Origin of the sequence: Rhizobium sp. WW22 (genome assembly GCF_047041135.1) — a bacterium.
Lineage (GTDB): Bacteria > Pseudomonadota > Alphaproteobacteria > Rhizobiales > Rhizobiaceae > Rhizobium.
In genome coordinates this window covers 2,544,273-2,658,609 of sequence record NZ_CP178198.1, presented here as the reverse complement: position 1 = coordinate 2,658,609, position 114,337 = coordinate 2,544,273, and the positions used below count along the sequence as shown (strand labels likewise).

The window sequence follows — 114,337 nt, the reverse complement described above, 5'->3', positions numbered from 1 at the left end:
CGGTTGCGAGGATGATCGAACCGATGACAACGGCGGCAATCCAAAAGACAGCTCTGCTTTTCTTGCGAGGTGGCGCCACCGACATGGTTCAGATCACAGCTACTCCCGAGGAAACTTACTTGCTGCAATAACTGTATGTTGCGCAGCCATGTTCATGACTACAGCATATGCGTTTATGAACGATTGATCATTCTAATGTTTCTTTGTCAATTCATGATGTTGCTCAAAGCAGATCGCGATCTTGGGCAGCCGGTTTTTCCGGCTTTTTGCGTGTTATTGTCGCAAAGCTGCTGCCCGCTCCTGTGCAATCTGTTCTAGACGAAATATGCCTTGAGTGCCTTGACGGTGGCGGCATCCGTGCGGCGGGCCGATGGCGCCGAGAAGCCAAGGGTGATGGCTCGCTCATCCGTCTCGGAGACGGGTGCCGAGCAGGAGGCATGGATCTCGCTGATCTGCAGGCGCGGCCATAACTGGCCGACCGTCGCAAGCGTCACGCCGGAGCCGGGCATAATGGAGATGCGACCGTCGGCTGCTGCAATCGCCTGTTCGAGCACGGTGAGCCCTTCTGCCGCGGTCTTTGCGCCGCCGGATGTCAGGATACGCTCGAAGCCGAGGGAGATCGCGGCATCGACGGCTTCCTCGACGTCGGGCACCAGATCGAAGGCGCGGTGCAGCGTCTTGCCGAGGCCTTCCGCATGGGCGGTGAGAGCGGAGAGCGTATCAACATCAAGTCGCCCATCGGGCAGGGAGGCACCGAGCACGACGCCCGCCAGACCGAGGGTCCGCGCCGCATCGATGTCGCGCTTCATAATGTCAAGTTCATCCGCCGAATAGACGAAGCCGCCGGCGCGCGGACGGATAATGGCGTATGCCGGGACGGGCATCCTCGCCGCTGCGGCCATCAGCCCGGCACTCGGCGTCAGCCCACCAAGAGGAAGCGCGCTGCAAAGCTCAATGCGATCGCCGCCGCCCTCGACAGCGGCCTTGAGGCCGGCAATATCTTCGACGCAGACCTCAAGCAGCATGGATGCGCTCTTCGGCATATTGCAGGCCCAGCAGAGCGGCACCGATGAGACCAGGTTCCAGCTTGCACTCGCTCGGCACGACGAGAGGCCGGCCGAACTTGCGCAGGATGCGGGCACGTACTGCCTCGTCCAGTCGTACCAGGAGCGGTTCGACGTTGGAAAGGCCGCCGCCGACGGGCACGATGGTCGCGCCGGTTATGTTGATGGTCAGCGCCAGCGGCGAGGCGACCAGATCGACCATCACGTCGATCGTGCGTTCCGCGCGGCTTTCGCCCTTCAGCCAGTCGCCGATGATCTCTTCGCTGGAAAGTTCCAGTCCGTGAAGTGTCTTGTGCAGGCGTTCGATACCGCGGGCGCCACCGACCGTATCGACGCAGCCTTTCTGGCCGCAGCCGCAGGTATAGGCGGGAATGGCAACCGGCGGATTGCCGGCAAGGGAGGCGATGATCGGGCCGTGGCCCCATTCCCCGGCAAAGCCGCCGGCTGCATTGACCAGCCGGCCATCAGCGACAAGGCCACCACCGACGCCGGTGCCAAGAATGGCGCCGAACACGATGCGATGGCCACGGCCTGCGCCCGACATGGCTTCGGCCATGGCGAAGCAATCGGCATCGTTGGCAATCAGCACGGGATAGCCGAGTTCCGCTTCGAGGTCAGCGGCAAGGTGTCGGCCGTGAATGCAGGGAATATTGGCGCAGGTGAGTGCCTGCGTATCGGGATCGACGACGCCGGCGATCGAGAAGGAGAGGCAATCCGGCTTGTCTTGCGCCTCCGCGATCACGTCGTGCAGGGCGGCAACGAATTCGACGAAGTCATGCCTGGGCGTCGGGCGCCGTGCCAGCGGAACGATATCCGTCATGGAGCGGGCGATGCCGCCTTTGATGGCGCTGCCGCCGATGTCGAAGGAAACGATCATGGATACCGACCCGCTGGAAACATGGCGCACTTGCTCGCACCCTTTGCCGGTCTTTGCAAGATCAATCCGGTGCGGGCCAATCCTTCCCGGGCGGGCAGTCGTCAATCCGTTGGAAGCGGCAAGGTGATTCTTGCTTCGAAGCCATCGGTCCTGCCGGCCGCCGGCGAGAGCAGATCGAGATGACCGCCGATCTGGCCAACGATGCGCTCGACGATCGACAATCCCAAGCCTGAGCCCGCCGCTTTCGTCTTGCCGCGCCAGAAACGCTTCTTTAGGCCGGCAAGCTCATGGGCGGACAGCACGGCGCCGCCATTGACGACGCGGACGGTACGATCGTCAACGCTCACGGTGACCTCGTCATCGGCCGGACCGTGGATCAAAGCGTTTTCGATCAGATTGCGCATGACGATCGCAAAGGCATCGATATCGACATTGCGGATCAGTTTCCCGGAAGTCTCGTTTTCCAACAGGACGCGGCCCGCCGTGCCGGTATCGCGGTTGTAATCGCCGATGACCGTTTCGATGACGGCCGTAAGATCGGCCGGTTTGTCGCCGGTGCCGATACCGGCCTGAGCGCGAGAAAGCTGCAGCAGCTTTTCCGCCAACCGGCTGAGATTGGAGAGAGATGTTTCGATGCGGCCGGCGCGTTCCGCCAGTTGCCCTTGCGGCAATTCGGCGATCAGCCGCTGCGTCTGGGCAAGCGCTCCCGCAATCGGAGTGCGCAGCTCATGGGCGCTGTTGGCGGTGAATTCCCGCTCCGCTTCAAGGGCGAGCCGCAGGCGTTCGAGCAGCAGGTTGACGGAACGGGCGATCGGCTGCAGTTCGAGCGGCAGCGTTTCGCTCTCGAGCGGCGCCATGTTGCCGCCGTCCTTGGTGGCGATCTCGGAGCGCAGGCGGTCGATCGGCCGCAGCGATCGGCCAACGATGATGCCGATGGCGATGATGCTCGCCGGAATGAGCGCCAGCAGCGGCCAGAGCAGCGCGACGCCGCTCTCGCGCAATGCCTCGCGGCGATTCTTGAAGGCATCGGCGACATGCAGGAAGATCGTCCCATCAGCCGAGGATTCGGTATAGATCCGGTATCGTGATGTATTGTGGAAGCCGATTGCCAGCGGCACCTCATAGGCGGTTGGAGGGGCATCGTGGGAATGCAGGATGACCTTGCCGTTCCCATCGAGCACTTGGTAGGTCAGATATTCGCGGTTCAGCCCCTTGTTGAGCGCTTCCAGGCTCTGGGGATCGCCGGAATGGTCGCGGTTGGCGAGATCGTCGAGCACCAGCGGCAGTAGACGCTCGGCGGTTTCCTGCAATGCGCCGTCGAAGGTTTCCGAGAGTTCCTTGTTGACGACATAAACGCCAATGCCGACCGCGATCAGCCAGAAGATGACGACCGTGCCGGTCAGCGCAGTGATCAGACGCCGGGTGATGCTGGCGCGGCTCGCGGTTTTGGCCTCACTCATCGTTCGCCCAGGCAATAGCCGACACCGCGGGCCGTCTTTATGCGATCCTTGCCGATCTTCTTGCGCAGGCGGCTGACATAGACTTCCACCGTGTTGCTCTCGATCTCGGAGCCGAAGGCATAGAGCGCTTCCTCTATCTTGTCCTTGGAGACGATGGCGCCCGGCCGCGTGATCAACAGGTCGAGCACGGCCCATTCCCGGCCGGTCAGGATGACATCCTTGCCTGCCAGCTTGACGCGGCGCTGCGGTTGATCGATTTCCAGGTCGTCGAAGCGCAGGGTCGGCTGCGGGCTGCCCGCATACCGTCGGGCAACCGCCAGGATGCGGGCCGTGAGTTCGCCGAGATTGAACGGCTTGACGAGATAATCGTCGGCACCGCTGTTCAGGCCCTCTATTCGGTCGGAAATCTGGTCGCGTGCCGTCAGGATGATGACGGGGGTTTCATCCGGCCTGCGGCGCAGCCGCTTCAAGAAATCGATGCCGCTGCCGTCCGGAAGTTGCAGATCCAGCAGGACGAGGCCGTATTGCACGGCGCTGGTGACCTCTTCCGCATCGGCCAGGTTCTTGACCCAATCCACGGCGTGAGGCCCTGCCGCGATATGGTCGCGAACCGCACCGCCGATCGTGTCGTCGTCCTCCACCACAAGAATGCGCACCTGCACCTCTCAACCGTTGAACGTACTTCAGTTAATGCCGACGAACCTATCGGGTCAATAACGGCTGAAATAAGCCATGACTGGATGCACAGTTCATGGCTCGCTGACACAGCGAAAACGTTCCCGGTACCTATGGACAGACAGAAACGCGATGGTTACTTGTGCGGAGAACGAGGCGGCACGGGTGCCGCCGGAGGCTATCGGAGGATATCGGTCATGCTGAAGGGAATTTCACCGCTGTTGAATGCGGATGTGCTCTACGCACTCAAATCCATGGGGCATGGCGATATGCTCGCTGTCGTCGACACGAATTTCCCCGCCGAATCGGTAGCAAGCCAGACCGTTCTGGGCGAGCTGCTGCGTATCGACAACGTGTCGTCTGCCGAAGCGGTTGCGGCGATCCTGTCGCTAATGCCGCTCGATACCTTCATCGATGATGCGGCGGCACGCATGGAAGTGGTTGGTGCGCCGGATGAGGTGCCGCAGGTGCAGCGTGAAGTTCAGGCCGTGATCGACAAAGCCGAGGGCAAGCATTGGCCGCTGACGCCGGTCGAGCGTTTTGCCTTCTATGAGCGTGCCAAGGATGCCTTTTGCGTCATTCAGACCGGCGAGCGCCGTTTCTACGGTTGTTTTACCTTGACCAAGGGTGTCATCCCGCCGGAAGCTGAGTGATCAGGCACGCTTGATCCGGATGGCGGCAAGGGCGCTGTTTCGATAAAGGAAGGCGATGGCGAGAAAGCTGGATTCCCAGGGACGGCTTGATGATGCGGCGCGAGCCGGTTGGCTCTATTATGTTGCCGGCCGCACGCAGGACGAAATCGCCGTCGCGATGGGAGTATCCAGGCAGTCGGCCCAGCGGCTGGTGTCGCTTGCCGTCGCCGAGCGGCTGATCAAGGTCCGGCTGGATCATCCGATCGCCGTCTGCATGGAATATGCGGCAGAGCTCAAGAAGAAATTCAATCTGCGGCATATCGATATCGTGCCGAGCGATCCGGACAGCACATCCTCCACCATCGGCATTGCCGAAGCGGGTGCTGCCGAAATCGAGCGCTGGCTGCGGCGGCCCGAACCGACGTGCTGGCGATCGGCACGGGGCGCACGCTGAAGGCTGCGGTCGATCAGCTGCCGGCGATCGAATGTCTGCAGCACCGGGTTGTGTCGCTGACGGGCAATATCGGCCCCGACGGTTCGGCCGCCTATTACAACGTCATTTTCAGCATGGCCGATGTCGTCAAGGCGCGGCATTTTCCCATGCCGCTGCCGGTACTGGTGTCTTCCGCCGAGGAGCGCGAATTGTTGCATGCGCAGGCACTGGTGCGCTCGACGCTCGATATCAGCGCGCAGGCCGACGTGACCTTCGTCGGCATCGGCGAGATGGGTGTCGAGGCGCCGCTCTGTCTCGACGGCTTTCTCGAGAGAGACGAGATGCTGGCATTGATGGATCGGGGCGCTGCCGGCGAGATCTGCGGATGGGTTTTCGATGGCAATGGCAAGCTCATGCCCGATGATGTCAACGAGCGCGTCGCCAGTGCGCCCTTGCCGTCGCGCGATACCTGCAGCGTCATCGGAATCGCCAAGGGCCGGCGCAAATTCGAGGCAATCAAGGCGGCCGTCGTCGGTCAGCAGATCAATGGTTTGATCACCGACGAGGCAGTTGCTGAATTTTTGCTCAAGGCGTGAGCAAAAAATTTAACTCATAAAAACAAAGAGATAGGCTGCTTGCTCGGCAATGCAGCAACGAATCTGCATTGACATTTTGTCGCAAGAAGTGAGTAATTGCTCACGAGCAAAGCGAATGCTCATTTTAATCTTCTGGGAGGAAGATATGAAATTGAAAACTTTACTGCTGAGCGCCTGCTCGGCCTTGATGTTTGCCGGCCTGGCATCTGCCGAAACCCTCACGATTGCGACGGTCAATAACGGCGACATGGTCCGTATGCAGAAGCTTACGGACGATTTCAAAGCCAAGAACCCCGGCATCGACCTTCAATGGGTCACGCTCGAAGAAAACGTATTGCGCCAGAAGGTTACGACCGACATCGCTACCAAGGCCGGCCAGTACGACGTGCTGACTATCGGCACCTATGAAGTGCCGATCTGGAGCAAGCTCGGCTGGCTTGCCTCGCTCGACAAGCTTTCCGCCGACAAGAACTATGACGTGGATGACCTTCTCCCGGCCATTCGCAGCGGTCTGACCACCGGCGGCAAGCTTTATGCAGCACCGTTCTACGGCGAAAGCTCGATGGTGATGTACCGCAAGGACCTGTTCGAAAAGGCCGGTCTTAAGATGCCGGACGCACCGACCTGGGACTTCGTTGCCGATGCGGCCCGCAAGATCACCGACAAGGACCATGAAGTCTACGGCATCTGCCTTCGCGGCAAGGCAGGCTGGGGCGAGAATATGGCGTTCCTGACGGCGATGTCGAATTCCTTCGGCGCTCGCTGGTTCGATGAAAAGTGGAAGGCGCAGTTCGACCAGCCGGAATGGAAGAACACGCTCGACTTCTACGTCAAGCTGATGAAGGATGCCGGCCCTCCGGGCGCTTCTTCCAACGGCTTCAATGAGAACCTGGCCCTGTTCCAGTCCGGCAAGTGCGGCATGTGGATCGACGCGACCGTTGCTGCCTCCTTCGTTTCCGATCCGAAGGAATCGAAGGTCGCCGACAAGGTCGGCTTCGCTCTGGCTCCGGATAAGGGCCTCGGCAAGCGCGGCAACTGGCTCTGGGCATGGAACCTCGCCATCCCGGCTTCCTCGAAGAAGACCGAAGCGGCGGAAAAGTTCATCTCCTGGGCAACCAGCAAGGAATACACCAACCTTGTCGCTCAGAAGGAAGGCTGGCTGAATGCACCTCCCGGCACCCGCACCTCGCTTTATGCGAATGCGGACTACCAGAAGGCAGCACCTTTCGCCAAGATGACGCTCGACTCGATCAACTCGGCTGATCCGACGCATCCGACCGTCAAGCCGGTTCCCTATGTCGGCGTCCAGTTCGTCGCGATCCCTGAATTCCAGGGCATCGGCACTGCTGTCGGCCAGCAGTTCTCGGCTGCTCTCGCCGGCCAGATCTCGGTCGACCAGGCTCTGAAGGCTGCCCAGCAGCTGACGGAACGCGAAATGAAGAAGGCCGGCTACCCGAAGTAAGGGCCTTCGAAGCTAAGGAAAGCAGCGCACCCTCTCGAGCACTGCTTTCCCCTAGGCCGCCGAGCGCCGAACTGCCCTTGGCGGCCCTTTTGTTTCAGCCGGTCCGCGGCCACCCCCTCCTTTAAAGATAGGTCGGTACTTGCCATGGCAACGTTGCACACCCGTTCCACCGCACGCGTCATGATGGCGCCTTCGGTTCTGCTCCTCTTCGCTTGGATGATCGTCCCGCTCGTGATGACGATCTATTTCTCGACGCTGAACTACAATCTGCTGAATCCCGGCACGCATGATTTCCTCGGGTTTCTCAACTACGAATATTTCATCACCGATCCAGCCTTCCTCAGCTCTCTGATCGTAACTCTGCTGCTTGTCGGCGGTGCGTTGCTGATCACCGTCGTTGGCGGCATCGCGCTGGCTCTCCTTCTTGATCAGCCGATCTTCGGCCAGGGCATCGTGCGCATGCTGGTGCTTGCGCCCTTCTTCGTGATGCCGACGGTCGCAGCCCTCATCTGGAAGCATATGTTCATGAACCCGGTGAACGGGCTCCTGGCACATCTCTTCCGGTTTTTCGGGCTTGATCCGCTGACCTGGCTGGAGACGGTTCCGCTGCTGTCGATCATCATCATCATCGCCTGGCAGTGGCTGCCTTTCGCGACACTTATCCTGCTGACTGCCCTGCAGTCGCTGGATGAGGAGCAGAAGGAAGCCGCCGAGATGGATGGCGCCGGACCGGTTTCGAAGTTCATCTACATCATCCTGCCGCATCTGGCGCGGGCCATCACCGTCGTCATCCTGATCGAGACGATCTTCATGCTGTCGGCCTTCGCCGAGATCCTCGTCACCACCAATGGCGGTCCGGGCACGGCGACGACGAACCTGACTTATCTCGTCTATTCGCAGATCGTTCTGTCGCAGGACGTCGGCGGCGCATCGGCGGGCGGCATCATCGCCGTCATCCTCGCCAATATCGTCGCGATCTTCCTGATGCGCGCAGTCGGCAAGAATCTGGAGGCTTGAGATGGCACGCAAAGTCACCACGCAACGCAAGATCGTTGTATCGATCGCCGCCTGGATCGTGGCAATCCTTATCTTCTTCCCGATCCTGTGGACGATCCTGACGAGCTTCAAGACGGAAGGCGATGCGATTGCCTCGCCGCCGCAGTTCCTCTTCTTCCACTGGACGCTGGAGAACTATTTCGAGGTGCAGTCACGCTCGGACTACTTCCTCCACTTCGGCAACTCGGTCATCATCGCCTTCGGTTCGACCATTCTCGGTCTGCTCGTCGCAGTACCCGCCGCCTGGGCCATGGCATTCTCGCCGACCAAGCGGACCAAGGACGTCCTGATGTGGATGCTGTCGACGAAGATGATGCCGCCGGTCGGCGCCTTCATCCCGATCTACCTGTTGTTCCAGAGCTTCGGTCTCCTGAACAACCAGTTCGCCAGCCGGGTGGGCATGGTCGTCGTGCTGATGCTCATCAACCTGCCGATCATCGTCTGGATGCTCTATACCTACTTCAAGGAAATTCCCGGCGAAATCCTCGAGGCGGCCCGCATGGACGGTGCGACGCTTGCCAAGGAGATCATCTACGTCCTGACGCCGATGGCGATCCCGGGCCTTGCCTCGACGATGCTGCTCAACATCATCCTCGCCTGGAACGAAGCCTTCTGGACGCTCAACCTCTCCGCGGTCGATGCGGCGCCGCTGAGCACCTTCATCGCCTCCTATTCCAGCCCCGAGGGCCTGTTCTATGCCAAGCTTTCGGCGGCATCGACCATGGCGATCGCTCCGATCCTGATCCTTGGCTGGTTCAGCCAGAAGCAACTCGTTCGCGGCCTGACCTTCGGCGCGGTTAAGTAAGGAAGAGAAACATGGGTAGTATTGTTCTCAAACAAGTCTCCAAGGTCTTCGGCGAAGCCAAGGTCATCCCTTCCATCGACCTCGAGATCGACAACGGCGAGTTCGTGGTATTCGTCGGCCCGTCGGGCTGTGGCAAATCCACGCTGCTGCGTCTGATCGCAGGCCTCGAAGACGTCTCCGGCGGACAGATCATGATCGACGGCAAGGACGGCACCAATCTGAAGCCGTCCGATCGCGGCCTTGCCATGGTGTTCCAGTCCTACGCGCTTTATCCGCATATGAGCGTGCGCAAGAACATCGCCTTTCCGCTGAAGATGGCGAACATGCCGCAGGCGGAAATCGACAAGAAGGTTGCGGATGCCGCGCGGGTCCTCAACCTGACGGACTATCTAGAGCGCAAGCCGCGCCAGCTTTCCGGCGGTCAGCGCCAGCGTGTTGCCATCGGCCGCGCCATCGTGCGCCAGCCGGCCGCCTTCCTATTCGACGAGCCCTTGTCGAACCTTGATGCGGCGCTGCGCGTCAACATGCGCCTTGAGATCAGCGAGCTGCATCAGCAGCTGAAGACGACGATGGTCTATGTGACGCACGACCAGGTCGAGGCCATGACCATGGCCGACAAGATTGTCGTGCTCAACCGCGGCAATATCGAGCAGGTGGGTTCGCCATTGGAGCTCTACCGCAGCCCGCGCAACCTCTTCGTCGCCGGCTTCATCGGCTCGCCGAAGATGAACTTCGTCAAGGGCGCCTATGCACAGAGCCTTGGCGGCGACACGATCGGCGTGCGGCCGGAACATACCCTGCTGTCGACTACCGCAGGCGACTGGCAGGGCAAAGTGCTCGTGGCCGAGCATCTCGGCTCCGACACTTTCCTGCACATCGACGTTGACGGGATCGGCACGGTGACTGCGCGCGGCTCGGGCGATTTCCCGGCCCGGGCCGGCGATACCGTCTACCTGACACCGGACAAGGCGCATATTCACCGGTTCAACGCCGAAGGGCTTGCGATTTCAGCTTAAAAGCCAAGGCCGTGTGCGCTGGAGCGGGCACGGCCGACGCATCTGTTCCGGTTCGCATCATCGATCTGCGTGCACCGGTCAAGCATACCAGCCGGCGCGGGTTTCCCTGCCGCCCGGAGCCAAGACCTTTCAGAAGGACCAGAGACATGACGTGCAAATTATCGCTCGCAACTCTCCAGCAGGCGGCTGCAAAGGTGGCCATTCCTGCCTATGACCGGAAGTCGCTTTCGGCTGGTATCGTGCATTTCGGTGTCGGCAATTTCCATCGTGCCCATCAGGCAATCTATCTCGACGACCTTTTCAATACGGGCGAGGCGCATGACTGGGCGATCATCGGCGCCGGCGTATTGCCGTCGGATGCAGCCATGCGTGAAAAGCTGGCCGCCCAGGACTTCCTGACGACCGTTGTCGAGCAGGACAACAACCGCACGGCTGCGCGTGTCACCGCGCCCATGATCGACATCCTGCCGGTCGGCGACGCCAGGGCGATCATTGCCAAGCTCGCTGACCCGACAATCCGCATCGTCTCGATGACGATTACCGAGGGTGGCTACTTCATCGATGCCTCGGGCAAGTTCAATCCCGCCCATCCGGCAATCGTGGCCGATGGGCAGAACCCGGATGCGCCGAAGACGGTGTTCGGCCTGATCGTCGCCGGTCTGAAGGCGCGTCGCGCTGCCGGCCTGCCGCCCTTCACCGTCATGTCCTGCGACAATATCCCCCATAATGGCGGCGTCACCAAAGCCGCCGTCGTCGGCACGGCAAAGCTTTCCGACCCGGCCTTTGCCGATTGGATCGCCGCGAACGTCGCCTTCCCGAACGGCATGGTCGACCGCATCACGCCGGCAACGGGTGCGCGTGAGATCGATCTCCTGAAGGACGTTTTCGATATCGAAGACAACTGGCCGGTCTATTGCGAAGAGTTCAAGCAATGGGTACTGGAGGACAATTTCCCGGCCGGTCGTCCGCCGCTTGAAAAGGTCGGCGTCACCTTCGTGCCCGACGTCACTCCCTATGAGCACATGAAGATCCGCATCCTCAATGGCGGCCATGCGGCCATCGCCTATCCGGCGGCGCTGATGGATATTCATTTCGTGCATGAAGCCATGGAAGAGCCGCTGATCCGCGCCTTTCTGGCCAAGCTCGAAAATGACGAGATCATCCCCGTCATCCCGCCGGTGCCAAATACCGTGCTTGCGGATTACTTCAAGCTGATCGAACACCGCTTCGCCAATCCAAAGATCGCCGATACCATCCCGCGCCTGGCGCAGGACGGCTCGAACCGCCAGCCGAAATTCATTCTGCCATCGACGGCCGATCGTCTCCGCCGCGGCGAGGATATTGTCGGCCTCGCGCTCGTTTCGGCGTTGTGGTGCCGTTACTTCGCCGGCAAGAGCGACAGCGGCAAGGAGATCGTCTTCAACGATGCCAGCGCCGATCGGCTGCATGAGGCGGCCCTCAAGGCGAAGGACGATCCGAATGCCTTCCTCGTGTTCGACGACATCTTCGGAGATGTCGCCAAATCCGATCTTTTCCGCAAGCGCTTTGCGCATGCACTGAAAACGCTGTGGGAAAAGGGTACCCGCGTCACCCTGCAGCTATACTTGGACAACAAACTCGCGGAATAATTTCGAACGGTCGGACCTCTCCTGTTCCGGCCGTTTTCCATTGTCCCGCCGGTGTTTCGGGCATGACAGGGCTACGAATAGAATTCAGGTTGGATCTGTGATGGCGGATGCGGGAACAGGGCTCGTAATCTTCGATTGCGATGGTGTGCTTGTCGACAGCGAGCCGCTGTCGGTCGGCGTGCTCATTCAGGCGATGTATGATGTCGGCGTAGAGATGAGCGAAGAGGATGTCTATAGCCGCTTCCTCGGCAAGAGCCTGGCGACGCTCGTCGATACGATGCAGACGGAATTCGACGTCTTTATCGATCAGGCATTTCTCGACCGCATCCGCAACGATCTCTATGAACGCTTCAAGCATGAGCTGAAGCCGATCGACGGTATCGGCGCGACGCTGGATGCGCTTTCGCTGCCGCGCTGCGTCGCCTCGTCCAGCCAGCTGGAGCGCATCCGCCTCTCGCTCGGCGTGACCGGACTGCTGGACAGACTGGAGCCGAATATATTCAGTGCCAGCATGGTGAAACGCGGCAAGCCGGCGCCGGATCTTTTCCTCTATGCGGCCGAAAAGATGGGCGTGCCGCCGAAGGATTGCATCGTCGTAGAAGATAGCCCGGCGGGCATCACGGCAGCGCGTGCGGCCGGCATGACGGTCTTTGCCTTCACCGGTGGTTCGCATGCCCATTCGCCGAGTTACCGGGCGGAGTTGGAGCAGCTTTCGCCGGAAGTCGTGTTTGACGCGATGCCGGAATTGATACAACTTGTCCGCAACAAGAGATAAGTGGGCGGGACCTCTTTTGCATGCGTGATCACGTGGTTGCGGTCGATATCGGCACAGGCAGCGCGCGCGCTGGTGTCTTCACCGCGAGCGGTTCACTGCTGGGTAAAAGCGAACATCCGATCCTGATGAATCGCCCGCGTGAAAACCACGCCGAGCATGATTCTGAAGACATATGGACTGCCGTCTGCACCGTCGTTCGCGCAGCGGTAAAGGCTGCCGGCGTCGACTCCTCCGTCATCGGCGCGATCGGCTTCGATGCGACCTGCTCGCTGGTCGTGCGTGACCGCGACGGCGGGCAGCTCACCGTTTCCACCGGCGGCGAGAAAAGGTTCGACACCATCGTCTGGCTCGATCATCGGGCGTTGGCTGAGGCGGATTACTGCACGGCGACGAAGCACGCGGTTCTTGAATATTCCGGCGCGTTCATGTCGCCCGAAATGGAAATGCCGAAGCTGATGTGGCTGAAGGAAAACCTGCCGGAAACCTGGGCTAAGGCCGGCTATTTTTTCGACCTCGCCGATTTCATGACATGGAAGGCGACCGGTTCGTTTGCACGGTCGCGTTCGACGCTGGTGGCGAAATGGAACTATCTTGCGCATCGCGAGCCGGGCTGGCAGGCCGATTTCCTCAATGTGATCGGCCTTGGCGATCTGCGCGAACGCGGCAGCCTGCCTGACGAGAGCGTTGCCGTTGGACGGTCTATCGGCACACTGACGGCCGAGGCGGCGCAAGCGCTGGGTCTCGACCGTAAATGCCATGTCGGTGCGGGCATGATCGACGCCTACGCGGGCGCGCTCGGCGCGCTTGCAGCCCATGCCGGCGATGCCACCACGTTGGAGCATCAATTGGCGCTGATTGCCGGAACATCGAGCTGTGTCGTTTCCTTTGCGCGCGCACGCAAGCGCAGCACAGGCATGTGGGGGCCATATTACGAGGCTGTCTTCCCGGGGATGTGGCTTGCCGAGGCGGGGCAGTCGGCGACGGGCGCACTGCTCGATCATATCGTCAGCATGCATGCGGCCGGTGGGCCGCCGACAGCGGCGTTGCACGATCGTATCGTCCGGCGGATTGCGGAGCTCAGGCGTGCGGAGGGCGATTCCCTTGGCGGGCGTATCCATGTGCTGCCCGATTTTCACGGCAATCGCTCGCCCCTTGCCGATCCGCATGCGTTGGGTGTCATCAGCGGCATGACGCTGGATGCGTCCTTCGATGGACTCTGCCGGCTGTACTGGCGCACCAGCGTTGGCATTGCGCTCGGTATTCGCCATATCCTGGAGCGAATGCGGGATTATGGCTATGTGCCCGACACGCTGCACGTCGCCGGCGGCCATGTGAAGAATTCGGTGCTGATGGAACTCTACTCGGACGTGACCGGCTGCAAGGTGGTCATCCCGAAGATGAACGAAACGGTGCTGCTTGGCACGGCAATCGCAGCTTCCGTCTCCTGCGGGATTCACGAAAGCCTCGGCGTTGCCGGCGCCGCCATGTATCCGGGTGGTCATGAGCGGCTGCCGAATGCCGAAAAGACGAAACTCTACGATCGCGACTACCGGCGTTTCCTCGCCATGTATCGCCATCGCGCGGAGCTGGACGCCATGGAATAGGCGGCTTACCGGAGCGGTGCCTGGGCGAACATGCCCTGAAGCTCTTCTATGCGGCGCGTCCTCGTTTCCGCCACTTCGCCCGCGGCGTGAGCAACTGAAGTCGCCAGATATTCCAGCAGCGCCATTATGGCTGAAAGATTTTCGCGGCTGTTGGCGCGCTGCGGCGGCAGGGACAGCGTGATGTTTGCGAATTCATGTGCCCATTCCGTGAATTGTCCAGTTAACAGCAATACCTTGTAGCCTGCCCGACGAGCCGAGCGAGCCAGAAGCCGTGAGGTGACAAAGCTCGGGGAGTCGATGACGACAAGCAATCCGTCTTCGGCGGGCTCGCCGAACAGCTCGATGTAGCTGCCATTGGCGCCGTCAAGGAAAAGGACCTGATCGCGGGCGAAGGTCAGGCGATCGCGAAAATAGCGACCGATCCCTGCGAGACTCGGGTGAGAGGTGACAAAGACATGTCCGGAGGACAGAATTGTCGAAACCGCGTCGCGCCATTGCGGCTGGCCGGCGAGGTTGTAGATATGCTGCAGCATCTCGATCTGTTCGGCAATCTGCGTCGCAAGCGGGCGCCCTTCGCTCGCATCTTTCTGCAACTGTTCCAGGATATTGGGCAATTGCGATGTGATACCGGGCGCATTTTCCTTGAGGTGCACCTTTATCCCATCGAGACCGTGGTAGCCGAGCGACCGCAGAAACCTACCTACCGTCATCGGGCTCAATTCCAGCCTGTCGGCAACGGAGGAGGCCGTCTCGAAGGGTAGTTCATTCAAATGCTCGGAGAAATACTTAGCAATTCTTCGTTCGGCCGGAGTGCCGATCTTTATATATTGTCTAAGTTTCTGGCTAAGGTCTTCCAAGTTTTGCGCCTCTTTGATGGTCTTTTCGATGTTATGTTGCGCCAATTTCTACGCTCATTGGCTATTCAATTTTGATCGGGCCGCCGTTCTTGTTGCGGTTGTTGTTCCTAATGTGGCGTACAGAATATATTAGTGCAAAATGTATTACAATAATTCAAATTTTTAATTGTCACGTTCATATATCTCTGCGGGATATTGATATCGATACAACCGTTTCTTAAGTGTCCATTTGCCACTAAGAGAGGTAGAACGAATGATTGGCCTTGCCGCCCGCCGCTCCTTCGAGAATCTTTTTGCGCCTGAAACGCGCAAAGTTTTCTGGAAGGTACTCGGCCTTACATTGCTGGCGCTCCTCGTGCTGTGGTTCGTCCTGCGGAGCGTCTTTAATTTCCTCGTATTGCCTTGGCTGCAGGGCTTCATGCCATCCACCTCGGATTGGACGGGTTGGCTCGCATTCCTTCTTGCCATCTTCGCCGGGATTGCATTGGCATTGGCGATGGCGCTGCTGATTTCACCGGTCACGGCGCTGATTGCCGGCCTATTTCTCGACGACGTCGCCGAAGTGGTGGAAAAGCGCGACTATCCGGGTGATGCGCCGGGAACGGCAATGCCAATCGTCGCGGCGATGAAGAGTTCCCTACGCTTTCTCGGCGTCGTCATCGTCGGCAACATCGTGGCGCTGTTCCTGCTGTTCATTCCGGGCGTCAATCTCGTCGCCTTCTTTCTGGTGAACGGCTATCTGCTGGGGCGGGAATTCTTCGAATTTGCCGCCATGCGTTTCCGCTCGCCGGACGAGGCGCGGGAATTCCGCGTCAAGCACGCTCTCACGGTCTTCCTGGCCGGCCTGGTGATCGCGGCGTTTCTGGCGATCCCGCTGCTCAATCTGCTGACGCCGCTCTTTGCTGCCGGCATGATGGTACATCTGCACAAGCTGATCTCGCACAGGGAGGCGAAGCTGCGGTCAAGATAGGCTTAGCTCGCCGCTTCCGCTCCGATGATCTGAGGCGGAAGTTCGACCAGAGGAGCAGGTATGTCCCATGTCTTTTCCGGGGAGCGACAGATGTCTGCGATTACGCAGCGTTCGCATTCGGGCTTGCGTGCCTTGCAGACATAGCGGCCATGCAGGATCAGCCAATGGTGCGCATGATAGAGATACTGGTCGGGAATGATCTTCATCAACCGCTGTTCGACTTCGTCGGGCGTCTTGCCCGGAGCCAATAGCAGCCGGTTGGCGATGCGGAAAATATGTGTATCGACGGCCATCGTCGCCTGGCCGAAGGCCATGGAAAGCACGACATTCGCGGTCTTGCGGCCGACGCCGGGCAGGGTGATCAATTCTTCGCGGGTGCGCGGCACCTCGCCGCCGAAATCCGTGATCAGCTTTTCCGACAGAGCCACGACGTTCTTCGCCTTATTGCGGTAAAGGCCGATCGTCTTGATATATTCGCGGATGTGCTCCTCGCCGAGATCGAGCATCTTCTGCGGGGTATCGGCAACGGCAAAGAGGGCACGCGTCGCCTTGTTGACGCCGGCGTCAGTCGCCTGCGCTGAAAGCGCCACGGCAACGACCAGCGTGAAAGGATTGACGTGCTCCAGCTCGCCCTTCGGTTCCGGCCGCTGGATGGAGAAACGCCGGAAGATCTCTTCCAAGTCCGCTTTGGAATAAAGGCTCTTTCCCGCCGGCTTGCGGCCTGCGGTCGCATTTGACTTTTTCGCGGTTTGGGCGCTGGATTTGATCTTTGGATTTGCCATAAGCGACCTATACTCAAGTCCTATGACGAAACGCAACGCCGATACGGCTGGAGACGGCAACAGGCCGGTTTTCGCTGCCGAATTGTTTCCCCATCGCTCGCTGTCGCGAAAGGGGTTCAGGGTCATGCTGGTCTTGGCGGGCATCTTCTGTCTCTTCTACAGCATTCTCTTCGTCACGCGCGGCGCCTGGCCGATCGGCATTTTCTTCGGCGCCGATTTCTTCCTGCTCTATGGCGCCTTCTGGCTGAACTACCGCTCGGGCCGTGTGCGCGAAGAGGTGACGGTATCGCGCACCAACGTTTCCATCCGCAAATTCTCGCCGACGGGCCGCATGGTGGAGCATGATTTCAATCCGTTTTGGACGCGGTTCCTGGTTCGCCGTCACAGCGAGATCGGCGTTGTTTCCATGCATGTCCGCGACAGAAGCCACGACACCGATGTCGGCTCCTTCCTCAATCCGGAAGATCGTGAGAGCTTTGCCAAGGCCTTCAAGCGTGCCTTGGCGACCGTGACGCAACGGATATGAGCGGACTTTACAGACCGGCGATATCACATTTTTGCAGAGAGACCACTGGCGCAAGAAACGGGTGGTTTTAGCCGTCTTGCCGTGGTTTTCTCCTTTTCAAGGAGAAAGATCATGAATGCGATTGCACAGCTGAAGAAAGACATCACCCCGGAAGGTCAGGATTACGACACCGTGCGGGAGGTCATCGAGCTCATCACTGAGGAATATCGCGACCAACCGTCGCTGGAGATGCTGGCCGAAAGGCTCGGCCAGTCGCCGACCCAGCTGCAGAAGACGTTTACACGCTGGGCCGGGCTGTCACCCAAGGCTTTCCTTCAGGCCGTCACGCTCGACCATGCCAAGCGGCTCCTGCGCAAGGAGGATCTGCCGCTGCTGGAGACCTCTTTCGAGGTCGGCCTTTCCGGACCAAGCCGACTGCACGATCTCTTCGTCACGCATGAGGCGATGTCTCCGGGCGAATGGAAGGCGAGGGGCAGCGGCCTGGTGATGCGCTATGCGTTTCACATCTCGCCCTTTGGTCTTGCCTTGATCATGGTCACCGATCGCGGCCTTGCCGGTCTCGCCTTCAGCGATTCCGGCAATGAGAAGGCTTGTCTCGCCGACATGACCTGCCGCTGGCCGAATGCAGAGTTCATCGAGGATCCGCATGCGACCGCACCTTACGCGGCCCGCATCTTCGAGCGAGGGAACTGGTCGAGTGATCAGCCGCTGCGGGTCGTGCTGATCGGTTCGGATTTCCAACTCCGCGTCTGGGAAAGCCTGTTGAAGATCCCGATGGGCCGCGCGGTGACGTATTCCGACATCGCAAGGGATATCGGCCAGCCGACGGCGATGCGGGCCGTGGGTGCGGCTGTCGGCCGCAACCCGATCTCTTTTGTCGTGCCCTGCCATCGTGCGCTCGGGAAGAACGGGCAGCTCACAGGGTATCACTGGGGGCTGACGCGCAAGCGGGCGATGCTGGGATGGGAAGCCGGGGATGCTTGAGGGGGGCTGAGGCTCTGAAGTTTGCGGAGGGGGGTGCGCACTCTCCGTAAACTCGTATCAAGCTTCTCAAGCCGCCTTCGCCATAGCCATCTGCAGCAGCGCCTTCGCAGCACTTTCATCCGTAATCAAAGTATTGCAGCCGATTCGCTTGATGGTGGCGCTGATCGCCCGGGCGCGGTGGGCGCCGCCGGAAGAGATCACGATGTGCTTGGCCTTTTTCAGCGTATCGAGATCGACGGACATGACGCGCTTGTTGATCGGGTGATCGACGGAATTGCCCTCGGCATCGAGGAAGTTGAACATGGTGTCGCAGACGCAGCCCATTTCGATCAGCTCTTCCAGCTCGCGTTTCGAAATGAAACCTTCCGACAGCGATGTCGAGTGCGGGCCGATGTCGCCGCAGCTGACGATGGCGAGATCGAGGTTTTCCGCCAGCCGGTAGATCGCCTCCAGCCCGCATTTCTCGATGAGATTGCGCTTGGTCTCGACCGAGTCGACGAGAAGCGGCGCCAGGAACATGTAGCACTCCGCGCCGAGCTGGCTCGCCAGACGCCAGGTGTAATCGATCGGATTGGTCTGATGGACGGCGACGATGCCGCCGAGCAGGGAAACCACCTTGCAATTGTCACGGCGGGTCGGGCGGAAGCTTGCAAGCGACGCGGTCATCGTCCGGCCCCAGCCGACGCCGATCGTATAGTTGTCGGGGATGGCTTCGGTCAGGAACTGGCCGAGCGCCAGGCCGACGCTCTTTGCCTGTGCGTTCACATCTCCATTGGCCGGCTCGGGAACGACGATCGCTTCATCGAGGCCAAAGGTGCGCTCGAGCTTGATCGCCAGTTCAACGCAGTCATCGATGCCTTCGGTGATCCAGATCTGCACCTCGGCCCGGCGCATGGCCTCATCCAGCAGGCGGATGACGGTGGTGCGGCTGATGCCCAGCTGTTCGGCGACATCCTTTTGCGTCAGTCCCTGGTTGTAATAAAGCCAGGCGGCGCGGAGCCTCAGGGAGGAGGTCTCCGAATAGGCGGTGTGGGTTCCGCGTCTCAGTTTGGCCACAGGTCCTCCGGCGAGATTGTCGCATGCGCCGTTTAACGTCATGATCCGCTTGAGATGCGAAAAGGAATGATGGCGGATGACTGGAGCAGGCGAGATCGGCTCTTCTGCTGCCGATATTCTATGACATGAAACTTATGTCAATCGAATTGCACAAATGTCCTTGACTTTTCGATGCGAGATTGCTGATAGTCGGTGATGAGGAATTCGGTCTTGTCCAACCGAGGAGGACAATGTGCGAGTGCTGCTGCAAGCAAGTGCCAGACCGGACAGGGAGCCATATAGGGCGCCCGGTGCCGGTGAAAAGCCTGCTTTCGGAAGGTTGTTTCTTCACCGCTCGGCCGTTCACCGGAAATGGAACTCCAGCGCGTTTTATCCCGTTACCGACACATAGGAGAAGGAAGGCTACACCCCGACGCCTTCGGTCCCGTCCGGCGAAAAGACCGGATCTGCTGCCAACATCTCCCATTCCAATGGGCTTCATTCAACAAGGATACCTGTTATGACTTCCAAGCTTGACCAACTCCGCGCCATGACCACGGTCGTGGCCGATACCGGCGATATCGAGGCAGTTGCCCGCCTGAAGCCGGTGGATTGCACCACCAACCCGACGATCGTGTTGAAGGCACTGGGCACGCCGATGTTCGCCGACGCGATCAAGGAAGCCGTTGCCTGGGGCAAGAAACAGGGCGGTGCCTCCGAGGCCGTGGTTGCCGCCGTTGCCGACCGCCTGGCAATTTCCGTCGGTGCAGCGCTTTCCGGCCTCGTTCCCGGTCGTGTCTCGACCGAAGTCGATGCCGACCTCTCCTTCAACACGGAAGCTTCGCTTGCCAAGGCCCGCGCCATTATCGCCGCCTACAAAGAGCGCGGCATCGAGCGTGACCGCATCCTGATCAAGCTCGCTTCCACCTGGGAAGGTATCCGCGCTGCCGAAGTGCTGCAAAAGGAAGGCATCGACTGCAATCTAACGCTGCTCTTCAGCAAGGCCCAGGCGATTGCCTGCGCCGACGCCAAGGCATTCCTCATTTCGCCCTTCGTCGGCCGCATCCTCGACTGGTACAAGAAGTCGACCGGCAAGGACTACACGGCAGAGGAAGATCCGGGCGTCGTCTCGGTGCGTGACATCTACCACTATTACAAGGCCAACGACATCAAGACGATCGTCATGGGCGCCTCCTTCCGCAATACCGGCGAAATCGAAGCGCTGGCCGGCTGCGATCGCCTGACGATCAGCCCGAACCTGCTTGACGAACTTTCCAAGGATGAAGGCAAGCTGGAGCGCAAGCTCTCGCCGGAGCCCAAGGGCTCGGTCGAGAAGATCGCGGTCGACGAAAAGACCTTCCGCTGGATGATGAACGAAGATGCGATGGCTACCGAGAAGCTCTCCGAAGGCATCCGCGCCTTCGCCAAGGATCTCGGCACGCTGCGCGCCATGGTCAGCAAGGAACTGCAGCTCGCAGCCGCTTGACGGTGATCGGGCGTCTCTCCGTCGGGGGAGCTATGATTCGACAGGGTGTCGCAGGGATGCGGCGCCCTTTTTGTTTGAAGACAGGGTTTTGAGGTCGCCGCAGTTAGACGGCATGCGCGGCCTTAGAGAGACCAGAGGCGCTTTGCATTGAGGTGATAAAGCCGATCGCGTTCATCGGCACTGACACCATGCATCAGGGCATGAGTGGCGGCGACCCAGGTGGAGAGATTGCCGCCAAGCGTGCAGACGGGCCAATCGCTGCCCCAGATGACACGGTCCCAGCCGAAGCTTGCGATGCAATGTTCGACGAATGGCCGCAGCGTTTCCGGCGACCAGTTGTCCGGATCGGCATAGGCAACGACGCCGGAAATCTTCACGATGATATTCGGCCGTTTCGCCACCTCGCTGATGCCCAACGACCAGCTTTCGCTCAGCCCATCCTTCACCGCCGGCACGCCACAATGGTCGAGGATGAAGCGAACATCGGGATTGAGGTCGATGAGTGCGATCGCCTTGGATATCTGATGCGGCAGGACGCAGAGATCGAAGGTAAAGCGGGTATCGCTTAGCCGCTTCAGGTTTTCGCGGAAGAGGACACCCTCTGAGACGTCATCCGGCACGACATGCAGCACGCGGCGGAAGCCTTTGACGAAGGGGTCGGCGAGCGCGCGCTCGAGATATGCGGGAAAGTTTGCATTTTCGGGGCGGCAGGCGGCGATGGCGCCGCGCAGCAGGCTGCCAGGCTCGCGGCTCAGGCCTTTGACATATTCGGTCTCGCGCTCGATATCCTCTTCGGCGACATCGACTTCCATGTGCAGCGTGTCGGTGATCCCAAGGCGTTTGGCCTCTCGCGCATAATCTTCATAAAGGCTGTCACGATCGAGTGCGCCGGCATCTGCCAGCCAAGGATAGCCGAGCCGCTTGCGGTCGACGATGTGAAGATGGCTGTCGAAAAGCATGGCATTCCCCCCGAGCTGCTAGCTCTCTACATACTCACAGAAAAATTATTCATTCAAATAAAAATTATAGCTCGGCCTGATCCACAGTTCCTGCGACGATTTCAGAGATTGCCTTGGCTGTTTGCCGCACATATTCGACCACTTGCTGACGCGTGGGCGCCTTCGGGTTCACGGCCTGGATATAGGGGCAGGTCAACGAGGCCAGCGCATTGCCGTCCATCGCCAGAACGGGCGCGGAAATATTGTGAACGCCACTCGTCTGCAGGCTGTCCATGGTTTCGAAGCCGTTCTCGCGGATTGCCGAGAGCTTCTCTTCGAGATCGGCAGGTGGCTCCTCAGGGTCCGGTTCCTGGCGCCTTTGCTCGTTGATCATCATCTGGCGCTGTTTTTCATCCTTGAATGCCAGGAGAATGTGACCTGAGCCGGTATTATAGAGATTGAGCTGGGCACCGACACGGATCGAGATGCCCCAATAGGTCGGCGAATCCTGTTGGGCAATGACGACGACGGAGCCGCGATCGTATATCGCCAGATGACAGGCCTGCTCGGCTCGGTTGGAGAATTCGCGCATCAGGGGCGTGGCGAAGGAGACGAGGCGGCGCACCGGCGCATGGTAATGCGCCAGGCCGAAAAGCTTCAGGGTGAGATAGAAGCGATCGCCGTCCTGCCGCTGCACATAGCCGCGCCGCACGAGACGATCGAGCATGCGATAGAATTCGTTGGGACTCTTGTTGAGCGCCTTGGCGATTTCCGCCTGCGTCAGCCCGCCATCGATCCTCGCCAGCAATTCGAGAATGTCGAGCCCCTTGTCCAAGGCCGGTGCGCGATAACGATCACTGTCGTCTTCTATGCTCATGAACAAGCCCTCATGCGATAAAATATATCAATCATTCATATATGAATGATGGAATTTTACAAGTGAGTGAACGCGACTTGACGATCAGTGAATAAGATGTTTGCTTATAAATTATTGGCCTGTAAAGGGTCCAGAGGGCAATCGGACGATTGGTCCCAGCCTGGAGGGGAGTGATTAGCGATGGACTGCCAAGTGGCGAACAACATACAGTCCTCGTTGACAAGCTGAGCGGCCGCTTCGTGCGGTCCTCAGAAGGTAGCGCAAGGCTACGCCAACTAATTGTTATTGCATGATCTTATCCTTGGTGCCGGCGATGTAGCTGGCGGAACTGGATAGGATCATGGTCCCGAAGGAAAGGATCAGGATTATGGGTCATGGATTGGAAGGCAGGAAGGTCGTCATCACGGCGGCGGGACAGGGTATCGGCCGGGCGTCGGCGGAGCGCTTCATCTCGCTTGGTGCGCATGTCTACGCCACCGATATCAACGAGCAGACACTCTCTACGCTGGACGGTGCGACCAAGCATGTGTTGAACGTGCTCGATAGCGCTGCCGTCAAGGCCTACGCGGAAGAGCTTGGCCCGATCGACGTGCTCTTCAACTGCGCCGGTTTCGTGCATGCCGGCACGATCCTGGACTGTGAGGAAAAGGATTGGGATTTCTCCTTCAACCTCAATGCCAAGGCGATGTACACGACGTGCCGCGCCTTCCTGCCGGGCATGCTGGAAAAGGGCAAGGGTTCGATCGTCAATATGGCCTCGGTCGCTTCCAGCGTGAAGGGCGTGCCCAACCGTTTTGCCTATTGCGCTTCGAAGGCTGCCGTAATCGGCCTTACCAAGTCGATCGCTGCCGATTTTGTTGCCAAGGGCATCCGTGCCAATGCGATTTGCCCTGGCACGGTCGATAGCCCCTCGCTGCATGAGCGGCTGAAGGCAACCGGTGACTATGACAAGGCGCTCAAGGATTTCATCGCCCGCCAGCCGATGGGCCGCATCGCAACCGCCGAGGAGATCGCCGCGCTGGTGACCTACCTTGCCGGCGACGAGGCGGGTTTCACCACAGGCCAGATCCACGTCATCGACGGCGGCTGGACGGGCTGAAGCCGTTTTTCGCTATCGGAGGCTTCGTGTTGCGGGGCCTCCTTTTATTTGCCACTCTCGTTTGCGAATCGGTTTGTAACAGACGGTTTGCGATCGGGAGAGCGGCATGGATGCGAACGGATTGTTGCATCGTTCAAGAGGCCTCGTGCTGTGGCGCAAGCACTATGTGATCGTGATCTCGGTGCTTGCTGGTCTTGCCGTTTTCCTGCTTCTGACCTCCAGAGACTTCAATGCCAGCAATCTGCTGATCGCCTGGGATACGACCGCCGTCGTCTTCATCGTCTATAGCCTTTACCACATGCTGACGGCCGACCCGCAGCGCATCCGCAAGCGCTCGGCCGATCTCGATTTCTCGGATGGTTTCCTGCTGTTCCTGTCGATTGCGGCAGCGCTCGCAAGCATCGGCGGCATCGCGCTTGATCTGCTTGGCGTCAAAGACGCTTCACCGGAAATCGCCTTCTACCGCGTGATGATGGCGATCGTGACGATCCTAATATCATGGACGTTCTTGCACACGCTGTTCACCATCCACTATGCGCACCGGTTTTACAGCATTCCGGGCAAGGGGCAGGGGCTGAAATTCGCCGAGCCTTTGGAGGAACCGATTTATTGGGATTTCCTCTACTTCTCTTTTACCATCGGCGTTGCGGCGCAGACCGCCGATATCGGTATTTCCACAGTCTCGATGCGTAAGCTGGCGCTCCTCCATGCGATCCTGTCGTTCCTGTTCAATACGACGATCCTGGCGCTCGCCATAAATGTCGGGGCGAGCCTGATCTAGGCCCGCCCCTTCGATAGTCGCGGCTTATATTGCTAGACGACCGCATTGCCGGCCATGACGGCGAGAACCAGGAACACCAGGAAGATGATCAGGAAGATGGCGAAGAGAACGCGCGCGATGGTTGCGGTTGCGGCGGACACGCCGGAAAAGCCGAAAAAGCCGCTAATCAGCGAAATCACAAAGAAAATGAGAGCCCATTTCAGCATTTAGCTGTCTCCTCTGCGTTGTACTTCATAAAGACGCGGGAGGAGGGTGATTTGTTCCGAGGGCGTTTCGATTAACGCCCGATTCTGCTGGTTAAGGCTGGATCGGGCCTCGTTCATATTGGGGCTTGCCGGCCCTTCGCATGGCTCAGGGCGTTCGGCGCTGTAATCGATCCACTGGATCGATTACTTCGGCTACGCCGAACCGCGCCTCACCCATGATTGATCATCACATGCCGGACGGCCGTATAGTCTTCGATCGCGTAGACCGACATATCCTTGCCGTAGCCGGATTGCTTGAGGCCGCCGTGGGGCATTTCGTTGACCAGCATGAAGTGGGTGTTGATCCAGGTGCAGCCATATTGCAGGCGGGCGGCCGTCTGCATGCCGCGGCTGATGTCCTTCGTCCAGACAGAGGAGGCGAGCCCGTAGTCGCTGTCATTGGCCCAGGCGACGGCATCGTCGGGATCGGTGAAGCGGGTGACGGAGACGACAGGACCGAAAACTTCGCGCCGGACGATCTCGTCATCCTGCGTCGCGCCGGCAACGACCGTCGGCGCATAGAAGAAGCCGCGTTCGCCGGAGATCTTGCCGCCTGTTGTGATCTCCATATGCTTGTGTTCGGCGGCGCGGGTGACGAAGCTTTCGACGCGGTCGCGCTGACGCTTGGAGATCAGCGGGCCGATTTCGTTCTCGGTATCGTCAGCGAGGTTGAACTTGATGCTGGAGACGGCAGACGTCAGGTCGGCAACGAAGTTGTCGTAGACCTTGGCGTCGGCATAGATGCGGCAGGCGGCGGTGCAGTCCTGGCCGGCATTGTAGTAGCCGAAGGTGCGGATACCGGCGACGACGGCGTCGATATCGGCGTCATCGAAGACGATGACGGGGGCCTTGCCGCCGAGTTCGAGATGCGTGCGCTTGACCGTCTTGGCGGCCGCCTGCAAGACTTTCTTGCCGGTCGCGACATCGCCGGTGATGGAAACCATGCCGATCTTCGGATGGTTGATCAGCGCGTTGCCGACGCTCTCGCCGCGGCCGAGGATGACGTTGACAACGCCTTCCGGCAGCACATCAGCCAAAAGCTTCGCCATCTTCAGCGCCGTCAGCGGCGTCTGTTCGGAGGGCTTGAAGACGACGGTGTTGCCGCCGACAATGGCTGGCGCCAGCTTCCAGGCCATCATCATCAGCGGATAGTTCCACGGTGCAATCGAGCCGACGATGCCGATGGGATCACGGCGGATCATCGAGGTGTGGCCGGGCAGATATTCGCCGGCGACCGGGCCGTGCAGGTTGCGAACCGCACCGGCAAAGAAACGGTAGCAGTCGACAATTGCCGGAATTTCATCGTTGAGCACGGCATTGATCGGCTTGCCGCAGTTCAGCGCTTCCAACGCGGCGAAGCCTTCGGCATCGCGCTCGATGGCGTCGGCGATCTTGAGGAGATAGGCCGAACGCTGGCTTGGCGTCGTCTGCGACCAGCTCGAGAAGGCTTTTTCTGCAGCGTCGACGGCGGCATCGATCTGGCCTAGTGACGCCTCGGGCAAGTTGAGAACGGTCTCGCCCGTCTTCGGGTTGAGGACGCGCTCTTCCGTCTCCGTGCCGGCTTCGAAGCGGGAGCCGATCAGCATCTGGGTATCCATATTCATCTCCCTTTCATTTGCTGCCGCCGGCGATCTGATCGCCGTCGCGGGTAAGATAGTAGGCTGCCAGGATCGGCAGGAAGGTGACAAGCACGACGACCATGGCGACGACGTTGGTCACGGGTCGCTGGCGCGGACGAATGAGTTCCTCCAGCATCCAGATCGGCAGTGTCATCTGCTGGCCGCCCGTGAAGGTGGTGACGATGACTTCATCGAAGGACAGCGCGAAGGCGAGCATGCCGCCGGCAAGCAGCGCCGTGCCGATGTTCGGCAGGACGACATGGCGGAAGGTCTGAAAGCCATCCGCGCCCAGATCCATCGATGCCTCGATCAGCGAACCGGAGGTGCGGCGGAAACGGGCGACGGCGTTGTTATAAACAACGACGACGCAGAAAGTGGCATGGCCGAGAACGATGGTCCAGACCGAGAAGGGGATGTCGAACAGGCTGAAGGCGGAGCGCAACGCGATGCCGGTGATGATGCCGGGCAGCGCGATCGGCAGGATGACCAGCAGCGAGATCGCCTCGCGGCCGAAGAATTTCGTCTGGCTGACGGCTGCGGCGCAGAGCGTGCCGAGCAGGAGCGCGATAATGGTGGCGATGGTTGCCACCTGAACGGACAACGCGAGCGCCGACCAGACATCCGGCCTGTTCCAGGCGATGCCGAACCATTGCAGGGTGAGGCCCGGCGGCGGCCACTGATAGCTCTTCTCCTCGGTCGTGAAGGCATAGACGAAGATCAGGAGGATCGGCAGATGCAGGAAGAGCAGGCCTCCGGCGGCTGCGATCTTCAGAGGCAAGGAGGCGCGTTGGCCACGATCAGAGCGCATTACGACTCCCATCCGAATTGCACATTGCCTTGGGCTACGGCCATGGAAATGTCATTCTCGTATTCGTTGAGTATTTGTGCGAGCTGGTCGGCTGTAGGGCGTGGCAAACCATAGCGACCGCACATCAATTCAAATTGCGGCTTCAGCTGATTTTCGAGTTTTACGGTCCGTTGCCGTACTTCGTTTAATTTGAGTAGCAACAGCCAACCACGATCGTCACCTCGGAAATATATCGCCTCATCTCGAAAAAAATGATGCGCGAAATAGTCTCGTTCAGTCTTCATTTTTGTAAGTGAACTGGAGACAGGGACTAATTCTGGAATATCTTTCGTGGCTCTGATCAGATTCCCCAATGACAGCGATTTTGCCTTTTCGTAATTTTGATCAAAAGCCGCTTCCCATTCCGTCCGATTGCGGATGGTTCGATTTTGGAGTCCCTGTCCTGCTGCATCAAAAACGACGAAATTTATGAGAGAATGTTCAACCAGCGCGAAGCTAAAAAATAGCAAGCCAAAGTGAGCATAGAGCTCTTTCTCAATCGTTATCTCGTCGTTAGCGAGTTCGGGAAATTCCTCAATGAGCTTGAAAAATCTTGGATCAGAGCGCATCGAAAGCTCCCTGTTTTTTGGCGATCCAGAGATAGATGGCCATGATGACGATCGGCACGACCGAGAAGGCGGCGGCAAGCGGCACGTTGCCGGCGGTTCCCTGTTGCGCATAGACGGCCTGGCCGATGAAGAGGCGCGAGGAGCCGATGATCTGCGGGATGATGTAATCGCCCAAGGTCAGCGAGAAGGTGAAGATGGAACCGGCGACGACACCCGGCAGGGCGAGCGGTAATAGAACCGTGCGGAAAGTCTGGTTCGGCGTCGCGCCGAGATCGGAGGAGGCTTCCAGCAGGTTCGCCGGCACGCGTTCGAGGGCGGCCTGCGTTGGCAGGATCATATAGGGCAGCCAGATATAGACGAAGACAAGGAAGGTGCCGATATAGCTGACCGAGAGCGAGTTGCCGCCGATGATGGGCAAAGCAAGCACGCCGTCGAGCAGCCAGCCGAGATGCAGCTTGTCAAAGATCCAGGTGAGAATGCCTTCCTTGGCGAGGATGAGCTTCCAGGCATAGACTTTCACCAGATAGCTCGACCAGAGCGGCAGCATGATGCCGAGATAGAATAACGCCTTCCATTTGCCCTGCGCGTAACGTGCTGCATAATAGGCGATGGGGAAGGCGACGAAGGCGGAGGCGAGTGTAACGAGAGCTGCCATGACCACCGTGCGCACGATGATGTCGAAGTTCGCGCTATTCAGCAGCTGCGCATAGGTCGAGAGCGTGAATTCGTAATTCACCATTCCCGAGAAGTCGTCGATCGAGAAGAAGCTCTGCAGCAGCAGCGCGATCAGCGAGCCGATATAGATGATGCCGAGCCAGAGCAGCGGCGGCGTCAGCATCAGGAACAACAGCAGCTTCGGACGGCGCCAGAAGAGATCGGAGAGGTGGCCGAAGACGCCGCCGCGGCGCGGCAGGATCGAAGCCGGCGCTTGCTTCGCCGAGGCGGGGAAGGCTGCGGCGTTCATGCGGCGTCGTCCATATAATGGATATCGGCAGGCAGCCATGCGAGGCGGATGGACGCACCGGTATCCGGGGCTAGTTGCCCGGCGGGTACCGTCACATGCAGCCGGGTGCCGTTTGCTTCGACGGAGAGGCGGGTAGCGGCACCGAGAAAGCTCGTCGCTTTCACGGTCGCCGCCACGCCGCTCTCCTCAGTCAACCGGATGGCTTCGGGGCGCAGGCTCGCCCAACGCCGTTCGCCGCCGAGCGACGACATGGTGTCGGGGGCAATGACATTGGAGGAGCCGACGAAATCGGCAACGAAGCGGGTCTTTGGTCGCTGATAGATGTCGTGCGGCGTACCCTGCTGCACGATGCGGCCGTCATTGAAAACGGCGACGCGATCGGCCATGGATAGGGCCTCGCCCTGATCATGAGTGACGAAGACGAAGGTGATGCCGAGCGCGCGCTGCAGGCTCTTCAACTCCTCCTGCATCTGCTCGCGCAGTTTTAGGTCGAGCGCGCCGAGCGGCTCATCAAGCAGCAATACCTTCGGCTTGTTGACCAGAGCGCGGGCGAGCGCCACGCGCTGTCGCTGGCCGCCGGAGAGCTGACCAGGACGGCGGGCGCCGTAGCCAGGTAGCTTGACCAGCTCCAGCGCCTGTTCGGCGGCCTTCAGCCGTTCGGCCTTGCCGACACTCTTGACCATCAACCCGTAGGCGACGTTGTCGAGAATATTGAGATGCGGAAAGAGCGCATAATCCTGGAACACCGTGTTGACGTTACGCCGGTAGGGCGGCACGCCTTCGGCAGTTTCGCCGAAGATCTCGATATGGCCGCCCGTCGGCTGCTCGAAACCCGCGATCAGCCTGAGGCAGGTGGTCTTGCCGGAACCGGAAGGGCCGAGCATGGCGAAGAATTCGCCGGGCGCGATCTCCAGATCGACACGGTCCACAGCGCGAACCTGGCCGAAATGGCGCGACACCTGCTGGAAACGAACGGCGTTCATTGGTTTCTCCAGGGAAGGGTTGTTTTTCCTTCTCCCCTTGGGGAGAAGGTGGCCCGAAGGGTCGGATGAGGGATTGGTGCGGCATAGACTGTCCTTCGCTAGCCGCTCAGGACATTCGTCACTTCGTTCCTCATCCCCCTCATCTGCCTTGTCAGGCATCTTCTCCCCGCTGGGGAGAAGATAGAGATCACCGCCCGCCGATCACGCCGATATAGTCGGAGACCCAGCGATGATAGGGCACGCATTCGCTCTGTGTCGTGCACTTGGCGACAGGCGTCTTCCAGAACTTGATCTTGTCGAAGTGGTCATAGCCATTGGTGGCGCAACCGCTGTCGGTCAGGAGCTCATCGCCCTTGCAGGCTGCCGGAACGGAAGGTACGGCGCCGAACCAGGCGGCGGCATCGCCCTGAACCTTGGCCTGCAGCGAGTGTTCCATCCACATATAGGCGCAGTTCGGATGCTCGCTATCGGCATGCAGCATGGTGGTATCGGCCCAGCCCGTCGTTCCCTCATCCGGGAAGGTGGAGGCGATCTTCTGCTTGTCGGCCTGCAGCAGGTTCACCTGGAACGGCCAGGAGCCGGAAGCAACGACGCCTTCGTTCTTGAAGTCGTCGGTCTGGATCATGGCATCATGCCAGTAGCGGCTGACGAGCTTGCGCTGGCCGCGCAGCAATTCGAGTGCGGCCTTGTACTGATCTTCGTTGAGTTCGTAGGGGTCCTTGATGCCGAGTTCGGGCTTGTGCGCCATGAGGTAAAGGGCGGCATCGGCAATGTAGATCGGGCCGTCATAGGCCTGAACGCGGCCCTTGTTGGACTTACCATCCGGCAGCGTCGTTTCTTCGAAGACGACATTCCAGCTCTTCGGCGCCTGGTCCTTGAAGGCGGCGGTGTTGTACATCAGCACGTTCGGTCCCCAGAGATAGGGAACGCCGTAATGGACGCCGTTGACGGTATGCCAGGGGGCATTCTTCAGGCGTTCGTCGAGGTTCTTCCAGCTCGGGATGAGGTCGGTATTGATCGGCTGGACGCGCTTGCCGGCAACGAGGCGAAGCGATGCATCGCCGGATGCGGTCACGAGGTCGAAGCCGCCTTCGTTCATCAGGGCGACCATTTCGTCCGATGTCGCCGCCGTCTTGACGCTGACCTTGCAGCCGGTCTCCTTCTCGAAGCCGGTGACCCAATCGTAATTCTTGTCGCTTTCGCCGCGTTCGATATAGCCGGCCCATGCGACGATGCTGACGGCGCCCTCGCCCTTGCCGAGCGTCTTCAACGGCTCGGCGGCAATGACCTGCGTGGCGAAACTTAAGGATGCGAGTGCGGCCGTGCATGATTTCAGCAGATGCTTCATCGGACTCTCCCGGTTTTTGAGCCTTGATGGCGTGGAGCCAGTGGCTGGCTTCTTGTTCCCGGAAGGAAAGGTGACGCGATTTTGCCGCATTCGCAAATTCATTTATCAGAAAGGCGATATCGGAAATTCCGATTCCTAGCGCATATGCATGAGCTGGTAGCGGGCCTCTGCTAACGCTGCCGGCCCGAGCGCATGCTTTCGGCGACGCCGACGAAATCGCGGGCCGCTTGCGGCAGGCTGGAGCCTTTGCGCCAGACCATGCCGACCTGCACGACCGGCAAAGAGCCGGAGACGTCGCGGCTTTCGATGCGATCGCCTTCCAGCGACCAGGGGCGATAGACGAGGTCCGGCAGCAGTGCGACACCGGCGCCCGTCGCAACCAGGCTGCGCACCGCTTCGACAGAGCGGGTGCGGAAGGCGACATGCGGGCGGGCGCCGAGCGCGGTCAAAAGCTTGCCGGTGTTTTCCTCGATTTCGTCGATGGTCAGCATGATCAGCGGCTCACGGCTGATGTCGGCGACACTGATGATATCGGCCGAGACAAGGGGGTGGCCCATCGGCAGCCAGAGCCGGTAGGGCGAAGTTTCGAGGATCTCCGCCTGCAGGGCCATGCGGTCGCGCAGGTTGGAAATGACCATGACGGCGACGTCGAGTTCGCCACCCACCAGAAGATGTTCCAGATAGCCGCCATTATCCTCGATGGCGCTGACCTCGACGCCGGGGCAGGCACGGCGATAGCGTGCCAGAAGATCTGACAGAACATAGCCGGCGACAAGCGATGTCACGCCGATATTCAGCGTGCCGCCGGCTTCGTTCCGCTTTCCGGAAAAGCTGGTGCGAGCGTCGGAAACGGTTGCGAGGATCTTCGTCGCATGGCGCAGGAATTGATGACCGTTGTGGGTGATCGACAGACCGCGCGGATGGCGCTCGAACAGCTCGACGCCGAGGTCGCTTTCCAGCTCCTTGAGGGCTTCGGTCACAGAGGATTGCGAGATCGACAGGTTCTGCGCGGCCCGCGTCACGGAGCCCTGTTCCGCCACGGCGACGAAGTATTGCAGCTGTCTCAGCGTGAAGGCCATGTTCCGGTTAGAGCATGTTCGCGTCAGGAAAGGCAAGTGCTCGTCATAGCTGTGAAAGTTTGGACCTTTTTTGGTAACGATGTCGAACACGATGCAAGTTTTACCTCGGTTTTAAGTATTCCGAAACGCCAGTTCCCTAACGTGAGGGTTGATCATTTTTGTCGCCTTGGAGTGGTCTATGAGGGAGCAGTTGGCGTGAGCGCCTTACTGCACATTTTCCGGGTACCCCGGAAACTTGTCGTACTGATCGGCGGAGTGGCCCTTCTCGTGGGGTCCTCCGGCGTTTTTGCGCTTTATGTTGGCAAGGACAGGCTGCTCGGTCTTGTATCTGCTTCCCCCGACGGGCTCCAGTGCACCGACGTCAATCTCATCACGATCCGCAAGGACAACCGCTTCTGGGTTCGCAAATATATTCGCACCGAGCCGACCGATGGGTTGACGCGGGTCAGAACCGCGCTCCGCGTTGCCAAGGCCGTCTATCAGGAACAGAAGCCGGATCTCGTACAGGTTGTGGTTCTCGACCAGAACGGACCGACGTTGCGCTCCGACCTGCGCGGCCGGGCCTTTGGCGCCGATGTCGTCTATGTGGCCCATCCCGACCGGCTGGTCGATGGCAGCTCCGAAGCACCGCTGACGGCGCGCTATTACGATGGTGGCGCCAGTAATGCTGGCCTGTTTTACGGCGAGCAGATTACCATGCTGCCGCAGGATATCGATGCGGCGATCGCTGGATTGAAGGATCTGTCCGACTGCGGCAATGCGCTGGCAGCGGACAATGGCGGCGACGCCAAGAAGGACAAGATGAAGGCAGCGATCGCTGCGGAAGAGAAAACGGCCGCAAAACAGGGCGAGAGCCGCGATGCCAAGCCGCCGATGCCGGAGCCGAAATCGACCGGCAATGTGCGGCCGGGCTATGATGAGAACGGCGAGTTCATCGGGGCTGATGCCGGTTCCAAAGACAAGAGCCCATCACCGGGTTTGGACCCGACCATGACGGGTGCAGCCGACCGTCGCTCGCCCGTCACCAACTGATCAAAGCTGGCTTCGCACCATCCGGCGGACAAGTAACAGTCTTATTCCGCCAGATGTTTTTCGCCGATAGCCTGGTAGAGCGCGAAAAGCGCCTCGTGAACCTCACCTGCAAGACGATAGAAGTCCGGATTCGCCAGGATGGCAGGGTGCTGAAGAAGCAGGTCGTCGGTCATGTCGAGCATGATCGACACCGTGTGCATCGCCTCGTGGCAACCGAACGTTCCCGGTGCGTATTGCGAGAGATCGATGTCGCCGATCTCAGCGAGATCGGCCAGCCGCTGATGCTCGCTATCGTCTGCGGCTGGCATCTCTTTATCCGTCATAATACGCACCTTTGATGTTCGAAGGACCAAACCGGTCTCAATCGGCCTTGTTGCGACGGGCCGGGAAAAGAATGATGTCGCGGATCGATGGCGAGTTGGTCAACAGCATGATGAGGCGGTCCACACCAATGCCGAGACCGCCTGCCGGAGGCATGCCCTGGTCGATGGCATCGAGGAATTCCTCGTCCAGCTGCTTTTCTTTCTCACCGCGTGCGTGCGCCTGCTGGAGCTGCTCGACCATGCGGGCGCGCTGCTCTTCCGGATCGTTGAGTTCCGAGAAGGCGTTGCCGAGTTCCCAGGCGTTGCAATAGGTCTCGAAACGTTCGACGAGGCGCGGCTCGCCCGGCACTTCCTTGGCGAAGGGCGAGATGTCCTTCGGGAAATGCGTGACGTGTGCCGGCTGGATCAGTGTGCCCTCGACCTTCTCTTCGAAGATGAAGGCAAGGCATTCACCCCAGGTCGCATCCTTCTCGACGGCGAAGCCGGCAGCCTTGGAGGCGGCGCGGGCTTCTTCGTCGGTCTTGATCGCCAGGAAGTCGATGCCGGTCGCTTCCTTGACGGCATCGGGCATCGGCACGCGGCGGAACGGGCCCTTGAAGGAGATCTGCTTGTCGCCGAACGCGAATTCGGTGCTGCCATGGATCGACATGGCGAGCGTCGAGAACAGACGCTCGACGAGGTCCATGATGTCCTCGTAATCGGCATAGGCCCAATAGCACTCCATCATCGTGAATTCAGGATTGTGCCGGGTGGAGACGCCTTCGTTGCGGAAGTTGCGGTTGATCTCGAAGACCTTGTCGGTGAGGCCGGAAACCAGCGTGCGCTTCAGGAACAGTTCCGGCGCAATGCGCAAGTACATGTCGAGCTTCAGCGTGTTGTGATGCGTCTTGAACGGCTCGGCCGTCGCGCCGCCATAGACCGAATGCAGCATTGGCGTCTCGACTTCCATGAAGCCGTCATTTTCCATGAAACGGCGGATGCCGGAAACGATGCGGCTGCGCTGCTGGAAGCGGAGCTTCGATTCCTCGTTGGTCATGATGTCGAGATGACGCTTGCGGTAGCGCAGCTCGATATCGGAGAGGCCGTGCCACTTTTCCGGCATCGGCAACAACGACTTTGTCAGCATGGTGATCTGCTGGGCATTGATCGTCAGTTCGCCACGCTTGGTGCGGCGCACGACGCCGGTGACGCCGATGATGTCGCCGATATCGATCATCGGCAGCAACGCGCGAGCTTCTTCCGAGGTCACGTCCTTGTGGCTGAAGATCTGGATCTTGGCCGAGGCGTCGTGGATGTCCATGAACATGCCGGAGTTGCGCGAGGAATAGACGCGGCCGGCAACGGTGACGACATCGCCGGTTTCGGTATCCGGCTCCAGGCCTTCGTATTTCGCAGCGAGCTCGGCATTGGTCATGGTCCGGTGGAAATGCGCCGGATAGACGTCGCCGATCTGCTCGCGCAGCAGCTTCAGCTTCTGCGCGCGAACTTCCGTTGCGTCGGAGGAGAGGGCGGAGGCTTCGGTCTTGTCGTTCATGGTTTTAAAGTCCGGTTCAGTTCTTCGGGCCAACGAGGGTCGCAACGGTCTGCGCGGCAAGTTTCAGTCGCTGGCGGACGACGGAGCGGCCGAGGATCGCCATGCTATCGAAAAGCGGGAGGGAGCGCGAGGAGCCCGATACGGCGACGAAAAGCGGCGCGACGATGACCTTCAGTTTCTTGCCCATGCGGTCTGCAATGGCGCGCAGCTCGGCTTCGATCGTCTCGACATTCCATTCGAGGATCTTTTCCAGATCCGGCTGCACAGTGTTCAGGATCTCAAGCAGTTCTTCCGGCGTCGACTTGATCTTCGCGAAGGCGGAGGGGTCGAGGTTGAGGTCGGACTTGAACAGGAAGCCGGCCAAGTCGGGCAGTTCGCCAAGCTTGGTGATGCGCGACTGCGACAGCTTCAGGCCTTCCTTCAGGCGATCATTTTCCATCGCCCAGATCAGTACCCGATGCTGGAACTCTTCTTCTGACAGCTTCTCGCGGATCCAACGGCCGTTCAGCCAATCGAGCTTCTGGATGTCGAAGATCGCGCCGGCCTTGGAGAGGTTTTCCGGATCGAACTTTGCGGCAAGCTCGTCCATGTTCAAGAGCTCTTCACCTTCGGCGATCTGGATGAAGAACAGGCCGAGGAAGTTCATCAGCGCTTCGGGGATATAGCCGAGCGCTGTGTAATAAGAGATCGAGGTCGGGTTCTTGCGCTTCGACAGTTTCGACTTGTCTGCATTGCGCATCAGCGACAGGTGCATGAACACCGGCGGCTCCCAGCCGAGATACTGATAGATAAGGATATGCTTCGGCACCGAGGCGAGCCATTCCTCGCCGCGCGCGACATGGGTGATCTTCATCAGATGATCGTCGACGACGTTGGCCATGTGATAGGTGGGCATGCCGTCGGCCTTGAGCAGGACCTGCATATCGACGGCATCCCACGGGATTTCCACATCGCCGTAGACGCCGTCATGGAACTTGCAGGAGCCTTCAGTCGGGATCTTCATGCGCACGACATGCGGCTCGCCGGCAGCAACGCGTGAGGTCACTTCCTCGGCCGAGAGGTTCAGACAGTGGCCGTCATACTTCGGCGGCAGGCCGGCGGCGCGCTGCGCCTCGCGCATCTTTTCCAGGCGCTCCGGCGTGCAGAAGCAGCGGAAGCCGTGACCGGCCGTGACGATCTGCTCGACATAGGGCTTGTAGAGGTCCTTGCGGTCGCTCTGGCGATAGGGGCCGTAAGGGCCGCCGATATCCGGGCCTTCCGACCATTTCAGGCCGCACCATTTCAGCGCGTCGAGCACCTTTGTCTCGAATTCCGGGGTGGAGCGGGTCGCGTCGGTATCCTCGATGCGCAGGATGAACTCGCCGTCGTGTTTCTTGGCGAAGAGATAGTTGAACAGCGCGATATAGGCGGTACCGACATGCGGCTCGCCGGTGGGGGAGGGTGCGATGCGGACGCGAACGCCTGAAGTGGTCATCTTGTTTGCCCGTCATAAAAGGCCGGGCCGCGCTTGGGACAAGCGCCGTCCAGCCGAAAATGTCTATCTGGATCAGGAAACCGGCCGGAAAAGGGCGTCTTGCCGCTTCTATCAGCGTTTTCCGTATGGCTGGCCTTAGGCCATATTCAAGGGGTGACGTCAAGGGAAACTGCGCCGCGAGGGCAGGCAGAGGCACCGAGGACGCCGTGATGCATCGAAAAGGGCCTGCCTTCCAATTTCACGAAGCGTCTTTACTCTTCGTAAGTGTTTCAGGAGAAAAGCCTTACGCTTGCCCAATTTGATTTGCAATTTTCGCGGCAGTGGCGAAATAGGTTTTCAATCGTTCATTCCGGGGATCCCATTAAGAAACTAATTTTGCGCTTGCTATTGGCGGTCTCGATGGCCGACGCCGCCGCTGCCCAATCGACTATTACGCGCGATGGCTCGGCGAAACTGATCGAATCCTATCGCGCCTATATTGGCAATGACGATCTCTATAATTCCAAGGGCGAGCGCCTGACCGCACCCTGGCAGATCATCCGCCAGGACCGCGCCAACTATCACGCCTATCGCCGCCGTGACCGTGGCGACGAGGGCGACAGCTTCTTCTCACTGCCCTCCAATCGCCAGAAACTGGAAGCCATGCTGGCAAACGGCAATATCGCCGACGATGCCGGGAATTATATCGTTCGCGGCAACGTCTGGATCAAGGTCGACATTTATGGCCGCGGTGATGTCGGCGAATGGGTCGACGTGCACGTCCAGGATTGATCGATATGATGAAGCCGCACCTCATCATCGGTGCGGCTTTCCCGATTAGTGACTGCCCGAGGTTTTTTTCCGACGGTTCCGCGCCATCATGTTCAGCACTTCGACCAGAGCGGAGAAGGCCATGGCGGCGTAGATGTATCCCTTGGGAACATGCACGCCCATGCCTTCGGCGATCAGCGTCGTGCCGATCATCAGCAGGAAGGCGAGCGCCAGCATGACGATGCTCGGGTTTTTCTCGATGAAGTTGGCGAGCGGGCTGGCGGCGACCAGCATCACGGTGACGGCGGCGATCACGGCGACGAACATGATCGGCAGGTGCGGCGTCATGCCGACGGCGGTAATGATGCTGTCGATCGAGAAGACCAGATCCAGCAGCAGGATCTGGCCGATTGCCGAGGCGAAGGTTGAGGTGGTGGATTTGGCGATGAAATCCTCACCCTGTTCCTGCGGATCGACATTGTGATGGATCTCCTTCGTCGCCTTCCAGACAAGGAAGAGGCCGCCGCCGATGAGGATCATATCCTTCCAGGAGAATCCTTGGCCGAAGATTTCGAAGACCGGCTGGGTGAGCTGGACGATCCAGGCGACGGTTCCGAGCAGCGCAAGGCGCATGATAAGGGCGAGGCCGATACCGATCTTGCGGGCTCTGTCGCGATGTTCGGCCGGCAGCTTGTTGGTCAGGACGAGATGAAGATGAGGTTGTCGATGCCGAGGACCACTTCCATGACGACGAGCGTGACGAGTGCCACCCACGCCCCCGGGTCCTGTATCAGCCCCACAATATCCATTGACGATGCCCCCTTGATCAGCATTTGCCGATGCTGACCCCCAGCCCGGCCTCTCCAGAATGGCCGTAATGTAAGGAGTGTCATGGTTCGTACAAGGCCGCCGCCATTTTCATGGCGGCGGCCTTGTTTCCGGGTCTTGTTCCCAGGCATGGTTTCTAGTCTTTGAGGGGGATCCATATCTCCGTAACGCCCGTGCCCGTGCGTGGGTCGAAGCGGTCATCATAGCGTTCCATCATGTCGGGGGTGCCGGCATGCTGTTGACCCGATTGCGGCAGCCAGTCTCCGAAGATCTGATGCACCGTCGCAGAAATGCCGGAGATATGGCCGCGATGCGTGAAGATCGCGTAGCGCTGTTGCGGCAGTTTCGTCGTCACGAAGCCTTCGGGCAGGCCGTCCGGGGCGGAAACTTCGGCTGCCGACATGTAACGGAAGCTTTCGTTACCTTCTTCCGCCTGGGTGCAGACGCCATAGGCGACATTGCCGATCTGGTCGGGAATATGGCCGAAATACTGGTTGAATTTCTGCCAGAGCGAGGGGATGGCCTGTGTCGCCTCATAGGCATAGGTTTCCGCAAGGCCGGCAAGCAGCATGGCGGGATGGGTCTCGAAGCGCGGTGCCTCGAGCTTGGGAAGGCGGGTGTCATCCATTCTGATCGGTTCCTGTAGAGCGAGGTTGCGAACGTGCCCTTGCTTGCGCAGATTTTCCGGCGTCATGCCGAATTGCTCGCGGAAGGCACGGGTGAAAGCCTCGTGCGAGCCGTAGCCGGCATCGAGGGCAACCTGGAGAATGGAGGAGGAGCCGTCGGTCAGTGCGAGAGCCGCTTCGCTGAGGCGGCGGCCCCGGATATAGCTGCTGATCGAGTGGCCCGTCGTCATGCCAAAGACCCGCGAAAGATGAAAGCGCGACAGCCCGGCCGTCTCGGCGATCTCGTCGAGCGAGATGTCGGATTTAAAATGGCTTTCGATGAACCATATCGCTCTGCCGATCGCGCTCATTTTCAACTCCCCTGGTTGCCGGGCCACTCATAGGCCTGTGGCGGTGGCGATGCTTGATCGCCATTGCGGAGTTGAATTACTACACGCCCGCGGACAGCGGGAGAGGCCTGATCATCCTAATCCCTGCGATCCGGGCCGTAGCCCGCCAGGAAAACCCGCACGGCGCCGCGCACGACATAGTCAATCTCTTCCTTAGACGGCGGCTCTTCCATGTCGCCGAAGAGCCGCAGCTTGAAATAGCCGCCGCTGGCCATTTCCAGGAAGTGGCGGGCAGCCATGTCGAAGTCGTCGATCTTGAGATGGCCTACGGCAGCCTGCCGCTCGAGGAAGCCGCGCAGCACCGTGCGCAGATTTTCCGGACCGGTGAAAAAGCGTTGACAGAGCGAGGGCATGCGTTCGCGCACGCCGATAACCGTGCGCATGGCGCTGATGGTCTTATCCGAGGTGACGTGCGTGACGAAGACGATACCGAAATCATAAAGCGAGGTGGTGACATCCGCTTCGTCTGAAAGGGCATTGCGCACGAGATTGACGAAATGGGTTCGCTCGCTCTCCATCATGGCGGCGAACAGATCTTCCTTGTTGGCGAAATAGACGTAGAGAGTGCCCTTGGAAACGCCCGCCTCGCGGGTGACATCGTTCATGCTCGCCGCATCGAAGCCCATTTTCATAAAGACACGCTTGGCGCCTTCGAGAATCTGATGGCGCTTGGCAGGGTCCTCGCCGGCTGCCCAACGTCCACCGGAGCCCGGTGCGGGCGCGTTCAACACAGCTGCATTTTGGGATTCGTGTTTCATCGGCTCTTTCACTGTCTCCTTTACGCGATACTCGATCATTTTTTCTGAATCTTAAACAGATTCGCGAAATAAATCGAACCGCTCAGTTCGATCTCTCTTGATATGGAGTGAAAAAGGCTTTATGTCAATTGAACCGAACCGTTCGGTTCGATTAATTTGCCAGATTTTCGGTGGTAGGAAATGTCGTCAAGTCATGGAAACAATGTAGCGCGTATCGTGAACGAGCCCGCTGACGCAGAAGTGGAAGCCCGGGAAACCGGTGCGCCTGCCGAGGCTCCAGCTGCCGAAACGCGCGGCCATCCTGCTCCCGCCCAGGCTGCGCCTGCCGCTCCGGCCCCTGCGGCCCCACCGCCGCCGGAGAAGAAGCGGCGCAGCCTGGTTTTTCCCATCGTCATCGTCGCGGCACTCGCGGCCGGTGGCTGGTATGGCTATGACTGGTGGACGAACGGCCGCTTCATGGTCTCCACCGACGATGCCTATATTGGCGGCGATATCGCCACGATCTCGCCGAAGGTGACGGGCTATGTCGCCAAGGTAAACGTTGTGGCCAACCAGCAGGTCAAGGCCGGCGACGTGCTCGTAACGCTCGATGACGGCGACTACAAGCTGGCGCTTGGCCAGGCTCAGGCCTCGCTCGATACCGAACAGCTTTCGCTCCACACCATCGATGCACAGATCGCTGCCGGCCAGGCAGCCCTTGCCCAGTCGCAGGCACAGAAGGTTGCCCTGGAAGCCACGGTCCGCGGCGCCCAGATCACCCAGACGCGCGCTGCCGAACTGCAATCGAAGTCGGTCGGCACCACGGCCGCTTTGGACAGCGCCAATATCGCGCTTGATCAGGCTAAGGCCAATCTGGTCGGCGGCGACGCCGCCATCGCATCCGCGCAGGCCAATATCAACCTGCTGCAGGCTCAGCGCCGTCAGGCCGAGAGCACGATCAAGGGCCTGGAAGCCGCTCGTGACAAAGCCGCTCGCGACCTGTCCTTTACCGTACTGAAGGCGCCTTATGACGGTATCGTCGGCAATCGCTCGGTGCAGGAAGGCGATCTTGTCTCTCCCGGCCAGAAGCTGATGGCGATCGTACCGACCAAACAGCTTTATATCGATGCGAATTTCAAGGAAACGCAGATCCAGCATCTGGTTCCCGGCTCCAAGGTCAATGTTCACGTCGATGCTTTCAGCGATCATCCGATCGTCGGCACCGTCGAGTCGATCTCGCCGGCTTCCGGCTCGGTCTTCTCGCTGCTGCCGCCAGAAAACGCGACGGGTAACTTCACCAAGATCATCCAGCGCGTGCCTGTCCGCATCGCATTGCCGCAGGATGCGCTCAATACCGGCCGTCTGCGCGCAGGCCTCAGCGTCGTCGTCGACGTCGATACCCGCACGGCGCCGGACAAGTAAACGATCGAGCTCGGGAGAGACGCGCCATGTCGTCCGCCAGCACTACAGCCGGGTCGCCCCCACGCGCTGCCGGCCCCGCCGCGCCCGCGGCTGATCATATTGAGCCGAGAAAGCTCATCGCCTTTCTGGCGATGGTGCTCGGCATGTTTATGTCGATCCTCGACATTCAGATCGTCTCGGCCTCGCTCAGCGAAATCCAGGCCGGCCTCAGCGCCGGCTCGGATGAAATCGGCTGGGTCCAGACGGCCTATCTGATCGCCGAAGTCATCATGATCCCGCTGTCGGGAACGCTGGCGCGCATTATCTCGACGCGCTACCTGTTCGCGATTTCGGCTGCCGGCTTCACAGCAGCGAGTGCGCTTGCCGCGACCGCCACCAACATCGATCAGATGATCATCTACCGCGCCCTGCAGGGCTTCATCGGTGGCGGCATGATCCCCTCGGTCTTTGCGGCGGCATTCACGATCTTCCCGCCGTCCAAGCGCAACGTCGTCTCGCCGATCATCGGTCTGATCGCCACGCTGGCGCCGACCATCGGCCCGACGGTCGGCGGCTATCTGTCCAACGCGTTTTCCTGGCATTGGCTGTTTCTGGTCAACATTCCACCCGGTATCATCGTTGCCATCGTCACCTGGAATTTCATCGATTTCGACAAGCCCGAGCTGTCGCTTTTCAAGAAGTTCGACTGGTGGGGCCTGATTTCGATGGGTGTTTTCCTCGGCGCGCTCGAATATGTGCTTGAGGAAGGCAATACGAACGACTGGTTCAACGACAATTATATCGTTGCGGGCGCCATCGCCTCCGCCATCGGTGCCGTGATCTTCTTCTACCGCGCCTTCACGGTCGATTTCCCTGTCGTCGATCTCAGGGCCTTCACGAACAAGAACTTCTCCTTCGGGTCCGTATTTTCCTTCGTCATGGGCATCGGCCTCTACGGCCTGACCTATATCTATCCGCTCTATCTCGCGCGGATTCGTGGCTACGATTCGCTGCAGATCGGCGAGACGATGTTCGTCTCCGGCCTCACCATGTTCTTCACGGCGCCGCTGGCCGGCTTCCTGTCGAGCAAGGTCGACCTGCGCATCCTGATGATCATCGGCTTCACCAGCTTCTCGGCCGGCACCTACATCATGATGCACCTGACGGTGGACTGGGACTTCTGGGAGCTGCTCATCCCGCAGATCCTGCGCGGTTTCGGTCTGATGCTGTGCATGGTGCCGATCAACAATATCGCGCTCGGAACCATGCCGCCCGCCCGTATGCGCGGTGCGTCCGGCCTGTTCAATCTGACGCGCAATCTCGGCGGGGCCGTCGGACTCGCGATCATCAATACGCTTTTGACGAACAGGCAGGACCAGCATTATTTCAACCTGCGCGACCATGTTCATTGGGGCAGCCATGCGGCCGTTACCCAATTGAACAACATGGCCGCCAGCTTCAATGCAGCGGGTCTGGACGGCGACCAGGCCGCCCTGAAGCAAATGGTCAACATGGCGACGCGGCAGGCGGTCGTCATGTCCTTCGGGGATATTTTCCTGATGCTGACCGTGCTGTTCCTCGCGATGATCCTCGGCGTTCTGATGATCAGCAAGCCGAATACCGCAGGTGGCGGTGGCGGCGGAGGCCACTGATCCGGCTCTTATAAATGCTCCCAAGGCATGGCCCCTCCTCGCGAGGGGCCTTTTTTGTTTGTGATATCTATCGGAAAAATTCGTCGGTCCGAAATTTTTGATTTACGTACATCAAAAATCGCAGTAAGGCTTTCTGCAGGGGGACCCATGAGACCGACCGTGCATGACATCGCCGCCGCCGCGGGCGTCAGCCTCGCTACGGTGGACCGCGTTTTGAACCAGCGGCCGGGTGTCCGACTGGTAACGCGGGAGAAGGTGGAAGCCGCTATCCGGCAAATCGGCTATATCCGCGATGTCGCAGCTGCCAATCTGGCCAAGAGCCGGGTCTATCCTCTCGTTTTCATCGTGCCGACCGGCGACAATTCCTTCATGCACGGGCTGCGATTCGAAGTGCATCAGGCAACCTTACGGGCCAGCATAGAGCGCACGGACATCCGCATCGTCGAGGTGCCACCATTCGATGTGCCGGCGCTGGTCGCGGCGCTGGACGCCTTGCAGGGGCAGGATATCGCCGGTGTCGCTCTCGTGGCAACCGACGCGCCGGAAGTCAGGGCCGCCGTCGACCGTCTCGTGTCGGAGCGTATTCCCGTCATAACGCTGGTCTCGGATCTCACCGATTCCACCCGCCATCACTATGCGGGTATCGACAATATTGCCGCGGGACGGACTGCCGCGCGGCTGCTCGGGCGCTTCCTTGGCGGTCGTGAAGGCGATCTTACCGTTCTCGCCGGCTCGATGCTGGTGCGCGACCATCGCGAACGCCTGCAGGGCTTTTCCGCCGTGATGGCAGAAGAGTTTCCCAAGCTCCGGCTGCTGCCCGTGCTGGAAGGACGTGACGATCCCGAGCGGGCCAAATCGCTTGTCTCCAAGGCGCTGTCCGAAAACAAGGACATTATCGGCATCTACAGCCTCGGCGCCGGCAACCGCGGTCTGATAGCGGCGCTGAAGGCCGTACGGCCCGAGCGTGAGTTGACCGTGGTCGTGCACGAGCTGACGCGGCATACGCGGGCGGCGCTGTTGGATGGCACGATCGACGCCGTCCTCAATCAGGATGCCGGTCATGAAGTCCGCAGCGCCATCCGCGTCATGAAGGCGACCGCCGACGGCCAAGCCGTCATCGCCGACCAGGAGCGTATACGCCTCGACATTTTCTTGAAGGATAATCTGCCCTGAGTATTCGAACGCGGCAGAGCATAGGGAGTAATATCTGATGTATTTGGGTCTCGATCTCGGAACGTCCGGCGTCAAAGCGATGCTGATCGACGGCAATCAGAAGATCATCGGCTCCGCCAATGGCGGGCTCGACGTGTCGCGCCCGCATCCCGGCTGGTCCGAGCAGGATCCGGCCCACTGGATCCGCGCGACCGAAGAGGCTGTGGCCGGATTGAAGGCTGCGCATCCGAAGGAACTCGCGGCTGTGCGTGGCATCGGCCTTTCCGGCCAGATGCATGGCGCAACGCTGCTCGATGCCGACGACAAGGTGCTGCGTCCCTGCATTCTCTGGAACGACACGCGCAGCTATCACGAGGCTGCCGCGCTCGATGCCGATCCGCGCTTCCGGGCATTGACCGGCAATATCGTCTTCCCCGGCTTCACCGCGCCGAAGCTCGCTTGGGTCGCCAAGCATGAGCCGGAGATTTTCGCTAGGGTACGCTGGGTGCTGCTGCCGAAGGACTATCTGCGCCTGTGGCTGACCGGCGAGCACATGTCGGAAATGTCTGACTCGGCCGGCACCTCCTGGCTCGATACCGGCAAGCGCGAATGGTCCTCAGAGCTGCTGGCCGCGACCAATCTTGACGAGAAGCAGATGCCGACGCTGGTGGAAGGCACCGAAGTTGCCGGCAAGCTGCGCGGCGAACTGGCCTCGAAATGGGGTATCGGCGGCGATGTCGTCGTTGCCGGCGGGGCAGGGGATAACGCAGCTTCGGCCTGCGGCATGGGCACGGTCAGCCATGGTGCGGCCTTCGTTTCGCTCGGGACCTCTGGCGTGCTCTTCGCGGCCAACGGCTCCTATCTGCCGAAGCCTGAAAGCGCGGTTCACGCCTTCTGCCACGCGCTGCCCAACACCTGGCATCAGATGGGCGTCATCCTCTCGGCAACCGATGCGCTCAACTGGCATTCGCATGTGACAGGCAAGTCTGCTGCCGAACTCACCGCCGAGCTTGGCGAGACGCTGAAGGCGCCGACCAGCGTAACCTTCCTTCCCTATCTCTCGGGCGAGCGCACGCCGCACAACGACGCGACGATCCGCGGTGCCTTCATCGGTCTCGGCCATGAAAGCGGCCGCGCCGTGCTGACGCAGGCCGTGCTCGAAGGCGTGTCCTTCGCCATTCGCGACAATCTCGAAGCGCTGCGCTCCGCCGGCACGGATATTGCGCGCGTAACCGCCATCGGTGGCGGTTCGCGTTCGCGCTACTGGCTGGCCTCGATCGCCACCGCGCTCGGCGTGCCCGTCGACCTGCCGGCGGACGGCGATTTCGGCGCAGCCTTTGGTGCCGCCCGTCTCGGCCTGATTGCCGCGACGGGCGCCGATCCGGTTGCGGTCTGCACCCCGCCGCAGACGGCCGGCACGATCGATCCGGTTGCGTCGCTGACGGATGCCTATGCGGATGCCTATAAGCGCTACCGCGCGGTTTATCCGGCGATCAAGCCGCTGGGCATAGCTTGAGGTGAAACCCCCTCACCCTGCCCTCTCCCCGAGGGGAGAGGGTGAGACCGAGTTTGCGGCAGCCGCCCATACCTTCTCCTCTCGGGGAGAAGGTGGCCCGAAGGGTTGGATGAGGGGGCCTTGCCGACAGGTGAACAACACTACCGAAACACCAAACCCAAGGAGATGAGATATGAGTACCGGATTTTTTGGTGACATCAGCAAGGTAAAATACGAAGGGCCTGACAGCACCAATCCGCTGGCCTTCCGCTATTACAACAAGGACGAAGTCGTTGCCGGCAAGCGCATGGAAGACCATCTGCGTTTCGCCGTCGCCTACTGGCACACCTTCACCTGGCCGGGCGGCGATCCCTTCGGCGGTCAGACTTTCCTTCGCCCCTGGTTCAACGAGACGATGGAAGCCGCCAAACTGAAGGCCGATGTCGCCTTCGAATTCTTCACCCTGCTCGGCGCTCCCTATTACTGCTTTCACGATGCCGACGTACGGCCGGAAGGCAAGAATTTTGCCGAGAACACCAAGAACCTCAACGAGATCGTCGACTATTTCGCCAAGAAGCAAGCCGATACTGGCGTAAAGCTGCTCTGGGGCACGGCAAACCTCTTCTCCAACCGTCGTTTCATGTCGGGCGCCGCGACCAATCCTGATCCGGATGTCTTCGCCTTCTCGGCTGCGACCGTGAAGACCTGCATGGATGCCACCCATAAGCTCGGCGGCGAAAACTACGTTCTCTGGGGCGGCCGCGAAGGCTACGAGACGCTGCTCAACACCGACCTGAAGCGGGAGCTGGATCAGTTGGGCCGCTTCCTCAATCTCGTCGTCGAATACAAGCACAAGATCGGCTTCAAGGGCACGATCCTCATCGAGCCGAAGCCGCAGGAGCCGACCAAGCATCAGTATGACTACGACGTCGCCACGGTTTACGGCTTCCTCAAGAAGTACGGCCTCGAAAACGAAGTGAAGGTCAATATCGAGCAGGGCCATGCGATCCTTGCCGGCCATTCCTTCGAGCACGAACTGGCGCTTGCCAATGCGCTCGGCATTTTCGGCTCGATCGACATGAACCGCAACGACTACCAATCCGGCTGGGATACCGACCAGTTCCCGAACAACGTTCCGGAAATGACGCTGGCCTATTACCAGGTTCTGGCAGGCGGCGGCTTCAAGTCCGGCGGTACGAACTTCGACGCCAAGCTGCGCCGCCAGTCGCTCGACCCGGAAGATCTGCTCATCGGCCATATCGGCGGCATGGATTGCTGCGCCCGCGGCCTGAAGGCTGCTGCCAAGATGATCGAGGACAAGGCGCTCTCCAAGCCGCTCGCCGACCGTTACGCCGGCTGGGATTCGGCCGAAGGCCAGAAGCTGCTGCGCGGTGAATATTCGCTCGATCAGATCGCTCAGTGGGTCGAAACCAAGGACGTCAACCCGCAGCCGAAGTCCGGCAAGCAGGAACTGCTGGAAAACATCGTCAACCGTTACGTTTGATCGACAGCTTCGGGAGGCGGTGGTTCATCGCCTCCCGATTTCAGCCGAAACGCGCGGCTGGAAATGGCTATGGGATTCCCTGAGGGATCCTTCGCATTGGCGAAAATATAGCCGTCGGCCTGGTGCAGGGGCCCGAACTCCAGTCCCTCCTCCGCACACTTAGTGCGGAAAGCTTCGACATGCTCGACGTCGAAGACCAGCTTTACCAGCACCTGGCCCATTTTCTGCGCCTTGCCCGCCGGATGGATCAGCAGGTTGGCGCCGCCATCCTGCGCGAGCAGCTCAACAATCCGATCGCCCTCCAGATAGAGCGGCTTGAACCCGAAATGCTTCTCGTAAAAGCTGATCGTCACTTCGACATTGCGGACATAGAGGGTGATTCTGCCGAGCGGCATCGTTGTGTCCACCTATCGCCGGAGGCGCGGCGGTGGGGAGACCGAATTTCGCACCACGAGATCCGGCCGCAACAGGATCTCCGTCTCGGGCGGCTCGCCATCCGAAAGCAGTTCCAGCAAAAGCGCCATCGCATGCTTGCCGATGGCGGTGCGTGGCTGCCGGATCGTCGTCAGCGACGGCGTCATAAAGACGGCTTGCGGGACGTCGTCGAAGCCGGTCACTGAAAAATCCTCGGGGATATCATAGCCGCGTGCCTTCAGGCCGATCATCACGCCGATCGCGGTCTGATCGTTGACGCACATGAAGGCTGTCGGCAGCGTATCGCGCATGAACAACTGCTCCACGGAGAGCCGCCCGCTCTCGATGGTGCCGTCGCCTTCCAGCACGATGCGCATATCTTGTCCGATGCCGGCCGCATCCAGTCCGGCCTCGTAGCCCATGCGCCGCCGGCTGTAGGCGAGGCGGGTGCGGGAATCGCCGATAAAGGCGATCTTGCGGTGGCCCTCGGCAATCAGCAGGTCGATGGCCTTGCGGGCGCCGGCAATATCGTCGACGCCGACATAGGGAATGCCGCCGTTGAAGACTGGCTCGAAAACGCCGACGCTCGGCGGCAGCCGCGCTGTCATGGTCTGATGACCGAAGGGCAGGATACCGGTGAAGAGGATCAGACCTGCCGCCTGGTTGGAATTGAGGAATTTCAGATATTCCAGGCCACGCTGCGCGTCGTTCTGCGTGTGTCCGATCAGGATGCCGTAACCGTGCGAACGCGCCTCGTTTTCCAGGCCGATCAGGATATTCGAGAAATTGGGATCGCCGATATCGGGCGCCACGACCAGAATCATGTTCGAGCGGCCGAGCCGGAGGCTGCGCGCCATGGCATTGGTGGTATAACCGGTGACGGCGATAGCCTGATTGACTTTCAGCCGCGTCGAATTGGCGACTTTCTCCGGAGTATGGATGGCCCGCGAAACCGTTGCTATCGAAACATTGGCAATTCGGGCGACGTCTTCGATAGTTGCGGGCGTGGAATTCGACACTGCGCTCTGCCTTGGGTCTCGTCTCGGGCTGGAGACTACACAGACTTACGTGGAGGTCAAAGGTAACCGCGAAATTTTGTGCGATATCCAACGATGTAAACCTTTACACGACGTATGTAAAGGTTTACATACCGTGGAAAGCGGGTGGGACCGCAGGGAGGATGCAATGGGTTCGGAAACCGTCGACGGTGCGGTCGTGCTGTCTGCGAGAGGGATTTCCAAGGCCTTCAGTGGCGTACAAGTGCTGTTCAGCGTCAACTTCGATCTTCGGGCCGGCGAAATCCATGCGCTCATGGGCGAAAATGGCGCCGGAAAGTCGACGCTTGTCAAGGTCCTGTCCGGCTTCGAGCAGCCGACCTCCGGTGAGATTTTGCTCGATGGCAAGCCGGTAAAGCTGCCGCCGAACGGTGCAGCGGAAGCGCTCGGCATCGTCATCATCCATCAGGAATTCAATCTCGCTGAGCATCTGACCGTTACCGAGAGCTTGTTTCTCGGGCGCGAAGTTACACGGCTCGGTATGCTCGATCGCAAGCATATGCGTGCCGAAACGCGGCGCGTGCTCGATCTCCTCGGCTCGCATGTCGACGAGAATGCCGTGATCAGCTCGCTTTCCATTGCCGACAAGCAGATGGTGGAGATCGCCAAGGCGATCAGCCGCGATGCGCGCATCGTCTTCATGGACGAGCCGACCGCCGTCCTGTCGCGCGAGGAAACCAATTTCCTATTCAAGCAGGTGCGTAAGCTGCGCGATCAGGGAACCAGTTTTGTCTTCGTCTCCCACAAGCTCGATGAGGTGATGGAGCTGACGGATCGCGTCACGGTGCTGCGCGACGGCCAATGGGTGAAGACATCGCCGACCTCGCTGCTTGATGGCGAATCGATCGCCCAGCTGATGGTCGGGCGCGAGCTTTCCAGCCTCTATCCGGCCAAGAACGAGCCGGATGTCGACGAGAAGGTGGTGCTCAGCGTCGCCTCGGTTTCCACCGGCTACGTCCACGATGCGAGCTTTGAGCTGCGCAAGGGCGAGATACTGGGCTTTTCCGGCATGATCGGTTCGGGGCGCACGGAGCTGATGGAAGCGATCGTCGGTTTGCGCTCGCGTGCTGCTGGCGAGGTCGTCGCCAACGGCCAGACGGTGCCACCGCATGACGTGCATGCGGCCATCGATGCCGGCCTTGCCTATATGACCAAGGACCGCAAATCGAAGGGTCTGCTTCTGAATTCGGGCATGGTCGTCAATCTGACCCTGCAGTCGCTCGACCGGCACGGCAAGTTCGGCTATCTGAGCGCCTCCAGCGAAGCGGATGCGCTGACGCGGGCGCGACGCCGTTTCGACATACGTGTGCGTGACGGAAACATCGTTGCCGGCCGCATGTCCGGCGGCAACCAGCAGAAGCTGCTTCTGGCGAAGATCATGGAGACCGAGCCGCAGATCATCATTATCGACGAGCCGACGCGCGGCATCGATGTGGGGACGAAGCAGCAGATCTATCATTTCATTTCCGCGCTGGCGCGCGATGGTCATTCGATCATCGTGATCTCTTCGGAAATGCCCGAGGTCATCGGGCTCTGCACGCGGGTTGCGGTGATGCGAGAGGGTCGGATCGTCGGTGTGCTCGAAGGCGAAGAGATTACCGAGCAGGAAATCATGCGTTATGCGGCGGGCCTGAAGAAAAAGACGGCCGCCTGAAGGGCGGTGGAGCAGGGCGAATTCCCAGCAATCATGGGACGGGAGGTTGGTTTTGGTTATGAGCGTGGGTGAAGACAGCAGCGGCAAGACAGGCCGGCGAGGGCGTTCCTGGCGGGATGTCGATCTTAGGGCCGTGGCGCCCTTCGCGGCCCTGGTGCTGCTTCTGATCGTGGGCGCACTGGTCAATCCGAACTTCATCGGCATCACCAATCTCACCAATGTCGCGACGAGATGCGCCTTCATTGCCATCATCGCGGTCGGTGCCACTTTCGTCATTTCGGCGGGCGATCTCGATCTGTCCGTCGGCGCGATGGTCGCCTTCGTCGCCAGCCTGATGATCCTCTTCATGAATTCGGGCGTCATTGCCGATCCCTCTATGATGCTGGCGGCGGCGGTGCTGTTTTCGATCGTTGCCGGCCTGCTATGCGGCCTTGCCAACGGGTTGATTACGACCATGGGCAAGATCGAACCGTTCATCGCGACGCTCGGCACCATGGGCGTCTATCGTGGCCTGACGACCTGGCTGTCGCAGGGCGGTGCCATCACCTTGCGACCGGCGGATATTCAGGCGCTCTACAAGCCTGCCTATTATGGCGCCGTGCTCGGTGTGCCGGTGCCGATCGTGGTCATCCTCGTCGTCACCGGCATTGCGGCTTTCATTCTCTACCGCACCCGTTATGGGCGGCATGTGATTGCGGTCGGCTCCAACCGTGACGTTGCCCGCTATTCCGGTGTGGCGGTCAATCGCGTGCGAACCATCGCCTTCATCATCCAGGGCTTTTGCGTTGCCATCGCCGTGCTTCTCTATGTGCCGCGGCTCGGTTCGACATCGGCGACGACGGGCAGCCTGTGGGAATTGCAGGCGATCACCGCCGTGGTCGTCGGTGGCACGGCGCTGAAGGGCGGCGCGGGCAGGGTGTGGGGCACGATCTGCGGCGCGTTCATCCTCGAGCTCGTCGGCAATATCATGCTGCTTTCCAATTTCATCAGCGAGTATCTGCTGAGCGCCATCCAGGGTGCGATCATCATCATCGCCATGCTGGTTCAGCGTTCGCTTGCCCGCAAATAGTGAATAACCGGGTCAGGGGGCGCCCGGTCGTCATGCTAAGGCCCTGTCTCTATCTGGGAGGAAGAAACATGCGAAAAAGATTCATAGGCTTGGCTGTCGTGATGGCGGCTCTGGCCGGCACCGTACATGCCGCCGACAAGAAGGTGACGATCGGCGTTTCCATTCCGGCCGCCGACCACGGCTGGACCTCGGGCGTGGTGTTCCATGCCGAGCGCGTTGCCAAGCTCTTGATGGCGGAGCACCCGGGACTGAACGTCATCGTCAAGACCTCGCCGGATGCCGCCAGCCAGGCAAACGCCGTGCAGGATCTTGAAACACAGGGCATCGATGCTCTCGTGATCCTGCCGTCGGATCCGGATCCGCTCGTCAACGCGATCAAGGAAGTCAAGGACAAGGGCAAGTTCGTGGCGCTCGTCGACCGTGCGCCGAGCAACAACGACAATTCCGTCCGTGACCTCTATGTCGCCGGCAACAATCCGGCGCTTGGCCAGGTCGCGGGCGAATACATCAAGAAGAACACGCCGGATGCACAGGTCGTCGTCATCCGCGGTCTGCCGATCCCGATCGATCAGCAGCGCCAGGACGGCTTCGACAAGGGTATCGCCGGCTCGAACGTCAAGGTTCTCGACCGCCAGTACGGTAACTGGAACCGCGACGACGCCTTCAAGGTTATGCAGGATTACCTGACCAAATTCCCGAAGATCGATGTCGTCTGGTGCCAGGATGACGACATGGCCGTTGGCGTTCTGCAGGCGATCGAGCAGGCCAAGCGCACCGATATCAAGTATATCGTCGCCGGCGCCGGTTCGAAGGACATGATCAAGAAGGTCATGGATGGCGATAAGCTGATCCCGGTCGACGTGCTCTATCCGCCAGCAATGGTCGGCACCGCCATGGAGCTGACGGCTGCCAATTTCTATGATCAGGTTCCGATTCGCGGCAACTACATCCTGGATGCGACGCTCGTCACCAAGGACAACGCCAAGGACTTCTACTTCCCCGATTCACCGTTCTGATCGGTTTTTCGGTTGATCTTCCAGGGCGCCCGCCGGTTTCGGCGGGCGTTTTTTAAGTTTTCCATCAGACCCGTTTTGCGGCGGATGGAAATTTTGCGGCACGTACCTCTTGCCGTCTGCAGCGTGCCGTGATTAGGTCGCAAGGCATTCGACTTTCAGCCCGACGACCCTATAGTTTTTGGAGGCTACGGCACCTCAGCCGCCTCGGATATGGGTCCGAAAGGCATCGGAAACGTTTACAGAACGCGATTAGGGAGGAATTACAGATGAAGACGATCAAGGGACCAGGCCTGTTTCTCGGTCAGTTCGCCGGCGATGCGGCACCGTTCAACTCGTGGGATTCGATCACGAAATGGGCTGCCGATGCCGGCTATATCGGCGTGCAGGTTCCGACCTGGGCAAGCCAGCTCATCGACCTGAAGAAGGCAGCCTCCTCGAAGGATTATTGCGATGAATTCGCCGGTGTCGCCCGTGCCAACGGCGTCGAAGTCACCGAGCTTTCCACCCATCTTCAGGGTCAGCTCGTCGCCGTGCATCCGGCCTATGACGAAGCCTTCGACGGTTTTGCGGCGCCGGAAGTGCGGGGGAATCCGAAGGCGCGGCAGGAATGGGCCGTCGAGCAGGTGAAGATGGCGCTGACGGCGTCGAAGCATCTCGGCATCAAGGCGCACGCGACTTTCTCGGGCGCGCTCGCCTGGCCCTTCATCTATCCCTGGCCGCAGCGCCCGGCCGGCCTCGTCGAGACCGCTTTCGAAGAACTTGCCCGCCGCTGGACGCCGATCCTCAACCATGCCGACGAAAATGGCGTCGACGTCTGCTACGAGATCCATCCGGGCGAAGACCTGCACGACGGCATTACCTTCGAGATGTTCCTGGAGCGCGTGAAGAACCATCCGCGCGCCAACATGCTCTACGATCCCTCGCACTATGTCCTGCAGTGCCTCGATTATCTCGAGAACATAGATATCTACAAGGACCGCATCAAGATGTTCCACGTCAAGGATGCGGAGTTCAATCCGACCGGGCGCCAGGGTGTCTATGGCGGCTACCAGGGCTGGGTCGAGCGCGCCGGCCGCTTCCGTTCGCTCGGCGACGGCCAGGTCGATTTTGGGGCCGTCTTCTCCAAGATGACCGCGAACAATTTCGACGGCTGGGCCGTGGTCGAATGGGAATGCGCGCTGAAGCATCCCGAAGACGGCGCCCGCGAAGGCTCCGAATTCGTCAAGGCGCACATCATCCGCGTCACGGAAAAGGCCTTCGACGATTTCGCCGGCAGCGGTACGGACCAGGCGGCAAACCGCCGCATGCTGGGCCTGTAATCCGAATCCTTCGTCCAGCAAGTGCGGGGAGAAGGTGGACTCAAACGATGAGCGGAGCGAAATCGTTTGAGGACGGATGAGGGGCCTTCTCGAGATTTCCACCAATTCAGAGCTTGCAGAAGGCTCGGCCCCTCACCCTAGCCCTCTCCCCGCAGGCGGGGAGAGGGGACGATTGCGGCAGGCAATCGCGTTCAAACAATTCCATTCTCAGGAGGACAAAATGGCAATCGAAGGATCATCGGAACAGACGCGGGAGCCGCGCATCCGGCTTGGCATGGTGGGCGGTGGCGCCGGCGCATTCATCGGCGCGGTACATCGCATCGCCGCGCGCATTGACGATCAGTTCGATCTTGTTGCCGGTGCGCTCTCGTCTTCGCCGGAAAAGGCCGTGGCATCCGGCCGCGATCTCGGTCTCGATCCCTCGCGCACCTATTCCAGCTACCGCGACATGGCGATCCGGGAAGCCAAGCTGAAGAACGGCATCGAAGCGGTTTCAATCGTCACGCCGAACCATGTCCACTACGACGCCGCCAAGGAATTCCTGCGGCGCGGCATCCACGTCATCTGCGACAAGCCGCTGACCTCCAATCTTGCCGACGCCAAGAAGCTGAAGAAGGTGGCCGATGAAAGTGGGGCGCTCTTCATCCTCACGCACAACTACACCGGCTATCCGATGATCCGCCAGGCGCGCGAGATGATCGAGAATGGCGAACTCGGCGATATCCGCATCGTGCAGGCAGAATATCCGCAGGATTGGCTGACCGAAAATATCGAGCAGTCAGGCCAGAAGCAGGCGGCTTGGCGTACCGACCCGGCCCAGTCGGGCGTCGGCGGCTCCACCGGCGACATCGGCACGCATGCGTATAATCTTGCTTCCTTCGTGACCGGCCTCGAGCTCGACAGCCTTGCTGCCGATCTCGATAGCTTCGTCGAGGGACGTCGTCTCGACGATAACGGCCATGTGCTGCTGCGCTTCAAGGCGAAGGGCAAGGAAAAGCCGGCGAAGGGCATGCTCTGGTGCAGCCAGGTGGCGCCCGGCCATGAGAACGGTTTGAAGCTCCGCGTCTACGGCACCAAGGGGGGTATCGAGTGGACGCAGGCCGATCCGAACTATCTCTGGTACACGCCGTTCGGCGACCAGAAGCGCTTGATCACCCGCAATGGCGCCGGTTCTGGTGCCGCCGCGGCGCGCGTCTCGCGCATCCCGTCGGGCCATCCGGAAGGCTATCTGGAAGCCTTTGCCACGATCTACACCGAAGCCGCGCGTGCCATCAATGCCCGTAAGAAGGGCGTGGCGGTCGATCCGGCTGTGATCTATCCGACCGTCGATGACGGCGTGAAAGGTGTGGCTTTCGTCGAGGCTTGTGTCGCCTCGTCCAAGCGCAACGGCGCCTGGGTCAAGCTCTAAGCTTCACGTGAGGTCCGAGGCGATGAACCCGCCTCGGACCTGCTTGTTTAAGCGGCAGCTTCCTGCTTACGCTTCGTCAGCGCATCGACGCTCAGCGGGCCGCCGCCGGCGCTGGCGAGAAACAGGAAGATGAAGCAGAAGAGGATGGCAGCGGTGCCGCCGTTCTGCGCGGGGTAGAAGCTTTGCGGCGCGTGGCGAAGGAAATAGGCGAAGGCCATCAGGCCTGACAGGATGAACGAAGCAATCCGCGTCTTGAAGCCGATCAGGACGAGGAAGCCGAGAGTGAGTTCGAGCAGGCCGGCGACCCACGGCAGCGATCCAACGGCGGGCACATTTTCGGCCGCCGGGAAATGCAGCACTTTTTGCGTTCCGTAGCTGAAGAGCACAAGCGAGGCGACGATGCGCAGCAGGCTCAGCAGATGAGGATGGAGGGCGTGGATCGCAGGGAGCATTTGTGTCCTTTCGTCGTCGAGTTTGGATGCTACCCTCAATTGATCCGCTTCGAAATGACAAGTCACGACTGTTGACATTGATGTTATCAAGCCGTGCGAAGAGTGTTGCCGCCGCCGACGAAATTCTTTCAGGCGCCTTTCGCCGACTTGTTTATCGGCGCCTGCAACGTTGCAGTTTTCCGGCGCCGACTCTGTACTTTGTCATGCCGCTTGGTTAAACCGCAGCCAACGAAGCCAAAATAGACGGGATTTTCATCATGATCGATCCGAAGCTTCTTGCTGATCGCTTCCCCGGCGATTTCACATTCGGTGTTGCCACCGCCGCTTTCCAGATCGAAGGCGCCACCAAGGCCGATGGCCGCAAGCCATCCATATGGGATGCCTTCGCCAACATGCCCGGCCGCGTCTATCAGCGCGATAATGGCGATGTCGCTTGCGATCACTATAACCGCCTGGAGCAGGATCTCGATATGATCAAGGATATGGGCGTCGAGGCCTATCGCTTCTCGATCGCCTGGCCGCGCATCATTCCCGAAGGCATCGGCCCGGTGAATGAAGCAGGCCTCGATTTCTACGATCGTCTGGTCGACGGCTGCAAGGCGCGGGGGATCAAGACCTTTGCGACGCTCTACCATTGGGATCTGCCGCTGGCGCTTGCCGGCGATGGCGGCTGGACTGCACGCTCGACGGCGCATGCCTTCCAGCGTTATGCCAAGACCGTCATGGCCCGCCTTGGCGATCGTCTGGACTCTGTCGCCACCTTCAACGAGCCCTGGTGCATCGTCTGGCTGAGCCATCTTTATGGCGTTCATGCGCCGGGCGAGCGCAACATGCAGGCCGCCCTTTACGCCATGCATTATATGAACCTTGCGCATGGTCTCGGCGTCGAGGCGATCCGCTCCGTGGCGCCGAAGGTGCCTGTCGGCATCGTGCTCAATGCCGCTTCGATCCTGCCGGGCTCCGATCGTCCGGAAGATCGGGCCGCGGTCGAGCGTGCGCATCAGTTCCACAACGGCGCCTTCTTCGATCCGATCTTCAAGGGCGAGTATCCGAAGGAGTTCGTCGAGGCGCTCGGCGATCGCATGCCTGTCATCGAGGACGGCGATCTCAAGACCATCAACCAGAAGCTCGATTGGTGGGGTTTGAACTATTATATGCCGATGCGCGTCTCCGATGACGCCTCCAAGAGTGGCGATTTCCCCTGGACGAAGGAAGCGCCGCCGGTCAGTGACGTAAGGACGGATATCGGCTGGGAGGTTTATTCGCCCGGCCTGAAGCATGTCGTCGAGGACCTCAACAAGCGCTACGAGCTGCCGGAGTGCTACATCACCGAAAACGGTGCCTGCTACAACATGGGCGTCGTCGACGGCGAGATCGATGACCAGCCGCGTCTCGATTATTATATGGAACATCTCGGCGTCGTCGCCGATCTCATCAAGGACGGCTATCCGATGCGCGGCTATTTCGCCTGGAGCCTCATGGACAATTTCGAATGGGCCGAGGGCTACCGTATGCGTTTCGGCCTCGTCCATGTCGATTACGAGACACAGGTGCGTACGATCAAGAAGAGCGGCAAGTGGTACAGGGAGCTTGCCTCGCAGTTTCCGAAGGGCAACCACAAAGCGGTCTGACGCGGTTCGGCCTCGCTCTCAAGGGGAAGGTGTCTGTCGCCCGAATCGGCGAGGCCTGATAGACAGCATGTATGACTCAGCGGCCGATTTTTCTTTATGCGCTTTGCGGCAGCCAGCGGCGGGCCTCAGCCAACCGCAGGCTGCTGGAGGCGCTGCAGCTCGCCTGCCCCGAAGGCATCACCATAGCGATTTGCGATCTGATCGGCGACTTGCCGGTCTTCAATCCGGATAATGAGGGTGAGCGAACTCCAGTTATCGTTCAGAGATTTGCGGCCGAGATCCGCAAGGCAGACGGTTTGATCGTCGCTTGTCCGGAATATGCCCATGGCATACCCGGCGGCTTCAAGAACGCGCTGGACTGGCTGGTGTCGCGGGACGAGGTGCCGTTCAAGCCGCTGATGTTTGCTCACGCGTCGCATCGCGGCGATCTCGTATTGGCACAGCTCACCGATGTCTTGCAGACCATGTCGCTGCATATCGTTGAAGACGCCTTCTTGCGTCTCCCGGTTGCTGGCAAGAGCGATGAGATACAGGCCGCAATGCTGCTGGAAGTGCGCGAAAGCGGCCTTTTATCCGCAAGTCTCCGCCGTTTCGCGCAGGCGATTGCCACGAAGGCATGAATTCTTCCGGTTTCGGCAGATCTACAACTATTTCCTGTAGGAATCTCCAATTCGCCTTAACCGTTTATTGAAGACCTGACGGCAGACTTATTCGCCAAGGAGAAAAGGCGTTGGGAGCAGCTTTCAGGTCATTGCGCAAAAATACACAGATCGGTCGTCATTCCATCGTGACGGCCGTTTTGGTTTGCTTTGCATTGATCGTTGCCGTCGTGACCTTGATGGTTCTTACCGCGATCGGCCGCGTCGCCGATTATTCCAATAAGCTGGATGACGAGCGCTCCTGGGAGACGACCGTCGGTGCACTGAAGACTTTTCAGGGACAACTGGAAGCGACGTTGCACGACCATTCCGCCCGCAATGACGCGGTGCGAAGCATTTACGGAACCGACAATCAAGGCTGGATCGCCGGCAATTACGGCGACATTTCCTCCAATGGTGCGCTGTTCGACACTGCCGTCATCGTCGACGACAACAACAAGCCGATCGTTGCTTATCATGACGGTGAACCATTGACTGGCAATATAGAGGAGGTCCTTGGCACCGCGGTCTGGGCGCTCGTCGATCAGGCGCGCGCGACACGTGTGACCGGGGTGCCGGAAGCCTCGAGCTATATCATGACCCGGGATGGTATCGCGGTGGCCGGTGCCGCGACGATCCGCGAAAGATCCGGTCGCATTCCGGTGCCAGAAGGGCATCGGCGCTATCTGATCCTCGTCCGCTACCTCGATGCCGACCGGATCAAGATGCTCTCGAATACCTATGTCATCAGCGGCTTGAGGCTGGTGCCGCCGGAAACCGTGGCCCGCTATGCCGTCTCCATCGTCGATCCGCTCGGCAAATCGCTGGGGCGGCTGGTGTGGAGTTCGCGCCAGCCGGGGGACATGAGCTATCAGCAGGTCCGCCCGCTGGTTCTCGGAGCGCTCGGTCTGGTGGGTCTATTCTTCATCGTGCTTTTGATCCTGGGATTGATGGCGGGGCGCCGGCTGCGGGCGGAAGAGGTTCAGGCGCGCCAGGTTTCTCTTCGCGATCGGCTGAGCGGGCTCCTCAACCGCGAGGGATTGCGGCTCGATGTGGATCGCCTGGTCGAGCGGGCGCGCTCCGATGGTACCAATGTCCTGCTTCTCTACCTCGATCTCGATGGTTTCAAGGAAATCAACGACGCCTATGGGCATGGCACCGGCGATCAGCTGATCCGCGCGGTGGCCGCCGGGCTCAAGGTGCTCGTGCCGCCGCAGGCAGCCTTGGCGCGCCTTGGTGGCGATGAGTTCGCCATCGCCTTCCCGACGAGGGAACTCAATGACGCTCCGGCTTTGCGGTTGGCGGAGCAGATCCTGGATTTCCTTGCCGAACCGCTGGAAATTGGCCGTCGCGTGGTGGTCGTCGGTGCCAGCATCGGCATCGCAAGCTCGCCTGAAGGTCGTATCGACAGGGAGGAACTGGTGCGGCGTGCCGATCTTGCTATGTACAAGGCCAAGGAAGCCGGCCGCGCTCGCATGACTTGCTACGACACCGCCATGGATGCCCATCGCGAGGAACGCAACGCGCTGGAGCTCGATCTGCGTCGCGCGATCGAATTGGAGGAACTGACGCTCGCCTATCAGCCGCTGGTCGATGCATCGAGCTGCGAGATGATCGGCGTCGAGGCGCTGGTGCGGTGGAACCGTGCCGGCCACGGGCCGATTTCGCCAGAGGCCTTCATTCCGATTGCCGAAACCAGCGGCCTAATCGAGGCATTGGGCCTGCTCGTCCTGCGCAAGGCCTGCGAGGCGGCAAGACATTGGCCGGATCTGCGTATCGCCGTCAACGTTTCGCCCGGCCAGTTCCGCAATCCCGCCTTCGCCGATTATGTCCGCAGCGTGCTTAACAGTACTGAAATCGAAGCCGAGCGTGTGACGCTGGAAATCACCGAAGGCTATATCATTCAAAATCCTGAGCGTACCCGTCAATCGATCGAGCGGTTGAAGAGGCTCGGCGTCAAGGTGGCGCTCGACGACTTCGGATCGGGTTTCTCCTCCATCGGCTATCTGCGCCAGTTCGGGTTCGACCGCATCAAGATCGATCGATCGCTGACGATGAATGTGCTGGAAGACAACCGCGCCCGCGAGATGGTGAAGGCGACCGTGGCGCTGGCCCGGTCACTCGACATTCCCGTCACGGCCGAAGGGATAGAAACCGAGGAGCAGGGAAGGGCGCTTGCGGGCTTCGGTTGCGACGAGCTGCAGGGCTATTTCTACGGCAAGCCAATGCCGGACGCCGAGATCAGCAAGCGGCTCGCCGTGCAGATAGCCGCGGCAGCGGACAAAGAGCACGCCGCCGCCTGATACGCGTGGAGCATTGGCGCTTTCCCCAGGGAAGGCCGCAGCACAGTTCCTCCGAAAATGCTTTAGCCGATATGCTCGTGGCCGCGCTTGCGGGCGAGCGCGATCTGGCGCTGCCTTTCGCGGTAACGCTCGCGATCCTCTTCGCTGCGCTCATGATAGCAATGGCTGCAGGAGACGCCGGCCTCGTAAAAGGGTGAGGTCACTTCTTCCGATGTAATGGGGTTGCGGCAGGCGTGGCAGAGCTTGTGATTGCCCTCCTTCAGGCCATGTTCGACGGAGACACGCTCGTCGAAGACGAAGCAGGCGCCTTCCCATAGGCTCTCTTCTGCCGGCACTTCCTCGAGATATTTCAGGATGCCGCCCTTGAGGTGATAGACCTCGTCGAAGCCCTGCTGCTTCATGAAGGCGGTCGCCTTCTCGCAGCGGATGCCGCCGGTGCAGTACATGGCGATTTTCGGCTTGTTGTGCAGGCCAGTATTGTCGCGCACCCAATCGGGAAATTCGCGGAAGGTCTTCGTCTTCGGATCGACCGCACCCTTGAAGACCCCGATGGCAGTCTCATAGTCGTTGCGGGTGTCGATGACGATGGTGTCGGGGTCGGAGATCAACGCGTTCCAGTCCTTCGGCGCGACATAGGTGCCGACGACCCTGGTGGGGTCGATATCCTCGACGCCCATAGTGACGATCTCTCTCTTCAGCTTTACCTTCATGCGCACGAACGGCATTTTCGACGCTCGGCTTTCCTTGTGTTCAAGGCCGGCAAATTCCGGCTGGGCGCGCAGGAAGGCGAGCACGGCGCCGATGGCGGCATCCGTGCCGGCAATCGTGCCGTTGATCCCTTCATGTGCCAGCAGCAGCGTGCCCTTGACGCCCTTTTCCTCACAGAGCGCAAGCAGCGGCTCGCGCAGGCTTTCGAAGCGCTGAAAGGAAACGAAATGATAAAGCGCGGCAACGAGGAATGCGCCGGTCGCGTCGCGCCGTGGATCTGGAAGCATGTCGGTCATGCCGGTGAAATACAATTTTGTGAGCTTTCAGGCAATCGGGATTTGCGCCGCAGCCCGCGTCTTCGCCATTCTGCCCGATCGGTGTCACCTACGACGTCGAAGGAAGGCATTTCAAGATGAGCCTATCGTGCAGGCGGCACATCATCCTTGATGTCGTCGGCAAACCTGCGCATGAGGCGCACAAGGTCCTCGATATCCTGGTCATCCCATTTGGCGAAAATGGACCGGGCGATCCTCTCGCGCGCCTCATCGATGCGATCGGTCATCACCTTTCCCTGTTCGGTGATGACGGCCTCGCGAAGGCGGCGATCGATCGCGTTCTCCCGTCGGCTGATAAGCCCAAGCCCCTCCATCTTCGCAACCTGGCGGCTGACGGTGGTGTAGTCGCGCCCGACGCGATCGGCCAGTTCGACGACGCCGATGGGGCCGAGCCGTTCCACCAAAACCAACAGGGAAAACAGTGCGCGGTCGAGGGAGATGCCCGCCTCCTTGATCATCGCCTCATCGCGCTGTGGCCGGTTCATGACGCCAACGATTTCGACCAGCGCGCTATGGAGTTCGCGTAGCTGACTGCTGATATGTGTATTTTGCAAGCTTCTTGTTGACACCGCATCGCCCTTCTTTTAATATGTGCATATTACACATATGGAGATGGAAATGACAGAGCAATTTGCAGCCGATGTGCTGATTTGCGGCGCGGGTGCGGCCGGCCTGGCGCTGGCCATCGATTTGGCAAGGAGGGGAATTTCCTTCCGTCTGATCGAAAAGATGGAAGGGCCTTTCCGTGGTTCGCGCGGCAAGGGTATTCAGCCGCGAACCCAGGAAATCTTCGAGGATCTCGGCATTCTCGACCGGGTCGTCGCGGCCGGCGGCCTCTATCCACCCGAGCGGCGATATCGCGACGACGGCAGTTTTACCGAGTCCGACATCACCGAGCATGAGGACCCCACACCGGCAGAACCTTATCATCTGCCGCTGATGATACCGCAATTCCTAACCGAAAAGGTGATGCGCGAGAGGTTGCTTGAGCTTGGCCATAGGCCGCAATTCGGCTGCGAACTGGTTGGTTTCGAGCAGGACCCGAGCGGCGTGACGGCGCGTCTCTCGGGCAAGGCTGGAGAGGAAACTCTCCGGGTGCGTTGGCTCGTCGGCGCTGATGGCGGCCGCAGTTTCGTTCGCCATGCCCTCGATATCGACTTTCCGGGCAAGACCCTCGGCGTCCGTGCGATCGTGGCCGATGTCATTTTGACCGGTCTCACGCGCGATGCCTGGCATCGCTTCAACGACGGCGACATGTCGCGGCAGATCATGTTCTGCCCGCTCGCCGGGACCGAGATGTTCCAGATACAGGGGCCGATCCCTCTTGACGGTGATATCGACCTCTCTGCCGAAGGGCTCGAAGCCATGGTGGCGGAGCGCACCAGGCGCGACGATATCCATATCCAATCCGTGTCGTGGTCGTCGGCCTACAACATGAATGCGCGTCTGGCCGATCGATATCGTGTCGGTCGCGTGTTTCTCATCGGTGATGCCGCCCATATTCATCCACCGACCGGCGGCCAGGGCCTCAATACCAGCGTGCAGGATGCCTACAATCTCGGATGGAAGCTGGCTGCGGCCGCCAATGGAGCCAACGATAAGCTGCTCGACAGCTATGAGGAGGAGCGTCAGCCCATCGCGGCAGCGATGCTCGGTCTGTCGACAAGGCTTCTCGATGACCAGAAACAGGGCAAGATGCGGCGCGGTCGCGAGGTGCGTCAGCTCGATATAGGTTATCCTTCGTCCTCGCTCGCGCTCGAAACGCTGGGGCGCAGCGGTCGCCTGTCCGCCGGCGACCGAGCCCCTGACGCGCCGATCCGCGGCGTTGCCGGCCAGCCGAAACGGCTGTTCAATCTGTTCCGAGGCGCGCATTGGACATTGCTCGGCTACGGGGTGCAGCGGGGATCGGTGCCGCCGCGCGCGGGCTTGCATATTCATACTTTCGGCTCGTCAGGCGATATGGTCGACGCCGAGGGCTATCTTCGCGACATCTACGCTCTCTCCTCCGGCGAATGGGTGCTCGTGCGGCCGGACGGATATATCGGCGCGATCGCTGCGGCCGACGACATCGCGATGCTGGAAGGCTATCTCGCGCAAGTGGGGCTTGGTTCGGCGGATGCGTGGCGTGCCTAAAGGAACGGCTGGGGGCCATGCCGATTGAACTGCCTGAGCCGGGGGCGTGGCCCGGTCAGTCCGCCGCCTCCAGCCAAAGGTGCTTGATAGTCCGCGCCTCGTTTCCCGGCTTGTCGGCGAAGACCCAACGGGCTCGGTCCAGCGTCTCCTCACGCGCGGTCTGCTGCCGGGAAATGATCGCTTCCAGCAGGCGGGCGTGATCGTCGCTCCTGTCGAAGAGATGCGGCTCGCGGTCGGCGACATCGGCCAATATCGACATGTCGAGATAGCGGCCGAGCACGTCGACCAAGGCCTTGGCCTCCAGTTGCTTGGCATGCATGGCGGCTGGCCAGACATCGCGCAGCAACATGTGATGCATCCAGTAGTCCTGGCTGCGTTTGCGCAGATCATGAAAGCTCTCGACGTGCGCCGCTTCCGCATGGCAGTCGGACAGCGCCTCTATCGCCTTGCGGACATTCTTCCGCCAGCTTTTCTGAAAAAGACGCGCCGTGTCGCGCCGGCCGCAGTTGAAGGATATTTCCTTCAACGCCTCACGTGCCTCCGCACATGTGGCGACTGCTGCTCGTGCCTTGTCTTCGAGATCTGTTTCGGCTTCCGCCATACGGTCGCGTCTCGCGGTCAGCAGATCGCTCACGCGAGCCAGCGCATGCAGTTCCTCCGCCGATGCAGCGGTTGCCTGAAGATAATGGCTGATCTCGATCAACGCGGTTGCGTCGCGCACCCCGGAAAGTGTGAGCGCTACATTCCGAAGCCGGTCATTTTCCCACAGCTGAAATTCGCGCGCGACCGGAGCTACCAACCGGTAGAGCGCCCGCACGCGCTTGATGTTCTTGCGGGCGGCGTGAACCGCTTCGTGCAGGCCCTGCGGCCTGTCCGTCAATACGGCCATTGCTTTGCCGAGTTGATGCGCGGCTGCTTTGTGCACCTCGTCATCAAGGGCTCGGTCAGGCCGTATGCGATAGCTCATCGTACTCCTGCTCGAACTGCGTCGCGAGGGCCTGGTTGGAATAGCGGTATTCGCCTGTCACCTCACGTCCGATCCAGTCCGGCAGTTCCGGATTGTCGCTTTCGTCGTCCATTTCCACTTCAGCGATGACGAGGCCGCGATGGGCGCCGCGGAAGACATCCACTTCCCAGGTAAAGCCCTTGAACTGCACCTTGTGGCGGGTCTTCTCGATGACGAGGCCGATCGCCGTTTCCAGCAATTCCTCCGCATCGTCGACGGGGATCTCATATTCGAATTCGTCCCTGGTCATTGCCTTGCCGATCTTGATCGTCAAGGTTGCCTTGGTGTCGTTCGTCAGCCGTATGCGCACGGAACGGTCCGCCATGGAGGCAATATATCCCTGTCGCAGGATCAGCCGCTCCGAAACGGAATCCCGCCAATGATCGGCGCGCACCAGAAACTTTCGCTCGATCTCTTTTGCCATGCGTTTGACATGCTCCACCGGCACAGATTGAGACAAACTATAGCAAGTTGCCGCAATTTCCTACCCGTCGTATTTAAAGCGAGCTTTTGTCTCGACAAGCACCTTCGGGAAGGCTATTCGAAAGCCGGATTTCAATCGTTTTAAGGGGAGTGCTCCGACCATGGGCGAGAAAACCGAGAAGCTTCTTTCCATCCTGAAACTGCAGCCCGTCGTTCCGGTGCTGATCGTCGATGATGCGAAATCTGCCGTGCCGCTCGCCCGGGCGCTCGTCGCAGGCGGTCTCAAGGCCATCGAGATCACGCTGCGCACCGCCGGTGCGCTCGACGCCATCCGCGCCGTGGCCGACGAGGTCGAGGGTGCAGAAGTCGGCGCCGGCACGATCCTCAATGTCAAACAATGGGACGCGGCTGTCGAAGCCGGTTCGAAGTTCATCGTCAGCCCCGGCACGACGCAGGAACTGCTCGATGCTGCGCGCTCCTCGGATGTGCCGCTGCTGCCGGGTGCCGCTACCGCAAGCGAAGTCATGGCGCTGCGCGAAGAGGGCTATACGGTACTGAAGTTCTTCCCGGCAGAGCAGGCAGGCGGTGCTTCCTATCTCAAGGCTCTGTCGTCACCGCTCGCCGGCACGGTCTTCTGCCCGACCGGCGGCATTTCGCTGAAGAACGCTCATGACTACCTGTCGCTGCCGAACGTCATCTGTGTCGGCGGCTCCTGGGTTGCGCCGAAGGAACTCGTTGCATCAGGCGATTGGGCCGGGATCACCAAGCTCGCCGCAGAGGCAGCAGCACTCAAAGGCTGAGACGCAGCCTGTCGAATTCGATTTGAAAGGCGCGTGGAGCTTTTCGCGCGCCTTTTTGCATGACCTGGATTGGTATTTGCAGTTGCGCTTCCTATCTCCCCTTCACCATCACAAGGACGGAGGACCATCCATATGATCGACGCCCGCAAGCTTCTTGACCAATTTCTGGGATCGCAGGTTCCAGGAATGCAAGGAACCGTGAAAGACCGAGCAACCCAGGCCATCAATCTCGCCAGGGACAATCCGATGGCGACGAGCGCGATTGCCGGCGTGCTGCTTGGCACGAAGACGGGGCGTCAGGTCGCCGGAAATGCGCTGGCGCTTGGTGGCCTTGCTGCCATCGCAGGCCTCGGCTATCAGGCCTACAAGAATTATCGCGATGGCAACCAGCCTCAGCCGGCGCCGCAATCGGCCCCGCAGACCGAGCCGCAGTTCCTGCCGCCGCCGTCGGATTCCGGCTTCAGCACGGCGCCGGCAGTCGCGACCAACGACTTCACACTGTCGCTCGTCAGGGCCATGATCGCGGCTGCCCGCGCCGACGGCCATATCGATGATACCGAACGTCAGCGTATTCTCGGCAAGGTTCAGGAGGCCGGTGTCGGAGCCGAGGCGGAAGCCTTCTTCCAGCGCGAACTTGCCAATCCCGTCGATCTCGACGCCATCGTCGCCTCCGCGAAGACGGAAGAGCAGCGCGTGCAGGTCTATACCGCGTCGCGGCTGGCGATCGAGCCGGATTCACGGGCCGAGCGCGGTTATCTCGATCTGCTGGCTGGAAGGCTCGGCCTAGCCGATGCGCTGGTCGATCATATCGAAGCGACGGTTGCGGGCGCCAAAGTTCAGCTGTGATTGATAGGGCCGGTTGCCTTTGATTGGCAGCTGGCCTAAGCCTTCGCCGGAACTCATGTCAGGGCGTCAGGGATGGCTACATTGACGGACAAGAAAAGCGAAACCCGCTCGGCGGCGATCGCGGCTGGTATTATTTTGCTGGTCGCGACAGCCGTTCTTTACCTGATGCCGAATGTCATCGTCTGGCTCGGAGACATTTCACCATGGCTCGGCACCGGCTTCGGCGTGCTGGTCATTCTGGCCTTCTTCTTCGTGTTCTGGATGCGAGCGCGCTATCAGCGTCGCAATGGGCCGTAAGCTCCGATGCAAGGCTCTCTTCTGAATTCTTTCGGAAAATCGCTCAGTTCTGCAGCGAGGCCCCGAGCAGAATGATGCCCGTGCCGATGACGAGCAGCGCGCCGAGAATTTCGATGCCGTTGCTCACCCAAACCGAAAGTCTCGAGCCCTTGCCGGTGAAGCGGACGGCGGTGCCTTTCGCGAAGACGGCGATGATGGCAAGCAGCGAGACGGTGAGCGCCGTGCCGATGGACATGGCGAGGACCGATAGCAGGCCGCCAAGATAGAGCCCGTTCAACATCGAAAAGGTCATGACCAGCAGCGCGCCCGAGCACGGACGCAGGCCGACTGCGGCGATGGCGGACCAGGCTTCGCGAGCACTGAACTTTTCGTTCGACAACATCTTCGGATCGGGAAGATGGGCGTGGCCGCAGGTCTCGCAGTAAGCGCCGTCGCTGGTCTTATGGGCGGGATCATAGCATTGATAGCCGCTGGCAGCGGGTATCGCGGCGCTGCTGCGCGCAAAACCTCTTGCCGAATCCGTGCCCGTTGCGGCTCCCTCGAACAGCGAGAGGCTGATTGGCCCCGCCGATGTCGCGAGCTGCATTTCCTGACGCTGCGCCCGGCTCTGCATCATCGCCCGCAGCTTACGGAACAAGAGCCAGCTGCCAAACAGGATGACCATGATGAAGCTTGTGATCTCCATAGCATTGGTCGCCATCGTCATGGTGATGCCGGAACCGCGCAGGACGAAATAGGCGGCGCCGACGACGAGGACGGCAACGAGGCCCTGAATGAGCGCAGAGACGAAGGAGATGCCGATGCCGCGCTTCAGCTCGATCTCGTTGGCGACCATGTAGGAAGAAATCACAGCCTTACCATGGCCCGGCCCGGCTGCGTGGAAGATGCCATAGGCGAAGGAAAGGCCGATCAGCGTCCAGAGCTGCCATGGGTCCTGGCGCATGGCTTCGATGGACTTGGTGAGCGCACGGTAGAAAGCCTGTTGCTCGTAGTTCACATAGAGGAAGATCGGCGCAAGCGGCCCGCCCATCGGCTGGAAGCTCGGCTCGGCCGTGCCAATGCCAAGTGGCGAGCCTGCGGCATGGGCGAAGCTGGCTGCCGCCAGAAGGGCGAATATTGCCGCGGGGACGAGCTTCTCTAGTCGCGAAATCAGCATTGCACATCTATCCGCGTTGCAAAGAGTTTCGACATGGTCGTTCCCGTCGGATCGTTGAAGAAGGCATCCGTCAAGGTGGATTTGTTCTCGGCAATGACTTCATCCGGATTGGGCCGGACGACCTTATGCGTGCAGCTTTTGAAGGCGTCGCCCTCCGTCACCAATTCATTGTCGCTCGGGAAATCGATCGAGGTATAGAGCGTCGGGTCGTAGATGCCGAAGCTCAGCTTGTTGCCCTTGGCGAGCGGCATCGGCTCGGCCGGTTTGACGGCGAAGAACATCAGGAGCTGGCCATCGCGGAAGTCGACATTGATGACATCGGGCTTGTTCACCTTGATTGCTTTGCCATTGAGCGTCAGGTTTGCATAATAATCGTAGTCCGCCAGAGACTCGCGCACCGTCTTGCCAACCTCTTTCAGCTCGTCGGGATCGAGCTTGAGGTTGGTGTTCTTGTCGAAATCCATGAGGACGGAGGAGGAGAACACTTCGTCGAAACGCCAGACATTGCGCAGTTCCTGCACGTTGCCATCCGTGCCGGCCAGCACTTCCAGGCGGGCTTCCACGAAAATATGCGGATGCGCCGATGCTGTGGCCGGCACGAGCAACAGGCCGCCGGTCAGGGCAACAGCGTAGGCGGTCGTGGATTTTCTCATGCGTCCGATAGATTTCGCGAGCATTGATTCACTTCGTTTTCTGGTCAGGAAATGAGACGGAATTGGGACCGGCCAACCAACCTCGGCCGTTCAGCCGTTCTTGCGGAACCAGTTGTGCAGGTAATCCACAAAGATGCGCACCTTGGCGGGGAGGTAGCGGCGATGCGGATAGACGGCATAGATGCCGCGATCCGTCGGAAGGTAATCGTTGAACAGCGTCAGCAACTGTCCGCTTTCGATCGCCTTGCGGCCGATGAAATCCGGGACAATGGCAACGCCGAGATCGGCGAGTGCTGCACGCAGCGTCGCATGCGGGCTATTGACCTCGAGCGTGCCGTTGATGGCGACGTTGAAGGTCGTGCTGTCGGCATCGACGAAGCGAATAGTGCCCTGCGAGCGGGTGTTGGTGTCGATGATGAAGGGAATGCGCGTAAGGTCAGTCGGATGTTCCAGCGTCGGATAGCGCTGAAGAAATGCCTCGGTTGCGCAGAGATGGACGCGGAAATCGGAAATCTTGCGGGCGATCATGCCGGAGTCTTCAAGCTTGGTGATGCGCACGGCGACATCGAAGCCTTCCTCGATCAGATCGACGAAACGGTCGTCGGCGGCGATCTCCAGTGCGAGATCGGGATTCTCCTTGGCGAAGTCGATCAGCGATTGCCCGACATCGGCATCGACGAAGGTGCGCGGCACGGAAACGCGCAGCCGACCTTTGAGCTGCTGATTGTTCTCACGCACGAGATCGGCGAGATTGTCGATCTCCTTCAGGATGTCCGAGGCGGTGCGATAATAGGTATGGCCGGCCTCCGTCATGGAGAACTGACGTGTGGTGCGGTTCAAGAGCAGCGCGCCCAGCTCGTCTTCCAGTTCGCGGACATATTTGGACAGCAGTGCCTTGGAGCGGCCGGTCTTGCGCGCAGCCGCCGAAAATCCCTCGGCTTCGACCACGTCGATAAAGGCGCGAATCCGGGTCAAAGTGTCCATGCTGAAGCCTCCCGCTAACTGTTTCCGGATGTTGAACAAAATGCTTTGATTTGTTCAATTATTTTTTTCGGGCATGGCTGAAAAATTTTCTTGATTATTACGGCGAATATTCCTATTTCCCGATCAGCCCAAAGTCGCACGTGCCCGTGGGTGTCCGCCGATCCTCGATGTGGTGAGAAAATCGGTAAGGTACCTGGAACTAACCCCTCCAGTCGCTATTTCGGCCAACCGAAAAATGCGAGGACATCTGAAGCAACGACGGTGCGGGCCTTTTTGTTCTCTCCCGGCTTTCCATCAGCCGGGGATACTGAAGAGGCACACCTTCATTGCCGGAAGTGCGGTTGGGATATTCCCTCCAATCCATGGCAGACAAAGCGAATTAGCGCCGCTTGCGGCACTCGTTCATCATCCGCGCTTCGCGCATTTGCATGGTACCGGGGTCTCCACCGGCTGGTTCCTGAGCAAATGAGCGTCGCCCTTTGTCCTCTGGGTTTTCCCCGGAGCCTTTGGAATTGAAAGGGAATTGACATGACCACGCAACGTATTCGCGATTTCCTCGCTACCCGACGTCCGGACGGTCCTTGCCTGGTGGTCGATCTCGATGTTGTCCGCGACAATTTTCACGCCTTCCGCCATGCCATGCCGGACAGCGCCATCTACTACGCCGTCAAGGCCAATCCAGCTCCGGAAGTGCTGCGTCTGCTCGCAAGCCTCGGCTCCAACTTCGATTGCGCGTCCGTCGCTGAAATCGAAATGGCGCTCGATGCCGGTGCGACCGCGGCCCGCATTTCTTTTGGCAACACCATCAAGAAGGAGCGCGATGTCGCCCGTGCGCATGCGCTCGGTATCAACCTCTTTGCCGTCGACAGCCATGAGGAAGTCGAGAAGATTTCCCGTGCCGCGCCGGGCGCCCGCGTGTTCTGCCGCGTGCTGACGGATGGTGAAGGCGCCGAATGGCCGCTGTCGCGCAAGTTCGGCTGCGTTCCGCAGATGGCCGTCGACGTTCTCGTCTACGCACATCAGCTGGGTCTGGAATCCTACGGCGTGTCTTTCCACGTCGGCTCGCAGATGACCAAGGTTGATGCCTGGGACGATGCTCTTGCCGATGCCAAGCGCGTTTTCGTCTCGCTCGCCAAGCAGGGCATTCACCTGCAGATGGTCAATATGGGCGGTGGTTTCCCGACCAAGTACCTGCGCGACGTTCCGTCGGCGGAGGCCTATGGCAAGGCGATCTTTGCGTCTCTGCGCGCCCATTTCGGCAACCAGATCCCGCACACGATCATCGAGCCGGGCCGCGGCATGGTCGGCAATGCCGGCGTGATTAAGGCTGAAGTCGTCCTGATTTCCAAGAAGTCGGACAACGATGCTGCTCGCTGGGTTTCCTCGACATCGGCAAGTTCGGCGGTCTGGCTGAAACTATGGACGAAGCGATCCGCTATCCGATCCGTACGACGCGTGACGGCGACGAGATGGAGCCATGCGTCATTGCCGGCCCGACCTGCGATTCGGCCGACGTGCTTTACGAGAAGAACCTCTATCCGCTGCCGGTGTCGCTCACCATCGGCGACGAGGTCCTGATCGAAGGCACCGGCGCCTACACCACAACCTACTCGGCTGTGGCGTTCAACGGTTTCGATCCGCTGAAGGCCTATATCATCTAAGGTCTGACAAAGCCGCCCCCGTAGCCAGCCGGGGCGGCACACTCACAATTCCCTTTAGCACCGCTGATAACGGTATTGGGCACGGGAGGCCGAGATGGCCGCTGTTCTTGATTCTGTCCGCGCATTCTTTGCGCCGTCCACTTTCACCCTCGACCTGGAAAATGCAGGCGATGTCGTTGCGCGCGAAAACCTTCTGGATCGCGCCATGGGTCCCGACCGCCGCAAGAAGTCGTCCGAGAAGCTCCGCCAGGGCCGCGTGCCGGCTGAGGGCCTGGCACTGGTCGCGCGTGATCGCGCTGGCCATGTTATCGGCACGGTTCGCCTCTGGAACGTCGAAGCCGGCGTCGATCGCGAAACCCGTCCGGTCGATGCGCTGCTGCTCGGTCCGCTGGCGATCGATCCCGCCTATGAAGGCAAGGGCATCGGCTCGGCGCTGATGCGCGCAGCCATCATGGAAGCCAAGAAGCGCGGTCACGGCGCGATCCTGCTCGTCGGCGATGCGCCGTATTATGAGCGCTTTGGTTTCTTTGCCGCAAAGACCCGCCATCTTGTCATGCCAGGTCCATTCCAGCGCGAGCGCTTCCTGGCTCTCGAGCTCAAGGAAGGCTGGCTCGATAGCGCCGCCGGCATGATCGTCGCCAGCGGCCGCAAGCTCGCGCAGCCGCCGATATCAAAGGCTGCGTAAAGCGCCCGAACATCCCGAAGTATATAAGGCTTCCGCCCGTCCGGACGGAGGCCTTTTTATTTGGCTGCCTTCACGTTGTCCTTCGCCGGGTCGTATCCATCCGTCAGCGTTTTCAGGAAAGCGACGACGTCGGCGATCTCGGCATTAGTCAGGGCAGGGGCATCGCCGAGCTTGCGGTTCATCGGCGCGTCGATGACGTCGATATTGGGCTGGTACTGTGCCGGCAGGTCATCATATTTCAGCACCTTGCCGCTCGCATCCCTGGGATAGATTTCCTCCGGATTGGTGTCGCGCTTGACGTAGAAGCGGGTGACATCCTCCAGTGTGCGGTAGACGCCATTGTGGAAGAAGACGTGGCGGGTAGCGACATTGCGCAGCGTCGGCGTCTTGAAGAGCCCGCAATTCTGCTGCTGTGCGGAGTAGGTATCGTTGCGCAGCGGGCCGCAAATGCCGGTGTCATAGTAATGCGCATCGGCATTGGCCGGAATGGCTGGGTTGCGAGGCACGCCCAAAGCCTCGAATTCGAAATCGGTGAAATTCGGCATCTGCCCGTCGCCGGTCATCTTGTCGAGATGGCAGGAGGCGCAATTGCCCTTATTCGCGTCGTCGAACAACTTCAGACCCCGCGCTTCCTCATCCGTCAGCACCGCCTTGCCGCGCAGATAGTAATCGTACTTGCTGGTATAGGGATGGAAGGAGTTTTCCTCGATCTGGTAGCGGGCGAGCGCAAAGCCGATCTCGGAGATCGTCATGTCCCGATCGTTGAGGATATTGTCGCCGAAGAGCGCCGAAATCTCCTTGCCGTAACCCTCTTTCAGCTTGGCATAGACGGTGGCCGCATCGGCATTCGCCATTTCGAAGGGCGAGATCATCGGCTGCAGGGCCTGTTCCTCCAGCGAATCGACGCGCCCATCCCAGAACATGCCACCCTGCGGCACGAGGTTTGTCGCAGCTGCATCGGCCTTGACGACCGCCTGGGCAGTCAGCGGGCCGGTGACGGCGGCGGGGGCATTGGCGAGAGCCACGCCCGATGCTTCCGTCATGGGCGAGGCTTCCGCGGCCTCGTCGGCAGCGCTCTCTTCTCCGATCGAGAAAGAAGGCGTCGACATCTTATAGGCGAGGCTGGGCACCGCACGGATGCCCGGCTGATCGAGATGCGGGCCACCGAGCTGGACGGCGAGGCCATTGGCCGGTGCATAGTGATTGGCCGGATCGTGGCAAGTCGCGCAGGACATCTGGCCGCCGCCCGAGAGCGACGGATCGAAAAACAGCTTCTTGCCGAGTTGCGCAACCGCGCTCAGCGGTGCTTGGTCATCATAGCCGTCAGTCGCTGTGACGTTTATGGCCGACTCGCTTGCCATGCCCACAGCCGCACCCGCGAGCGAGAGGCCCGCGAGTGGGAGGAGCGGCAGGAGACGGCGATAGGTCAAGGACATTTCCGTCTCCCTTATGGTTTTACGATGCCGGATTGCCGGTCTTCGGATCGAGGATCAGTTTCGGCGCATCACCCTTGGACCAGTCGAACATGGTGTTCAGCGAGCCCGAGAGCACATCGAAGGAGCCGCCGCCAAGGCGGGCGCCGGCCATCCAGTTGTCCTCGATGAAGCGCATAACGGAGGTCTGATCGGTCAGCGTGTGGTCGACGAAGTTGACCTTGGCATAAGGCGAAATCACGAGCAGCGGCTGGCGTGTGCCGTAGCCGCAGCGTCCCTGCGCCGGCTGGCCGTTGACGCCGGGCAGGGCAGTGCCGGTGGAACAGCTGTCGCCGCTCAGCACGTCGTAGCCTTTGACGGGGATTTTCGATGGATTGACGACCGCATGGGCATGGTCATACCAGCCATCGGAATCGTCGTAGAGGATAATGATGGCGGTGTCCTTCCAATCCGGCGAATCTTGCACGGTGTTGACCACTTGCGTCACGAATTCCTGTTCGTCGAGAGGGTCGGAATAGCCGGCATGGCCGTCCTGATAGGCAGGTGCCTTCAGGAAGCTGATCGTGGGCATGTTGCCGTTCTTCAGCGCCGCATAGAAGTCGGTCATGTCATACTGGTGATTGGCCGCATCGGTCGTCCCGATCGCCGCTACCGAAGAGGGGCGCGCATGCGTCGGGTTGGCGGTAGAGGCATAGTACTGGAATGGCTGGTGATGCGGAATGTAGTCGGTGTAATTGACCTTGGTGATGGTCGACGTGGTCGCGCGCTTGCAACCTGTCGTGCCGTCCGGGTTGGTCGCCGTCAGATCGAAACCGCCCTCGAAGAAGCCCCAGGTGATCTTGTGCTCGTTCAGCATGTCGCCGATGTTCTTGCCATACATCAGTGCCGTCTGGCCGACCGAGCAGACGTCGCCGGTCGGATCGAAGTCGCTGATCGCAGTCCAGCCGCCATTGCCGTCAGGTACGATGCGGCCCTTCGAATAGGTGCCGTCGCTTTCCAGCGTATAGCCGGGCGGCAGGATGGCGCCGTTGGTCTGGCCGGAGATGAGGTTCAGCGCGCCGGGGGTCGAGGGGCCGAAATTGGTGGAGTAGGAATTGTCGCTCAGCGCATAGTGCTGGGCATAATTCCAAAGGGCCGTGACGGTGTTGCCGTCGTAATAGCCCATGACCTGCCCCTTGGTGCCGAAGGCGCCGGCTGCACCCTTGGTGCCGCGGCCGGTGTTGGCCGGGAAAAGGTCCATGGCGAAGTTGTTGTAGGCGGCCTGTTCGGCGGTATAGCCATGGTTCTGTGACTGGGTTGCCGCCTGCGTACGATCGAGCCGGAAGGGGGCAGCCGCATCGGCGCCGTTTGCCGTGTTGGTCTTGTTCGGATTGTTGTCGAGAAGACCGGCATTGGCGAGCGTGTTGATATCTGTCGGCGTGTTGTCGGCCGCCTTGAACGCCGGTTCGCCGTCGACATTCGCTGCCTTGGGGTAGGTCGCGAAATAATGGTCGAAGGAGACGTTTTCCTGGAAGATCACGACAAGATGCTTGATGGGAGTCGCAGTATTCGGTGCTGGGCTCAAGTCAGCGGCACCGGCGGTGGAACAGAGCAGAACAAGGCCAAGCGCGCTGCCGGCTATAAGGGCGGCGCGACGTGAAAGACTGGTCATCGTCATATCCTCTTCGAGTGGGGGCATTGCTCCGGCGCATTTGCGTCACGCCGGGCATAGAGAACCCTTTCGAGCTATCAATGGAGTATGACAGTTCCATGAAGGGTGCGGAGAGGGGATATCGCTCTCGCTGCCTTGTTTCCGGCAATCTATTGATTCTGCTGTGTCGGGCAGAAAGAAGGGGGAAGATGTCCGGCCGTCGTGTCTACGATGCTACCTTATGCCACGGGTAGGGGTCACCACGCGCTCACGGTTCGAGACGGCCCGATAAGCCTCAAGGCGGCCACCGTCTCTCAATGATCTAGATATTCTGGTCCATCGTTTCGGCCGGAATCTCGTCGGCACGATGGATGCGCACGACCACGGCCGGGACGCCGGCGACAGTGCAATGCGGCGGCACGGGTTTGACCACGACGCTGCCCGCGGCAACCTTGCTGAAGGCGCCGACTTCGATGTTGCCGAGGATCTTCGCGCCGGCGCCGATCATGACGCCGTGGCGGATCTTCGGGTGACGGTCGCCGCTTTCCTTGCCGGTGCCCCCAAGCGTGACGTTCTGCAGGATGGAGACCTCATCCTCGATGACGGCGGTTTCGCCGATGACGATGCCCGAGCCGTGGTCGAGCATGATCGAGGTGCCGATCTTCGCGGCCGGGTGAATATCCGGGCCGAAGACGAGCGAGGCGAGATTGGAGAGCCAGCTTGCGATTTCCTTGCGGCCCTCCGTCCAGAGCGCATGGGCGATGCGGTGTGTCTGCAGGGCATGGAAGCCCTTAAGGTTCAGAAGCGCATGCAGATAGGTCGTGCAGGCCGGGTCGCGGGTTCGCACTGCGAGAAGATCCGCTTCGGTCGCCTGCAGGATGGCAGGATATCGCACCAGCACGTCGGAAAGCAGCGAAAGCATGTCGCCATGCTCGATCCTGACAACGCAGAGCCGTGCCGCCAGTACGTTGGCAAGGCTTTCAGCATCGGAGTTCCCGCCAAGCAATTGCGCTCGCAGCAGAGGAGCGAGCGTCGGCTCGCGCGCAGCAAGCTCGGCTGCTTCGCAGCGGATCACATCCCAGACGTTTTCGGCTGGGGCAGGTATATTGCCGGCAACTGCCGTTCGTGGCTGGGGCATGATCCTGTCTCTCTGCATCTCATTGTTTTCACGCAATACCGGACGGAAAACCGCTGCGCAGTTTTCCTGGAATCGCTTTAACCGGAAATGTCCACGACGCCGCAGTCGCCGGCTTCGGAGGCAAAGGCGAGCAACTTGCCGGACTTGCTCCAACTCATCGATGTGATCGCACCCTTGCCGGGCCGGCGCAGAAGCGCTTCCTTGGCGTCGCCGATGCGGACCGCGAGGATCATGCCGTCGATGAAGCCGATGGCGAGAATATCCTCGACGGGATGGAATTTCACCGAGGTCGCCATGATGTTGGCGCGTGTGCCGAGCTCCAGCGGCGCCTTGCCCATCGGGCCATCCTTGCCCTGGAAGGGCCAGACGATAGCGGCTGGCGCGCCGGAGGAGGCAAGCCATTTGCCCTTGTTGGACCAGGAGAGCGACTTCACCTTGGCGGGATAGCCGGTCATGCGCATATGGCGGGCTTCGGCACCCGGCTTCGCATCCATCTTCCAGCCGTGCAGGGCATTTTCCTGCATGGTCGTGACGATGAACTGGCCATCCGGCGAGAAGGTGACGCTGGTGTGGGCACCCTTCCATTCGAGATTGACCGGCGGCGCGCTCATGCCCACCCAATGAAGGGATACGCCGTTATAGCGGGCGACGGCGATACGCAGGCCCTTGGGAGCGAAGGCGATGCCTTCGACGGTGCGTTCTTCCGGGAACTCTTTCGTCGTCCCGTCGGAGAGCCGTACGAAGGTGCTCTTGCCATAGGAATAGGCGACGGCGCCTTGCGGGCCGGCTGCCAGCTGGCTGATCCATTTGCGCGGCGCTTCGGCCAGTACCGTCGTGTTGCCATCGGAGGCGATCCGCAGGACCTTGCCGTCCTCGCCGCCGGAAATCAGGCTCTCGCTATAGGGATCGCGGATGCAGGTCAGCATCCCATGATGAGCTTCGGTGATCTTCTCCCCGCCTTCCAGGCGATGGACTGCGCCGGCAGCGCTGGCGAAGAAGGGGGTATCACCTAAAAATTCGACGGCCAGAACGTGGCCGTCGATATCAAGCGGAGCAACAGTCGGCATCAGGCGGACGCCTCGCACGCCTTGAAGCTGGCTTCCAGTTTTTCTCGGTCGAGCTCGCGGCCGATGAACACCAGGCGGCTTTCATGCTTCTCGCCGTCTTTCCAGGCGCGCTGATGATCGCCTTCGATGATCATGTGCACGCCCTGGACGACGTAGCGTTCCGGATCGTCCTTGAAGGCGATGATGCCCTTGAGGCGGAGGATATTCGGGCCTTGCGTCTGTGTGACCTTCTGGATCCAGGGGAAGAAGCGCTCGGCATTCATCTCGCCGCCGCGCAGCGAAACCGACTGAACGGTGACGTCGTGGATCGGCGAAGGCGCGTGGTGGTGATGATGGTCGTGATCGTGATCGTGGTGATGATGATCGTGGTCATGATCATGATGGTGGTGGTGATCATGATCGCAATCCGGGCCGCAGACATGATCCTCATGGCCGTGCTCGAGGAAATGCGGGTCGTTCTCGAGCGCGCGTTCCAGGTTGAAGGCGCCCTGGTTCAGGACGCGGGCAAGATCGACGCCGGAGCGGGTCGTCTTGTAGACGCGGGCGGCCGGGTTGATCGCGTGGACGATGTCCTCGATCTGGGCCAGCTCTTCCGGCGTTACGAGATCCGACTTGTTGATGACGACGACGTCGGCAAAGGCGATCTGGTCTTCGGCTTCGCGGCTGTCCTTCAGTCGCAGCGGCAGATGCTTGGCATCGACGAGCGCGACGACGGCATCAAGCTCGGTCTTGGCGCGGACATCGTCATCCATGAAGAAGGTCTGGGCGACGGGAACCGGATCGGCAAGGCCTGTCGTTTCGACGATGATGCCGTCAAAGCGGTCGGGACGGCGCATCAGGCCTTCGACGACGCGGATCAGGTCGCCGCGAACGGTGCAGCAGACGCAGCCATTGTTCATTTCGTAGATTTCTTCGTCCGACTCGACGATCAGGTCGTTGTCGATGCCGATCTCACCGAATTCGTTGACGATGACGGCGTATTTCTTGCCGTGATTTTCCGAAAGGATGCGGTTCAGCAGCGTCGTCTTGCCGGCGCCGAGATAGCCGGTGAGAACGGTGACGGGAACGGGCTTTTGCGTGGCTGTTTCGGTCATGGGAGCCTCGAAATATGGAAGGTTGCCCCGGGGAGCAGATATTGGTCGGGTTCCATATAAGGAGTTGGAGACGTCAGTTCAAAGGCTTTTGTATGTTATAAGATCACATTGGATTGCGGAGAGGCGATTTGACCGCATAGTCACGACAGCGTCGACACATCGAAGCGGTCGACATCTTCAAGCAGTTCGACGAGACCTTTGACAGCGTGCGAGATCAGCCGTTCACCCTTCTCCGCCGTTGCGACGCCGGCATTGCCGGCGACGCCTCGTGCGCTCAGATCGGACATTTTCCAGCCGAAAGCGTGAGGGCCGTAGGCGCGCAGATGTTTGAAGCCCTTGATAAACTCGGATTGGCGCGATGGGAAATTCGCCGTCTTCAACATGTCCACCTTCTCCGGATGGAGGGCGAGCATGACCGATGTCTCGATATCGCCGCCGTGAATGTCGATGGCCTTGTCGTCCGGCGAGATCAGCCCATCCGGCACGCCGAAACGCGTCCAGCTGGTGGCGACCGCCAGCATGTCGAAGCGCACGCGCGCTTCCGTCGCCACGAGGGTCATCAGCGGCGAGTTGCCGCCATGGGCGTTCAGCATGACGAATTTACGAATGCCGAGATTGTTCATCTTCTCGGCAATGCCGAGCCACCGCCGAACAGCTTCGTCAAAAGCCAACGTCCGCGTACCGACGACATCCATATGCTCGATGGAATAGCCAACCGGCTCGACGGCGAGAAAGGTGACCGGCAGGTTTGCGGGCAAGGCAACCTTGAGACGCGACACGATTCCTCCCGCGATGAGCGCGTCGGTTTCGAACGGCAAATGTGGGCCGTGTTGCTCATAGGCGCCAAGTGGCAGTACGGCGATCCATTTTCTTCGCTCTTCGGGCGTCAATGTTTCATCATTGTCATCGAAACATGGCAAAGGATGCGCCATCTGAGGATGTACCTCTTGTTTATGTCAGTAACCTGCGCAATGTCATAGCGTGATGACTTAGCGGCGAAAAGGTCAACGGAATCACGATGGGCAAAAAGAACAAGGTCGGGAAGAAAAGTAAGTCAGGTAAGAAGAAGGATCACCGGGACTACACGCTTGCCGATCTGTCGCCGGCCTTGACGCAGGCGGCGCGGTCCATGCGCACGGTGATAACGCGCAGCCTGACGGCGAGCGGCCTCTATGCCGGACAGGACGGTGTCATTCTTGCGCTCGCGGCAAGCGATGGTCTTCCGGCCGGTACGCTGGCCCAGAAGCTCGGCGTCAAGGCGCCGACGATGACGCGCACGATTGGCCGCATGGAGGCGCAAGGCTTTGTCGAACGGCGGCCGGATGCCGACGATGCCCGCCTGACCAAGGTCTATCTGACGGAAGCAGGGCGAAACAGCGTCAGCGAGATCGAAAGTTCGGCGGCAAGCTGTGATGAGCTTGCGACACGCGGCTTCTCGGAAAAAGACATCCGCTCGCTTGTGCGCCTGCTTAAGACGATCGAGCATAATCTCCAGGCCGGCGACGATGGCGAGGATGAAGACGAATTCTGAGAATCCTCGAGAATTCGTGTTGCGCGGCGTGATTAAAGCTTTTAATTAAAGATTTTAAATTCCGGAATCGTAAAACGAACGGGATATGTTACGGCTGCGTTTCACGGGGAGGGCGCGCGTGGCGCAAAAGATAAAGCTTTCTACAATTGCGGAAACGCTGGGCATTTCAACGGCAACGGTATCTCTGGCCTTACGCGACAGCCCATTGGTTGCGGTCAATACCCGCGAGAAGATCAAGGATCAGGCCCGCGCGCTGGGCTATATCTACAATCGCCGCGCGGCGAGCCTGAGGACATCCCGATCGGGCATCATCGGTGTCGTTGTTCATGACATCATGAACCCCTTCTACGGGGAAATCCTGAAGGCGATCGAAAGCGAGCTCGATCGCAGCCGCCACACCTTCATCCTTTCCAATCACTATGATTCCGTCGAAAAGCAGCGGACCTTCATCGAGACACTGCTGCAGCTCGGTGGCGACGGCGTCATCATGTCGCCGGCAATCGGGACGCCGCCGGAAGATTTCGAGCTGGCGGAAGAAAACGGCATGCCGGCCATCCTCGTCGCGCGACAGATCGAGGCGCTGGATCTGCCGACCTTTCGCGGTGACGACAGCTACGGGATCTCCCTTGCGACCAATCACCTGATCAGCCTTGGCCACCGCTCCATAGCGATGATCGGCGGCACCGATCAGACTTCGACGGGGCGCGACCGCTATCAGGGCTATGTGAATGCGCTGCGCAAGGCGGCCATCGAGGTCGATCCCAATCTGCGTATTCCCGGCGCACGTTCCAAGCAGGGCGGCTTCGAGGCGGCGGTGCATTTCCTGTCGCTGCCGCAGAAGCCGACGGCGGCCGTCTGCTGGAATGACCTGGTCGCCATCGGTCTCATGAACGGCATTTCGCGCGCTGGCCTCGTTCCCGGGCGAGACATTTCGGTCACCGGCTACGACGATCTGGAGGAGGCGGCGATCGCAACGCCGGCGCTGACCACGGTCTGGAACGGTCAGGCCGAGGTCGGAAGGCTTGCAGCGCGCGCGCTTTTGGATAGGCTGGCGGGAAGCCATGAACCGGACGGGATTCATCTGATCAAGCCGGAAATGCGCATCCGCCAATCGACGGCGCCTTATAAAGCTCGCTAGCAGCGGTTCGGCGCCGAACTGTCTCTCAAGAGGAAAGAATCCATGTCCGATAGTCGCATCGCCGTCCTCGTTCCGGGGAAGATACACCCGCGTGTCCTCGAAAGGCTCGGAAACCAGTTCGATATCGTTTCCGTCGAACGCGATGGCGGTCCGAAGGTTGATGCGGAAACCGCGGCCCGCATACGCGGCGTTGCCGTTGCAGGCAGCTTCGATGCCGGCTGGATCGATGCCTTTCCGAATGTCGAAGTCATCGCCAATTTCGGCGTCGGCTATGATGGCGTAGACGTCAAGCACGCCGCCTCGAAGGGGATCGTCGTTACCAATACGCCTGACGTCCTGAACGACGAGGTCGCCGATACCGCGATCGCCTTGCTCCTGAACACGCTGCGGCAGTTTCCGAAGGCGGAGACCTGGCTGCGCGAGGGGCGCTGGACGAGGGAAGGGGCGTTTCCGCTGTCGCCTTTTTCCATGAAAGGACGCCGCATCGGCATCAACGGTCTTGGCCGCATCGGCCTGGAAATCGCGAGAAGGCTGGAGCCGTTCAAGGTGAAGATCGGCTATCACACCCGCACGCCGCGCGATTCGCTGCCCTATGACTACTATCCAACGCTGCTGGAGATGGCGCAGTCGGTGGACACGCTGATTTCGATCGTGCCGAAGACGCCGGAGACGCACAAGGTCATCAATGCGGACATCCTCTCGGCGCTTGGGCCGCAGGGCGTGTTCATCAATGTCGGCCGCGGCTGGTCCGTCGATGACGACGCGCTGATAACGGCCCTCGGCAATGGAACACTTGGTGCTGCCGGTCTCGACGTCTTCTACGACGAACCGAATGTCCCAGCCGGATATCTCTCGCTGACCAATGTTTCGCTGCTGCCGCATGTGGCCTCGGCCTCGGTGCCGACGCGCGATGCCATGGCCGATCTTGTTGCTGACAACGTCATCGAATGGTTCGCTAGGGGTGAGCCTGTGACGCCGGTGCCGGAAACGCCGGTCAAACCGCGCGGCTGATCAGACGGCTTTTTGCTGATACGGAGCGGCCGCAGGTCGCTCCTTGCTCGCAGCATAGTCGCGCACCGCATCGCCGAAGGCGGTGAAGAGCTTCAATGATGAGGAATCCGTCTCGGCCCAATATTCCGGGTGCCATTGTACGCCGACGGCAAAGGCCTTGGCGCCAATGACGGAGACAGCCTCGATCGTGCCGTCCTCAGCCAGCGCTTCCACCTGCAGTCTAGGCGCCGTATCGGCAATCGCCTGGCGATGCAGCGAATTGACACGCACTTCACCCGACCCAACGACGCGGGCGATGCAGGAGCCTTCCTTGACGAAAACGCTCTGGCGGATCGAATACATGGTATCGCGATCGACGTTCGGCGGCCTGCGGTGATCCCAGATGCCCGGCTGTTCCTGGATTTCGCTTGCCAGCGTGCCGCCAAGCGCGACGTTCAGCTCCTGAATGCCGCGGCAGATGGCGAGCATCGGAATGGCGCGGTCGATCGCGCGGCGGATGAGCGGCAGCGATGTCGCATCGCGCGCCGGGTCGAAAGGGCCATCGCTGTCCGTTGCTTCTTTTCCATAGAGAGACGGATGCACATTGGTCGCCGAACCGGAAACGAGCAGCCCGTCCACCCGGTCGAGAATGGCGTCCGCCTCGTTGCCGTCCTCCAGCGCGGGAACGATCAGCGCCATCAATCCCGCAGCCTTCACGGCAGCGCGTACATATTGCAGCTGCACCGCATGCCAGCTGGTGCCATCGAACTCGCGGATATCGGCGGGAATGGCGATGATCGGTCTGGGCATGCTAGGCTCCGAAGGCTGCAGACATTTGTTCGTTGGACCTCTGGACGATCATGATGTCAATCCAAAGGCATGTTATCCATGTCACGAATCTACGCGAAGTCGGCGCAGGCAGCAACGTGCAGCGGCGTCCATAAGGCTTTGTTTCCCCTCGTCATGCGGATGTACAGGAATCGCCATAATGCGGTGTAAGAGAGCTAACTTGAAAGACTGGGTGCGGCGTGGTTAGTTCCATCGCTTGCGCCGTGACGGGGAGCGTGCCGCTCCTCAGCAATGCCGTCCGTATGGGAGAATTCGATGGATCGCCGTTCCTTCATCAGGCGGGCAGGAGCCGTTGGCGCAGGTGCCGCCGCTTCTGCGCTTGCGACCCCGGCCCTTGCCCAGGAATATCCGAAGATCACCTGGAAGATGACCTCCTCCTTCCCCAAGAGCCTGGACACGATCTATGGCGGCGCGGAGGATATTGCCGCGCATGTTTCAGACGCGACCAACGGCAATTTCCTCATCCAGACCTATGAGGCCGGGGAGATCATTCCCGGCGCACAGGCGGCCGATGCGGTCAGCGCCGGCGCCGTCGATGCCGCGCACACTTGCTCCTATTATTTCTGGCAAAAGGATCCGACCTATGCCATCGGCACCGCGCTGCCCTTCGGCCTCAATGCCCGGCTGACCAACGCCTGGTTCTACCAGGGCAACGGCAACAAGCTGATGAACGAATTCTATGCCACACAGGGCATCTTGGGGCTTCCTGCAGGCAACACCGGCGCGCAGATGGGCGGCTGGTTTCGCAAGGAAATCAATACGCTCGACGATCTCAAGGGTCTGAAAATGCGCATTGCCGGTCTGGCCGGCAAGGTGATCGAGAAGATCGGCGTCGTGCCGCAGCAGGATATCGCGGTCAACGGTGTCTACGACGCGCTGAACAAGGGCACCGTCGATGCAGCCGAATGGGTCGGACCCTATGACGACCTGAAGCTCGGGCTGCAAAAGATCGCGAAGTATTATTATTATCCTGGCTGGTGGGAGGGCGGCGCCGTGGTGCATGCCTTTTTCAACCTGGAAAAATGGAATGCCCTGCCGAAGCCTTACCAGACAATTCTCGGCGATGCATGCGCCTTCGCCAACACCAACATGCTGGCGAAATACGACGTCAAAAATCCGCAGGCGCTGAAGGAAATCGTGACACAAGGCGTGACGCTCAGGCCCTTCAGCCAGGAGATCATGGAAGCCTGTTTCCAGGCAGCCGGCGCGCTCTATGCCGATCTCTCGAAATCCAACGATTATTTCAAGCGTATTTATGAGGACCAGGTCGTCTATAAGAAGGATGCCTATCTGTGGATGCAGCTTTCCGAGTATACCTTCGATACCTTCATGATGATCCAACAGCGGGCAGGCAAGTTGTAATTGTATTTCATAATTCTTCGGCGATATACCGTTCCTTTATTAGTGATCTAACATCATATCAACGTGAACGTGTACCGAGAATCATTATGCCAGCGCGATGCTGGGCACAGTCGAGCTTCCATTTAAACTGCCGCTTTGAGGGGAAAATCTTTCCGGACGGGCCCAGTTCGGGCAAGTAAATTTTAAAGGGTTTCCACTACGGTGTCCGCCGCATCAGGGGAAGTCTGAATGAAGCCTCCAAGCCCGGACACCGTGCCGACGGATATTTATCTGTCGTTTGTCAGTTCGCTTTTCGGAAACCGGAAAACGCTCGTTACAGGCGTATTCGTTCATATCCTCATATATGTCCTCGTTTTTCTGAGCACATATGCCGGCATCTATCTGGCCTTTTGCGTGGCGTTTGCCGTCGTCTTCGGCTTACGGATTAATTTTTTCCGGCAATTCGACGCAGCCGACAAGAATGGCTTTACGCGCGCCGATATAGCCAGCTGGGAAACACGTTATGTCGTAGGCGCCGCGGCCACCGCCGCCATTCTTGGCATCGGAAGCGGCTATGCCATCCTCATCCTGCGCGATCCACTGGCGGAATTCATCTGCGTCGCCGTCACCATGGCGTCCATGGTGTCGATCGTCGGCCGTAACTACGGCTCACCTCGTGCGGTCGATCTTCAGATTCTGGCCTGCTGCGTGCCGATCGTCATCGCCTGCCTGCTGTCGCAGGAACTCTACAAGGGAGTCGCCTCCCTCATGCTCATCCCGTTCGGGCTGACGACGCGTGCGATGGCAAAGGGCATGCGCGAATTCCTCTACAGGAACATTGTCGCCTCCCGCGAGATATCGTTGATGGCCGACAGGTTCGACACCGCGCTCAACAACATGCCCCACGGGCTGTTCATGCTGGACGCCCAGAACAGGATTCTGATCGTCAATCGCAAAGCCTGCGAGCTCCTCAATTTTGCCGATCCGCAGCGGCTCAAAGACTGCGAATTCGACGTCGTTCTACGTTATGGCGCCCGTCACGCCTTCATCGACGGATCGCTTCCCGGGCTCATTCAGCGGCAGTTGGCCCAACTCGTCAGCGGCACGCTTTCCCGAACCCTCATTCAATTCAATGAGGATCAGTTTCTGGAATTTTCGGCCAGCCGGCGTGCCGATGGGATCGTCATCCTGATCTTTGAAGACGTGACGGTGCGTATTCGCGCTGAACGCAAGATCCTGCATATGGTGCGGTACGACCCTTTGACCGGGCTACCGAACCGTGAATATTTCGTGGACCAGGTCAAGGAAAAGCTGGCTGCGCGCAATCGGGAAAGCCGCATCGGCATCCTTGTTCTGGATATCGACGATTTCAAGCATGTCAACGATACCAAGGGGCATGTTGCCGGGGACCGTCTGCTGGTTGCCGTAGCCGAGCGTTTGAAGGCGCTTGCCGGCACGACAGCGCTTGTCGCTCGTCTCGTCGGCGATCAATTCGTGCTGTTCTTTCCGAATGAGGACGATGTTCCGGATATCGATGGCCGCGTCCGCGCCCTGCATGCGGCAATGGCCGGCACCTATGATGCGGAGGACAGCAGCTTTCGGGTTTCCGTCAGTGGCGGGTATATGACCATGCCCGGCCGGGAATTTCGCCCAGAGGAGTGGCAGATCAAGGTCGATCTCGCGCTCTTCGAGGCAAAATCACGGATGAAGGGCGGCTGCAGTGCCTTCGAGCAGGAGATGGACGCACGCTATGTCGAGCGGCAGACGCTGAAGGACGACCTGCGCGAGGCGGTGGAGGCCGGCAGGCTTCAAGCCGTCTACCAACCGATGTACACGCCGGATGGCTCCCGCATCGAATGCTGCGAGGCGCTCGCGCGCTGGATTCACCCGGAAAAGGGCTCGATTCCGCCCGATCTTTTCGTACAGCTTGCCGAGGAGATGAGCATTGTTGCCGGCATCACGCGCTTCATGGTCGACCAGGCCTGCAAAGATTGTGCTTCATGGCCGGCGCCACTCGCCGTTTCAGTCAATCTCTCGGCGCAGGATCTGCGCAATGACGAGATTGTCAAAATCGTGATCGCGGCGCTCGAGACGTCGGGACTTGAGCCCTCCCGCCTTCATCTCGAAGTTACCGAAAGCTGCCTGATGGACGAGGTAATAACCGTACGCTCCATTCTCGCGGATTTCCGGGCTAGGGGCATCACGATTGCGATCGACGATTTCGGAACGGGATTTTCCAGCCTCAGTTACCTCGATACGCTGCCGGTGGATGTCGTGAAGATCGACCGGTCTTTCGTTCGCGACATCACGACGGACAGCCGACGTTTCAAGCTGCTATGCGGCATCGTCGATCTCTCCCGCGCCCTCAGCCTGCATGTCGTGATCGAAGGTGTCGAGACGCTGGAGCAGCTGGCGTTGGTCGTCGAGCGAAACCTGGCGGATATCATCCAGGGCTATGTATTTTCCCCTCCGATAGCCCCAGAGCAAGTCGCCGAGAAGGTCGCCAGCCTCGACAGACGGCAGCTGGGAACCGGCAGGCTCTTCTCGCCCGAGGTCGTCCGATAGCCGGCGGCGGCGCTGTGGTCCGCAGGCATTTGGAATCCTCCGGCAATTCGATCGGCCTGCGCCATCTGCGACCTTCTCGTGCATTGCATTTTTCCTCGCTTTGTGTAACGCCTCGGTAGAGGAAAATTGGTTGCGACATCTCTCTTACAAGATATTGCAACTTTTGAGGATGAACCCCGGCTGGCAGTCTAGATCATCTGTCGGGGAGAGGATTGAGGGGAGATTTCTGAATGGCCGAACATCACACTGGACCTGCTGAAGTGGGTGCTCCCATGGACTACAAGGAGCATGAGAAGACCTACAATCTTTTCATCTCGGGCGCCAAGGTCGGGTCTGCGATCGTTGCCGCATTGTTGATCGCCATGGCGGCCGGTTTCTTTGGCCATGCCGGCTTTCTCGGCGGCGTCCTCATATTCATCGTTCTGACCATCGCCAGCGTCGTCCTGTTGCGCTGATATAACAGCGCTGACAGATGGCGGGCCGATCTCCCGCGCTTTCCCGTGATTCTGCAGGCTACAGCGCCGCCGCATCCAGGAGCGGCGCCGTCTGATGCGAGGTGTCGTCATTGAGCAATCTGGTTTTCGTGGCCAAGGAAAGCGTGGCGGAGGAGACGCGTGTTGCGGCGTCCGTTGAAACGGTAAAGAAGATGCGGAGCCTCGGTTTCGATGTCGTGATCGAAGCCGGCGCGGGTGGGTTTTCGCGCATCCCGGATGCCGAATATGAAGCCGTCGGTGCGCGGATCGGCTCCATCAAGGATGCGAAGGCCGCCGATGTTGTGCTCAAGGTCAGACGGCCGACGAGCAAGGAGATTTCCGGTTACAAGAACGGCGCCATCGTCATCGCCATCATGGATCCTTATGGCAATGAGGCAGCGCTTGCCGAGATGGCGCGTCGCGAGCTGACGAGTTTCGCCATGGAGTTGATGCCGCGCATCACCCGTGCACAGTCGATGGACGTTCTCTCTTCGCAGGCAAACCTCGCCGGCTATCAGGCCGTGATCGAGGCTGCTGCCGTCTATGATCGGGCGCTGCCGATGATGATGACGGCGGCGGGGACGGTGCCGGCGGCGAAAGTGTTCGTCATGGGGGCAGGGGTTGCCGGCCTGCAGGCGATCGCGACCGCGCGGCGTCTCGGCGCACAGGTCTCGGCGACCGACGTTCGTCCGGCTGCGAAGGAACAGGTCGCCTCGCTCGGAGCAAAATTCATTGCCGTCGAGGACGAGGAATTCAAGGCGGCGGAGACCGCCGGCGGCTATGCCAAGGAAATGTCGAAGGAGTATCAAGCCAAGCAGGCAGCTCTCGTCGCCGATCATATCGCCAAACAGGACATCATCATTACCACTGCGCTCATCCCCGGACGGCCGGCGCCGCGCCTTATCAGCCGCGACATGCTGAAGGCGATGCGTCCCGGCGCCGTGGCCGTCGACCTCGCGGTCGAACGCGGCGGCAATATCGAAGGCGCTGAGTATGGCAAGGTCGCCGAGGTCGAAGGCGTCCGCGTGGTCGGCTATCCCAACATGGCCGGCCGGATCGCGGCCAGCGCATCGGCTCTCTATGCGAAGAACCTCGTGACCTTTCTGGAGACGATGGTCGACAAGGATACGAAGAGCCTCGCCGTCAACCGGACCGATGAGCTGATCAAGGCGACGATGCTGACCGATGGCGGCGAGGTCGTGAACCCGAACTTCGTCGATCCCGACCAGCCGACGATCAAGAAGGGAGATCTCTGAGATGGCCAGTCAAGCGATGGATCAGGCACTGCAGCGATTGCATGATGCCGTTAACGCCGTCACGACCGCCGCAGCGCAGGCCCCGGAGACTGTGAGCGCGGCAACAGGCGGGGCAATCGATCCCTTCGTCTTCCAGTTCGCGATTTTCGTGCTGGCGATCTTCGTCGGCTACTATGTCGTATGGTCGGTGACGCCGGCCCTGCATACGCCGCTGATGGCGGTCACGAACGCCATCTCCTCGGTCATCGTCGTCGGTGCGCTGCTGGCTGTAGGCATATCGGCGAGCGGCCTTGCCACGGGCTTCGGTTTTGTGGCGCTGGTTCTCGTCTCGGTCAATATCGTCGGCGGCTTCCTTGTCACCCAGCGCATGCTGGCGATGTACAAGAAGAAGGACAAGTGAGGGCGGCATGCTGAGCAATATCGCGGCTTTCCTCTATCTCGTCTCCGGTGTGCTCTTCATCCTGGCGCTGCGCGGCCTGTCGCATCCGGCCACCAGCCGGCGCGGCAATCTCTACGGTATGATCGGCATGGGCATCGCCATTGCCACCACGCTTGTGCTGGCGACGCCATCCTTCGGCGGCTTCGTGCTGATCATCCTTGGCCTTGCCATCGGCGGCGGTGCGGGCGCCTATATAGCGCGCGTCATTCCGATGACCTCGATGCCGCAGCTCGTGGCAGGTTTCCATTCGCTGGTCGGTCTTGCGGCTGTCCTCGTCGCTGCTTCGGCGCTCTATACGCCATCCTCCTTCGGCATCGGCGAGATCGGGTACATTCACACCGAGGCTCGCATCGAGATGGCGATCGGCGTAGCGATCGGCGCGCTGACCTTCACCGGCTCGATCATCGCCTTCCTGAAACTCGACGGGCGCATGTCCGGCAAGCCGATCCTGCTGCCGAACCGGCATGTCATCAATGCTGCTCTGCTCGTACTCATCGTGTTCTTCATCATCAGCCTGGCGGCGAGCGAGAGCCATTTCGCTTTTTGGGCTGTCGTGCTGCTGTCGCTGGCGCTGGGCATACTTCTGATCGTGCCGATCGGCGGCGCCGATATGCCCGTCGTCGTGTCGATGCTGAATTCCTATTCCGGCTGGGCGGCGGCCGGTATCGGCTTCACGCTCGGTAATCTCGCGCTCATCATCACCGGCGCGCTTGTGGGATCCTCGGGTGCGATCCTGTCCTACATCATGTGCAAGGGCATGAACCGCTCTTTCATCTCCGTCATTCTCGGTGGTTTCGGCGGCGAGACGGCCTCGGGCGGAGCTGATAATTCCGACAAGACCGTGAAGCTCGGCTCGGCCGAGGATGCCGCATATCTGATGGCGAATGCCTCCAAGGTCATCATCGTGCCCGGTTACGGCATGGCGGTGGCGCAGGCCCAGCATGCGCTGCGCGAAATGGCTGATAGGCTGAAGGCACATGGCGTCGAGGTCAAATATGCCATTCATCCCGTTGCCGGCCGCATGCCGGGCCATATGAACGTGCTGCTCGCCGAAGCCAACGTGCCCTATGATGAAGTCTTCGAGCTTGAGGACATCAATTCGGAATTCGCCCAGGCCGATGTCGCCTATGTCATCGGCGCCAACGACGTCACCAATCCGGCGGCGCGAGACGACAAGACCTCGCCGATCTACGGCATGCCGATCCTCGACGTCGACAAGGCGAAGACCTGCCTCTTCGTCAAGCGTTCGCTGGGCTCCGGCTATGCCGGCATCGACAACACGCTGTTCTATAAGGATGGCACGATGATGCTTCTGGGCGACGCCAAGAAGGTGACCGAGGACATCGTCAAGGCAATGAACGAGTAGGCTGCCGCTGCACCCGCAAGGGCGGTGTTTCCGCTCTTAGAGCGGTTCAGCTTTTCACGGAATCTCTGTGCGGCTCTATCTCTTTGTTGTCTCGCAATTCCGGACGGAAAACCGCTGCGCACTTTTCCTGGAGTTGCTCTAGGTCCTTTGACGCTCCATCATGTTGCGCGGTGCAGTCAGTATCCAGACAAGTCCGGCCGGACGGAAATCGACCTCGACATGGCCGCTGAAGGATGCCGCGGCATGGGTTTTCGTGACGGTGGTGCCGAAGCCGGTCACGCTGGGCGGTTTGACTGTGGGACCGCCGGTTTCGCTCCAGACGAAGCGGATCATGGTGCCAGTTTCAGCGACTTCATTCGTCCATTCGATGGTGATCTTGCCCTCCGGCGCAGAAAGCGCACCATATTTGACCGAATTGGTGGCAAGCTCATGCAGGATCAGGCCGAGATTCTGCACCGCTTCCGGCTTCAAGAGGAAGTCGTTGCCGAGGACGTCGAGCTGTTGAGGTCCCTGCAGGAAGGTCGCGAGATGAATGTCGATCACGCGGCGCAGCGACACGCCGGACCATTGTTCGCTGGTCAGGACCTCGATCGAGCGTGCCAGGCCTTCCAGGCGGTCGGCGACCGCCCGCTGGAATGTATCGACGCTGTCCGCCTGCCGTGCGAGCTGGCGCGTCATTGCCTGGGCGAGTGCCAACAGATTCTTGGTGCGGTGGACGAGCTCGTGCATGACGAAATGCAGCCGGTCCTCCGTGACGCTGCGGTCGAAGGATGCGTTGGAAAGCGCAACGGCCACCTGGTTTGCCTCGATAACGCTGGTGTCAACGGGCGACACTATTTCGCCTCTACCCATGCGGTCTGCCATGTCGGCTATACTCTGGATGGTCGTGCGCACCTGGCGCGCCAGAGCATAGACGGCGATCAGCGCGATCAGCAGCAGCGTCACCCCGCCATAGATCAGGAATCGCCAGGTGCTCATCAGCGACTGCTGTGCGGACGCTATCGGTCCCCAGACGACGGCCTTCCAGGACCAGCCGGAGATCTGGGCATAGCCGAGCACCGCATTGGGGAGAGTCTTTTCATCCTGGTAGACACCGCTGGATGCGATCAGCTTCGGCAGAATATCCTTATTGAACGTGTCTCCCGGAGCAAGGGTCGTCGGGCCACCAGCGGCAACGACATGGCCGGATTTATCCACAACCGCCGCGGACCAGCCGGGCGGCAGGGCTTGCGTCGTCACGAGCTTGGCGAGCTCGTCGGCATCCTGGGTTACAGCCAAAGCGGCGCCGGCTGGCGAATGTTCGAGGGGCAGGGTGACGTTGTAGACCCAACGGCGGGCGTTGGGCCCCATGAAGACGTCGGATGCCTCGATGCGCCCGGAGTTCAGCGCCGATTGCAGCGCTGCGATGTTACCGGTCTTGCCGAGTGGTTTTCCAAGCGGCCAGCGGGTATTCAGCCGAAGCTGGCCATCCTTTTCCATGAGCAGCACGAAGAGCGAATCGGTGCGCAGGACCGTTTCCGTGCGGGCGAAGAAGGTGGCAATGTCGTTGCGTTCGAGTTCCGGCGAGGAAGACAGGAGACGCAATGTCGTCGCCATGTCCTGCAATTGGCGATCGATGACGCGCGAAAGCGCCTGCGCATCCTGAACGGTGTCACCCTTCAGCACATCGCGCTCATTATTTTCGAGCTGAACCAAAAGCAGCGCGACGAAGGCGAGAATGGGCAAGGCAATCGCCAGAGCGATGGCGATCAGATAGGCACCAATCGACGCTTTCGGAAAATGCGGCTTTCTCATGAAGCGATCAACCGATCGTGCCTCGATGAGGATACGACGCGCCGGCAAACGCAAATAGAATGGTATTGGTCATCATGCCAAGCGCCCCCGTGCCCCGATCCGAGCTACATGCTCCAGAAGCGCCATGTTAGGGCTCGGTAATTTTCCTTGCAACATCTGAAAAGTCATTATTGCGAAATCGTAAGCGATCTCGGGTATTTACGACTGTGGCAACGCATCCCTGCAGTTGCGCTGACCGCCTCATTCTCAAGCTAGGAAAAGCGAGAGAGCCGGAACGGCGCAAGCTCGTGTGCTTCGCTGCCATCGACGATTTCCTGCGCGGCGAGCAGGCCGACGAGCGGTGCGAGCGTAACGCCGGAATGCAGAACTGCGAGGTAGAGGCCGGGTGCCGCACCGGTGCTACCCAAGATCGGCAGGCCGTCTTTCGGCGTCGGGCGATAACCGACGGTGTGGAAATCGAGCTCCAGCGCCTCGCCGCCTTTCAATGCTGCTCTGACCTTGGCGAAGAGCGCGTCGGCAGCTGCTTGAGGATTATCGCCGGGATCGGTGCCGCCGAAGTCGCCGCCGGCTATGATTCGTCCTTCTGCCGTTTGGCGCAGATGCAGTTCCGGTGCCATCACCAAGCCGTTCAACATTTTCCTTACGGGTCGGGAATGGACGATGAGCCCCGGAGGTGTTTCAAGCGGCACGAGAATATCCGCCGAGGCGGCAAGTGCTGCCGCGCCTGCACCGGCAGCCAGAACGACATGATCGGCGTGCATCGGCCCTTCGCTCGTTTCGATACCGACGATCCGCTCGCCCTGCCTCAGCAGACCTTTGACTTCGACACTGGATGACAGGATCGCTCCCCGACGGCGGGCATCTTCCAGTAGCAGTTTGGCGGCGGCAGCGGGTTCGACTGCGCCTTCTTCCGCGACGTGCAGAGCATAGTCGGGCGGATTGGCCAGATTCGGTTCGAACATCGCAACCGTCGCCCGGTTGACCGGCTGTATGCCATAGCCCCAGCCATGGTGCTGCGCCGCATAGGCATCCAGCTCCGGCTCGGGAAGATCCCAGCTGAGGCCACCGCACCAGGATAGAGGGATGTCAGGCAGATCTGCCTTCAGCCTCGACCACTCAGCCATCGAGCGATGACGGACACGGAAGTAGAATTCCGGATTGCCCCAGCTGGCATTGATCCAAGCGAAGGAGTTCGGGGTGGCAACGCCGCCGGTCTGCTGTGCGACCACCGTTACCGATGCGCCCCTGCGGCTTAAATGCCAGGCGATGGAAGCCCCGATGATGCCGGCGCCGATGACGATGATTTTCTGCGGGGAGGGCATGTCTTTGTCTCGCTTGAACGGATGAGCCCGAGACTACAGCATGTCGCGCAAAAGTGGGCAGCGGTTTTTGCGATAACGACATGCGCAAAATCGAAGACCAGGGCAAAGAAAAGCCGCCGGGCAGGGATTGCCGGCGGCTGGATATCTTTACTGCGATATGCCCCGTGTCAGGCGCCGGCGCCGACGCGAGCCAGGCCGTCTCTGGCCGGCTGATAGTTGGGATCGAGGTTGACCGCGTGTTGATAGGAGCGGCGGGCTTTCGCCTTGTCGCCTTTTCGCTCATAGACGAATGCCTGGTTTGCCCAGGATTCGGCGAGCTTGTTGTTCAGCTCGATCGCATGGTTGAAATCGGCAAACGCGTTGTCGTCGTCGTTCTGTGCAAGGTAGGAGATGCCGCGGCTGTTGTAAGGTTCCGGCGAGTTCGGCGACAGCGAGATCGCCTTGGAGAAATCGTCGATCGCCTTATCCTGCTGATTGCGCTTCTGGTAGATCACGCCTCGGCCGTTATAGGCGCGGCCGTCCGTCGTCCCGAGGCTGATGGCCTTCGAATAATCGTTGAAGGCGTCGTTGTCGCGGCCGGACTGACGGTAGAGGTTGCCGCGGCCGATATAGGCGACGTCGTAGTTCGAGTTGATCTGCAGCGCAGCATTATAGTCCGCGACCGCTTCCGGCAGCTTACCCATGTTGCGATAGATGAGCGCGCGGTTGGCATAGGCCTGGTAGAATTTCGGATTGAGCTGGATCGCTTGATTGAAGTCGGCAAGGGCGCGGTTGAAATCACCGCCGCGGCCATAGGCCGTGCCGCGCACATTGTAGCCTTCCGGATCCTGCGGATTGGCATTGATGACTGACGTCAATGAGGCGATATTTTCGGACGAGCCCTGAGCCTTGTCGATCTGGATCACATTATCTGTCGTAGCCGTCTGGCAGCCGGAAAGGCTGATCGCGGCAAGTATCGCCAAAGCAGGCAGCACCGCGGCGCGCTTCGAAACGGGTAAAGAGAGGTTCGAAGTGCGGAACTTTACGGAAGTCGTCATTGCCATTATCGGGTTCGCTTTCCCCATGCGTCATATCAGGCTGTTCTGATTTAATCCGATTTGCGTAGAGAATAAATCAAAAAGGCGGCGGCGAACGACTCGCCCCCGCCACACATGCATCTGAAAACGTCGAAAAAACGGCGATTACTTGGCAACAAGGCCTTCGCGCTGAGCGCGCTTGCGAGCAAGCTTGCGAACGCGACGAACAGCTTCGGCCTTCTCGCGAGCACGCTTCTGCGACGGCTTTTCATAGTAGTCGCGCATCTTCATTTCGCGGAAAATACCTTCGCGCTGCATCTTCTTCTTGAGAGCGCGGAGAGCCTGGTCGACATTGTTATCGCGGACAAGTACCTGCACGAGAATCACGTTCCTTTGGTTTGGTTGATGCCAGCGGCGACGGCAGCGCCAGGAGGCAAAAATATAACGTTCGCGCGGCCACAGCCTTGCGATTGGGAGGCGGGATAGCAGATCGGTTTGTCAAAGTCTAGCCAGATCGTGAGTTTGCAGAGGAAAAAGCTAGTTGTCGAGGGTTGAATTGAGCCGGCGATACCTGCTGCGCTTTCACGAAGGCGCTTGAAAGAGGGATTGGCAGATCCCGATCTTTGCGACACTGACATGCTTATGTGAGCATTTCGGATCAGAATCATTCGTGAGCTGCGGGGGATTCGAGCAGCCGTCCGAAACGAGAGGGAATCACTTTATGCAACCGCATCGCTTTATCGCTGTTGGGAAAGCGCTTGCTGCGCTCGCGCTCAGCCTTGTAGTACTCACTGCGATGTTTGCGCCTGCCGCAGCCGGCGAAGTGCGTTTTGGTAAGAATGTGCGCATCGGCGGCCATGATTTTTCCAATCAGACCTACGACAGCAAACATCGTGCGAGAATTTATCTCTACAATGGAAAGCCACGAAAAGAGGGATGCGTCTGGCGCAAGGACGGTCATGGCGGGCGCGTGAAGGTCTGCCATCTGCAGCGCAAATAATCGGCTAAGAGGTCGTAAGCGGGGCAGGCGGGAAGGCGGCAATCTTAACCGTGTCGAAAGACGGTCCTGAATGCGTCGCAAAAGAGCCGTTGTGTCGGTTTTTGATTTGCGATTTGTATGACCCAGAAAAAGGGCGTCTTGCCTGAAGGAGTTGAGGGCGAATGCGTAAATACTCGGTTTTTGCCGTGGCACGGGAAGCGATGCGGGCTCACAAGGGCTGGGAGGCTCAATGGACCTCGCCGGAGCCGCGCAAGGAGTATGACGTCATCATCGTCGGTGGCGGCGGTCATGGCCTGGGTGCGGCCTACTATCTCGCCAAGGAGCACGGCATCACCAATGTCGCGGTGATCGAAAAGGGCTGGCTCGGCGGCGGCAATACCGGCCGCAACACGACCATCATCCGCTCGAACTATCTCTATGAAGAGAGCATGCACATCTACGAGCATTCGATGAAGCTCTGGGAAGGGCTGTCTCAGGATCTCAATTATAATGTCATGTATTCGCCGCGCGGCGTGATGATGCTGTCGCACAATGTGCATGACCAGCAGTCCTTCAAGCGTCACATCCACGCCAACCGTCTCTATGGCATCGACAATGAATGGCTGACGCCCGAGCAGGCTAAGGCTTATTGTCCGCCGCTCGATATTTCGAAGACGGCCCGCTATCCGATCAACGGTGCCGCCCTGCAGCGTCGCGGCGGCACGGCGCGCCACGATGCGGTCGCCTGGGGCTTTGCGCGCGCCGCTTCCGATCGCGGCGTGCACATCATCCAGAATTGCGAAGTGACCGGCATTCGCCGCGGGCCTGATGGCCGCGTCACCGGCGTCGACACGAGCAAGGGCTTCATCGGCGCCAAGAAGATCGGCGTGTCCGCAGCCGGCCACACCACCGTCGTCATGCAGATGGCCGGCGTGCGCGTGCCGCTGCAATCGAGCCCGCTGCAGGCGTTGGTCTCCGAGCCGCTGAAGCCGATCTTCCCCTGCGTCGTCATGTCGAACACGGTGCACGCCTATATCTCGCAGTCCGACAAGGGCGAGCTCGTCATCGGCGCCGGCACGGATCAATATAATTCATACAGCCAGACCGGCGGCCTGCAGATCATCACCCATACGCTGGATGCGATCTGCGAGCTCTTCCCGATGTTTCGCCGCGTGAAAATGATGCGCTCCTGGGGCGGTATCGTCGACAATACGCCGGATCGTTCGGCAATCCAGTCGAAGACGCCGGTGCCTGGGCTCTATGTCAATTGCGGCTGGGGCACGGGCGGTTTCAAGGCGACGCCGGGTTCGGCCAATCTCTTTGCCCATCTGATTGCCCGCGACGAGCCGCACAAGTTCAACGCCGGGCTGAATCTGGATCGCTTCCGCACCGGCCGTCTGATCGATGAGGCGGCGGCAGCCGCCGTGGCACATTGATGCTGGCCGCGGTCGGGATCGCTCTTGCCGCAGGGCTTTCCCTGCCGGGCGGAGCGATCGCGACCGAAGTCAGCGATCTTATTCCGGGGGTCAAGGATTTTCGCATGCAGGTGATCCACAAGGCAAAGAACGAGGCCGACTGGCCCTTCGTGGCTGAAAGCGGTGTGATTGCCTGCGCCAAGGTGCTGAACAAGCCGACGGTCTATTTCGTGCCGGACCAGACGCCCGAGGCGACGAGGGCGTTTGCGATCGACACCGATCTGCTGGGCATGAGCCTGGTCAATCTGGGGATGACCAACGTGCTGAAGCCCTATGGATCGCTGGAGGCGCTGCTGAAGCGCATAACACCTTTCGTCATCATGGGGCGGCAGCTTTGCGCGCAGCCTCCCGGCACAAGCCTTACAGGCTCCGAGCTTTAACACAGGTAGAAAACGATGCTGCTGATTTACTGCCCCTATTGCGAGGAAGAGCGTTCGGAACTCGAATTCCGCAACGCCGGCGACGCGCATATCGTGCGGCCGGCCAATATTGCCGGGATCTCGGACGAGGAATTCGAGGAATATTTCTTCCTGCGCGACAACCCGAAGGGGCTGATCTTCGAGCGCTGGCGGCATATCCATGGCTGCGGCCGCTTTTTCAATGCGGCGCGCGATACGGTGAGCGATCACTTCTACCGAACCTACAAGGCCGGCGAACCGAAGCCGGATCCGGCGACGCTCAAGCCTGGCGCGGCCGAACCGGTGGCGCAGCAACAGAACGAACAAGAAAAGACGGTACCAACAGAGGGATTTGCTGAATGAGCGGCGCCAATCGTATCGCGGGCAAGGGGCGTTTGACGCCGGCCAGAACCGCTCGCTTCACTTTTGACGGCAAGACCTATACCGCGCTCGAAGGCGATACCGTCGCCTCGGCGCTGCTTGCCAACGGCGTTCATCTCGTCGGCCGGTCCTTCAAGTATCACCGGCCGCGCGGTATCCTCTCGGCTGGAGCCGAAGAGCCGAACGCACTGCTCGATATCTCGCGCGATGCGGCGCGGCGACAGCCGAACGTACGTGCCAGCGTGCAGGAAGTTTTCGACGGCATGAAGGCTCAGTCGCAGAACCGCTGGCCGTCGCTCGCTTTCGATATCGGTGGCGTCAACAATCTGATGTCGCCCTTCTTTGCCGCCGGCTTCTATTACAAGACCTTCATGTGGCCGAAGTCGGCCTGGAAGCATATTTACGAACCCTTCATCCGCCGTGCTGCCGGCCTCGGCGTTGCGCCGACGGAAGAGGATCCGGATCATTATGCCGGCCGTTACGCCCATTGTGACGTTCTTGTCGTCGGTGCCGGCGTTGCCGGTCTTTCCGCGGCGCTCGCGGCTGCTGAAACCGGCGCTAAGGTCATCCTCTGTGATGAGCAGCCGGAGGTCGGCGGCGCGCTCCGCTTCGACACCGGCATCAAGATCGACGGTGTCGGAGGCTATGAGTGGGCGCAGGCTATCGTTGCCAAGCTCAAGGCGATGCCGAATGTGCAGGTGCTGACCCGCACGACCGCCTTCGGCTACTACAACCATAATTTCTTCGGCCTTGCCGAACGCGTAACCGACCATCTGGCGAAACCCGGCCGCGACTTGCCGCGCGAGCGCCTATGGCAGGTCCGTGCCAAGCGCGCGATCCTGGCGACAGGTGCGATCGAGCGCCACATGGTGTTTCCGAACAACGACCGCCCGGGCATCATGCTCGCTTCGGCGGCGCGTGCCTATCTCAACCACTATGGCGTCGCCGTCGGTGCGAAGATCGGCGTCTACACGGCGCATGATTCGGCCTATGAGGCCGCCTTCGATCTCAAGCGCGCCGGCGTTTCCATCGCTGCCATCGTCGACAGCCGCGCGCGCCCGGGGGAGGCGGTTCTCGCCGAAGCAAAGCGGCTCGGCATCGAGGTGATGACCGACTATGCCGTTGTCGATACATCAGGCAAGCTGCGCGTCTCCTCGATGACCGTCTCGCGCAACGGCAGCTCCGCAACCCGCAAGATCCCGGTGGATGCCCTGCTGGTTTCGGCGGGTTGGACGCCCTCCGTTCATCTCTTCTCGCAATCGCGCGGCAAGCTGAAATTCGATACGGAGAAGCAGCGCTTCCTGCCTGGCACCTATGTTCAGGATTGCCTTTCGGTCGGCGCCTGCAATGGCACGGACGGGCTGCAAGCCGCGATCGAGGAATCGCTTGCCGCGGGCGAGCTGATGGCGCGCGCGACGGGCAGCACCAATGGCGGCGAGAAGATCCAGCTCCAGGCCGAGCAGGCTTTCGAGTGGACAGGCGGCATGATCGGTGCTGCCGAAGGCGCGGGACCGGATACGAATGCCAAGGCTTTCGTCGATTTCCAGCACGATGTCTGCGCCAAGGATATCCGCCTTGCCGTTCGCGAGGGCATGCATTCCATCGAGCATATCAAGCGCTTCACCACCAACGGCATGGCGTCCGACCAGGGCAAACTATCCAACATGCATGGCCTGGCGATCGCTGCCGAAATGCTCGGCAAGGATATTCCGCAGGTCGGTCTCACCACCTTCCGCGCGCCCTATACGCCCGTTACCTACGGCACGTTGATCAGCCATTCGCGCGGGGCTCTATTCGATCCCGCCCGCAAGACGCCGATGCATGCCTGGGAAGAGGCGCATGGCGCGATCTTCGAGGATGTCGGCAACTGGAAGCGCGCCTGGTTCTATCCGCGTGCCGGCGAGACCATGCATCAGGCCGTCAATCGCGAATGCCGTACGGCGCGCGAAGTGGCTGGCGTGTTCGATGCCTCGACGCTCGGCAAGATCGAAGTGGTCGGGCCGGATGCGGCTGAGTTTTTGAACCTCCTCTACACCAACGCCTGGGATACGCTGAAGCCCGGCCGCTGCCGCTACGGCATCATGACCCGCGAGGATGGCTTCGTCTACGACGATGGCGTCGTCGGGCGCCTTGCCGAGGATCGCTTCCATGTGACGACGACGACCGGCGGCGCGCCGCGCGTGCTGCATCATATGGAAGACTATCTGCAGACCGAGTTCTCGCACCTGAAGGTGTGGCTGACCTCGACTACAGAGCAATGGGCTGTTATCGCCGTACAGGGTCCGAAGGCACGCGAGATCATCGAGCCGCTTGTCGAGGGACAGGATCTTTCCAATGAGGCCTTCCCGCATATGAGTGTGGCCGAGTGCAAGGTCTGCGGCGTGCCGGCGCGGCTGTTCCGCGTCTCCTTCACCGGTGAAGTCGGCTATGAAATCAACGTGCCGGCCGACTACGGCCAGTCGGTCTGGGAGGCCGTATGGGCTCGCGCCGAGCCGCTGGGCGCCTGCGCCTACGGCACCGAGACCATGCACGTGCTGCGCGCCGAGAAGGGCTATATCATCGTCGGCCAGGATACCGACGGCACGGTGACACCTGACGATGCCGGCCTTGCCTGGGCCGTTTCCAAGAAGAAGACCGATTTCGTCGGTATTCGCGGTCTGAAACGGCAGGATCTAGTCAAGGAAGGCCGTAAGCAGCTCGTCGGTCTCGTCACCCGCGATCCGAAGGTGGTGCTGGAGGAGGGCGCACAGATCGTTGCCGATCCGAATGAGCCGAAACCGATGACAATGCTCGGCCATGTGACCTCTTCCTATTGGTCCGAAAATCTCGGCCGCTCCATCGCCTTCGCGCTGGTGGCCGGCGGGCGCGAGCGCATGGGCAAGACGCTCTATGTGCCGATGCCCGACAAGACGATTGCCGTCGAGGTGACGGATCTGGTGTTCTTTGACAAGGAAGGAGGCCGGATCAATGGCTGATCTCGCTACCCGCAAACTGCCGCTCGCCGGCCGCCACGGCGGTTCCTCGACCGTCCGGCTGACGCCAGCCGCTCCTGCAAGCCGCATTTCGCTGCGCGCGCCTGCGGATTCAGTTCATGGTCTTTCGCAGGCGCTCGGTCTTCAGCTGCCGACCCGCCCGAAGACCTCGGCCAGTGGCAATGGCCGTCATGCCCTGTGGCTCGGCCCGGACGAATGGCTCGTCATCGATGAAAACGGTGCCGAGCTGGTCGGCGTGGCTGCATCGTCTGGCGTGCTGCATTCAGCGACCGATGTCTCGCATCGCAATACCGCGGTCATCATCTCCGGTCCTAGCGCGGAAGCGACGCTTGCCGCCGGCTGCCCACAGGATGTTTCGTTGAGCGCATTCCCAATCGGCGCCTGCTCGCGCACCTTGCTCGGCAAGGCGGAAGTGGTGATCTTGCGGCTCGACGAGGAGACATTCCGCGTCGAGGTCTGGCGCTCCTTCTCCGACTATGCTTTCGGTCTTCTGGCCGAAGGCGCGGATGATGCTGGGCTTTAACCCTCTTCCGGCCGATCCTTCGGGTCGAACTGGGATATGGTGGTCCATGTCGCAGTCAGCGCCGGTTTGCGTTCGTTTTCGATCTCGACGGTCACGTCATAGGTCAGCATCAGCATGTTGGCGCCGCGCAGCCGGGTTTCGGCGAGCGTGAACCGACCTCGCACCTGTGCTCCGCATTTGACCGGCGACATGAAGCGGATCTTCTCGAAGCCGTAGTTGATGCCCATGGTCTGTTCGCGGATTTTCGGCAATGCGCTGTAGTTCATCGCTGAGAGCAGCGAGAGAGTCAGGAAGCCGTGGGCGATGGTGCCGCCATAGGGCGTTTCCGCCTTGGCGCGTTCGGGATCGACGTGGATGAACTGGTGATCGAGCGTCGCATCGGCAAAGGTGTCGATCATCGTCTGGTCGACGGTGATCCAGTCGGAAACGCCGATCTCAGTTCCCGCAAGCTTCATGATCTCAACAAGCGAAATTTCGCCGGGCATTCCATCCTCGTCAGTCTGTGTCGTCAAAACTCTTTCTGGCGAATCGAGACTGAAAGTGCAACCGGGATCAGTTTTCGACAAAGAAAGCGACGGAGCGGGCGGTAATGGCGATCTGCTCCCCGGCTGGCTTTTCGCCTGCCACCGTCAGCAGAGACCAGCCGCCGCTCTCGGACGCCGGCAATGTAACGGAGTGCTCGTCTGCGGCGCGATTGAAGACTATGGCGAGCCGCGTCGATCGGCCGGTGGCGCGATCCTCTGTCCGTAGCGCCATGCCGAGCACGGCCGCTCCCGGCGCCTCCCAATCCGGCACCGTCATCGGCGTCCCTGCGCTTGAGAACCAAAGCACGTCGCCATCGCCGCGGAAGAAATTCATGTCGCCAAAGGCCGTGAAGCGGCGACGGAGGCCGGCGAGCCGGGCGGTATGGCCGATCAGTTCCTCGTCCAGCAGCTTCCAGTCCACCCAGGTGATGGCGTTGTCCTGGCAATAAGCATTGTTGTTGCCCTGCTGGCTGCGTCCGCCTTCATCGCCTGCTGTCAGCATGATCGTGCCGCGTGTGGCAAAAAGCGTCGACAGCATGGCTTCGATATCGGCGCGGCGCTTGGACTGTATTACCTGATCGTCCGTTTTTCCTTCGAAACCGTTGTTCCAGGAGAAGTTTTCGTTGTGGCCGTCGCGATTGTTCTCGCCATTGGCCTCATTGTGCTTGTTCTCGTAGGAAACGAGATCCATCAGCGTGAAGCCGTCATGGGCGGCGAGGAAGTTGACGCTGCGCGTCTGCGTGCGCCCGTCACGGCCGAAGATGGAGGAGGAGCCGGCAAGGATCGTTGCCAGATCGCCGATGCCGGCATCGCCGCGCCAGAAGCGGCGCAGGTCGTCGCGAGCGCGGTCGTTCCATTCGAGGAAAGGTGCCGGGAAATTCCCGAGCTGATAGCCGCCCGGGCCGATGTCCCAGGGTTCGGCGATCATGACCCGATCCTGCAGCATCTCGTCCGCCAGCATGGTGCGAAGCGTCATGCTTTCCAGATCGAAGCCCTTGCCGTTGCGTCCTAGCACGGTGGCGAGATCGAAGCGGAAGCCGTCAATTCCAGCATTCCGGACGAAATGGCTGAGGCTGTCGACAATGAGCTTTCGCGTTGCCGGCTGATCGCAGGCGACGGTGTTTCCCGTGCCGGTATCGTTGACCAGCGTTCCGGGCTGGTCCGGCAAATGACGGAAATAAGTGGGGTTGTCGAGGCCGCGCAGGGATAGTGTCGGGCCTTGGCGGTCGCTCTCGCCGGTATGATTGAAGACGAGATCGAGGATGACCGCGATGCCTTCGGCGTGAAGGGCAGCGACCGTCTCGCGCAGCTCCTTCATGCCGCCGGGCACAAGACGCGGGTCGAGTGCCATGAAGGCGACCGGATTGTAACCCCAGCCATTGGTGAGGCCGAGCGGCGGCAGATGCCGTTCGTCGATCCATGCGGTGATCGGCATCAGTTCGACGGCGTTCACCTGCAGGCGCTTGAGATGCGCGATGATGGAGGGATGGGCGAGGGCGCCGACTGTGCCACGCTGTTTCGCCGGCACGTCGGGATGCAGCATGGTGAAGGGCTTTACCGCGATTTCGTAGATCAGGCCGCCCGGCTGAAACAAGGGCTTGGCTCGCTTTATCGCGATATCGCGCGAGACGATCGCCTTGGGCATCAGGTCCTGCGTATCCGCGCCGAAGATCCCCAGGCGCGGATCGTAGCGAAATGGCCGGTCTATTTCCTTGGCGTAGGGATCGACCAGCAGTTTGGAGGGGTCGAACCATAGGCCTTGGTCGGGATCGTATGAACCATGGGCTCGCAGGCCGTAGCGCGTGCCTTCCCCGGCATCTCTAACAAAGAGTCGATGCTCATCGCCGTCGTGTGCGAGCGGAAGCCGCGCGATTTCCTTGTGGCCCTCAGCGTCGAAGAGACAGAGATCTATCTGCTCGGCATGCCTGGAATAGACGGCAAATTCAACACCCGAGTCGGTGAGGGTCGCGCCAAGGCTGCGGGTTGTCGGTTCTGACATGTCTCGCGGGCTTTCCGGATCGCTGGATATTGTTCCCTCACCCCGCCTGCGGGGAGAGGGCTAGGGTGAGGGGCAGAGGTTCGGCATAGTGTGCAGTCGCGGTGAATTTCGAGAAGGCCCCTCATCCAACCAGTCGCTGCTTCACTTCGTTCCGCTGCTCCTGGCCACCTTCTCCCCGCATTGCGGGGAGAAGGAGCTTAAAACCTAAAACTCAGGTAATCACAGTCGGCGCGTTACGGCCGGTGCGGCCCTTGATGTCGGCGATTTCCTGGGCAGCCGTGATGAGATCGGCTAGCGCTTCCTGGGTCTCGATATTGTGACGGGTCGGATCGGGCTCGTAGCGCTCGATATAGACGCGCAGCGTGGCGCCGGTGGTGCCGGTGCCGGAAAGGCGGAAGACCACGCGGGAGCCGCCTTCGAAGAGGATGCGGATGCCCTGGTGCTGGCTGACCGACTTGTCGACCGGGTCGTGGTAGGCGAAATCGTCGGCGGCGGAAACGGTGAGATCGCCGATTTTCGTGCCCGGCAGGGTCGGCAGCTTTTCGCGCAGCGCTGCAATCAGGCCGTTGGCAGCGTCTGTGTCGACACCTTCATAATCGTGGCGCGAATAATAGTTGCGGCCATAGGTGGCCCAATGCTGCGTCACGATATCGATGACGCTTTCGCCGCGTACAGCGAGGATATTCAGCCAGAGCAGCACGGCCCAAAGGCCGTCCTTTTCGCGAACGTGGTTCGAGCCGGTGCCGGAGCTTTCCTCGCCACAGATCGTCGCCATGCCCGCGTCGAGCAGATTGCCGAAGAACTTCCAGCCGGTCGGCGTTTCATAGATGCCAACGCCACGCTTTTCGGCAACGCGATCGGCCGCGCCGCTTGTTGGCATCGAACGGGCGATGCCGGCAATGCCATGCGAATAGCCGGGAGCGAGGTTAGCGTTGGCCGCCAGGATCGCCAGGCTGTCGGACGGGGTGACGTAGATGCCCTTGCCGATGATGAGATTGCGGTCGCCGTCGCCGTCCGATGCTGCACCGAAATCGGGCGCGTCGTCGCTCATCATGTCGTCGTAGAGCTCCTTGCAGTAGACAAGGTTCGGATCCGGGTGATGACCACCGAAATCCGGCAGCGGCAGGAAGTTGCGCACCGATCCGTCCGGGGCGCCGAGGCGGATCTCGAAGATTTCCTTGGCATAAGGGCCGGTGACGGCACTCATCGCGTCGAAGCAGATGCGGAAGCCGAGACTGATCAGGTTGCGGATCGCGCCGAAATCAAACAGCTCCTCCATGAGGGCCGCATAGTCTTCGACGGGGTCGATGACCGAGACGATCATGCCGCCGACATCCTCGCGGGCAATGCGGTCGAGGTTGATGTCCGGGAAGTCAGCGATCTTGTAGCTGTCGATCACCTTGGAGCGCTCATAGATGGAGTCGGTGATCTTTTCGGGCGCCGGGCCGCCATTGCTGATGTTGTATTTGATGCCGAAGTCTTCGGTCGGGCCGCCGGGATTGTGGCTGGCCGACAGGATGATGCCGCCGAAGGCCTTATACTTGCGGATGATGTTGGAGGCTGCGGGCGTCGAGAGGATGCCGCCCTTGCCGACCATCACCTTGCCGAAGCCGTTGGCGGCGGCCATTTTGATGGCCTTCTGGATGACTTCGCGATTGTAGTAGCGGCCGTCGCCGCCGATGACCAGGCACTTGCCCTGATAGCCTTCGAGCGAATCGAAAATCGACTGGATGAAGTTTTCCGCGTAGTTCGGCTGCTGGAATACGGGAACCTTCTTTCGCAAGCCCGAAGTGCCGGGTTTCTGATCCGCGTAGGGGGTGGTCGGTACGGTTTTAATCATCGGGTTAAGCGCCTCTCGAGACTAGACTGGAGTAGAGAGCGACATAGCGTTCTGCGCTCCTGCCCCAGGATACGTCGGATTTCATGCCCTGCTTTTGCATCTGCGTCCAGACCTTTCGATCCTGGAAGAGGTGCATCGCGCGGCGCATGGCCTGCAACAGCCCCTCCGCGGTGACGGGTGAAAATTGAATGCCGGTCGCGACTTTTGCCTGCAGCGCGGCGTGGTTGGCGTCGATAATCGTATCGTTCAGCCCGCCCGTTCGCGCAACGATCGGCAGGCAGCCATAGCGTAAGCCATAAAGCTGCGTGAGACCACAGGGTTCGAAACGCGAGGGGATGATAATCGCGTCGCAGCCGGCCTGCATCAGATGCGACATGGGCTCGTTGTAGCCTGCCGAAACGCCGACGCGACCGCGGTGACGGCCGGCTGCGGCAAAGAGCGCCCCCTCCAGCGCCGCGTCGCCTGCGCCGAGAATTGCGAGCTTGCCGCCCATGTGGACGATCTCGCTCGCAACCTCCGCCAGAATATCCATGCCCTTCTGCCAGGTGAGGCGGCTGACGACGCAGAAGATCGGACCATCATCCTCGTCGAGGCCGAAATGCTCGACGACCCGATGGCGGTTGATGGCGCGATCCTTCAGCGTCGCCGCGCTATAGGTTTGCGCGATCATCGGATCGGTCGCCGGATTCCAGATGTCGTCGTCGATGCCGTTGACGATGCCGTAGAGATTGTAGGCCTTGCTGGCGATGACACCTTCGAGGCCCATGCCGAATTCCGGCGTCAGGATTTCCTCGGCATAGGAAGGGCTGACGGTGGTCAGGGCATGTGCCGTCTGCAGCCCACCTTTCAGGAAACCGACATCGCCGTAATATTCGATGCCTTCCACCGAGAAAGCATGTGCCGGCAGGCGCAGGCCTGGGAAGATATCGGCGCCGAACTGGCCCTGGAATGCGATGTTATGGATAGTGAGGACGCTCGGCAATTCCGGCGTCGGATAATAGCGCATGTAGACCGGCACCATGGCAGACTGCCAATCATGCGCATGAACGAGATCCGGTCGCCAGCCGGGCAAGAGGCCGGCGGCAATCTCGGCACCGGCGAGAGATAGCGCCGCGAAACGCCGCCAATTGTCGGGATAGTCCTTGCCCGTCGCATCGACATAGGGGCCGCCGGTGCGGCTATAATAAGCCGGTGCGTCGAGCACGAGGAAGGAAATGCCCGCATGCTCGACTTCCAGAATGGTGGCTGCCTCGCCAAGAAGATCCGGAAGCTCCAGACGGGCAACCGGATCGCGAATGGCTTTCATAACCGCAGGATAGCCTGGGATGAGGGTCTTGGTTTCGACGCCATAGGGCTTCAGTGCAATAGGCAGGGCGCCGACCACATCGGCCAGACCCCCTGTCTTGATCAAGGGGAAGACTTCGGACGAAACCGAGAGAACCTTCATAGGTTACAGATCCAGCTTGTCGACCATCGATTGGGTGATGAGGCAGATGCCGCTTTCCGTGCGGCGCCAGCGTTTGGCATCCAGTTCCGGATCTTCACCGACCACCAGACCTTCGGGAATGGTCACGCCATGGTCGATGACGACATTCTTGAGCTGTGCCCGGCGGCCAACCTTGACGCTCGGCAACACGACCGCACCTTCCAGCTTGGAGTAGGAATTGGCGCGCACGCCCGTAAAGAGCAGGCTGTTGTAGAGGCTGGCACCGGAAATGATGCAATCGCCGGCGACGACGGAGGAGACTGCCGAACCGCGGCGGTCCTCGTCGTCATGGACGAATTTGGCCGGCGGGCTGATTTCCGCATAGGTCCAGATCGGCCAGGACTTGTCGTAGATGTCAAGCTCCGGCACCACGGCGGTCAGGTCGATATTGGCTTGCCAGTAGGCATCGATCGTGCCGACATCGCGCCAATAGGCTTCGCGCTCGAAATCCGAGCGAACGCAGGACTGCGTGAAGCGATGGGCGACCGCCTTACCGTTCTTGACGATATGGGGAATGATGTCCTTGCCGAAGTCGCGGCTGGAATTCGGGTCGGCTGCATCGCGCTTCAGGCATTCGATCAGGAACTTCGTATGGAAGACGTAGATGCCCATCGAGGCGAGCGCGAAATCGGGATTGCCGGGGATGCCCGGCGGATCGGCCGGCTTCTCGACGAAATCTATGATCCGGTCCTTGTCATCGACATGCATGACGCCGAAGCCGACGGCCTCCATGCGCGGCACTTCCAGGCAGCCGATGGTGACGTCTGCACCGGAATCGACGTGCTGCTGCAGCATCCATTCGTAGTCCATCTTGTAGATATGGTCGCCGGCGAGGATTACCATATATTCCGGGCCGTAGGGCTCGATGATGTCGATGTTCTGGTAGACGGCGTCCGCGGTGCCTTCATACCATTGCGTTTCCGAGACGCGCTGCGAGGCCGGCAGGATATCGAAGCTTTCGTTTCGCTCTGGGCGGAAGAAGTTCCAGCCGCGCTGCATATGGCGGATCAGCGAGTGCGCCTTATACTGCGTCGCGACACCGATGCGGCGGATGCCGGAATTGAGCGCGTTTGACAGCGCAAAATCGATGATTCTGGTCTTGCCGCCGAAATAGACCGCTGGCTTGGCACGGCGGTCGGTCAGTTCTTTCAGGCGGCTGCCGCGCCCCCCGGCAAGAACGTAGGCCATGGCATCGCGCGCCAGCGGCTGGAAACGTTTTTCTACCATTTTATTCCTCCCTGTCCGTAGTGATCTCAGAATTCCGGTTCGAGCATGATGGTTGCCAGCGGAGGCAGCGTTATCACCGCCTGTACGCCTCCGCCTGCATTGACGGCCTGGACACGCCCGCCATTCCCTTTGCCGCTGCCGCCATAGATATCGGCATCGGTATTCAATATCTCGCGCCACCGCCCCTCCGCTGGCAGACGCAAGGTGTAGTTCTCACGATAGACTGGCGTGAAATTGGTGATGACGGCAACCGGCTTTTCGCCCGGCGCCTTGCGCAGCCAAGCAAAGACCGAGTTTTCGAAATCATCGACCACAAGCCATTCGAAGCCGTCGCCCTCGCAGTCGCGGGCATGGAGCGCCGGCTTGCTGCGATAGGTGAAATTGAGATCGCGAACGAGGCGGCGCATGCCTTCGTGCATGCGGTATTGCAGCAGGTTCCAGTCCAGCGCGCGTTCTTCGCTCCACTCGCTCCATTGCGCGAATTCCTGGCCCATAAAGAGCAGCTTCTTGCCGGGGTAGCCCCACATGAAGGCATAGTAGGCACGCAGATTGGCGAATTTCTGCCAGTCGTCACCGGCCATCTTGGCGATCAGGGACCCTTTGCCGTGAACCACCTCATCATGGGAGAGCGGCAGCACGAAGTTTTCCGAGAAGGCGTAGATGAGGCCGAAGGTCAGCTCGTTGTGGTGATATTTGCGGTACACCGGCTCGCGGGCGAGGTAGCTCAGCGTGTCGTGCATGAAGCCCATGTTCCACTTGAAGCCGAAGCCGAGGCCGCCTTCATGGACAGGCTGTGACACTTTCGGCCAGGAGGTCGATTCCTCGGCGATGGTCATGACGCCGGGGTGAGCGCCATAGAGCCGAGTGTTCATGGACTGCAGAAAACGGACGGCTTCCAGGTTTTCGTTGCCGCCATATTCGTTGGGGATCCATTCGCCATGCTTGCGGGAATAGTCGAGGTAGAGCATGGAAGCGACGGCATCGACGCGCAAACCGTCCAGATGGTATTTTTCCGCCCAGTAGAGCGCGTTGTTCAGCAAATAGGCGAGAACCTCGGTGCGGCCGAAATTGTAGATCGCCGTATTCCAGTCAGGATGAAAGCCCTTGCGCGGGTCTTCATGTTCGTAAAGGGCGGTTCCATCGAACCAGCGTAGGCCATGCTCGTCGGTCGGGAAATGCGCCGGTACCCAATCGAGGATGACGCCGATCCCGACCTTGTGGCAGCCGTTGACGAAGCGGGCAAAGCCTTCCGGCTCACCGAAGCGGGCGGTCGGGGCGTAAAGACCCGTGGTCTGATAGCCCCAGGACGGATCGTAGGGGTGTTCGGTGATCGGCAGAAATTCGATATGGGTGAAGCCCATGTCAACGCAATAGGGGATGAGGCGCGAAGCGAGTTCATCCCATGACAGCATCGAACCGTCGTCGCGGCGCTGCCAGGAAGCGGCATGGACTTCGTAAATGGAGATCGGCTGGCGGCGCTGATCGACGCTCGCCCAATGTTCGCGGTGGGCGGAATCGTCCCAGACCTGAACCAGTTCGTTGGCCGTGACCGACGCCGTCTTCGGGCGCAGTTCGCTGCGTCGAGCAAATGGATCGGCCTTCAGCGGCAGCACTACGCCGTCATGGCCACGGATCTCGAACTTATAGGCGACACCCGCAGGCACATCCGGGGCGAAGATCTCCCAGATGCCGCTATCGGAGCGAAATCGCATGACGTGGCGGCGGCCATCCCAATTGTTAAAATCGCCGACGACGGAAACACGCTGTGCATTCGGTGCCCATACGGCGAAATGAAAGCCCTGCACGCCCTCGTGCTTCAGCGGATGGGCGCCCATCTTGTCGAAGAGGCGCAGATGCGTGCCCTGACGCGCGAAATAATCATCCATCGGGCCGAGAACCGGACCGAAACTATAGGGATCGGTCACGGCCCATTCGACATCGCCGCGTCTGGCGCGATAACGGACCGGCTGCTGCTTGGCAAGTTTGACGTCGCCGGAAAAGAAGCCTGCCGGATCAAGGCATTCGAGCTCGCCGATGACAGAACCGTCGAGCGCCGTGGCGGTGACAGCTTCCGCGCCAAGGATGAAACAGCGGGCCACATAGCCTTCATCCGTCTTGTGTACGCCGAGAACGGCGAACGGATTGGAATGCGTGCCTGCGAGAATTGCAGCAATATCCCCTGCCAAAATATCCCTCAAGCTTGTGCCGTCAGCGGGTTTTTTCGGCTTTTTCATCCGGCTCTCCAGATTTCCTTGGCATACTGACGGATCGTCCGGTCGGAAGAGAACCAGCCCATACGAGCGGTATTGTTGATCGTCTTCGCATACCACTCGGATGGATTGGCCCAAAGAATATCGACCTCGCGCTGTGCCGAGGCATAGGCATCGAAATCGGCGGCGACCATGAACCAGTCGTGACTATAGATGCCGTCGATCAGGCTGGCATAGCGATTGCGGTCGTCGGGAGAAAAGACGCCGGAGGCGATGGCTGACAGAGCCTGAGCCAATTCGCGCGAGCGCTCGATGATGGCACGAGGGTTATGACCGTCGCTGCGCAGGTTTGCGACCTCATCGGCCCGCAATCCGAAGATGACGATATTGTCCTCGCCGACATTGTCGCGCATTTCGACATTGGCGCCATCAAGCGTGCCGATAGTCAGCGCGCCGTTGAGGCCGAACTTCATGTTGCCGGTGCCCGAGGCTTCCATGCCGGCGGTCGAAATCTGCTCGGAAAGATCGGCGGCCGGAACCATGACTTCCGCCAGCGAGACGTTGTAGTTCGGCACGAAGACGACCTTCAGCAAGCCGCGAACCGATGGATCGTTATTGATGACGCGGGCGACGTCGTTGATCAGCTTGATGATAAGCTTCGCGTTGTGATAGCTCGGCGCCGCCTTGCCGGCAAAGAGCTTGACGCGCGGTTGCCAGTCGAGCTCCGGATGCGAGCGGATCTGGTCGTAGAGCGCCACGGCCTCGATGACGTTCAGAAGCTGGCGCTTGTATTCATGGATGCGCTTGATCTGGATATCGAACATCGCGTTCGGATCGAGCTTGATGCCCATGCGGCTGGCGACGAGATTGGAGAGCTGCACCTTGTTGGTGCGCTTGACGGCGGCGAACTTCTCCTGGAAGGCGCTATCGTGTGCAAACTGATCCAGCGGCTTCAGCTGCTCGGCATCGTCGAGGAAGGCGTCGCCAATGGTTTCGCGTACGAGATTGGTCAGGCCGGGATTGCACTGCATCAGCCAGCGCCGCGGTGTGATGCCATTCGTCTTGTTGTTGATGCGATCCGGATAGAGTTTGTGCAGGTCGGCAAAAACCGTGACCTTCATCAGGTCGGTATGAAGTGCGGAAACGCCGTTGATCGAATGCGAGCCGACAAAGGCGAGATTGCCCATGCGCACGCGCCGATCGCCGTTTTCGTCGATGAGCGAGATCGAGCGGATTTCGGTGTCGCTGAAATTGCGCAGCTTGCGCGCTTCCACCAGAACCTTGGCGTTGATGGCATAGACGATCTGCATGTGGCGCGGCAAAAGCCGCTCGAGCAGCGGCACAGGCCAGCTTTCCAAAGCTTCCGGCAATAGGGTGTGATTGGTGTATCCGAAGGTATTTTTGGTGATGTCCCAGGCCTTGTCGAAATCGAAGCCATGGACATCGACCAACAGGCGCATCATTTCGGTAACGGAGACGGCCGGATGTGTGTCGTTCAGCTGGATCGCGACCTTGTCGGCGAGATTGGTCAGATCGTCATATTGCTGCAGGTGACGGCGCAGGATGTCCTGCAGCGAGGCGGACGAGAAGAAGAATTCCTGGCGCAGGCGCAGCTCCTGGCCGGCGGGCGTCGCATCGGCGGGATACAGAACGCGTGTCAGGCTTTCGGCCTTATTGCTTTCACGCAGCGCGCCGATGTGGTCGCCGGCGTTGAAGGCATCGAGCAGGATCGGGTCGATCGGCTGCGCCGACCAGAGGCGCAGCGTGTTGACGCGCTTGCCGCGCCAGCCGACGACGGGTGTATCGAATGCGGTGGCGATGACGCGCTCGGCCGGCTTCCAGACGTAACGCGGCTGATCGTCGTGGCTGCTGATGGTCTCGACGGCGCCGCCAAAACCGATTTCATAGGAGCTTTCCTGGCGTTCGAATTCCCACGGGTTGCCGTGCGCCAGCCAGGTTTCCGGCAATTCCACCTGCCAGCCATCGGCCATCTGCTGGCGGAAGAGGCCGTGGACGTAGCGAATGCCATAGCCATAGGCCGGCACGTCGACGGTTGCCATGGATTCCATGAAACAGGCGGCAAGGCGGCCAAGACCGCCGTTGCCGAGCGCTGCATCGGGTTCGAGACCCGCGATGACGCGAATATCGACGCCCAGCGAAGCGAGAGCGTTGGTGATCTCCTCCATCAGACCGAGATTGGAGATGGCGTCGCGCATCAGGCGGCCGATCAGGAATTCGAGCGATAGATAGTAGACGCGCTTGGCGTTCGTCTCGTAGGTCTTGCGGGTCGATTCGATCCATTTGTCGATGACGCGGTCGCGAATGACGAGGATCGTTGCCGTCAGCCAGTCATGCGGCTTGGCGACCTTCGCGTCCTTGCCGATGCGGTATGTCAGGCGCTCGATGATTTCTTCGGCAAGGATTTCGGGGCGGGAACTGCGCGGGGCTGGGACGGGGAGATCGGCCTTCGTCAAGTTATTCATACTATCAACTCTCGCCATTTGTGATTTATATTCAGCGTGTTACGGCCAATTAAATCGATTTGCCTTTCCGTTTCACTATCAGTTTACGCACCGATGTAAAGCAGTTGCAACAAGCGAGTTGGGCGGATGCGAAAATTGCGGCGAAAGGTTTACGGTGAATGCGAAAGAACTTGATTCTGATGATATTTCGGGTTCTTATTCGCGCATCGATCAAAACAAAAGCCGCGCAATACTCGTATCGCGCGGCTTTTTCTCTGTAGTCTATCGGTGGTTGCTCCGTACGGATGCCGGGCGCGATCACTTGGTCAGGAGCGTCATTTGCTTCGATGTTTCCGTGGCGATTGTCGTGAACGCCTTGAAAAGATCCGCCGCGCTTTGGGGTGTGAAGTAGTCCGAGGCTGAAGTAGCGCAGTACTTCAGCAAGGCTTGGCCATTTTCCGGTGCCATGAAGGCGATCGTGTACACATGGATGCCATTGCTGTGTGCCTTGTCGCACTGTGCTTTGGTATCCGCGTCAGCATTTGACACGTTGTTTTCGCCGTCGGTCATGAAAACAATGTACATGGTCGGATTTTTGACGCCGCTCTTATTCTTGTGCTGAAGTTGCTCGTTCGTCAGCCCGGCTGTCGCAGACGGTTTCGTCAACGCGTCGACTGCCGCCGTAAAAGCAGGCGCCGAATTCGTGGAACCTTTTGACGTCAAGTTGTTGACATATGTTGTGATGCCGCTGGTACCCCAGGCCAAAGCTGTCGCCGTTTGGGCGACGTTGTTATAGGAAACTGCCCCGGTGCGAACATACATCATGTTCGGGTCGGCCTTGTTCAGTTGCGCGGAGAGATTGGACGTCGCGATTTTCAGCGACTCCATCTTCGAGTAATAGTTGGTCTGCGTTGTGCAATAGGTCCCCCAGCAGTTTTTTTTGGTCGGCTGCTCGGCATTAACCGTGTCCGTGGCCTCATCCATCGATCCAGAACGATCCAGAACGAAATACATCGACAGCGCATTCTTCTGGGTTTCGGAAGTCTTGCCGCTGATTGACGTGCTGGACGCAGAAATGTTCAGCGAACTCTGCCCTATCAAGCGGGTCATGCTGTTCACGGGCATAGAATAGGATGAATTTACGACGACCGTGTAGCCCGTGTTCCCGGAGGAATCGGTCGTTTTTGTTACCGTTGTGCCGGTGCCCGCTTTCAATGAATTCGTAGCATCCGTATCACCGGCGAGATAATTCGACATCTGGCCGAGGACGAAATTGTTGGCGAGATCCTTGGCGGTCGTCGTGGTTGCACTGCCGTCCGCAAGCGCGGTTGCCGCAGTGAGTGCGGCGGCATCCGTGGATTCCTGAAGCTGACTGTGTGTCAGCGACATGTTCGTGACATCGACCGCTACACCACTCGCCACGGCCAGCACGGGCACGGCAATCGCCGTCAGGATGCCAAAATTTCCGGCTCTATCGCGTATAAGTTGTTTCAATGCCCAAAGTATATCAGAGCCGGCAATCATCATGTCCGCCTATTGGAAAGAGTTAGCTTCTCAAGAACGGCGGGACTATCGAATACAAATATTAGTTGAAGGTTTAATCGGTCAGTTGATTTTTAACAAACCATGTAATCTGACGCGATTGGCTTCAACTTTTTACTACTTTAAGTATATTCTATTTTAGTGGAATTACATCTACTGCCTGAACGGCTTCCTGATTGCCGTAGCTCTTCAGTACGCCGATAACGGGCGCAACGTCCGAATAATCGCGGCCATAGGCAAC

Annotated in this window: 102 protein-coding genes and 3 pseudogenes (2 of these 105 only partly in view); 50 read left to right on the top strand and 55 right to left on the bottom strand. The window is 60.1% G+C overall.

The genetic code is table 11. From position 1 onward, the window contains the following. From ACK83U_RS13150 to ACK83U_RS13130, 5 genes are all read right to left on the bottom strand, one after another. Positions 1 to 85: the 5' end (the start) of a DUF6030 family protein gene (locus tag ACK83U_RS13150; RefSeq protein WP_112602959.1), read on the bottom strand. 797 nt of this gene lie to the left of the window's left edge; 85 of the gene's 882 nt are visible here — the first part of the coding sequence; its start codon is at positions 83 to 85; its stop codon lies beyond the left edge, outside the window. A 229-nt stretch (positions 86 to 314) separates the two neighbouring features. Further along, the gene (locus tag ACK83U_RS13145; RefSeq protein ID WP_112602957.1) at positions 315 to 1,025 is read right to left on the bottom strand and encodes a copper homeostasis protein CutC; all 711 of its coding nucleotides are present in this window, start codon (positions 1,023 to 1,025) and stop codon (positions 315 to 317) included. After that, positions 1,015 to 1,941 (bottom strand): ROK family protein, encoded by a 927-nt coding sequence (locus ACK83U_RS13140; protein WP_112602955.1) that lies wholly within the window; start codon positions 1,939 to 1,941, stop codon positions 1,015 to 1,017. Before ACK83U_RS13140 ends, ACK83U_RS13145 begins: the two co-directional genes overlap by 11 nt. Before the next feature lie 101 nt (positions 1,942 to 2,042). Beyond that, on the bottom strand, positions 2,043 to 3,401 hold the full coding sequence (locus tag ACK83U_RS13135; protein WP_112602953.1) for an ATP-binding protein: 1,359 nt from the start codon (positions 3,399 to 3,401) through the stop codon (positions 2,043 to 2,045). Further along, positions 3,398 to 4,057 carry a response regulator transcription factor gene (locus ACK83U_RS13130; protein WP_015341212.1) on the bottom strand — a complete coding sequence of 220 codons (660 nt, stop codon included), beginning with the start codon at positions 4,055 to 4,057 and terminating at the stop codon, positions 3,398 to 3,400. Before ACK83U_RS13130 ends, ACK83U_RS13135 begins: the two co-directional genes overlap by 4 nt. 216 nt (positions 4,058 to 4,273) lie before the next feature. Here ACK83U_RS13130 and ACK83U_RS13125 point away from each other — a divergent pair, with 216 nt between their 5' ends. The 9 genes and pseudogenes from ACK83U_RS13125 to ACK83U_RS13085 all read left to right on the top strand — a co-directional run bounded on the left by ACK83U_RS13125 (position 4,274) and on the right by ACK83U_RS13085 (position 14,083). After that, positions 4,274 to 4,729: an RbsD/FucU family protein gene (locus ACK83U_RS13125; protein WP_015341211.1), complete on the top strand. Its 456-nt coding sequence runs from the start codon at positions 4,274 to 4,276 to the stop codon at positions 4,727 to 4,729. 55 nt (positions 4,730 to 4,784) lie between these two features. Further along, a pseudogene (locus ACK83U_RS13120) lies at positions 4,785 to 5,737 on the top strand (sugar-binding transcriptional regulator). A 145-nt stretch (positions 5,738 to 5,882) separates the two neighbouring features. After that, positions 5,883 to 7,199, top strand: coding sequence for an ABC transporter substrate-binding protein (locus tag ACK83U_RS13115; RefSeq protein ID WP_183714231.1), 1,317 nt, complete (start codon positions 5,883 to 5,885; stop codon positions 7,197 to 7,199). 144 nt (positions 7,200 to 7,343) lie between these two features. After that, positions 7,344 to 8,216 (top strand): carbohydrate ABC transporter permease, encoded by an 873-nt coding sequence (locus ACK83U_RS13110; protein WP_112602949.1) that lies wholly within the window; start codon positions 7,344 to 7,346, stop codon positions 8,214 to 8,216. Position 8,217: 1 nt separating this feature from the next. Beyond that, a complete protein-coding gene (locus tag ACK83U_RS13105) occupies positions 8,218 to 9,060 on the top strand; it encodes a carbohydrate ABC transporter permease (RefSeq protein ID WP_075851745.1) in 843 nt (280 codons plus the stop codon). Between the two features lie 11 nt (positions 9,061 to 9,071). After that, positions 9,072 to 10,076 (top strand): ABC transporter ATP-binding protein, encoded by a 1,005-nt coding sequence (locus ACK83U_RS13100; protein WP_112410065.1) that lies wholly within the window; start codon positions 9,072 to 9,074, stop codon positions 10,074 to 10,076. Between the two features lie 146 nt (positions 10,077 to 10,222). Continuing rightward, positions 10,223 to 11,704, top strand: coding sequence for a mannitol dehydrogenase family protein (locus ACK83U_RS13095; protein WP_112602947.1), 1,482 nt, complete (start codon positions 10,223 to 10,225; stop codon positions 11,702 to 11,704). Positions 11,705 to 11,804: 100 nt separating this feature from the next. Then, entirely contained in the window at positions 11,805 to 12,479 is a 675-nt protein-coding gene (locus ACK83U_RS13090) for an HAD family hydrolase (protein WP_112602945.1), read from the top strand. Between the two features lie 20 nt (positions 12,480 to 12,499). Further along, positions 12,500 to 14,083, top strand: coding sequence for an FGGY-family carbohydrate kinase (locus tag ACK83U_RS13085; RefSeq protein WP_112602943.1), 1,584 nt, complete (start codon positions 12,500 to 12,502; stop codon positions 14,081 to 14,083). A 5-nt stretch (positions 14,084 to 14,088) separates the two neighbouring features. Here ACK83U_RS13085 and ACK83U_RS13080 read toward each other — a convergent pair whose 3' ends face one another. Then, entirely contained in the window at positions 14,089 to 14,940 is an 852-nt protein-coding gene (locus ACK83U_RS13080) for a MurR/RpiR family transcriptional regulator (protein ID WP_412474617.1), read from the bottom strand. A 253-nt stretch (positions 14,941 to 15,193) separates the two neighbouring features. Here ACK83U_RS13080 and ACK83U_RS13075 point away from each other — a divergent pair, with 253 nt between their 5' ends. After that, positions 15,194 to 15,910, top strand: a complete 717-nt coding sequence (locus ACK83U_RS13075; RefSeq protein WP_112602939.1) for a sulfate transporter family protein — start codon at positions 15,194 to 15,196, stop codon at positions 15,908 to 15,910. A 2-nt stretch (positions 15,911 to 15,912) separates the two neighbouring features. Here ACK83U_RS13075 and nth read toward each other — a convergent pair whose 3' ends face one another. Further along, the gene (nth, locus tag ACK83U_RS13070; RefSeq protein WP_412474616.1) at positions 15,913 to 16,692 is read right to left on the bottom strand and encodes an endonuclease III; all 780 of its coding nucleotides are present in this window, start codon (positions 16,690 to 16,692) and stop codon (positions 15,913 to 15,915) included. A gap of 22 nt (positions 16,693 to 16,714) precedes the next feature. Here nth and ACK83U_RS13065 point away from each other — a divergent pair, with 22 nt between their 5' ends. After that, positions 16,715 to 17,218, top strand: a complete 504-nt coding sequence (locus ACK83U_RS13065; RefSeq protein ID WP_112602937.1) for a DUF2244 domain-containing protein — start codon at positions 16,715 to 16,717, stop codon at positions 17,216 to 17,218. Positions 17,219 to 17,329: 111 nt separating this feature from the next. Continuing rightward, entirely contained in the window at positions 17,330 to 18,202 is an 873-nt protein-coding gene (locus ACK83U_RS13060) for a methylated-DNA--[protein]-cysteine S-methyltransferase (protein ID WP_112400729.1), read from the top strand. A gap of 66 nt (positions 18,203 to 18,268) precedes the next feature. Here ACK83U_RS13060 and ACK83U_RS13055 read toward each other — a convergent pair whose 3' ends face one another. Beyond that, the gene (locus ACK83U_RS13055; RefSeq protein ID WP_112335217.1) at positions 18,269 to 19,258 is read right to left on the bottom strand and encodes a sugar-binding transcriptional regulator; all 990 of its coding nucleotides are present in this window, start codon (positions 19,256 to 19,258) and stop codon (positions 18,269 to 18,271) included. 499 nt (positions 19,259 to 19,757) lie between these two features. Here ACK83U_RS13055 and tal point away from each other — a divergent pair, with 499 nt between their 5' ends. Beyond that, positions 19,758 to 20,723 carry a transaldolase gene (gene tal, locus ACK83U_RS13050; RefSeq protein WP_112335216.1) on the top strand — a complete coding sequence of 322 codons (966 nt, stop codon included), beginning with the start codon at positions 19,758 to 19,760 and terminating at the stop codon, positions 20,721 to 20,723. A 122-nt stretch (positions 20,724 to 20,845) separates the two neighbouring features. On the opposite strand, the gene ACK83U_RS13045 is transcribed toward tal, so the two are convergent. Both ACK83U_RS13045 and ACK83U_RS13040 read right to left on the bottom strand, forming a co-directional pair. After that, on the bottom strand, positions 20,846 to 21,682 hold the full coding sequence (locus ACK83U_RS13045) for an amidohydrolase family protein (RefSeq protein WP_112602935.1): 837 nt from the start codon (positions 21,680 to 21,682) through the stop codon (positions 20,846 to 20,848). A gap of 64 nt (positions 21,683 to 21,746) precedes the next feature. Next, positions 21,747 to 22,538: an IclR family transcriptional regulator gene (locus ACK83U_RS13040; protein ID WP_112602933.1), complete on the bottom strand. Its 792-nt coding sequence runs from the start codon at positions 22,536 to 22,538 to the stop codon at positions 21,747 to 21,749. Positions 22,539 to 22,905: 367 nt separating this feature from the next. On the opposite strand from ACK83U_RS13040, the gene ACK83U_RS13035 reads away from it, so the two are divergent. Continuing rightward, on the top strand, positions 22,906 to 23,637 hold the full coding sequence (locus ACK83U_RS13035; protein WP_112410131.1) for an SDR family oxidoreductase: 732 nt from the start codon (positions 22,906 to 22,908) through the stop codon (positions 23,635 to 23,637). A gap of 106 nt (positions 23,638 to 23,743) precedes the next feature. Beyond that, entirely contained in the window at positions 23,744 to 24,418 is a 675-nt protein-coding gene (locus ACK83U_RS13030) for a DUF1345 domain-containing protein (RefSeq protein WP_112602931.1), read from the top strand. Positions 24,419 to 24,450: 32 nt separating this feature from the next. On the opposite strand, the gene ACK83U_RS13025 is transcribed toward ACK83U_RS13030, so the two are convergent. From ACK83U_RS13025 to ACK83U_RS12990, 8 genes are all read right to left on the bottom strand, one after another. Then, a complete protein-coding gene (locus ACK83U_RS13025) occupies positions 24,451 to 24,624 on the bottom strand; it encodes a DUF1328 domain-containing protein (protein WP_037196276.1) in 174 nt (57 codons plus the stop codon). A 209-nt stretch (positions 24,625 to 24,833) separates the two neighbouring features. After that, on the bottom strand, positions 24,834 to 26,261 hold the full coding sequence (locus ACK83U_RS13020; RefSeq protein ID WP_112602929.1) for a gamma-aminobutyraldehyde dehydrogenase: 1,428 nt from the start codon (positions 26,259 to 26,261) through the stop codon (positions 24,834 to 24,836). Positions 26,262 to 26,274: 13 nt separating this feature from the next. Beyond that, entirely contained in the window at positions 26,275 to 27,090 is an 816-nt protein-coding gene (locus ACK83U_RS13015) for an ABC transporter permease (protein WP_112602927.1), read from the bottom strand. Next, positions 27,090 to 27,698 (bottom strand): hypothetical protein, encoded by a 609-nt coding sequence (locus ACK83U_RS13010; RefSeq protein WP_112602925.1) that lies wholly within the window; start codon positions 27,696 to 27,698, stop codon positions 27,090 to 27,092. Before ACK83U_RS13010 ends, ACK83U_RS13015 begins: the two co-directional genes overlap by 1 nt. After that, positions 27,688 to 28,662: an ABC transporter permease gene (locus ACK83U_RS13005; protein ID WP_112602923.1), complete on the bottom strand. Its 975-nt coding sequence runs from the start codon at positions 28,660 to 28,662 to the stop codon at positions 27,688 to 27,690. Before ACK83U_RS13005 ends, ACK83U_RS13010 begins: the two co-directional genes overlap by 11 nt. Further along, the gene (locus ACK83U_RS13000) at positions 28,659 to 29,645 is read right to left on the bottom strand and encodes an ABC transporter ATP-binding protein (protein WP_112602921.1); all 987 of its coding nucleotides are present in this window, start codon (positions 29,643 to 29,645) and stop codon (positions 28,659 to 28,661) included. Before ACK83U_RS13000 ends, ACK83U_RS13005 begins: the two co-directional genes overlap by 4 nt. A 187-nt stretch (positions 29,646 to 29,832) precedes the next feature. Then, positions 29,833 to 30,993 (bottom strand): ABC transporter substrate-binding protein, encoded by a 1,161-nt coding sequence (locus ACK83U_RS12995; RefSeq protein ID WP_112602919.1) that lies wholly within the window; start codon positions 30,991 to 30,993, stop codon positions 29,833 to 29,835. A gap of 170 nt (positions 30,994 to 31,163) precedes the next feature. Continuing rightward, entirely contained in the window at positions 31,164 to 32,072 is a 909-nt protein-coding gene (locus ACK83U_RS12990) for a LysR family transcriptional regulator (protein ID WP_112343236.1), read from the bottom strand. Positions 32,073 to 32,267: 195 nt separating this feature from the next. Here ACK83U_RS12990 and ACK83U_RS12985 point away from each other — a divergent pair, with 195 nt between their 5' ends. Continuing rightward, positions 32,268 to 33,104 (top strand): hypothetical protein, encoded by an 837-nt coding sequence (locus ACK83U_RS12985; RefSeq protein WP_112602917.1) that lies wholly within the window; start codon positions 32,268 to 32,270, stop codon positions 33,102 to 33,104. Between the two features lie 41 nt (positions 33,105 to 33,145). Here ACK83U_RS12985 and ACK83U_RS12980 read toward each other — a convergent pair whose 3' ends face one another. The 3 genes from ACK83U_RS12980 to gltX are packed head-to-tail and all read right to left on the bottom strand — an operon-like array spanning position 33,146 to position 36,435. Next, positions 33,146 to 33,412 (bottom strand): hypothetical protein, encoded by a 267-nt coding sequence (locus tag ACK83U_RS12980; RefSeq protein ID WP_015341182.1) that lies wholly within the window; start codon positions 33,410 to 33,412, stop codon positions 33,146 to 33,148. A 52-nt stretch (positions 33,413 to 33,464) separates the two neighbouring features. Next, positions 33,465 to 34,961: a lysine--tRNA ligase gene (gene lysS, locus ACK83U_RS12975; RefSeq protein ID WP_112335205.1), complete on the bottom strand. Its 1,497-nt coding sequence runs from the start codon at positions 34,959 to 34,961 to the stop codon at positions 33,465 to 33,467. Positions 34,962 to 34,977: 16 nt separating this feature from the next. Then, entirely contained in the window at positions 34,978 to 36,435 is a 1,458-nt protein-coding gene (gene gltX / locus ACK83U_RS12970) for a glutamate--tRNA ligase (protein ID WP_112602915.1), read from the bottom strand. A 360-nt stretch (positions 36,436 to 36,795) separates the two neighbouring features. On the opposite strand from gltX, the gene ACK83U_RS12965 reads away from it, so the two are divergent. Continuing rightward, positions 36,796 to 37,206 carry a hypothetical protein gene (locus ACK83U_RS12965; RefSeq protein WP_412474852.1) on the top strand — a complete coding sequence of 137 codons (411 nt, stop codon included), beginning with the start codon at positions 36,796 to 36,798 and terminating at the stop codon, positions 37,204 to 37,206. A 45-nt stretch (positions 37,207 to 37,251) separates the two neighbouring features. On the opposite strand, the pseudogene ACK83U_RS12960 reads toward ACK83U_RS12965, so the two are convergent. The 3 genes and pseudogenes from ACK83U_RS12960 to ACK83U_RS12950 all read right to left on the bottom strand — a co-directional run bounded on the left by ACK83U_RS12960 (position 37,252) and on the right by ACK83U_RS12950 (position 39,786). Then, positions 37,252 to 37,994 (bottom strand): annotated as a pseudogene (locus ACK83U_RS12960) (TerC family protein). Positions 37,995 to 38,149: 155 nt separating this feature from the next. Beyond that, on the bottom strand, positions 38,150 to 38,989 hold the full coding sequence (locus ACK83U_RS12955) for a GyrI-like domain-containing protein (RefSeq protein WP_112602911.1): 840 nt from the start codon (positions 38,987 to 38,989) through the stop codon (positions 38,150 to 38,152). Positions 38,990 to 39,105: 116 nt separating this feature from the next. Continuing rightward, a complete protein-coding gene (locus ACK83U_RS12950) occupies positions 39,106 to 39,786 on the bottom strand; it encodes a TetR/AcrR family transcriptional regulator (RefSeq protein WP_112602909.1) in 681 nt (226 codons plus the stop codon). 180 nt (positions 39,787 to 39,966) lie between these two features. On the opposite strand from ACK83U_RS12950, the gene ACK83U_RS12945 reads away from it, so the two are divergent. From ACK83U_RS12945 to xylA, 5 genes are all read left to right on the top strand, one after another. Further along, on the top strand, positions 39,967 to 41,187 hold the full coding sequence (locus ACK83U_RS12945; protein ID WP_112602907.1) for an HlyD family secretion protein: 1,221 nt from the start codon (positions 39,967 to 39,969) through the stop codon (positions 41,185 to 41,187). 26 nt (positions 41,188 to 41,213) lie between these two features. Next, positions 41,214 to 42,818, top strand: a complete 1,605-nt coding sequence (locus ACK83U_RS12940; protein WP_112335199.1) for a DHA2 family efflux MFS transporter permease subunit — start codon at positions 41,214 to 41,216, stop codon at positions 42,816 to 42,818. Between the two features lie 147 nt (positions 42,819 to 42,965). Beyond that, on the top strand, positions 42,966 to 43,991 hold the full coding sequence (locus ACK83U_RS12935; protein ID WP_112400715.1) for a LacI family DNA-binding transcriptional regulator: 1,026 nt from the start codon (positions 42,966 to 42,968) through the stop codon (positions 43,989 to 43,991). Positions 43,992 to 44,028: 37 nt separating this feature from the next. Further along, positions 44,029 to 45,486, top strand: coding sequence for a xylulokinase (gene xylB / locus ACK83U_RS12930; protein WP_112602905.1), 1,458 nt, complete (start codon positions 44,029 to 44,031; stop codon positions 45,484 to 45,486). 172 nt (positions 45,487 to 45,658) lie between these two features. Next, complete coding sequence (gene xylA, locus ACK83U_RS12925; protein WP_112410050.1) at positions 45,659 to 46,969, top strand: xylose isomerase; 1,311 nt, start codon at positions 45,659 to 45,661, stop codon at positions 46,967 to 46,969. Here xylA and ACK83U_RS12920 read toward each other — a convergent pair. Continuing rightward, positions 46,960 to 47,364, bottom strand: coding sequence for a VOC family protein (locus ACK83U_RS12920; protein ID WP_112603047.1), 405 nt, complete (start codon positions 47,362 to 47,364; stop codon positions 46,960 to 46,962). The genes xylA and ACK83U_RS12920 overlap by 10 nt on opposite strands. Positions 47,365 to 47,376: 12 nt before the next feature. Beyond that, positions 47,377 to 48,402 (bottom strand): substrate-binding domain-containing protein, encoded by a 1,026-nt coding sequence (locus tag ACK83U_RS12915; RefSeq protein WP_112602903.1) that lies wholly within the window; start codon positions 48,400 to 48,402, stop codon positions 47,377 to 47,379. Between the two features lie 166 nt (positions 48,403 to 48,568). On the opposite strand from ACK83U_RS12915, the gene ACK83U_RS12910 reads away from it, so the two are divergent. The 5 genes from ACK83U_RS12910 to ACK83U_RS12890 all read left to right on the top strand — a co-directional run bounded on the left by ACK83U_RS12910 (position 48,569) and on the right by ACK83U_RS12890 (position 54,904). Further along, a complete protein-coding gene (locus ACK83U_RS12910; RefSeq protein ID WP_112602901.1) occupies positions 48,569 to 50,092 on the top strand; it encodes a sugar ABC transporter ATP-binding protein in 1,524 nt (507 codons plus the stop codon). Between the two features lie 58 nt (positions 50,093 to 50,150). Further along, positions 50,151 to 51,161: an ABC transporter permease gene (locus ACK83U_RS12905; protein ID WP_112602899.1), complete on the top strand. Its 1,011-nt coding sequence runs from the start codon at positions 50,151 to 50,153 to the stop codon at positions 51,159 to 51,161. A gap of 68 nt (positions 51,162 to 51,229) precedes the next feature. Next, entirely contained in the window at positions 51,230 to 52,177 is a 948-nt protein-coding gene (locus tag ACK83U_RS12900; protein ID WP_112335191.1) for a substrate-binding domain-containing protein, read from the top strand. Positions 52,178 to 52,443: 266 nt separating this feature from the next. After that, positions 52,444 to 53,496: a sugar phosphate isomerase/epimerase family protein gene (locus ACK83U_RS12895; RefSeq protein WP_112343252.1), complete on the top strand. Its 1,053-nt coding sequence runs from the start codon at positions 52,444 to 52,446 to the stop codon at positions 53,494 to 53,496. 220 nt (positions 53,497 to 53,716) lie between these two features. Beyond that, a complete protein-coding gene (locus ACK83U_RS12890; protein ID WP_112602897.1) occupies positions 53,717 to 54,904 on the top strand; it encodes a Gfo/Idh/MocA family protein in 1,188 nt (395 codons plus the stop codon). A gap of 47 nt (positions 54,905 to 54,951) precedes the next feature. On the opposite strand, the gene ACK83U_RS12885 is transcribed toward ACK83U_RS12890, so the two are convergent. Beyond that, positions 54,952 to 55,356, bottom strand: a complete 405-nt coding sequence (locus tag ACK83U_RS12885) for a DoxX family protein (protein WP_112602895.1) — start codon at positions 55,354 to 55,356, stop codon at positions 54,952 to 54,954. Between the two features lie 257 nt (positions 55,357 to 55,613). Between ACK83U_RS12885 and ACK83U_RS12880 the strand changes: the two genes are divergently transcribed. The 3 genes from ACK83U_RS12880 (at position 55,614) to ACK83U_RS12870 (ending at position 59,928) form a co-directional block, all read left to right on the top strand. Next, positions 55,614 to 56,987, top strand: coding sequence for a GH1 family beta-glucosidase (locus tag ACK83U_RS12880; RefSeq protein WP_112602893.1), 1,374 nt, complete (start codon positions 55,614 to 55,616; stop codon positions 56,985 to 56,987). 71 nt (positions 56,988 to 57,058) lie between these two features. Then, positions 57,059 to 57,607: an NADPH-dependent FMN reductase gene (locus ACK83U_RS12875; RefSeq protein ID WP_112602891.1), complete on the top strand. Its 549-nt coding sequence runs from the start codon at positions 57,059 to 57,061 to the stop codon at positions 57,605 to 57,607. A gap of 110 nt (positions 57,608 to 57,717) precedes the next feature. Further along, entirely contained in the window at positions 57,718 to 59,928 is a 2,211-nt protein-coding gene (locus ACK83U_RS12870) for a putative bifunctional diguanylate cyclase/phosphodiesterase (protein ID WP_112602889.1), read from the top strand. A gap of 62 nt (positions 59,929 to 59,990) precedes the next feature. On the opposite strand, the gene ACK83U_RS12865 is transcribed toward ACK83U_RS12870, so the two are convergent. Both ACK83U_RS12865 and ACK83U_RS12860 read right to left on the bottom strand, forming a co-directional pair. Then, on the bottom strand, positions 59,991 to 60,923 hold the full coding sequence (locus tag ACK83U_RS12865) for a rhodanese-related sulfurtransferase (RefSeq protein ID WP_412474615.1): 933 nt from the start codon (positions 60,921 to 60,923) through the stop codon (positions 59,991 to 59,993). Positions 60,924 to 61,054: 131 nt separating this feature from the next. Next, positions 61,055 to 61,540: a MarR family transcriptional regulator gene (locus ACK83U_RS12860; RefSeq protein ID WP_112602887.1), complete on the bottom strand. Its 486-nt coding sequence runs from the start codon at positions 61,538 to 61,540 to the stop codon at positions 61,055 to 61,057. Between the two features lie 49 nt (positions 61,541 to 61,589). Here ACK83U_RS12860 and ACK83U_RS12855 point away from each other — a divergent pair, with 49 nt between their 5' ends. After that, positions 61,590 to 63,104: an FAD-dependent oxidoreductase gene (locus ACK83U_RS12855; protein WP_112602885.1), complete on the top strand. Its 1,515-nt coding sequence runs from the start codon at positions 61,590 to 61,592 to the stop codon at positions 63,102 to 63,104. Positions 63,105 to 63,159: 55 nt separating this feature from the next. On the opposite strand, the gene ACK83U_RS12850 is transcribed toward ACK83U_RS12855, so the two are convergent. Further along, positions 63,160 to 64,071, bottom strand: a complete 912-nt coding sequence (locus tag ACK83U_RS12850; RefSeq protein WP_112602883.1) for a CHAD domain-containing protein — start codon at positions 64,069 to 64,071, stop codon at positions 63,160 to 63,162. After that, entirely contained in the window at positions 64,049 to 64,534 is a 486-nt protein-coding gene (locus tag ACK83U_RS12845; RefSeq protein WP_112602881.1) for a CYTH domain-containing protein, read from the bottom strand. The genes ACK83U_RS12850 and ACK83U_RS12845 overlap by 23 nt, the downstream gene beginning before the upstream one ends. Positions 64,535 to 64,694: 160 nt before the next feature. Here ACK83U_RS12845 and ACK83U_RS12840 point away from each other — a divergent pair, with 160 nt between their 5' ends. The 3 genes from ACK83U_RS12840 (at position 64,695) to ACK83U_RS12830 (ending at position 66,476) form a co-directional block, all read left to right on the top strand. Then, positions 64,695 to 65,333 (top strand): 2-dehydro-3-deoxy-phosphogluconate aldolase, encoded by a 639-nt coding sequence (locus ACK83U_RS12840; RefSeq protein WP_112602879.1) that lies wholly within the window; start codon positions 64,695 to 64,697, stop codon positions 65,331 to 65,333. A gap of 132 nt (positions 65,334 to 65,465) precedes the next feature. Further along, entirely contained in the window at positions 65,466 to 66,179 is a 714-nt protein-coding gene (locus ACK83U_RS12835; RefSeq protein ID WP_112602877.1) for a tellurite resistance TerB family protein, read from the top strand. 81 nt (positions 66,180 to 66,260) lie between these two features. Beyond that, positions 66,261 to 66,476 (top strand): hypothetical protein, encoded by a 216-nt coding sequence (locus ACK83U_RS12830; protein WP_183714300.1) that lies wholly within the window; start codon positions 66,261 to 66,263, stop codon positions 66,474 to 66,476. 43 nt (positions 66,477 to 66,519) lie between these two features. Here the strand turns inward: ACK83U_RS12830 and ACK83U_RS12825 are convergent, their stop codons facing one another. The 3 genes from ACK83U_RS12825 to ACK83U_RS12815 form a co-directional block, all read right to left on the bottom strand. Next, positions 66,520 to 67,632: a nickel/cobalt transporter gene (locus ACK83U_RS12825; RefSeq protein ID WP_112602873.1), complete on the bottom strand. Its 1,113-nt coding sequence runs from the start codon at positions 67,630 to 67,632 to the stop codon at positions 66,520 to 66,522. Further along, the gene (locus ACK83U_RS12820) at positions 67,626 to 68,285 is read right to left on the bottom strand and encodes a DUF1007 family protein (protein WP_183714306.1); all 660 of its coding nucleotides are present in this window, start codon (positions 68,283 to 68,285) and stop codon (positions 67,626 to 67,628) included. The genes ACK83U_RS12825 and ACK83U_RS12820 overlap by 7 nt, the downstream gene beginning before the upstream one ends. A gap of 90 nt (positions 68,286 to 68,375) precedes the next feature. Further along, positions 68,376 to 69,269, bottom strand: a complete 894-nt coding sequence (locus ACK83U_RS12815) for a LysR family transcriptional regulator (protein ID WP_112602869.1) — start codon at positions 69,267 to 69,269, stop codon at positions 68,376 to 68,378. Between the two features lie 528 nt (positions 69,270 to 69,797). On the opposite strand from ACK83U_RS12815, the pseudogene odc2 reads away from it, so the two are divergent. Both odc2 and ACK83U_RS12805 read left to right on the top strand, forming a co-directional pair. Next, positions 69,798 to 70,930, top strand: a pseudogene (gene odc2, locus ACK83U_RS12810) (ornithine/lysine decarboxylase). A 94-nt stretch (positions 70,931 to 71,024) separates the two neighbouring features. Then, complete coding sequence (locus ACK83U_RS12805; protein WP_112602865.1) at positions 71,025 to 71,615, top strand: GNAT family N-acetyltransferase; 591 nt, start codon at positions 71,025 to 71,027, stop codon at positions 71,613 to 71,615. 56 nt (positions 71,616 to 71,671) lie between these two features. Here the strand turns inward: ACK83U_RS12805 and ACK83U_RS12800 are convergent, their stop codons facing one another. The 6 genes from ACK83U_RS12800 to ACK83U_RS12775 all read right to left on the bottom strand — a co-directional run bounded on the left by ACK83U_RS12800 (position 71,672) and on the right by ACK83U_RS12775 (position 78,909). Beyond that, positions 71,672 to 73,051, bottom strand: a complete 1,380-nt coding sequence (locus ACK83U_RS12800; protein WP_112602863.1) for a cytochrome c peroxidase — start codon at positions 73,049 to 73,051, stop codon at positions 71,672 to 71,674. A 19-nt stretch (positions 73,052 to 73,070) separates the two neighbouring features. Beyond that, a complete protein-coding gene (locus ACK83U_RS12795; protein ID WP_112603043.1) occupies positions 73,071 to 74,699 on the bottom strand; it encodes an alkaline phosphatase family protein in 1,629 nt (542 codons plus the stop codon). Between the two features lie 301 nt (positions 74,700 to 75,000). Continuing rightward, positions 75,001 to 75,816 carry a serine O-acetyltransferase gene (gene cysE / locus ACK83U_RS12790; RefSeq protein ID WP_112603041.1) on the bottom strand — a complete coding sequence of 272 codons (816 nt, stop codon included), beginning with the start codon at positions 75,814 to 75,816 and terminating at the stop codon, positions 75,001 to 75,003. 77 nt (positions 75,817 to 75,893) lie between these two features. Next, positions 75,894 to 76,883: a WD40 repeat domain-containing protein gene (locus ACK83U_RS12785; RefSeq protein ID WP_112602861.1), complete on the bottom strand. Its 990-nt coding sequence runs from the start codon at positions 76,881 to 76,883 to the stop codon at positions 75,894 to 75,896. Then, positions 76,883 to 77,977, bottom strand: coding sequence for a CobW family GTP-binding protein (locus ACK83U_RS12780; RefSeq protein WP_112602859.1), 1,095 nt, complete (start codon positions 77,975 to 77,977; stop codon positions 76,883 to 76,885). The genes ACK83U_RS12785 and ACK83U_RS12780 overlap by 1 nt, the downstream gene beginning before the upstream one ends. A gap of 140 nt (positions 77,978 to 78,117) precedes the next feature. After that, entirely contained in the window at positions 78,118 to 78,909 is a 792-nt protein-coding gene (locus tag ACK83U_RS12775) for a creatininase family protein (RefSeq protein ID WP_112602857.1), read from the bottom strand. Between the two features lie 86 nt (positions 78,910 to 78,995). Here ACK83U_RS12775 and ACK83U_RS12770 point away from each other — a divergent pair, with 86 nt between their 5' ends. The 3 genes from ACK83U_RS12770 to ACK83U_RS12760 all read left to right on the top strand — a co-directional run bounded on the left by ACK83U_RS12770 (position 78,996) and on the right by ACK83U_RS12760 (position 81,657). Further along, positions 78,996 to 79,508 carry a MarR family winged helix-turn-helix transcriptional regulator gene (locus ACK83U_RS12770; RefSeq protein WP_112400693.1) on the top strand — a complete coding sequence of 171 codons (513 nt, stop codon included), beginning with the start codon at positions 78,996 to 78,998 and terminating at the stop codon, positions 79,506 to 79,508. Positions 79,509 to 79,626: 118 nt separating this feature from the next. After that, entirely contained in the window at positions 79,627 to 80,646 is a 1,020-nt protein-coding gene (locus ACK83U_RS12765) for a LacI family DNA-binding transcriptional regulator (RefSeq protein ID WP_112335169.1), read from the top strand. Positions 80,647 to 80,688: 42 nt separating this feature from the next. Next, positions 80,689 to 81,657: a 2-hydroxyacid dehydrogenase gene (locus tag ACK83U_RS12760; RefSeq protein ID WP_112602856.1), complete on the top strand. Its 969-nt coding sequence runs from the start codon at positions 80,689 to 80,691 to the stop codon at positions 81,655 to 81,657. Here the strand turns inward: ACK83U_RS12760 and ACK83U_RS12755 are convergent, their stop codons facing one another. Beyond that, on the bottom strand, positions 81,658 to 82,446 hold the full coding sequence (locus ACK83U_RS12755; RefSeq protein ID WP_112602854.1) for a gamma-glutamyl-gamma-aminobutyrate hydrolase family protein: 789 nt from the start codon (positions 82,444 to 82,446) through the stop codon (positions 81,658 to 81,660). Between the two features lie 294 nt (positions 82,447 to 82,740). Here ACK83U_RS12755 and ACK83U_RS12750 point away from each other — a divergent pair, with 294 nt between their 5' ends. The 6 genes from ACK83U_RS12750 (at position 82,741) to ACK83U_RS12725 (ending at position 89,925) form a co-directional block, all read left to right on the top strand. Continuing rightward, positions 82,741 to 83,847 carry a TRAP transporter substrate-binding protein gene (locus tag ACK83U_RS12750; RefSeq protein WP_112602852.1) on the top strand — a complete coding sequence of 369 codons (1,107 nt, stop codon included), beginning with the start codon at positions 82,741 to 82,743 and terminating at the stop codon, positions 83,845 to 83,847. A gap of 228 nt (positions 83,848 to 84,075) precedes the next feature. Then, complete coding sequence (locus ACK83U_RS12745; protein WP_112602850.1) at positions 84,076 to 86,391, top strand: EAL domain-containing protein; 2,316 nt, start codon at positions 84,076 to 84,078, stop codon at positions 86,389 to 86,391. A gap of 230 nt (positions 86,392 to 86,621) precedes the next feature. After that, positions 86,622 to 86,846 carry an aa3-type cytochrome c oxidase subunit IV gene (locus ACK83U_RS12740; protein ID WP_041677669.1) on the top strand — a complete coding sequence of 75 codons (225 nt, stop codon included), beginning with the start codon at positions 86,622 to 86,624 and terminating at the stop codon, positions 86,844 to 86,846. 110 nt (positions 86,847 to 86,956) lie between these two features. Next, positions 86,957 to 88,120, top strand: coding sequence for a Re/Si-specific NAD(P)(+) transhydrogenase subunit alpha (locus ACK83U_RS12735; protein WP_112602848.1), 1,164 nt, complete (start codon positions 86,957 to 86,959; stop codon positions 88,118 to 88,120). A gap of 1 nt (position 88,121) precedes the next feature. Continuing rightward, on the top strand, positions 88,122 to 88,520 hold the full coding sequence (locus tag ACK83U_RS12730) for a proton-translocating transhydrogenase family protein (protein ID WP_112602846.1): 399 nt from the start codon (positions 88,122 to 88,124) through the stop codon (positions 88,518 to 88,520). A 10-nt stretch (positions 88,521 to 88,530) separates the two neighbouring features. Beyond that, entirely contained in the window at positions 88,531 to 89,925 is a 1,395-nt protein-coding gene (locus ACK83U_RS12725; protein WP_112603039.1) for an NAD(P)(+) transhydrogenase (Re/Si-specific) subunit beta, read from the top strand. 138 nt (positions 89,926 to 90,063) lie between these two features. On the opposite strand, the gene ACK83U_RS12720 is transcribed toward ACK83U_RS12725, so the two are convergent. The 5 genes from ACK83U_RS12720 to ACK83U_RS12700 form a co-directional block, all read right to left on the bottom strand. Further along, on the bottom strand, positions 90,064 to 91,719 hold the full coding sequence (locus ACK83U_RS12720) for a sensor histidine kinase (RefSeq protein ID WP_112335301.1): 1,656 nt from the start codon (positions 91,717 to 91,719) through the stop codon (positions 90,064 to 90,066). 251 nt (positions 91,720 to 91,970) lie between these two features. Beyond that, complete coding sequence (locus ACK83U_RS12715; protein WP_112602844.1) at positions 91,971 to 93,041, bottom strand: NAD(P)/FAD-dependent oxidoreductase; 1,071 nt, start codon at positions 93,039 to 93,041, stop codon at positions 91,971 to 91,973. A gap of 167 nt (positions 93,042 to 93,208) precedes the next feature. Continuing rightward, a complete protein-coding gene (locus ACK83U_RS12710; protein WP_112335161.1) occupies positions 93,209 to 94,084 on the bottom strand; it encodes a tetratricopeptide repeat protein in 876 nt (291 codons plus the stop codon). A 138-nt stretch (positions 94,085 to 94,222) separates the two neighbouring features. Then, a complete protein-coding gene (gene rpsU, locus ACK83U_RS12705; RefSeq protein ID WP_004117638.1) occupies positions 94,223 to 94,435 on the bottom strand; it encodes a 30S ribosomal protein S21 in 213 nt (70 codons plus the stop codon). Between the two features lie 286 nt (positions 94,436 to 94,721). Continuing rightward, a complete protein-coding gene (locus ACK83U_RS12700) occupies positions 94,722 to 95,018 on the bottom strand; it encodes a hypothetical protein (protein WP_162707987.1) in 297 nt (98 codons plus the stop codon). Positions 95,019 to 95,218: 200 nt separating this feature from the next. Here ACK83U_RS12700 and ACK83U_RS12695 point away from each other — a divergent pair, with 200 nt between their 5' ends. Genes ACK83U_RS12695 through ACK83U_RS12675 form a run of 5 tightly spaced genes read left to right on the top strand, consistent with a single transcriptional unit; the run spans position 95,219 to position 100,806 of the window. Beyond that, positions 95,219 to 96,472 (top strand): sarcosine oxidase subunit beta family protein, encoded by a 1,254-nt coding sequence (locus tag ACK83U_RS12695; protein WP_112602841.1) that lies wholly within the window; start codon positions 95,219 to 95,221, stop codon positions 96,470 to 96,472. Continuing rightward, positions 96,472 to 96,891 (top strand): hypothetical protein, encoded by a 420-nt coding sequence (locus ACK83U_RS12690; protein ID WP_112602839.1) that lies wholly within the window; start codon positions 96,472 to 96,474, stop codon positions 96,889 to 96,891. The genes ACK83U_RS12695 and ACK83U_RS12690 overlap by 1 nt, the downstream gene beginning before the upstream one ends. A 15-nt stretch (positions 96,892 to 96,906) precedes the next feature. After that, a complete protein-coding gene (locus ACK83U_RS12685) occupies positions 96,907 to 97,272 on the top strand; it encodes a sarcosine oxidase subunit delta (protein WP_112602837.1) in 366 nt (121 codons plus the stop codon). Further along, complete coding sequence (locus ACK83U_RS12680) at positions 97,269 to 100,265, top strand: sarcosine oxidase subunit alpha (RefSeq protein ID WP_112602835.1); 2,997 nt, start codon at positions 97,269 to 97,271, stop codon at positions 100,263 to 100,265. The genes ACK83U_RS12685 and ACK83U_RS12680 overlap by 4 nt, the downstream gene beginning before the upstream one ends. Continuing rightward, positions 100,258 to 100,806, top strand: coding sequence for a sarcosine oxidase subunit gamma (locus tag ACK83U_RS12675; RefSeq protein ID WP_412474614.1), 549 nt, complete (start codon positions 100,258 to 100,260; stop codon positions 100,804 to 100,806). The genes ACK83U_RS12680 and ACK83U_RS12675 overlap by 8 nt, the downstream gene beginning before the upstream one ends. Here the strand turns inward: ACK83U_RS12675 and ACK83U_RS12670 are convergent. From ACK83U_RS12670 to ACK83U_RS12630, 9 genes are all read right to left on the bottom strand, one after another. After that, positions 100,803 to 101,291: a MaoC family dehydratase gene (locus ACK83U_RS12670; RefSeq protein ID WP_112602833.1), complete on the bottom strand. Its 489-nt coding sequence runs from the start codon at positions 101,289 to 101,291 to the stop codon at positions 100,803 to 100,805. The genes ACK83U_RS12675 and ACK83U_RS12670 overlap by 4 nt on opposite strands. Before the next feature lie 67 nt (positions 101,292 to 101,358). Next, the gene (gene glgX / locus ACK83U_RS12665; protein ID WP_112602831.1) at positions 101,359 to 103,329 is read right to left on the bottom strand and encodes a glycogen debranching protein GlgX; all 1,971 of its coding nucleotides are present in this window, start codon (positions 103,327 to 103,329) and stop codon (positions 101,359 to 101,361) included. A 211-nt stretch (positions 103,330 to 103,540) separates the two neighbouring features. Then, on the bottom strand, positions 103,541 to 105,169 hold the full coding sequence (locus tag ACK83U_RS12660; protein ID WP_412474613.1) for an alpha-D-glucose phosphate-specific phosphoglucomutase: 1,629 nt from the start codon (positions 105,167 to 105,169) through the stop codon (positions 103,541 to 103,543). Between the two features lie 4 nt (positions 105,170 to 105,173). Next, positions 105,174 to 106,616 carry a glycogen synthase GlgA gene (glgA, locus tag ACK83U_RS12655; protein WP_112400681.1) on the bottom strand — a complete coding sequence of 481 codons (1,443 nt, stop codon included), beginning with the start codon at positions 106,614 to 106,616 and terminating at the stop codon, positions 105,174 to 105,176. A gap of 3 nt (positions 106,617 to 106,619) precedes the next feature. After that, complete coding sequence (gene glgC, locus ACK83U_RS12650; protein WP_112602829.1) at positions 106,620 to 107,882, bottom strand: glucose-1-phosphate adenylyltransferase; 1,263 nt, start codon at positions 107,880 to 107,882, stop codon at positions 106,620 to 106,622. A 26-nt stretch (positions 107,883 to 107,908) separates the two neighbouring features. Next, positions 107,909 to 110,116 carry a 1,4-alpha-glucan branching protein GlgB gene (gene glgB / locus ACK83U_RS12645; protein ID WP_112602827.1) on the bottom strand — a complete coding sequence of 736 codons (2,208 nt, stop codon included), beginning with the start codon at positions 110,114 to 110,116 and terminating at the stop codon, positions 107,909 to 107,911. After that, positions 110,113 to 112,575 carry a glycogen/starch/alpha-glucan phosphorylase gene (locus ACK83U_RS12640; RefSeq protein ID WP_183714367.1) on the bottom strand — a complete coding sequence of 821 codons (2,463 nt, stop codon included), beginning with the start codon at positions 112,573 to 112,575 and terminating at the stop codon, positions 110,113 to 110,115. Before ACK83U_RS12640 ends, glgB begins: the two co-directional genes overlap by 4 nt. Positions 112,576 to 112,872: 297 nt before the next feature. After that, positions 112,873 to 114,081 (bottom strand): vWA domain-containing protein, encoded by a 1,209-nt coding sequence (locus tag ACK83U_RS12635; RefSeq protein ID WP_412474612.1) that lies wholly within the window; start codon positions 114,079 to 114,081, stop codon positions 112,873 to 112,875. A gap of 148 nt (positions 114,082 to 114,229) precedes the next feature. Then, positions 114,230 to 114,337, bottom strand: partial view of a transglutaminase family protein gene (locus ACK83U_RS12630; RefSeq protein WP_112602823.1) — the end only. The gene runs 771 nt beyond the window's last position; 108 of the gene's 879 nt are visible here — the last part of the coding sequence; its start codon lies off the right edge, out of view; its stop codon occupies positions 114,230 to 114,232.

Excerpts from the sequence above, each read along its gene's own strand:
- glgC (WP_112602829.1), bottom strand. The coding sequence starts at position 107,882 with ATGGTAGAAAAACGTTTCCAGCCGCTGGCGCGCGATGCCATGGCCTAC.
- ACK83U_RS12820 (WP_183714306.1), bottom strand. The coding sequence starts at position 68,285 with ATGAGAAAATCCACGACCGCCTACGCTGTTGCCCTGACCGGCGGCCTG.
- ACK83U_RS12750 (WP_112602852.1), top strand. The coding sequence starts at position 82,741 with ATGGATCGCCGTTCCTTCATCAGGCGGGCAGGAGCCGTTGGCGCAGGT.
- ACK83U_RS13035 (WP_112410131.1), top strand. The coding sequence starts at position 22,906 with ATGGGTCATGGATTGGAAGGCAGGAAGGTCGTCATCACGGCGGCGGGA.
- ACK83U_RS12920 (WP_112603047.1), bottom strand. The coding sequence starts at position 47,364 with ATGCCGCTCGGCAGAATCACCCTCTATGTCCGCAATGTCGAAGTGACG.
- ACK83U_RS12800 (WP_112602863.1), bottom strand. The coding sequence starts at position 73,051 with ATGTCCTTGACCTATCGCCGTCTCCTGCCGCTCCTCCCACTCGCGGGC.
- ACK83U_RS12845 (WP_112602881.1), bottom strand. The coding sequence starts at position 64,534 with ATGGCAAAAGAGATCGAGCGAAAGTTTCTGGTGCGCGCCGATCATTGG.
- ACK83U_RS12955 (WP_112602911.1), bottom strand. The coding sequence starts at position 38,989 with ATGAGCGCGATCGGCAGAGCGATATGGTTCATCGAAAGCCATTTTAAA.
- ACK83U_RS12950 (WP_112602909.1), bottom strand. The coding sequence starts at position 39,786 with ATGAAACACGAATCCCAAAATGCAGCTGTGTTGAACGCGCCCGCACCG.
- ACK83U_RS12875 (WP_112602891.1), top strand. The coding sequence starts at position 57,059 with ATGACTCAGCGGCCGATTTTTCTTTATGCGCTTTGCGGCAGCCAGCGG.
- ACK83U_RS12910 (WP_112602901.1), top strand. The coding sequence starts at position 48,569 with ATGGGTTCGGAAACCGTCGACGGTGCGGTCGTGCTGTCTGCGAGAGGG.
- glgA (WP_112400681.1), bottom strand. The coding sequence starts at position 106,616 with ATGAAGGTTCTCTCGGTTTCGTCCGAAGTCTTCCCCTTGATCAAGACA.
- ACK83U_RS12780 (WP_112602859.1), bottom strand. The coding sequence starts at position 77,977 with ATGACCGAAACAGCCACGCAAAAGCCCGTTCCCGTCACCGTTCTCACC.
- ACK83U_RS12660 (WP_412474613.1), bottom strand. The coding sequence starts at position 105,169 with ATGATTAAAACCGTACCGACCACCCCCTACGCGGATCAGAAACCCGGC.
- gltX (WP_112602915.1), bottom strand. The coding sequence starts at position 36,435 with ATGACCACTTCAGGCGTTCGCGTCCGCATCGCACCCTCCCCCACCGGC.
- ACK83U_RS12685 (WP_112602837.1), top strand. The coding sequence starts at position 96,907 with ATGCTGCTGATTTACTGCCCCTATTGCGAGGAAGAGCGTTCGGAACTC.
- ACK83U_RS12755 (WP_112602854.1), bottom strand. The coding sequence starts at position 82,446 with ATGCCCAGACCGATCATCGCCATTCCCGCCGATATCCGCGAGTTCGAT.
- ACK83U_RS12825 (WP_112602873.1), bottom strand. The coding sequence starts at position 67,632 with ATGCTGATTTCGCGACTAGAGAAGCTCGTCCCCGCGGCAATATTCGCC.
- ACK83U_RS12890 (WP_112602897.1), top strand. The coding sequence starts at position 53,717 with ATGGCAATCGAAGGATCATCGGAACAGACGCGGGAGCCGCGCATCCGG.
- cysE (WP_112603041.1), bottom strand. The coding sequence starts at position 75,816 with ATGCCCCAGCCACGAACGGCAGTTGCCGGCAATATACCTGCCCCAGCC.
- ACK83U_RS12720 (WP_112335301.1), bottom strand. The coding sequence starts at position 91,719 with ATGAGAAAGCCGCATTTTCCGAAAGCGTCGATTGGTGCCTATCTGATC.
- ACK83U_RS12900 (WP_112335191.1), top strand. The coding sequence starts at position 51,230 with ATGCGAAAAAGATTCATAGGCTTGGCTGTCGTGATGGCGGCTCTGGCC.
- tal (WP_112335216.1), top strand. The coding sequence starts at position 19,758 with ATGACTTCCAAGCTTGACCAACTCCGCGCCATGACCACGGTCGTGGCC.
- ACK83U_RS13065 (WP_112602937.1), top strand. The coding sequence starts at position 16,715 with ATGACGAAACGCAACGCCGATACGGCTGGAGACGGCAACAGGCCGGTT.
- ACK83U_RS13005 (WP_112602923.1), bottom strand. The coding sequence starts at position 28,662 with ATGAACGCCGCAGCCTTCCCCGCCTCGGCGAAGCAAGCGCCGGCTTCG.
- ACK83U_RS13135 (WP_112602953.1), bottom strand. The coding sequence starts at position 3,401 with ATGAGTGAGGCCAAAACCGCGAGCCGCGCCAGCATCACCCGGCGTCTG.
- ACK83U_RS13100 (WP_112410065.1), top strand. The coding sequence starts at position 9,072 with ATGGGTAGTATTGTTCTCAAACAAGTCTCCAAGGTCTTCGGCGAAGCC.
- ACK83U_RS13140 (WP_112602955.1), bottom strand. The coding sequence starts at position 1,941 with ATGATCGTTTCCTTCGACATCGGCGGCAGCGCCATCAAAGGCGGCATC.
- ACK83U_RS13060 (WP_112400729.1), top strand. The coding sequence starts at position 17,330 with ATGAATGCGATTGCACAGCTGAAGAAAGACATCACCCCGGAAGGTCAG.
- glgX (WP_112602831.1), bottom strand. The coding sequence starts at position 103,329 with ATGTCAGAACCGACAACCCGCAGCCTTGGCGCGACCCTCACCGACTCG.
- ACK83U_RS12880 (WP_112602893.1), top strand. The coding sequence starts at position 55,614 with ATGATCGATCCGAAGCTTCTTGCTGATCGCTTCCCCGGCGATTTCACA.
- ACK83U_RS12815 (WP_112602869.1), bottom strand. The coding sequence starts at position 69,269 with ATGGACACTTTGACCCGGATTCGCGCCTTTATCGACGTGGTCGAAGCC.
- ACK83U_RS12835 (WP_112602877.1), top strand. The coding sequence starts at position 65,466 with ATGATCGACGCCCGCAAGCTTCTTGACCAATTTCTGGGATCGCAGGTT.
- ACK83U_RS13045 (WP_112602935.1), bottom strand. The coding sequence starts at position 21,682 with ATGCTTTTCGACAGCCATCTTCACATCGTCGACCGCAAGCGGCTCGGC.
- ACK83U_RS12770 (WP_112400693.1), top strand. The coding sequence starts at position 78,996 with ATGGGCAAAAAGAACAAGGTCGGGAAGAAAAGTAAGTCAGGTAAGAAG.
- ACK83U_RS12940 (WP_112335199.1), top strand. The coding sequence starts at position 41,214 with ATGTCGTCCGCCAGCACTACAGCCGGGTCGCCCCCACGCGCTGCCGGC.
- ACK83U_RS12945 (WP_112602907.1), top strand. The coding sequence starts at position 39,967 with ATGTCGTCAAGTCATGGAAACAATGTAGCGCGTATCGTGAACGAGCCC.
- ACK83U_RS12710 (WP_112335161.1), bottom strand. The coding sequence starts at position 94,084 with ATGGCAATGACGACTTCCGTAAAGTTCCGCACTTCGAACCTCTCTTTA.
- ACK83U_RS12745 (WP_112602850.1), top strand. The coding sequence starts at position 84,076 with ATGAAGCCTCCAAGCCCGGACACCGTGCCGACGGATATTTATCTGTCG.
- ACK83U_RS12895 (WP_112343252.1), top strand. The coding sequence starts at position 52,444 with ATGAAGACGATCAAGGGACCAGGCCTGTTTCTCGGTCAGTTCGCCGGC.
- ACK83U_RS13025 (WP_037196276.1), bottom strand. The coding sequence starts at position 24,624 with ATGCTGAAATGGGCTCTCATTTTCTTTGTGATTTCGCTGATTAGCGGC.
- ACK83U_RS12640 (WP_183714367.1), bottom strand. The coding sequence starts at position 112,575 with ATGAATAACTTGACGAAGGCCGATCTCCCCGTCCCAGCCCCGCGCAGT.
- ACK83U_RS13105 (WP_075851745.1), top strand. The coding sequence starts at position 8,218 with ATGGCACGCAAAGTCACCACGCAACGCAAGATCGTTGTATCGATCGCC.
- ACK83U_RS12805 (WP_112602865.1), top strand. The coding sequence starts at position 71,025 with ATGGCCGCTGTTCTTGATTCTGTCCGCGCATTCTTTGCGCCGTCCACT.
- ACK83U_RS12840 (WP_112602879.1), top strand. The coding sequence starts at position 64,695 with ATGGGCGAGAAAACCGAGAAGCTTCTTTCCATCCTGAAACTGCAGCCC.
- ACK83U_RS12935 (WP_112400715.1), top strand. The coding sequence starts at position 42,966 with ATGAGACCGACCGTGCATGACATCGCCGCCGCCGCGGGCGTCAGCCTC.
- ACK83U_RS13015 (WP_112602927.1), bottom strand. The coding sequence starts at position 27,090 with ATGCGCTCTGATCGTGGCCAACGCGCCTCCTTGCCTCTGAAGATCGCA.
- ACK83U_RS13000 (WP_112602921.1), bottom strand. The coding sequence starts at position 29,645 with ATGAACGCCGTTCGTTTCCAGCAGGTGTCGCGCCATTTCGGCCAGGTT.
- lysS (WP_112335205.1), bottom strand. The coding sequence starts at position 34,961 with ATGAACGACAAGACCGAAGCCTCCGCCCTCTCCTCCGACGCAACGGAA.
- ACK83U_RS12865 (WP_412474615.1), bottom strand. The coding sequence starts at position 60,923 with ATGCTTCCAGATCCACGGCGCGACGCGACCGGCGCATTCCTCGTTGCC.
- ACK83U_RS12680 (WP_112602835.1), top strand. The coding sequence starts at position 97,269 with ATGAGCGGCGCCAATCGTATCGCGGGCAAGGGGCGTTTGACGCCGGCC.
- ACK83U_RS12740 (WP_041677669.1), top strand. The coding sequence starts at position 86,622 with ATGGCCGAACATCACACTGGACCTGCTGAAGTGGGTGCTCCCATGGAC.
- ACK83U_RS13030 (WP_112602931.1), top strand. The coding sequence starts at position 23,744 with ATGGATGCGAACGGATTGTTGCATCGTTCAAGAGGCCTCGTGCTGTGG.
- ACK83U_RS12715 (WP_112602844.1), bottom strand. The coding sequence starts at position 93,041 with ATGCCCTCCCCGCAGAAAATCATCGTCATCGGCGCCGGCATCATCGGG.
- ACK83U_RS12760 (WP_112602856.1), top strand. The coding sequence starts at position 80,689 with ATGTCCGATAGTCGCATCGCCGTCCTCGTTCCGGGGAAGATACACCCG.
- ACK83U_RS12995 (WP_112602919.1), bottom strand. The coding sequence starts at position 30,993 with ATGAAGCATCTGCTGAAATCATGCACGGCCGCACTCGCATCCTTAAGT.
- ACK83U_RS12675 (WP_412474614.1), top strand. The coding sequence starts at position 100,258 with ATGGCTGATCTCGCTACCCGCAAACTGCCGCTCGCCGGCCGCCACGGC.
- ACK83U_RS13085 (WP_112602943.1), top strand. The coding sequence starts at position 12,500 with ATGCGTGATCACGTGGTTGCGGTCGATATCGGCACAGGCAGCGCGCGC.
- ACK83U_RS12905 (WP_112602899.1), top strand. The coding sequence starts at position 50,151 with ATGAGCGTGGGTGAAGACAGCAGCGGCAAGACAGGCCGGCGAGGGCGT.
- ACK83U_RS12775 (WP_112602857.1), bottom strand. The coding sequence starts at position 78,909 with ATGGCGCATCCTTTGCCATGTTTCGATGACAATGATGAAACATTGACG.
- ACK83U_RS12855 (WP_112602885.1), top strand. The coding sequence starts at position 61,590 with ATGACAGAGCAATTTGCAGCCGATGTGCTGATTTGCGGCGCGGGTGCG.
- ACK83U_RS12695 (WP_112602841.1), top strand. The coding sequence starts at position 95,219 with ATGCGTAAATACTCGGTTTTTGCCGTGGCACGGGAAGCGATGCGGGCT.
- ACK83U_RS12670 (WP_112602833.1), bottom strand. The coding sequence starts at position 101,291 with ATGCCCGGCGAAATTTCGCTTGTTGAGATCATGAAGCTTGCGGGAACT.
- ACK83U_RS12700 (WP_162707987.1), bottom strand. The coding sequence starts at position 95,018 with ATGACCGTCCTTGCGCCAGACGCATCCCTCTTTTCGTGGCTTTCCATT.
- ACK83U_RS13010 (WP_112602925.1), bottom strand. The coding sequence starts at position 27,698 with ATGCGCTCTGATCCAAGATTTTTCAAGCTCATTGAGGAATTTCCCGAA.
- ACK83U_RS12785 (WP_112602861.1), bottom strand. The coding sequence starts at position 76,883 with ATGCCGACTGTTGCTCCGCTTGATATCGACGGCCACGTTCTGGCCGTC.
- glgB (WP_112602827.1), bottom strand. The coding sequence starts at position 110,116 with ATGAAAAAGCCGAAAAAACCCGCTGACGGCACAAGCTTGAGGGATATT.
- ACK83U_RS12690 (WP_112602839.1), top strand. The coding sequence starts at position 96,472 with ATGCTGGCCGCGGTCGGGATCGCTCTTGCCGCAGGGCTTTCCCTGCCG.
- ACK83U_RS12850 (WP_112602883.1), bottom strand. The coding sequence starts at position 64,071 with ATGAGCTATCGCATACGGCCTGACCGAGCCCTTGATGACGAGGTGCAC.
- ACK83U_RS13090 (WP_112602945.1), top strand. The coding sequence starts at position 11,805 with ATGGCGGATGCGGGAACAGGGCTCGTAATCTTCGATTGCGATGGTGTG.
- ACK83U_RS12885 (WP_112602895.1), bottom strand. The coding sequence starts at position 55,356 with ATGCTCCCTGCGATCCACGCCCTCCATCCTCATCTGCTGAGCCTGCTG.
- xylB (WP_112602905.1), top strand. The coding sequence starts at position 44,029 with ATGTATTTGGGTCTCGATCTCGGAACGTCCGGCGTCAAAGCGATGCTG.
- ACK83U_RS13125 (WP_015341211.1), top strand. The coding sequence starts at position 4,274 with ATGCTGAAGGGAATTTCACCGCTGTTGAATGCGGATGTGCTCTACGCA.
- ACK83U_RS13110 (WP_112602949.1), top strand. The coding sequence starts at position 7,344 with ATGGCAACGTTGCACACCCGTTCCACCGCACGCGTCATGATGGCGCCT.
- ACK83U_RS13145 (WP_112602957.1), bottom strand. The coding sequence starts at position 1,025 with ATGCTGCTTGAGGTCTGCGTCGAAGATATTGCCGGCCTCAAGGCCGCT.
- ACK83U_RS12795 (WP_112603043.1), bottom strand. The coding sequence starts at position 74,699 with ATGACCAGTCTTTCACGTCGCGCCGCCCTTATAGCCGGCAGCGCGCTT.
- ACK83U_RS12635 (WP_412474612.1), bottom strand. The coding sequence starts at position 114,081 with ATGATGATTGCCGGCTCTGATATACTTTGGGCATTGAAACAACTTATA.
- ACK83U_RS12980 (WP_015341182.1), bottom strand. The coding sequence starts at position 33,412 with ATGCCAGCCGCAGACGATAGCGAGCATCAGCGGCTGGCCGATCTCGCT.
- ACK83U_RS12730 (WP_112602846.1), top strand. The coding sequence starts at position 88,122 with ATGGCCAGTCAAGCGATGGATCAGGCACTGCAGCGATTGCATGATGCC.
- ACK83U_RS13095 (WP_112602947.1), top strand. The coding sequence starts at position 10,223 with ATGACGTGCAAATTATCGCTCGCAACTCTCCAGCAGGCGGCTGCAAAG.
- ACK83U_RS13075 (WP_112602939.1), top strand. The coding sequence starts at position 15,194 with ATGATTGGCCTTGCCGCCCGCCGCTCCTTCGAGAATCTTTTTGCGCCT.
- ACK83U_RS13020 (WP_112602929.1), bottom strand. The coding sequence starts at position 26,261 with ATGGATACCCAGATGCTGATCGGCTCCCGCTTCGAAGCCGGCACGGAG.
- ACK83U_RS13115 (WP_183714231.1), top strand. The coding sequence starts at position 5,883 with ATGAAATTGAAAACTTTACTGCTGAGCGCCTGCTCGGCCTTGATGTTT.
- nth (WP_412474616.1), bottom strand. The coding sequence starts at position 16,692 with ATGGCAAATCCAAAGATCAAATCCAGCGCCCAAACCGCGAAAAAGTCA.
- ACK83U_RS13040 (WP_112602933.1), bottom strand. The coding sequence starts at position 22,538 with ATGAGCATAGAAGACGACAGTGATCGTTATCGCGCACCGGCCTTGGAC.
- xylA (WP_112410050.1), top strand. The coding sequence starts at position 45,659 with ATGAGTACCGGATTTTTTGGTGACATCAGCAAGGTAAAATACGAAGGG.
- ACK83U_RS12990 (WP_112343236.1), bottom strand. The coding sequence starts at position 32,072 with ATGGCCTTCACGCTGAGACAGCTGCAATACTTCGTCGCCGTGGCGGAA.